Annotated in this window: 88 protein-coding genes, 1 tRNA gene and 7 pseudogenes (1 of these 96 running past the window's edge); 41 read left to right on the top strand and 55 right to left on the bottom strand. The window is 65.1% G+C overall.

What is annotated here, in order from left to right:
- The 5 genes from WS62_RS09370 to polX all read right to left on the bottom strand — a co-directional run.
- Nucleotides 1–773, bottom strand: the 5' portion of a protein-coding gene (locus WS62_RS09370) for a copper oxidase (RefSeq protein ID WP_066570494.1). The gene continues 529 nt to the left of window position 1, outside the view; only the first 773 of its 1,302 coding nucleotides appear in the window; its start codon is at nucleotides 771–773; the stop codon falls past the left edge of the window.
- Nucleotides 770–2,359, bottom strand: a complete 1,590-nt coding sequence (locus tag WS62_RS09365; protein WP_066570491.1) for a TolC family protein — start codon at nucleotides 2,357–2,359, stop codon at nucleotides 770–772. Before WS62_RS09365 ends, WS62_RS09370 begins: the two co-directional genes overlap by 4 nt.
- Complete coding sequence (locus WS62_RS09360; RefSeq protein WP_066570488.1) at nucleotides 2,356–2,652, bottom strand: hypothetical protein; 297 nt, start codon at nucleotides 2,650–2,652, stop codon at nucleotides 2,356–2,358. The genes WS62_RS09365 and WS62_RS09360 overlap by 4 nt, the downstream gene beginning before the upstream one ends.
- A gap of 93 nt (nucleotides 2,653–2,745) precedes the next feature.
- Nucleotides 2,746–3,144 (bottom strand): hypothetical protein, encoded by a 399-nt coding sequence (locus WS62_RS38780; RefSeq protein WP_066570486.1) that lies wholly within the window; start codon nucleotides 3,142–3,144, stop codon nucleotides 2,746–2,748.
- A gap of 269 nt (nucleotides 3,145–3,413) precedes the next feature.
- The gene (gene polX / locus WS62_RS09345) at nucleotides 3,414–5,264 is read right to left on the bottom strand and encodes a DNA polymerase/3'-5' exonuclease PolX (RefSeq protein ID WP_066570480.1); all 1,851 of its coding nucleotides are present in this window, start codon (nucleotides 5,262–5,264) and stop codon (nucleotides 3,414–3,416) included.
- Nucleotides 5,265–5,514: 250 nt separating this feature from the next.
- On the opposite strand from polX, the gene WS62_RS37355 reads away from it, so the two are divergent.
- Nucleotides 5,515–5,877 carry a hypothetical protein gene (locus tag WS62_RS37355; protein WP_197422804.1) on the top strand — a complete coding sequence of 121 codons (363 nt, stop codon included), beginning with the start codon at nucleotides 5,515–5,517 and terminating at the stop codon, nucleotides 5,875–5,877.
- Here the strand turns inward: WS62_RS37355 and WS62_RS09335 are convergent.
- Nucleotides 5,805–6,930 (bottom strand): annotated as a pseudogene (locus WS62_RS09335) (acyltransferase family protein). The gene WS62_RS37355 and the pseudogene WS62_RS09335 overlap by 73 nt on opposite strands.
- Nucleotides 6,931–7,287: 357 nt before the next feature.
- Between WS62_RS09335 and pbpG the strand changes: the two are divergent.
- The gene (gene pbpG / locus WS62_RS09330; RefSeq protein WP_197422802.1) at nucleotides 7,288–8,409 is read left to right on the top strand and encodes a D-alanyl-D-alanine endopeptidase; all 1,122 of its coding nucleotides are present in this window, start codon (nucleotides 7,288–7,290) and stop codon (nucleotides 8,407–8,409) included.
- A 276-nt stretch (nucleotides 8,410–8,685) separates the two neighbouring features.
- On the opposite strand, the gene WS62_RS09325 is transcribed toward pbpG, so the two are convergent.
- Entirely contained in the window at nucleotides 8,686–9,696 is a 1,011-nt protein-coding gene (locus tag WS62_RS09325; protein WP_066570472.1) for an acetyltransferase, read from the bottom strand.
- A 460-nt stretch (nucleotides 9,697–10,156) separates the two neighbouring features.
- Entirely contained in the window at nucleotides 10,157–10,774 is a 618-nt protein-coding gene (locus tag WS62_RS09315; protein WP_066570468.1) for a DJ-1/PfpI family protein, read from the bottom strand.
- Nucleotides 10,775–10,864: 90 nt separating this feature from the next.
- Here WS62_RS09315 and WS62_RS09310 point away from each other — a divergent pair, with 90 nt between their 5' ends.
- Entirely contained in the window at nucleotides 10,865–12,199 is a 1,335-nt protein-coding gene (locus tag WS62_RS09310; protein WP_066570466.1) for an aminotransferase-like domain-containing protein, read from the top strand.
- A 239-nt stretch (nucleotides 12,200–12,438) separates the two neighbouring features.
- Here the strand turns inward: WS62_RS09310 and WS62_RS09305 are convergent, their stop codons facing one another.
- The 3 genes from WS62_RS09305 to WS62_RS09295 all read right to left on the bottom strand — a co-directional run bounded on the left by WS62_RS09305 (nucleotide 12,439) and on the right by WS62_RS09295 (nucleotide 14,674).
- Nucleotides 12,439–13,068: an NAD-dependent dehydratase gene (locus tag WS62_RS09305; RefSeq protein WP_066570464.1), complete on the bottom strand. Its 630-nt coding sequence runs from the start codon at nucleotides 13,066–13,068 to the stop codon at nucleotides 12,439–12,441.
- Between the two features lie 284 nt (nucleotides 13,069–13,352).
- A complete protein-coding gene (locus WS62_RS36140) occupies nucleotides 13,353–13,655 on the bottom strand; it encodes a hypothetical protein (protein ID WP_156440920.1) in 303 nt (100 codons plus the stop codon).
- 197 nt (nucleotides 13,656–13,852) lie between these two features.
- A complete protein-coding gene (locus WS62_RS09295; protein ID WP_066570541.1) occupies nucleotides 13,853–14,674 on the bottom strand; it encodes an alpha/beta fold hydrolase in 822 nt (273 codons plus the stop codon).
- 138 nt (nucleotides 14,675–14,812) lie between these two features.
- Here WS62_RS09295 and WS62_RS36135 point away from each other — a divergent pair, with 138 nt between their 5' ends.
- Nucleotides 14,813–15,079 carry a hypothetical protein gene (locus WS62_RS36135; protein ID WP_156440919.1) on the top strand — a complete coding sequence of 89 codons (267 nt, stop codon included), beginning with the start codon at nucleotides 14,813–14,815 and terminating at the stop codon, nucleotides 15,077–15,079.
- A gap of 457 nt (nucleotides 15,080–15,536) precedes the next feature.
- Here the strand turns inward: WS62_RS36135 and WS62_RS09285 are convergent.
- Both WS62_RS09285 and WS62_RS09280 read right to left on the bottom strand, forming a co-directional pair.
- Nucleotides 15,537–16,583 (bottom strand): annotated as a pseudogene (locus tag WS62_RS09285) (alginate export family protein); the annotation flags it as partial.
- A gap of 21 nt (nucleotides 16,584–16,604) precedes the next feature.
- Nucleotides 16,605–17,246, bottom strand: coding sequence for an HD domain-containing protein (locus WS62_RS09280; protein WP_066570449.1), 642 nt, complete (start codon nucleotides 17,244–17,246; stop codon nucleotides 16,605–16,607).
- 1,073 nt (nucleotides 17,247–18,319) lie between these two features.
- Here WS62_RS09280 and WS62_RS09270 point away from each other — a divergent pair.
- From WS62_RS09270 to WS62_RS09260, 3 genes are read left to right on the top strand one after another with little or no spacing between them, the layout of a single operon-like run.
- Nucleotides 18,320–19,600, top strand: coding sequence for a c-type cytochrome (locus WS62_RS09270; RefSeq protein WP_066570444.1), 1,281 nt, complete (start codon nucleotides 18,320–18,322; stop codon nucleotides 19,598–19,600).
- Nucleotides 19,597–20,115, top strand: coding sequence for a (2Fe-2S)-binding protein (locus WS62_RS09265; RefSeq protein WP_066570441.1), 519 nt, complete (start codon nucleotides 19,597–19,599; stop codon nucleotides 20,113–20,115). Before WS62_RS09270 ends, WS62_RS09265 begins: the two co-directional genes overlap by 4 nt.
- Nucleotides 20,105–22,369, top strand: a complete 2,265-nt coding sequence (locus tag WS62_RS09260) for a xanthine dehydrogenase family protein molybdopterin-binding subunit (protein WP_066570438.1) — start codon at nucleotides 20,105–20,107, stop codon at nucleotides 22,367–22,369. Before WS62_RS09265 ends, WS62_RS09260 begins: the two co-directional genes overlap by 11 nt.
- 404 nt (nucleotides 22,370–22,773) lie before the next feature.
- Here the strand turns inward: WS62_RS09260 and WS62_RS09255 are convergent, their stop codons facing one another.
- The 3 genes from WS62_RS09255 to WS62_RS09245 all read right to left on the bottom strand — a co-directional run bounded on the left by WS62_RS09255 (nucleotide 22,774) and on the right by WS62_RS09245 (nucleotide 27,379).
- The gene (locus WS62_RS09255) at nucleotides 22,774–24,753 is read right to left on the bottom strand and encodes an ATP-binding protein (RefSeq protein WP_066570430.1); all 1,980 of its coding nucleotides are present in this window, start codon (nucleotides 24,751–24,753) and stop codon (nucleotides 22,774–22,776) included.
- A 411-nt stretch (nucleotides 24,754–25,164) separates the two neighbouring features.
- Complete coding sequence (locus WS62_RS09250) at nucleotides 25,165–27,063, bottom strand: amidohydrolase (RefSeq protein ID WP_066570417.1); 1,899 nt, start codon at nucleotides 27,061–27,063, stop codon at nucleotides 25,165–25,167.
- The gene (locus WS62_RS09245; RefSeq protein WP_066570415.1) at nucleotides 27,056–27,379 is read right to left on the bottom strand and encodes a XapX domain-containing protein; all 324 of its coding nucleotides are present in this window, start codon (nucleotides 27,377–27,379) and stop codon (nucleotides 27,056–27,058) included. The genes WS62_RS09250 and WS62_RS09245 overlap by 8 nt, the downstream gene beginning before the upstream one ends.
- 561 nt (nucleotides 27,380–27,940) lie before the next feature.
- Here WS62_RS09245 and WS62_RS09240 point away from each other — a divergent pair.
- Nucleotides 27,941–28,627 carry a hydrolase gene (locus tag WS62_RS09240; RefSeq protein ID WP_059597333.1) on the top strand — a complete coding sequence of 229 codons (687 nt, stop codon included), beginning with the start codon at nucleotides 27,941–27,943 and terminating at the stop codon, nucleotides 28,625–28,627.
- 458 nt (nucleotides 28,628–29,085) lie between these two features.
- Here the strand turns inward: WS62_RS09240 and WS62_RS09235 are convergent, their stop codons facing one another.
- The gene (locus WS62_RS09235; protein ID WP_066570413.1) at nucleotides 29,086–29,997 is read right to left on the bottom strand and encodes a LysR family transcriptional regulator; all 912 of its coding nucleotides are present in this window, start codon (nucleotides 29,995–29,997) and stop codon (nucleotides 29,086–29,088) included.
- A 106-nt stretch (nucleotides 29,998–30,103) separates the two neighbouring features.
- Here WS62_RS09235 and WS62_RS09230 point away from each other — a divergent pair, with 106 nt between their 5' ends.
- Nucleotides 30,104–30,790 (top strand): DsbA family oxidoreductase, encoded by a 687-nt coding sequence (locus tag WS62_RS09230; protein ID WP_066570410.1) that lies wholly within the window; start codon nucleotides 30,104–30,106, stop codon nucleotides 30,788–30,790.
- Nucleotides 30,787–31,944 carry an FAD binding domain-containing protein gene (locus WS62_RS09225; RefSeq protein WP_066570407.1) on the top strand — a complete coding sequence of 386 codons (1,158 nt, stop codon included), beginning with the start codon at nucleotides 30,787–30,789 and terminating at the stop codon, nucleotides 31,942–31,944. Before WS62_RS09230 ends, WS62_RS09225 begins: the two co-directional genes overlap by 4 nt.
- A 173-nt stretch (nucleotides 31,945–32,117) precedes the next feature.
- Here the strand turns inward: WS62_RS09225 and WS62_RS33080 are convergent.
- Nucleotides 32,118–32,654 (bottom strand): annotated as a pseudogene (locus tag WS62_RS33080) (oxidoreductase); the annotation flags it as partial.
- Between the two features lie 443 nt (nucleotides 32,655–33,097).
- On the opposite strand from WS62_RS33080, the gene WS62_RS09220 reads away from it, so the two are divergent.
- Together WS62_RS09220 and WS62_RS09215 are read left to right on the top strand one after the other, a co-directional pair.
- Nucleotides 33,098–34,300 carry an MFS transporter gene (locus tag WS62_RS09220; protein ID WP_066570405.1) on the top strand — a complete coding sequence of 401 codons (1,203 nt, stop codon included), beginning with the start codon at nucleotides 33,098–33,100 and terminating at the stop codon, nucleotides 34,298–34,300.
- 526 nt (nucleotides 34,301–34,826) lie between these two features.
- Complete coding sequence (locus WS62_RS09215; protein ID WP_066570403.1) at nucleotides 34,827–35,729, top strand: helix-turn-helix domain-containing protein; 903 nt, start codon at nucleotides 34,827–34,829, stop codon at nucleotides 35,727–35,729.
- 51 nt (nucleotides 35,730–35,780) lie between these two features.
- Here WS62_RS09215 and WS62_RS09210 read toward each other — a convergent pair whose 3' ends face one another.
- Nucleotides 35,781–36,686 carry a helix-turn-helix domain-containing protein gene (locus tag WS62_RS09210; protein WP_066570401.1) on the bottom strand — a complete coding sequence of 302 codons (906 nt, stop codon included), beginning with the start codon at nucleotides 36,684–36,686 and terminating at the stop codon, nucleotides 35,781–35,783.
- A 341-nt stretch (nucleotides 36,687–37,027) separates the two neighbouring features.
- Between WS62_RS09210 and WS62_RS09205 the strand changes: the two genes are divergently transcribed.
- Complete coding sequence (locus WS62_RS09205; RefSeq protein WP_066570397.1) at nucleotides 37,028–38,080, top strand: cyclic nucleotide-binding domain-containing protein; 1,053 nt, start codon at nucleotides 37,028–37,030, stop codon at nucleotides 38,078–38,080.
- A gap of 29 nt (nucleotides 38,081–38,109) precedes the next feature.
- Here the strand turns inward: WS62_RS09205 and WS62_RS09200 are convergent, their stop codons facing one another.
- On the bottom strand, nucleotides 38,110–38,790 hold the full coding sequence (locus WS62_RS09200; RefSeq protein ID WP_066570540.1) for a YoaK family protein: 681 nt from the start codon (nucleotides 38,788–38,790) through the stop codon (nucleotides 38,110–38,112).
- Between the two features lie 161 nt (nucleotides 38,791–38,951).
- Nucleotides 38,952–39,677, bottom strand: a complete 726-nt coding sequence (locus WS62_RS09195) for a pirin family protein (RefSeq protein WP_066570395.1) — start codon at nucleotides 39,675–39,677, stop codon at nucleotides 38,952–38,954.
- A 129-nt stretch (nucleotides 39,678–39,806) separates the two neighbouring features.
- On the opposite strand from WS62_RS09195, the gene WS62_RS09190 reads away from it, so the two are divergent.
- The 5 genes from WS62_RS09190 (at nucleotide 39,807) to WS62_RS09170 (ending at nucleotide 48,965) form a co-directional block, all read left to right on the top strand.
- Nucleotides 39,807–40,697, top strand: coding sequence for a LysR family transcriptional regulator (locus WS62_RS09190; protein ID WP_066570392.1), 891 nt, complete (start codon nucleotides 39,807–39,809; stop codon nucleotides 40,695–40,697).
- Between the two features lie 846 nt (nucleotides 40,698–41,543).
- Nucleotides 41,544–43,688 carry a hydantoinase/oxoprolinase family protein gene (locus tag WS62_RS09185; protein WP_066570389.1) on the top strand — a complete coding sequence of 715 codons (2,145 nt, stop codon included), beginning with the start codon at nucleotides 41,544–41,546 and terminating at the stop codon, nucleotides 43,686–43,688.
- 11 nt (nucleotides 43,689–43,699) lie between these two features.
- Nucleotides 43,700–46,024 (top strand): hydantoinase B/oxoprolinase family protein, encoded by a 2,325-nt coding sequence (locus tag WS62_RS09180; RefSeq protein WP_066570386.1) that lies wholly within the window; start codon nucleotides 43,700–43,702, stop codon nucleotides 46,022–46,024.
- Between the two features lie 40 nt (nucleotides 46,025–46,064).
- Complete coding sequence (locus tag WS62_RS09175; RefSeq protein ID WP_066570384.1) at nucleotides 46,065–46,571, top strand: acetone carboxylase subunit gamma; 507 nt, start codon at nucleotides 46,065–46,067, stop codon at nucleotides 46,569–46,571.
- Between the two features lie 360 nt (nucleotides 46,572–46,931).
- Nucleotides 46,932–48,965, top strand: coding sequence for a sigma-54-dependent Fis family transcriptional regulator (locus tag WS62_RS09170; RefSeq protein WP_231748238.1), 2,034 nt, complete (start codon nucleotides 46,932–46,934; stop codon nucleotides 48,963–48,965).
- Between the two features lie 316 nt (nucleotides 48,966–49,281).
- Here the strand turns inward: WS62_RS09170 and WS62_RS09160 are convergent, their stop codons facing one another.
- The 15 genes and pseudogenes from WS62_RS09160 to WS62_RS09090 all read right to left on the bottom strand — a co-directional run bounded on the left by WS62_RS09160 (nucleotide 49,282) and on the right by WS62_RS09090 (nucleotide 68,025).
- Nucleotides 49,282–50,658 carry a pectin acetylesterase-family hydrolase gene (locus tag WS62_RS09160; RefSeq protein WP_066570377.1) on the bottom strand — a complete coding sequence of 459 codons (1,377 nt, stop codon included), beginning with the start codon at nucleotides 50,656–50,658 and terminating at the stop codon, nucleotides 49,282–49,284.
- Nucleotides 50,659–50,725: 67 nt separating this feature from the next.
- Complete coding sequence (gene plcR, locus WS62_RS33065) at nucleotides 50,726–51,442, bottom strand: phospholipase C accessory protein PlcR (protein WP_197422801.1); 717 nt, start codon at nucleotides 51,440–51,442, stop codon at nucleotides 50,726–50,728.
- Nucleotides 51,443–51,685: 243 nt separating this feature from the next.
- On the bottom strand, nucleotides 51,686–52,735 hold the full coding sequence (locus WS62_RS09150; RefSeq protein ID WP_066570371.1) for a hypothetical protein: 1,050 nt from the start codon (nucleotides 52,733–52,735) through the stop codon (nucleotides 51,686–51,688).
- Between the two features lie 3 nt (nucleotides 52,736–52,738).
- Entirely contained in the window at nucleotides 52,739–53,785 is a 1,047-nt protein-coding gene (locus WS62_RS09145; RefSeq protein WP_066570367.1) for a glycosyltransferase family 2 protein, read from the bottom strand.
- A gap of 12 nt (nucleotides 53,786–53,797) precedes the next feature.
- Nucleotides 53,798–54,367 (bottom strand): DapH/DapD/GlmU-related protein, encoded by a 570-nt coding sequence (locus WS62_RS09140; RefSeq protein WP_066570365.1) that lies wholly within the window; start codon nucleotides 54,365–54,367, stop codon nucleotides 53,798–53,800.
- Nucleotides 54,360–55,392, bottom strand: a pseudogene (locus WS62_RS09135) (glycosyltransferase family 9 protein). Before WS62_RS09135 ends, WS62_RS09140 begins: the two are co-directional and overlap by 8 nt.
- Nucleotides 55,322–56,530 carry a glycosyltransferase family 9 protein gene (locus tag WS62_RS09130; RefSeq protein WP_066570363.1) on the bottom strand — a complete coding sequence of 403 codons (1,209 nt, stop codon included), beginning with the start codon at nucleotides 56,528–56,530 and terminating at the stop codon, nucleotides 55,322–55,324. The pseudogene WS62_RS09135 and the gene WS62_RS09130 overlap by 71 nt, the downstream one beginning before the upstream one ends.
- Nucleotides 56,531–56,780: 250 nt before the next feature.
- Nucleotides 56,781–57,809 carry a glycosyltransferase family 2 protein gene (locus WS62_RS09125; RefSeq protein ID WP_066570362.1) on the bottom strand — a complete coding sequence of 343 codons (1,029 nt, stop codon included), beginning with the start codon at nucleotides 57,807–57,809 and terminating at the stop codon, nucleotides 56,781–56,783.
- Between the two features lie 13 nt (nucleotides 57,810–57,822).
- The gene (locus WS62_RS09120) at nucleotides 57,823–59,196 is read right to left on the bottom strand and encodes a lipopolysaccharide biosynthesis protein (RefSeq protein WP_066570359.1); all 1,374 of its coding nucleotides are present in this window, start codon (nucleotides 59,194–59,196) and stop codon (nucleotides 57,823–57,825) included.
- Between the two features lie 54 nt (nucleotides 59,197–59,250).
- On the bottom strand, nucleotides 59,251–61,011 hold the full coding sequence (locus WS62_RS09115; protein ID WP_066570538.1) for a bifunctional GNAT family N-acetyltransferase/PLP-dependent aspartate aminotransferase family protein: 1,761 nt from the start codon (nucleotides 61,009–61,011) through the stop codon (nucleotides 59,251–59,253).
- A gap of 24 nt (nucleotides 61,012–61,035) precedes the next feature.
- The gene (rfbH, locus tag WS62_RS09110; protein ID WP_066570356.1) at nucleotides 61,036–62,388 is read right to left on the bottom strand and encodes a lipopolysaccharide biosynthesis protein RfbH; all 1,353 of its coding nucleotides are present in this window, start codon (nucleotides 62,386–62,388) and stop codon (nucleotides 61,036–61,038) included.
- Between the two features lie 4 nt (nucleotides 62,389–62,392).
- Entirely contained in the window at nucleotides 62,393–63,478 is a 1,086-nt protein-coding gene (gene rfbG / locus WS62_RS09105) for a CDP-glucose 4,6-dehydratase (RefSeq protein ID WP_066570349.1), read from the bottom strand.
- Nucleotides 63,469–64,245 (bottom strand): glucose-1-phosphate cytidylyltransferase, encoded by a 777-nt coding sequence (gene rfbF, locus WS62_RS09100; protein WP_066570335.1) that lies wholly within the window; start codon nucleotides 64,243–64,245, stop codon nucleotides 63,469–63,471. The genes rfbG and rfbF overlap by 10 nt, the downstream gene beginning before the upstream one ends.
- Entirely contained in the window at nucleotides 64,242–65,459 is a 1,218-nt protein-coding gene (locus WS62_RS09095) for a GNVR domain-containing protein (protein ID WP_066570333.1), read from the bottom strand. Before WS62_RS09095 ends, rfbF begins: the two co-directional genes overlap by 4 nt.
- A gap of 4 nt (nucleotides 65,460–65,463) precedes the next feature.
- Nucleotides 65,464–68,025, bottom strand: a complete 2,562-nt coding sequence (locus WS62_RS09090; protein WP_066570331.1) for an SLBB domain-containing protein — start codon at nucleotides 68,023–68,025, stop codon at nucleotides 65,464–65,466.
- Nucleotides 68,026–68,820: 795 nt separating this feature from the next.
- On the opposite strand from WS62_RS09090, the gene WS62_RS37350 reads away from it, so the two are divergent.
- From WS62_RS37350 to WS62_RS09075, 3 genes are all read left to right on the top strand, one after another.
- The gene (locus WS62_RS37350) at nucleotides 68,821–69,138 is read left to right on the top strand and encodes a hypothetical protein (protein ID WP_197422800.1); all 318 of its coding nucleotides are present in this window, start codon (nucleotides 68,821–68,823) and stop codon (nucleotides 69,136–69,138) included.
- 84 nt (nucleotides 69,139–69,222) lie between these two features.
- A complete protein-coding gene (locus WS62_RS09080) occupies nucleotides 69,223–69,867 on the top strand; it encodes a YjbF family lipoprotein (RefSeq protein WP_066570327.1) in 645 nt (214 codons plus the stop codon).
- A 1-nt stretch (nucleotide 69,868) separates the two neighbouring features.
- Complete coding sequence (locus WS62_RS09075; RefSeq protein WP_066570325.1) at nucleotides 69,869–72,850, top strand: YjbH domain-containing protein; 2,982 nt, start codon at nucleotides 69,869–69,871, stop codon at nucleotides 72,848–72,850.
- A 362-nt stretch (nucleotides 72,851–73,212) separates the two neighbouring features.
- Here the strand turns inward: WS62_RS09075 and WS62_RS09070 are convergent, their stop codons facing one another.
- Nucleotides 73,213–74,919 carry a thiamine pyrophosphate-binding protein gene (locus tag WS62_RS09070; RefSeq protein ID WP_082720820.1) on the bottom strand — a complete coding sequence of 569 codons (1,707 nt, stop codon included), beginning with the start codon at nucleotides 74,917–74,919 and terminating at the stop codon, nucleotides 73,213–73,215.
- Nucleotides 74,920–75,210: 291 nt separating this feature from the next.
- Between WS62_RS09070 and sbcD the strand changes: the two genes are divergently transcribed.
- From sbcD to WS62_RS33055, 5 genes and pseudogenes are all read left to right on the top strand, one after another.
- Nucleotides 75,211–76,452: an exonuclease subunit SbcD gene (gene sbcD / locus WS62_RS09065; protein ID WP_066570321.1), complete on the top strand. Its 1,242-nt coding sequence runs from the start codon at nucleotides 75,211–75,213 to the stop codon at nucleotides 76,450–76,452.
- Nucleotides 76,449–79,931 (top strand): exonuclease subunit SbcC, encoded by a 3,483-nt coding sequence (sbcC, locus tag WS62_RS09060; protein WP_066570319.1) that lies wholly within the window; start codon nucleotides 76,449–76,451, stop codon nucleotides 79,929–79,931. The genes sbcD and sbcC overlap by 4 nt, the downstream gene beginning before the upstream one ends.
- 363 nt (nucleotides 79,932–80,294) lie before the next feature.
- Nucleotides 80,295–81,599 (top strand): MASE1 domain-containing protein, encoded by a 1,305-nt coding sequence (locus WS62_RS09055; protein ID WP_066570317.1) that lies wholly within the window; start codon nucleotides 80,295–80,297, stop codon nucleotides 81,597–81,599.
- Between the two features lie 13 nt (nucleotides 81,600–81,612).
- Nucleotides 81,613–82,428 carry an alpha/beta hydrolase gene (locus tag WS62_RS09050; RefSeq protein ID WP_066570314.1) on the top strand — a complete coding sequence of 272 codons (816 nt, stop codon included), beginning with the start codon at nucleotides 81,613–81,615 and terminating at the stop codon, nucleotides 82,426–82,428.
- A gap of 131 nt (nucleotides 82,429–82,559) precedes the next feature.
- Nucleotides 82,560–82,734: pseudogene (locus WS62_RS33055) on the top strand (IS6 family transposase); the annotation flags it as partial.
- Between the two features lie 69 nt (nucleotides 82,735–82,803).
- Here the strand turns inward: WS62_RS33055 and WS62_RS09045 are convergent.
- Entirely contained in the window at nucleotides 82,804–84,834 is a 2,031-nt protein-coding gene (locus WS62_RS09045) for a YadA family autotransporter adhesin (protein ID WP_197422799.1), read from the bottom strand.
- Nucleotides 84,835–85,514: 680 nt separating this feature from the next.
- Here WS62_RS09045 and WS62_RS37985 point away from each other — a divergent pair.
- Nucleotides 85,515–85,793: a hypothetical protein gene (locus tag WS62_RS37985; protein WP_231748237.1), complete on the top strand. Its 279-nt coding sequence runs from the start codon at nucleotides 85,515–85,517 to the stop codon at nucleotides 85,791–85,793.
- Here WS62_RS37985 and WS62_RS33045 read toward each other — a convergent pair.
- Nucleotides 85,766–85,906: pseudogene (locus tag WS62_RS33045) on the bottom strand (IS3 family transposase); the annotation flags it as partial. The gene WS62_RS37985 and the pseudogene WS62_RS33045 sit on opposite strands and share 28 nt — an antisense overlap.
- 518 nt (nucleotides 85,907–86,424) lie before the next feature.
- On the bottom strand, nucleotides 86,425–87,081 hold the full coding sequence (locus WS62_RS09040; protein WP_156440917.1) for a hypothetical protein: 657 nt from the start codon (nucleotides 87,079–87,081) through the stop codon (nucleotides 86,425–86,427).
- 359 nt (nucleotides 87,082–87,440) lie between these two features.
- Here WS62_RS09040 and WS62_RS09035 point away from each other — a divergent pair, with 359 nt between their 5' ends.
- On the top strand, nucleotides 87,441–88,397 hold the full coding sequence (locus tag WS62_RS09035) for a hypothetical protein (protein ID WP_066570307.1): 957 nt from the start codon (nucleotides 87,441–87,443) through the stop codon (nucleotides 88,395–88,397).
- Nucleotides 88,398–88,470: 73 nt separating this feature from the next.
- On the opposite strand, the gene WS62_RS36130 is transcribed toward WS62_RS09035, so the two are convergent.
- The 7 genes from WS62_RS36130 to acs form a co-directional block, all read right to left on the bottom strand.
- Nucleotides 88,471–89,211, bottom strand: coding sequence for a hypothetical protein (locus tag WS62_RS36130; protein ID WP_197422798.1), 741 nt, complete (start codon nucleotides 89,209–89,211; stop codon nucleotides 88,471–88,473).
- Nucleotides 89,212–89,228: 17 nt separating this feature from the next.
- Complete coding sequence (locus WS62_RS09025) at nucleotides 89,229–89,987, bottom strand: HNH endonuclease (protein ID WP_066570302.1); 759 nt, start codon at nucleotides 89,985–89,987, stop codon at nucleotides 89,229–89,231.
- 42 nt (nucleotides 89,988–90,029) lie between these two features.
- Entirely contained in the window at nucleotides 90,030–91,565 is a 1,536-nt protein-coding gene (locus WS62_RS09020; RefSeq protein WP_197422797.1) for a site-specific integrase, read from the bottom strand.
- Between the two features lie 101 nt (nucleotides 91,566–91,666).
- Nucleotides 91,667–91,757, bottom strand: a tRNA-Ser gene (locus WS62_RS09015).
- A gap of 62 nt (nucleotides 91,758–91,819) precedes the next feature.
- A complete protein-coding gene (locus tag WS62_RS09010; RefSeq protein WP_066570295.1) occupies nucleotides 91,820–93,835 on the bottom strand; it encodes a VC_2705 family sodium/solute symporter in 2,016 nt (671 codons plus the stop codon).
- Complete coding sequence (locus tag WS62_RS09005) at nucleotides 93,829–94,149, bottom strand: DUF4212 domain-containing protein (RefSeq protein WP_197422803.1); 321 nt, start codon at nucleotides 94,147–94,149, stop codon at nucleotides 93,829–93,831. Before WS62_RS09005 ends, WS62_RS09010 begins: the two co-directional genes overlap by 7 nt.
- 149 nt (nucleotides 94,150–94,298) lie before the next feature.
- Nucleotides 94,299–96,281, bottom strand: a complete 1,983-nt coding sequence (acs, locus tag WS62_RS09000; protein ID WP_066570293.1) for an acetate--CoA ligase — start codon at nucleotides 96,279–96,281, stop codon at nucleotides 94,299–94,301.
- 290 nt (nucleotides 96,282–96,571) lie between these two features.
- Between acs and WS62_RS08995 the strand changes: the two genes are divergently transcribed.
- The 9 genes from WS62_RS08995 to WS62_RS08955 all read left to right on the top strand — a co-directional run bounded on the left by WS62_RS08995 (nucleotide 96,572) and on the right by WS62_RS08955 (nucleotide 103,917).
- Nucleotides 96,572–97,471: a DMT family transporter gene (locus tag WS62_RS08995; RefSeq protein WP_066570289.1), complete on the top strand. Its 900-nt coding sequence runs from the start codon at nucleotides 96,572–96,574 to the stop codon at nucleotides 97,469–97,471.
- A 168-nt stretch (nucleotides 97,472–97,639) separates the two neighbouring features.
- A complete protein-coding gene (locus WS62_RS08990) occupies nucleotides 97,640–98,248 on the top strand; it encodes a TIGR00645 family protein (protein ID WP_066570288.1) in 609 nt (202 codons plus the stop codon).
- A 39-nt stretch (nucleotides 98,249–98,287) separates the two neighbouring features.
- The gene (locus WS62_RS08985; protein WP_066570287.1) at nucleotides 98,288–99,811 is read left to right on the top strand and encodes a fumarate hydratase; all 1,524 of its coding nucleotides are present in this window, start codon (nucleotides 98,288–98,290) and stop codon (nucleotides 99,809–99,811) included.
- A 154-nt stretch (nucleotides 99,812–99,965) separates the two neighbouring features.
- Entirely contained in the window at nucleotides 99,966–100,442 is a 477-nt protein-coding gene (gene bfr, locus WS62_RS08980; RefSeq protein WP_066570285.1) for a bacterioferritin, read from the top strand.
- 55 nt (nucleotides 100,443–100,497) lie between these two features.
- The gene (gene murI / locus WS62_RS08975; protein ID WP_066570283.1) at nucleotides 100,498–101,367 is read left to right on the top strand and encodes a glutamate racemase; all 870 of its coding nucleotides are present in this window, start codon (nucleotides 100,498–100,500) and stop codon (nucleotides 101,365–101,367) included.
- 134 nt (nucleotides 101,368–101,501) lie between these two features.
- A complete protein-coding gene (locus WS62_RS08970) occupies nucleotides 101,502–101,741 on the top strand; it encodes a (2Fe-2S)-binding protein (RefSeq protein WP_066570281.1) in 240 nt (79 codons plus the stop codon).
- Nucleotides 101,742–101,965: 224 nt separating this feature from the next.
- On the top strand, nucleotides 101,966–102,706 hold the full coding sequence (locus WS62_RS08965) for an energy transducer TonB (protein WP_066570278.1): 741 nt from the start codon (nucleotides 101,966–101,968) through the stop codon (nucleotides 102,704–102,706).
- A 37-nt stretch (nucleotides 102,707–102,743) separates the two neighbouring features.
- Nucleotides 102,744–103,475, top strand: coding sequence for a MotA/TolQ/ExbB proton channel family protein (locus WS62_RS08960; protein WP_066484149.1), 732 nt, complete (start codon nucleotides 102,744–102,746; stop codon nucleotides 103,473–103,475).
- A 13-nt stretch (nucleotides 103,476–103,488) separates the two neighbouring features.
- The gene (locus WS62_RS08955) at nucleotides 103,489–103,917 is read left to right on the top strand and encodes an ExbD/TolR family protein (protein ID WP_066570275.1); all 429 of its coding nucleotides are present in this window, start codon (nucleotides 103,489–103,491) and stop codon (nucleotides 103,915–103,917) included.
- Nucleotides 103,918–104,282: 365 nt separating this feature from the next.
- Here the strand turns inward: WS62_RS08955 and WS62_RS08950 are convergent, their stop codons facing one another.
- Complete coding sequence (locus WS62_RS08950) at nucleotides 104,283–105,254, bottom strand: LysR family transcriptional regulator (RefSeq protein WP_066570272.1); 972 nt, start codon at nucleotides 105,252–105,254, stop codon at nucleotides 104,283–104,285.
- Nucleotides 105,255–105,376: 122 nt separating this feature from the next.
- On the opposite strand from WS62_RS08950, the gene WS62_RS08945 reads away from it, so the two are divergent.
- From WS62_RS08945 to hemP, 3 genes are all read left to right on the top strand, one after another.
- Nucleotides 105,377–106,249, top strand: a complete 873-nt coding sequence (locus WS62_RS08945; RefSeq protein WP_066570270.1) for a pirin family protein — start codon at nucleotides 105,377–105,379, stop codon at nucleotides 106,247–106,249.
- A 119-nt stretch (nucleotides 106,250–106,368) separates the two neighbouring features.
- Nucleotides 106,369–106,854, top strand: coding sequence for an SRPBCC family protein (locus WS62_RS08940; RefSeq protein ID WP_066570533.1), 486 nt, complete (start codon nucleotides 106,369–106,371; stop codon nucleotides 106,852–106,854).
- A gap of 227 nt (nucleotides 106,855–107,081) precedes the next feature.
- On the top strand, nucleotides 107,082–107,264 hold the full coding sequence (gene hemP / locus WS62_RS08935) for a hemin uptake protein HemP (RefSeq protein ID WP_331460069.1): 183 nt from the start codon (nucleotides 107,082–107,084) through the stop codon (nucleotides 107,262–107,264).
- A gap of 282 nt (nucleotides 107,265–107,546) precedes the next feature.
- Here the strand turns inward: hemP and WS62_RS08930 are convergent, their stop codons facing one another.
- The 6 genes from WS62_RS08930 to uvrB all read right to left on the bottom strand — a co-directional run bounded on the left by WS62_RS08930 (nucleotide 107,547) and on the right by uvrB (nucleotide 113,563).
- Nucleotides 107,547–107,957 (bottom strand): GlcG/HbpS family heme-binding protein, encoded by a 411-nt coding sequence (locus WS62_RS08930; RefSeq protein ID WP_066484144.1) that lies wholly within the window; start codon nucleotides 107,955–107,957, stop codon nucleotides 107,547–107,549.
- 59 nt (nucleotides 107,958–108,016) lie between these two features.
- A complete protein-coding gene (locus tag WS62_RS08925) occupies nucleotides 108,017–109,417 on the bottom strand; it encodes a 4Fe-4S binding protein (RefSeq protein ID WP_066570264.1) in 1,401 nt (466 codons plus the stop codon).
- On the bottom strand, nucleotides 109,414–110,256 hold the full coding sequence (locus WS62_RS08920) for an FTR1 family iron permease (RefSeq protein ID WP_066570262.1): 843 nt from the start codon (nucleotides 110,254–110,256) through the stop codon (nucleotides 109,414–109,416). The genes WS62_RS08925 and WS62_RS08920 overlap by 4 nt, the downstream gene beginning before the upstream one ends.
- A 55-nt stretch (nucleotides 110,257–110,311) precedes the next feature.
- A complete protein-coding gene (locus WS62_RS08915) occupies nucleotides 110,312–110,641 on the bottom strand; it encodes a cupredoxin domain-containing protein (protein ID WP_066484141.1) in 330 nt (109 codons plus the stop codon).
- 59 nt (nucleotides 110,642–110,700) lie between these two features.
- Complete coding sequence (locus tag WS62_RS08910) at nucleotides 110,701–111,252, bottom strand: iron transporter (protein WP_066484140.1); 552 nt, start codon at nucleotides 111,250–111,252, stop codon at nucleotides 110,701–110,703.
- Nucleotides 111,253–111,472: 220 nt separating this feature from the next.
- Nucleotides 111,473–113,563, bottom strand: a complete 2,091-nt coding sequence (gene uvrB, locus WS62_RS08905; RefSeq protein WP_066570260.1) for an excinuclease ABC subunit UvrB — start codon at nucleotides 113,561–113,563, stop codon at nucleotides 111,473–111,475.
- Nucleotides 113,564–113,844: 281 nt separating this feature from the next.
- Here uvrB and WS62_RS08900 point away from each other — a divergent pair, with 281 nt between their 5' ends.
- Entirely contained in the window at nucleotides 113,845–115,044 is a 1,200-nt protein-coding gene (locus tag WS62_RS08900; RefSeq protein ID WP_059468807.1) for an amino acid aminotransferase, read from the top strand.
- 168 nt (nucleotides 115,045–115,212) lie between these two features.
- On the opposite strand, the pseudogene WS62_RS36125 reads toward WS62_RS08900, so the two are convergent.
- Nucleotides 115,213–115,343, bottom strand: a pseudogene (locus WS62_RS36125) (3-hydroxybutyrate dehydrogenase); the annotation flags it as partial.

Here is a 115,343-nt window from a genome sequence, read left to right as displayed (position 1 = left end):
CCGAAACGAATCCGCACGCGGTCGCCGGCGCGCACCGGCAGCGGATCGATGCCGGGAAACACGCGCGCATTCCACGTCCACATGTTGAAGTCGGTCATCTCGTTGACGCGCGGCGTGAAGCTGCCGGGATCGATGTCGTATGCGGACATCAGGAACACGAAGTCGCGATCGACGGGCATCGCGCCGCGATCCTTCGGATGCACGATGAACGTGCCCATCATCCCCATCGCCATCTGCACCATCTCGTCCGCGTGCGGGTGGTACATGAACGTGCCGGGCTTCTCGAGCTGGAATTCGTAGACGAACGTCTTGCCGGGCGGAATGTGCGGCTGCGTGAGGCCGCCGACGCCGTCCATCCCGCACGGCAGCAGCATGCCGTGCCAGTGGACCGCCGTATGCTCGGGCAGCTTGTTCGTGACGAAGATGCGCACCTTGTCGCCTTCGACCGCCTCGATCGTCGGTCCCGGCGTCTGGCCGTTGTAGCCCCACAGATTCGCCTTCATTCCGGGCGCCATCTCGCGCACGACGGGCTCGGCAATCAGATGGAATTCCTTCCACCCGTTCTTCATTCGCCACGGCAGCGTCCAGCCGTTCAGCGTGACGACGGGTGTGTACGGACGGCCGTTCGGCGGTACGAGCGGCGGCTGCGTCGCGGCCTCCGCCATCGTCGGCGCCTCGGGCAGCGTGGCGGCGCCGGCCTTGCTGACGAGCGCGGCGCCGAGCAGCGCGGCCCCGGAGCCACCGAGAAATGTTCGACGTGACACCATCTTTATTTACCTTCCGGATTCGTGGATGACGCGGGCGGCGCCGCGGGCGCGGCGGCTTGCCCATGTGCGTGTGCGTGTGCGTGTGCGGGAGCCGGCGCGATGGCGGCGGACGCCGCCGATGCCGGGGATGCGATTGCCGGCGCGAACGCAGCCGATGCAGCGGACGAGGTCGACGCAGCCGAGGCGGCGGCCGGCGCGGCCGGGCGCGACTCGCCCGCCGCATCCGCTGCGCCGTGCGGCAGACGCCCGCCGACCGCCTGCTGCAGATCGGTCTCCGCGAGCCAGTAGTCTTTCAGCGCGTCGATATAGCCGTTCACGGCGCCGACCTGGTCGCGCGCGTCGGCGAGCAGCTCGAACACGCTGACGAGCATCCCGTTGTAGCGGAGCAGCATCTCGTCGGAAATCGTCTTGCGCAGCGGCACGACCTCGTCGCGATAGTGCTTCGCGACGTCGTAGCGCGTCACGTAGGCCGCGTACGATTCGCGCACTTCGGAGCGCGCATCGATCGCGGTCTGCGCGAGCCGGTTCGCGGACTGCAGATAGCTCGCCTTCGCGCGCGCGACCTTCGCGCCGCCCCAGTCGAACAGCGGAATCTCGACGCTGATCTCGTAGCCGTGCTCGTGGCCCTTGTCGGTCTCGTAGTTGTCGAGAAAGCCGACGTCGAGCGCGTTGACGAAGCGCGTCGCCTGCGTGAGGCCGAGCGACGTCGCGACACCCTGCGTCCTCAGCTTCGCCGCCTGGATGTCGAGGCGGTTCTCCATCGCGAAGCGCTCGAGGCCGTCGAGCTGCGGCCGCTCGGCGGGCAGATCGGGCAGGCGGTCGGGCAGCTCGTATTCGGCCGACGCTCCCCACAAGCCCATCATGCGCGTGAGCTTCTCGCGCGCCGCCACCGCGCGCTGCCGCGCGTTCGCGAACTGCGCGATCGCGTCCGCGGAGAACGCCTGCTCGCGCGCGTAGTCGAGCCGGCTGAAGCTGCCGGCCTGCCGCATCCGCCGCGCGAGCTCCGCGCCGGCGTCCGCCGAGTCCTTGACCTGCTCCGCATAGGTCGCCGCCTGCGCGGCCGCGACCGCTTCGACGTACGCGCGGCGCGCATCCGCCGCGACCTTCAGCATCGCGTCGGCGGTCTCGAGCTTCGTTTGCTCGAAACGCCGGCCTTCGATCTTCGTCGCGAGCGGCAGCGTCAGAATGCTCAGGACGCCCATCGAAAACGTCCGGCCGATGCTCAGATCGTTGCTCGAACGCGTGCGGCTGAACGTGAAGCCCGGATTCGGCAGCCGGCCGGCCTGCACGAGATCGGCTTCGGACAAGCCGAGCTCCGCGTAGGAAGCCTGGAGCCCGCGATTGTTCAGGAGCGCGATCTGAACCGCGCCGTCGACGCTCAGCGGCTTCGACAGCAGTTCCCGCGTGCGGTGCGCGACCGCGTCGCGATCGGCATCGGTCTTCACGAGCACCGCGTCTTTTCCGAGGCGCTCGGAAGCCGCGGTCGAGACGGCGCCGAAGCCGCCGTCCTTCGAGAACGTCGTGCAGCCCGCGGCGAATGCCAGTACGGCCGCCGCGGCGCAGATCCGGAGGGAAACGAGGCGCGGCGTCATTGGGCGGCTTCCCCGTGCATCGCGCCGTGCCCGCCGTGCGCGGCGGCCGCGCCGTTGCCCGCCTTGGCGGACGGCGCCGCCGCGTTGCGCGGCGGCTCGGCCACCGCGCGGTTCAGTTGCTGCCAGGTCGGCCCGTCGTCGTCGCGGTAGCCGCGGTAGCCGTCGAGCGCGGACGGCGCCACGATGGCGGGCACCGATGCCGCGGCGTCCGCCGGATCGGCGAACATCGTCGCGTGCACGAGCGCCGGCCATGCCGCCGACGCGCCGAGCAGCGCTGCTGAAATCTTTCGCATGAATTTTTCTCGTCATCAGCCGTCCCGGCGGCGCGCATGCGCGCCGTCAGGACGAGTTTGCGTATCGCAGCGAGCGCGCTGCGACCCGAAGGATCAGACGAGAGAGGTTCGGGGCGGCCGTTCGATGCCGTCCGTCAGGAACGACACGGCGCCGGCGTCTTGAGGAAAGGAAGGGATGATGCGCGCGGCGTCGAAGGACGCCGCCGAGACGGAGCCGGCCGGCAGGCCGGCGCCGACGCAGCACGACACGCAGGTCGCGCATGGGTGCGCATGATGTGCGTCGCCCTGGCCGGGATGCCGATGGTCGGCTGCGGCCACGGTCATATCGAGCACGCCGTGACTGCTTTCCGTTCCAGCTTGCAGCAAATGGCGGGCAGGCGCGCCGCCGGCGACGTGCGCGATCTCGCAATTCGCCGAGACGGCCGCCAGCGACTGAACCGGAAGGCTCAGTGCCAACAACACGATAACGAAGAGCTTGCGCCAATATGACATAGGGGCGGAGTCTAGCATGCAGCGACGACGACCGTAAGTGCTTTCCGCACGTCGAAAGGAGCCCGGCGGCGCGACGTCGCCGCATCGGTGCGGCGGAACGTCGAACCGGCGTGCGCCGCGTAGCGCGAATCGCTGCAGTACGCGCCGAGCGTCACCGATGCGAGCTTCTGCTGCGCGGCGATCCGGTAGACGTCGATCGACTTTGCCAACGTACACGCCGCATTGACCGATGCTGTCGAACAGCGTATCCGGCAACGACGTGCGTCCGCTCAAGCCGAAGCGTGCCCGCGCTTCTTCGTGCGACGCGCGCCGCTCGCGCCGGTGCTTCGCGCTGTCGCCCGCTTGCTCGACGGGCGTTTCGTCGAGCCGCCCGCGGCCGGCGCGGCGCTCCCGCTCATCGTCCGCGCGAGCAGCGGCCGCAGTTGCGCGAGCGTGCGCGTATTGAGCACCTGCGCCTTCGTCAGCCAGCCGCGCCGCGCCTGATCGACGCCGATCCCGAGATAGTTCAGGTCTTCGCGGCGATGCGCATCGGAGTCGATCGACACGAGCACGCCGGCCTCGGCCGCCTGCCGGCACCAGACATCGGCAAGATCCAGCCGCCGCGGTTGCGCATTCAGCTCGAGATGGCAGCCGCGCGCGCGTGCATGCTCGATCACGCGGGCAAGGTCGATGTCGTACGCGTCGCGCTCGCCGAGCAACCGCCCCGACGGATGCGCGAGGATCGTGAAAGACGGATGATCCATCGCGCGCAGCACCCGCTCGGTCTGCGCGGCGCGCGACAGATCGAAGTGACCGTGAACCGCGCCGACCACCAGATCGAGCCGCGCGAGCACGTCGTCGGGCAGATCCAGGCTGCCGTCCTCGAGGATGTCGACCTCGACGCCTTTCAGCAGCACGATGCCTTCGAGCGTCTCGTTCAGGCGATCGATCTCGTCGATTTGTCTGGCGAGGCGCTCCGCGTCGAGGCCGTGCGCGACGCCGAGCCGGCGCGAATGATCGGTGATCGCGAGATACTCGAGGCCACGCTTGCGCGCCGCGAGCGCCATGTCCCGCAGGCTGTCCTCGCCGTCGGTCGCGTTCGTGTGCGCATGCAGGTCGCCGCGCAGGTCCTTGCGTTCGACGAGGGCCGGCAGGCGGCCTTCGCGCGCGGCCTCGATCTCGCCCTGGTTCTCACGAAGCTCGGGCGGCACCCAGTCGAGGCCGATCGACGCGTAGACCGACTCCTCGGTCGCACCGGCGACGCGCCGCTCGCCATGGAACACGCCGTACTCGTTGATCTTCAGGTCGCGCGCCTGCGCGATGCGGCGCATGGCAATGTTGTGCGCCTTCGATCCCGTGAAGTAGACGAGCGCCGCGCCGAGCGACGCCGGCGTGACGACGCGCAGATCGACCTGGATTCCGCAGCGAAGCACGACGCTCGAGCGCGTGTCGCCGCTTGCGAGCACGCGCGCGACTTCGTCGTATCCGACGAAGCGCGCCGCCACGTTCGCCGGATCGCTCGCCGTCACGAGAATGTCGAGATCGCCGACGGTCTCGCGCCGGCGCCGGAAGCTGCCGGCCACGAGCGCTTCGCTCACGCCCGGCGTCTCGCGCAGATACGTGAGGAGCGGCGTCAGAGACTGCGTCGCGAACGACAGCAGGAAGCGCTGCGACTTGCGCCGCAGCCGCGCGCCGATCGCCTCCGCGATGTGCGCCTCGGTCTTCTCGCCGAAGCCCGGCAGTCCGCGGATTCTGCCGCTCTCGGCGGCTTCCTTCAGTTGCTCGAGCGTCTCGACGTGCAGCGCGTCGTGCAGCGCGCGCACGCGTTTCGCACCCAGCCCCGGTACGCCGAGCAGCTCGACGATCGCGGGCGGCAGCGCTTGGCGCAGTTGCTGCTGCAGCCCGCACGTGCCGGTCGTCGCGATTTCGCGCAGCTTGCTGGCGAGATCGGGGCCGATCGTCGGAATATCGTCGAGACGCTTCCCGTCGGCGACCATCGCCGCGATGTCGCGGCCGAGCCCGCCGACCGTGCGCGCCGCGTTGCGATACGCGCGCACGCGAAACGGATTGGCCCCCTGTATCTCGAGCAGATCGGCGATCTCGGCAAAGACCGCCGCAAAATCGGCGTTGTGGATCGGCATGTTCGACCTCGCCTTCAGATGGACGGCGGTGCGCGACATGGCGCGTCGGCGCCAGGCGGCTCGCCACGCCGTCGCGCGCATGTGTCGCGCGCTTTCATCTTAGGCCGCGACGAGCATCGGGGCCGTGCGCGAGCGCCGGCGGCGGTGCTGCCGGCGGCCGGCATCGCGATCCGTTCGCTCGACGCCCGGCACGACAGGACCAGCATAGGCGGGGCGCGGGGCACGTCGTTGCGCTGGATCAATTCGATCGATGTCGCATATTTCGAGCGCGCTCGCGCAGCCTAAGCATGCGCGCGACGCCGGGCAAAACGGTGCGGGGATGCGCACGGCGCGATCGGGATCGATTCCAGATCAGGACAACGAAGCTCGGCCGGCAATTTGTATTTTTTTCATGAAGCGGCGGCCCCAGCTGGCGCGTCGGCCTCCATTGAGCCCCGCGATTCCCGAGGCGGTATCACACCGCACCGAAGCCGCGCGTCGAGCGATCCGATCGCGGCCAATCGACGATCGCGCCCGAAAAGGCGGACGCCGCGAGGCGAATCACTTCTGCGGATATCTCGGCGAAAATCGCGCGACACCCCGTCTGAGCGCGTCGTTCAACGGCTCGGAATAGCACCTGAACACGCGCTCTGCGACGAGCGCCGACACACCCACGTAAAAGATCAGCCACTGCGGCTTTGCGTCCACGCCGATCATCTCTCGCGTGACGAACTCGCGCAGAATGCCCAGCACGACGAAATGAAACAGGTACAGCTCATAGCTCCGCTGTCCGAATCAACGGATCAAGCGGAGCGCCGCATGCGGCGCGTTTGCCTCGTCATGCGATCCATCCCTGAAGCTGCACAGCAGAGTCGCGGTGCAGAACGCGACGACCGACACGCCCCACACGACGTTTTGCATGATCGGCCCGCACGGGTAGACGACTGCGATCGCGGCGGCGGCAATCGCCCGGATCGCCGGCTCCGGCCGCGCGAGATTCGGCGCAATGGAAGCAGCGCCGCGCAGCATCCCATCGCGATCGCGTCGAAGCACGATCCGTAGCCGTACAGCGCGACGATTTCGTCGTGCGCGTGCAGGCTTCGGTAGATTGGCCCGACGACGATCGGCACGCACAGGAACAGCACGATGTAGCGACGTCGCCGCAGCAGCAGGCAGAGGATCGGGAACGCAAGATAGAACGCCTCCTCGACCGACAGCGACCACAGGATGTTCATCGCGTAATTGAAATAGCCGCCTTCGCCATCAGCACGTTGTGCCAGAAGGTCAGCACCGACAGCACCGCGACGAGCGTGCTCGCGGTGTCCGGCTTGTCGACGAACGAGCGCAGGCCGAGCGAACCGAGCGCCACGATCGCGAGCAGGACGAGCATGAGGCACGGCACGATCCGCGACGCGTGATACCCGTAGAACGTCGCCGGCTCGATCGCGCCGAGCGAGCCGAAGCGCCGGATCAGCGTCGACATGATCAGGAACCCGGACACGGCGAAGAACATCGTGACGCCGTAATTGCCGTTTCGCGCGACCGCCTTGAGCGCATCCGACAGAAACGGCGAATCGATCGGCGTGACGTTCAGCCGGTACGTCAGATGAAAATGCAGAATCAGGACGAGCAGGATGGCGATCCCGCGCAACAAGTCGACACCGTCGTTTCTTCTTTTCGATTCCATCGTTTTCGCATTTCACGCCGAAGCGATGGCCGGCTCGCCGCGTGCGCGCCGTGTTCGATACGAGCGCGGTTTTCGCCGGCCGTGCTTCAAATGACGACGAACGGGCCCGCTGTTTCCGTGCGGGCGAGCGCGTGCGCCGAGGCGCCCGCGCGACAGCGCGCATCGCCCGGATGCGATACGGCGCAATGGGTGCCGCGCGTTTGTTCGGCCGGAAAAATCCTCATTCCGTAAAAATAAAAACGATCGTTTCAAATTAAATAATTTGGATGAGGAATATTTCCTATGTCACTGTAATTGCTAACGTAATGTCCCGTTACTATAATCGATCCAAAGCTCGAATCCAATAATTGGGGCACCATGAAAGCGACACCGTTTTCCTCGTTGAAAGCGATGTGCGAAACCGTACTTCGTATCTCGAAGTGGGCGGTGTTGCCGGTTGTCCTTGCCGCCGTACTCGCCGTTGCGTCGTTCGACGCGCAGGCGAAATCCTTCGTGCCGAAGCGGCATCCCACGGCTTCCGCGTCCATCAGGAAAGCGAGTTTTCATCCGCAATCGGGCCATGCATCGCTCGTGGGGCGCGCAGTCGCCACGCGCCATCTGAAAGCCGGCCGCTACAGGCTGGCAGGCGGCGTCCACCGGGTCACGTTCTCGCCGCGCGCGCCGCTGAGCGCCCGCGCGTTCGAGCCGCACAATGCGTCACGGCCGTTCGGACTCCGTTCGAACATCGCCTACATGATCGACCAGCATACCGGCGAAACGCTGTTCGACCGAAATTCGCAATCGGTCGTGCCGATCGCGTCCGTGACGAAGCTGATGACCGCGATGGTCGTGCTCGATTCGAAGGCCCCGCTCGAAGAGCAGATCGAAGTAACCGACGACGATCGCGATCAGGACAAGTTCACCGGCTCGCGCCTCGCGATCGGCTCGACGCTGAGCCGCGACGACATGCTTCACATCGCGCTGATGGCGTCCGAGAATCGCGCGGCGGCGGCGCTGTCGCGCTACTACCCGGGCGGCCGGCAGGCGTTTGTGGATGCGATGAATCAGAAGGCGCGATCGCTCGGCATGACCGATACGCATTTCGAGAATCCGACCGGGCTATCGAAATACAATGTGTCGACCGCGCGCGATCTCGCGAAGATGGTCAAGTCGGCTTACCAATATCCGCTGATCCGGCAGTATTCGACCGACCTGAAATACGAAGTCGACACGGGCCGCCGTACGCTCTACTACCACAGCACGAACATTCTGCTGCGCAACGAAGACTGGGACATCGGCGTGCAGAAGACGGGCTATATCAGGGAGTCCGGCATTTGCCTCGTGATGCAGACGACGATCGACGGGCGCGAGGTCGTGATGGTGCTGCTGGATTCGGCCGGGCGTCACGCCGATTTCTTCGACGCGGCGCGGCTGCGCACGATGCTAACGTCGGGCGGCGCGCACGTGACGGAAGCGAATTCGGCGACGGGCGGCAACTGAGCCGAACGGGTTCGGACGGCGGCGCACGTTCGTTGTCGACGCGACACGCGCGGCGGCGACGTTCGACGAACTCGCGTCGCCACGCGCGCCACGCCGCACGGCCGCACAACGCCGTGAACGTGCCGCCGTTTGTCGCCACATGAACTGCGAGACGACGCTCGATCGTGCCGGGCAGTCGTTCGCGCAGCGCATTCTCATCGCCGCTCGGCAATCCTCATGATCGCGCCCACGTTCGGCTTCGCGCGAAGGCCATCGACCGCGCGCCGCTCGTGCGTCTCATGCGCTTGCGATGGGCTCGTCGAACGTCGTCTTGAAATGCGCGGCGAACCGGTCGAGCTGATCGGCCGGCAGATGATTGACCCCGGCCGCGCACTTGCGTCCGCCACCCGTTTCGAAGCCTCGGCAGAAATCGTCGGCGCCGAGCGTGCTGTTCACCGGGACGCGCACGCTGACGACGTAGCCGCCGTCCGTCTTCGGACTCAGGATCGCCAGCGCGCACGCCGGATGGCTTTGCACGACCTCGTTCGCAAGCACGCCGGTCACGCGGCGCGCCCAACTCTCCGGCGGCAGCACGAGCATGATCGCGTGCGGCGTCGCCACTTCCGGGCGCACCGCGCGCGCCCGGCGCAGATCGTCCCGGTATCCGTCGCTCAGCACGCGCAGCACGTCGGTACTGCCGATGAAGTCGAGCGGGTCCGCGAATGGCTGCATCGTTTCCGCCAAGGCGGCGGGATCGAAATGCAGGTCGGCGACGCGCTCGCCGTACGCGTTGTAGTTCAGGCACTGTCCGAGCTGCGCGAGCCGCTCGAGCGCCACCGGCTCGACGCGATGCGCAAGCGCGAGCGCGTGACCGAGCTGCGGCAGCGCATCGCCGAACGCCGCGACGATCGCCCAGCGCGCGTGGCGCCCTTGCAGGTATCGATCGACGATCGCGCTCGTGCAGACGTCCGCGGCGGTATCGATGTACGCATGGAAGTTCGGATGGCCGGGCAGCGCGCCCGCGAAGTGATGATCGAAGTAGCGCAGACGCGCACCCGCCGCGAGCAGTCGCTCGACGTCCGCGCGGTTCTGGTCGTGCGACACGTCGAGGACCGTGACTTCGTCGCCCGCCGCGGCCGACACGCGATCCAGCAATCGGACATCGCGCTTGACGCCCGTCACGAGCGTGCCTCCCGGTCCTTCGGCGAGACGCAGCTGCTGCAGTGCGCACAGGCCGTCGGCGTCGCCGTTGAATGCGAAGATTCTCGTCGGCGGCGTGCGCCCGGCGCCGCCGGCGTTTTCGTGCATTGCCGCTTGCGGGCCGTGATTTCCGCGACGGGCGATACCGGAATTCAAAATGTGCCTCCACAAAGCAATCGATCGGCGCTCGACGCGTTTCGCCGGAACGAAGCGCCGTGCGTGAAGAGCGAACGCCGGCTGTCGCCTCGCGCCGTGTGGCGCTGTATGGCACGTATAGCGCCGATTGCGCGCCGCGCGCCGCGTGACGAATCGCAACGCCACGATTGTATCGTTTCGCCGGCCGACGATCGCGTCGGCAATGCTTGCTCCGGCGACGCATCCGACACCTGACGAGCCACGGCCGAGGCCAAGCGTTTCACTTCGCTTCGCACGCCACGCTTGCTCCCTTGCGCCGTCACGCCCGCCGAACGTGAAGCGCCATCCCCGACCGCCGCCCGATCCCGGCCAAGCCGGCACACGAGCGCGCGCCGCGTGCCGCCGCCGGCACCCGCGCCCGGCGCCCGCTCGCTCACGCAGCCGTCGACGCTTCCGTCAGAAACGGCGCGACGTGCCCCATCGCCCGCGACACGTAATCCTCCTTCTCGCCGACCGGCGCGACGTAATGCAGCGCGCGCTCCGCGGCTTCCCGCCCTTCGAGACGCGCGATGACCCACGCGGCAAGGTAGTGCGACGCAAGACAGCCGCCCGCGGTCGCGACGTTGCCGTTCGCGAAGAACGGCCGGTTCAGCACGTCGACGCCGGCTTCCTGCACCCACGGCTTCGTCGTGAGATCGGTGCACGCCGGCACGCCGTCGAGCAGCCCCAGTTTCGCGAGCACGAGCGTGCCCGAGCATTGCGCCCCCAGCAGCTGCCGCGACGGATCGAGCCGAAGCTGCGCGATCAGCGCGGCATCGGCGACGATTTCGCGCGTCCGCATCCCGCTGCCGACGAGGACCGAATCGGCATCGCTCGCGTCGCGCAGCGACGCCTGCGCTTCGATCGCGACGCCGTTCATCGACCGGACGCGGGCGGTCGGACTCGCGATCGACACGCGCCAGCCCGGCTTCTTCACGCAGTTGAGAATGCCGAGCGCGATCAGCGAGTCGAGCTCGTTGAAGCCTTCGAAAGTCAGGATTGCGATATGCATGACATGGTCTCCGGTGAGTGTCGATTGCGACGACGCATCGTATGTCCGAAAATCAATACAATCAAATAATTGTCATGGATACATCGGCACATGGCCCACGCCCGCTACAAACACCTCGTCGACGCGCTCGCCGCCGACATTCGCTCGGGCCGCCTGCCGCCCGGCACGCGCCTGCCCACGCATCGCCGGCTCGCGGCCGACGCGGGCCTCGCGCTCGTCACCGCGACGCGCGTTTACGCGGAGCTCGAAGCGATGGGGCTCGTCAGCGGCGAAACCGGCCGCGGCACGTTCGTCCGGGAAACCGCGCTGCCGCGCGGGCTCGGCATCGATCAGCACGCGGCCGCCGCCGGCATGGTGGATCTCGGTTTCAACTATCCGTCGCTACCCGAGCAGGCCGAGTTGTTGCGAAGCGCGCTGCGGCGGCTCGCGTCGTCCGGCGACCTCGATGCGCTGCTGCGCTACCAGCCTCACGGCGGACGGTGGCACGAGCGCGCGTCGGTCGCTCGCCATCTCGCCTGCCGTGGCCTGTCGGTCGACGCGGAGCGCGTGACGATCGTAAGCGGCGCGCAGCACGGGCTCGCCGCGACGGCGATGGCGCGCTTGCGCCCCGGCGACGTCGTCGCGGCCGACGCGCTGACCTATCCGGGCTTCAAGATCGTGGCCGACGCGCAGCGTCTCGAGCTCGCGCCGATTCCGGCGGCCGGCCAGGGGCCCGATCTCGACGCGCTCGAGCGGCTCTGCCAAAGCCGCCGGGTGCGTGCGGTGTACACGATGCCGACGCTGCACAACCCGCTTGGTTGGGTGATGAGCGCGCATCGGCGGCGGCGGCTGGTCGCGATCGCGCGCCGCCACGGGCTGCTGATCATCGAGGACGCCGCGTATGCGTTCCTCGCCGACAACCCGCCCGCGCCGATCGCGGCGCTCGCGCCGGAGGCGACCGTCTACGTCTCGGGGCTGTCGAAGAGCGTCGCGACCGGGCTGCGCGTCGGTTTCGTCGCGGCGCCCGCACCGTGGGTGCCGGCGATCGAGCGCGCGATCAGGGGCACGACGTGGAACACGCCCGGCGTGATGACGGCGATCGCCTGCGGCTGGCTCGACGACGGAACCGTCGCGCGCCTCGAGGCGGAGAAGCGCCGCGATGCGGCCGCCCGGCAATCGATCGCGAGCGACGCGCTCGCCGGATTGCGGTGCGTCCGTCATCCGGCGTCGTATTTCCTGTGGCTGCCGCTCGCCGAAGAAACGCGTGCCGACCAGGTGGCGATGGCGTTGATGCGCGAGCAGGTCTCGGTGTCGACTGCCGAGCCGTTCGCGACGTCCGCGCACGTGCCGCATGCGATTCGCGTCGCGCTCGGGTCCGTGGATACGGAAACGCTGCGCGACGCGTTGGGCAAGGTCAGGCGGGTGATCGACGCGTATTCGCATTGAGACGGTCGCTGGATCGATTTACGCCTTTTCCGACGGGGGTCGGAGCCGAGATCGCGTACTCAGCGTTGAATACAACCGGCATGACCGATTACGGCGGTTTCGAATCAACCAGACTTGCGCGCGCAACTGACCGATCCGCGCCGACCATCTCCACGCGCAGCGCGGCTGTCCCGACCGAGAATCCGACTGACGTGCCACATGGCTTCGCCGACGGCACCCGCAGCGGGCGGGCGCAGCCGTCAGGTCAGATGATCGGACGCAACGACATGCATGCCCGGCTCCGGATTCAGCGCCGCCTCGATCAGCGCGCGCGCAATCCGGGGCGCCGGGTTGAGCCGCCAGCCGCGCGGCAGCAGCGGTCCGAACAGCGTCAGCGCGCACACCGCGGCGCGTTCGCCGAGGCGAAACTCGTCACGGTGCCCGCCGATCAGGCCCGGCCGCACCGCCGTCAGCGAAGCGAACCCGAGACCGGCCAGATCCCGCTCCAGTTCGCCCTTCACGCGGCTGTAGAAGAAGCGCGACGATGCGTCCGCGCCGACGGCCGAATTGAGCACGTAGGCCGGCGTGCCGTGCTGCCGCGCGATGCGCGCGACGGCAAGCGGATAGTCGTGGTCGACCCGCCGGAACGCCGATTGGGAGCCGGCCGCCCGCATCGTCGTGCCGAGCGTGCAGATCACCGCGTCCGCGCGCCACCACGGCGCGTCCTCGGGCAGGTGATCGAAGTCGACGCGTGGAGCCTGTAGCTTCGGATGCGCAGGCAACGCGCGGCGAGCGAGCGCGACCACACTGTCGACGCGTGGCTCGGCAAGCGCCAGGTCGAGCACGTGGCGGCCGACGAGTCCGGTCGATCCGACGAGAAGCAGCTTCATCCTGATTTCCTCAGAGTGGGTGATGCTCCAGATACTCGAACGGCGCTATCGGAATGCGCTTTTCCGAGTCGCACTCGATTCTCGCGCCGCAGTGGAGCGATGCGCGACATGACGGGCTGAGGCGAGCCGGCCGACTCGCCGTCGGCTTGGTATGGCGATTCGAATTCTACAGCGTTGCCGGGATGCGCCCGCGAATCTGCGGCAAAGCGGCTCGCCGCGTCGCCGACGAGCCCGAACGGGCGTCGAAGGACGATTCGGCGAATGATCGATCGTCACGCTCGATGTCACGTGCGAAGCGCAGCAATGAAAATCCAGATCCGCTCGCCGTAGCTCGCGGAGGCCGGATCGCGCCACGAGACCTCGATCGAGCTTTCCGTCCGTCGCCCCCAATGGCGGACCGCCGGCACGCACGACGACGGCGGCGCGGCGCTCGTCTTCGGCGCGATCGGATCGAGCGGCTCCGCATCGCATCGGTTCGCATGCGCGAACGAATATGCCGCGCGCGCGGCGGATTCGCGATACCGGCAAGCGGCCAGCAACGTGGTCAGGACGCGTTGCCGCCGATCGGCGTCAGTGGAATCCACCATCAAGACCTCCTTCAAAGCCGGCGCATGTGCAACGCCCACGCCGGCCGGACTCGCCGGCCCGCTCGCCGACTGCCTGCCCGCCCGGCGCGGGCGCGCGACCGCGCGGCGTCGCGCGCCGCCCGCGTCGCGTGACCTCGCGCCCAGCTTCGCGACGACGCATGTGCGGCGTCGAACCGCTGCGAATGCCGATATCACCGCTACGACTCGAGAAACGCGAGCAGATCCGCGTTGACCTGATCCGCGTGCGTGACGCAGATGCCATGCGAGCCGCCGGGGTACACCTTCAGCGTCGCGTGCTCGACGATCTTCGCGGACAGGCGCGCGGACGCGTCGATCGGCACCATCTGGTCGTCGTCGCCGTGCAGGATCAGCGTCGGCACGTCGATCTTCTTCAGGTCTTCCGTGTAATCCACTTCTGAGAACTCGCGGATGCACGCGTACTGGCCGAGAATCCCGCCCGCCACCCCTTGCGCCCAGAACGCGTCGATCGTGCCTTGCGACACCTTCGCGTCCGGCCGGTTGAAGCCGAAGAACGGCAGCGCGACGTCGCGATAGAACTGTGAGCGGTTGTCGACGACGCCCTTGCGGATGCCGTCGAATACCTCCATCGGCAGGCCGCCCGGATTCGTAGCCGTCTTCAGCATGATCGGCGGCACAGCGCCGATCAGCACGGCCTTCGCGACGCGCTGCGTGCCGTGGCGGCCGATGTAGCGCGCGACTTCGCCGCCGCCCGTCGAATGCCCGACGAGCGTCGCCTCGCGCAGGTCGAGCGCGTCGAGCAGCGCGGCGAGGTCGTCCGCGTAGGTATCCATGTCGTTGCCCGTCGCCGGCTGGCCGGAACGGCCGTGGCCGCGGCGATCGTGCGCGATCACGCGAAAGCCGTGCCGCGCGAGGAACAGCATCTGCGCATCCCACGCATCCGCATTCAGCGGCCAGCCGTGCGAGAACACGACCGGACGCCCCGTGCCCCAATCCTTGTAGAAGATTCGCGTGCCGTCTTTCGTCGTGATCGTGTCCATCTGCGTGCGCTCCTGGTGAGTAGTGAGGTGACGGGCGCACGATGCGATGCGCTCCGATCGAACAACAGGCCATTCAACGCGGCGACATGCGCCGCGGCAACTCCGCTCGATGCCGTGCGGCAGCGCCGAGCGCAATTCGTGCTGCAATTCGCCATGAACCGAAACCGCCGTCGCCGCGCGTTCGTACGCCGCAAGCAGCGTGCCTTGTGCGATGACGAGACGCATCGAGTGTCCGACGCGCCCCGACCGATGCTCGCTTCGCTTCGAGGACACTCGCTCGAAGCGACACGCGGCATGGCGCGCGGCGCGGCCCGCCGCGCCCGGCGACTTCGCCTCGATCGCTTTTATGCGGACGTCGCAACGTTCAACGCGCAGATTAATGCGCGACACGCGCGCCGTACTTAAGCAAACCTGAATTTTCATGATTCAGCGATCGGGCGAGTACCGCATACGTGAACGCCGATGCTCAGCATCGCATCGCCGACGCCGAACGACGCGATCACGTCGCCCGGAGTGAAGCATAGTTCGGCATGTCGAAATCTCAACGACCTCGTGTTCGCCCCGCATGATCGAGTGGGCTGATTTTCGTCGCACCGGCCCGGCATGCAGTCAAGACAACGCGATGACTTTCGCACCCCGCGCGACGCGCGATCGTTCGCGAAGCGGCAATACGATTCACCGGATCGACGTCGCCGTTCTCGCTTCGCCGAACGTTTCGCATTCGATCGCACATTCGGCCGAGGGATGCGGCGGCGGCCGAGACGCGTCCCTATTTGCGGCTTACGAGCGGCGCGGCGCGGCCGCGCCGCGGCGAACGCGACACGCCCGCGCGCCGCCGACGCCGACGCCGACGCCGACGTAGCTACCAGCCGAATTTCAACTCCGCGCCGACATAATCCGCATTGCGCCCGCCCGCCGCGCGAATCGCGTCGCCCACCTGGAAGTGCGCCATCTCGAGTGCCGCCGCCAGATTCACCGTCACCGCCCAATCGGCGCGCAGCTGCGTGTAGAAGCCGGTCCACTTGCCGCCCCGGCCCGCCGTGCCGGGCACGGGCGACGCGCCTTGCGCGTAGACCGCGTCCGCCGTCGTCGCGCGCCACTGCAACCCGACGGCCGCGAGCAGCGTGAGCGTGCTGCTCGGCTTCAACGTAAGCGACGGCTTCACGTGAATCAGGTTCGTGTAGCCGGTATAGCCGGCGAGCGCGAAGTAGTAGCCGTTCGGAAACAGCGGATTGAACGTCTCGATCCGGCCGTCGTGCGGATGCCGGTCGCCCGACGCCGCGTCGACCTGCAAGCCGACTCGCGGCGTCCAGCGCACGTCCGCGAACGTATAGCCGGCGAGCGAGCCAATCGCCCACGCCGCGATGCGCTGCGAACCGACGTGCCCCGACTGGATCATGCCTTCGACATCCCAGTCGACGTTCTGCTTCTTGCCTGCGTACCGGAGATCGAACACGTCCCGGTGCTCGGCGCCCGCGCCGTCGAGAAACTGCGCCTGCGCCCGGTTGTACCGCGAGTAATACGCGGACAGGTCGCCCGGCCCCACGCCCTGACGCTCGACGCGCACGCCGCTGAACGTGAGGTTGCGGTTCGACACGTCGTCGAACGCTTTGTCGTCGCGGTACTGAACGGGCTGCGTCGCATAGCCGATGAAGCGCCACGGCCCCGCTTCCCAGTCGGCCCAGATGCCGTCGAACGCCTGGCGCACGTTCGGGCCGTCGCGCACCGACACGAAGCGCCGCAAATCGAACGCCATCTCCTGACGGCCGATCCGCGCCTTGAACACTCCGGGCCCGATCGCGTCGGAGTAGGTCACGAACGCCTGACGCAGATCCAGGCGATTGCGATCGACGAGGCCGACGTTGTCCTTGTCGAACGTGCGCGCGTCCTCGATCTGCACGAACACGCGCGCTGCGCGTCCGCGCGGCGTTCAGTCCGGCCAGTCGGAGCCGAGGACGAGTCCGCAGAAGTTCAGCCGGCGATAGTTCGGGTCCCAGCGATCGCGCATGTCCGCGTTGACCGTGCCGAATGTCGTGTGCGGCCGGTGCGCCATCCCGCGCGCATACGCTCCGAGGATGCTTTCCTTGAAACCCGGATCGCGCGGGTACGCGCGAACGATCGCATCGCGCGCGCCCGGGTCGAAGGTCGCGTAGCCGAGGCCGCGCGCGTCCATCTGCACGCCGGCGTGCATCAGCGCGACGAGCGGCGACTTGTGCTCCGCGATGCCCGGCGTCGTATGCAATGCGATCGCGTCCCACACGTCGGCGGCGTCGGCTTCGTTCGCGCCGCGCCGACGCAGGAAATCGCGCGCGGCGTCGGCGCCATCGATCTCGAACCGGCGCGCCGAATGCCGATGCTCGACGTGCAATCCGGCGTTATGGAACAGCGCGGCGACATAGAGCAGCTCCGCGTTGCACGCGATCCGGTCGCGCCGCCCGGCGAGCATCCCGAACAGAAAGCGCCGGACCGCGTGGTTGAACATCCATTCCGCCTCCGCGCAACGCGTCCGCGCGGTCGCCGCACATGCGATCCCACTGTCGGGAATCTCGATCCCCGCCACGCGCCGGGTCATGTCATCTCCTCTACGTCGATGCTCGTCGCACCGCCGACGCGCGACGGCCGAGTGATCTCGCCGAGACGGCGTCATGGGGGGACAGCGGCGTGTCGACCGATCGCGACGGCGGCGGTCGTGCGGTCGTGCGGTCGTGCGGTCGTGCGGTCGTGCGGTCGTGCGGTCGTGCGGTCGTGCGGTCGTGCGGTCGTGCGGTCGTGCGGTCGTGCGGTCGTGTCGCGGCGACGTCCGTCCGGTTTCGCCGATCCGCACGCCGCCCGACACTCGACACTCAACGCACGCCGCCACGCTTGCCATCGTTTTCGACGGTGCCCGCGACGGCTACCGAATGACTTCGCGCCAACGAAGCCGGCAATCCGGCTGACCGACGACATGGTCAAAGCGTAACGACGCGGCCGTTAAAAGGTTCATCGAGGAATTCCGGCGAGCGCGGTGCGAAATGCCGATGGCGACGGTGGCGGCGATCTTGCGGCATCAATTGCCCGCGCGGGCCGATCAGCCCCATTTTTCGTGCCTTTGCCTTTGCCTTTGCCTTTGCCTCCGACTCCGACTCCGACTCCGACTCCGGCTTCGCGGACGCGACGCGGCGCCGCCCGCGCATCACCGCCGAGGACCACGGCCAAGCACCTCGCCGAAATTAGCAACGATTCAGCACCGCTTCAGGACGCACGCGGTTTGCTTCACTAACCTGTACGGCAATACCGGCAATACCCATCGCTCGATCGGCGCGGGCGGCGCACGCGCGCCATGCACGGTCCGCGCAAACGGCGCATGCTGAAACCCGCTTTGCGAAGAACCCGCTCGCGTCACCGTTGCCGCGATGCGGCGGCGACGCTCGCCAGGAGATAGACCTTGCTTCCACCTTCCACTCGCGACATGGCCCCTGCCGCCGTCCGGACGGGCGCTCCGCCGACGGCCTCGCCGCACGCCGAGCGTCTTCGCGCGCCGACGCCGCAACACGTCGGCCATGCGAGCGGGCGCGGGCGCGCGCTCGCGACGCGCCGCGGCGGCCGCCCCGATGCGACTGGCCGGCACGCGCGCGGCCGCCTCGCACAACGCCGGCGGAATCGACGATGCGCCGGCCCCTGATCCTTGTTTGCGCGGGCATCGCGGTCGTCGGCGCGCTGGCGGCCGGCTACCGGATGTGGAAACCCGCGATCGCACCAGTCGAGCGCCCCGCCGCATCGGCATTCGACCCTGCGCTCCGGCAGGAAGGCGCGCGCGTCGTCGCGCTCGGCGATTGCGTCGTCTGTCACACCGCGAACGACGGCCGGCCGTTCGCGGGCGGCCGCGCGCTCGCGACGCCGTTCGGCACGATCTTCGCGACCAACATCACCCCCGACCCCGAAACCGGCATCGGCGCGTGGTCGATCGATGCATTCGCGCGCGCAATGCGCCGCGGCGTTTCGCGCGACGGACATCTGCTCTATCCGGCGTTTCCTTACGTCCATTTCACGCGGATGACGGACCGCGAGATCCTCGCCGCCTATGCGTACCTGATGAACCGCGAGCCGGTGAAGGCAACCGCGCCGGCGAACCGGCTGATGTTCCCGCTGAATTTCCGTCCGCTCGTCGCGTTCTGGAACGTGCTCTTTCTGCGTCCCGGCACGCTCGCGGCGGACGCGTCGAAGACCGTCGAATGGAATCGCGGCCGTCATCTCGTCGAAGGCCTCGGGCACTGCGCCGCGTGCCATTCGCCGCTCGATGCGATCGGCGGCGAACAGTCCGGCCGCGCATTCGACGGCGGTCTCGTCGACGGCTGGGACGCGCCCGCGCTCAACCGGCTGACGGGCGCGGCGCGCCCGTGGACGCGGGACGCGCTCGTGACCTATCTCGGTACCGGGCGTTCGAGCGAGCACGGCGCCGCGGCGGGTCCGATGCTGCCCGTCACGCGCGAGCTGGCGACGTTGCCGCGCGAGGACGTCGACGCGATCGCGACCTACCTGCTGTCGCTGCAAAAACCGCAGACCGGCGACGCGCCGCACGCGATTCCGGCCGAGGCCCGGTCGATGACGGAGCCGGCGCGGCGCGGCGCGACGATCTTCGCCGCGTCGTGCGCGCAGTGTCACGGCCCGAACGCGCCGATGCAATCGATCGGCGAACGCCCGAGCCTCGCGCTCAGCACCGCGGTCAACGCGGACACGCCCCGCAACCTCGCGCAGATGATCATCGGCGGCATCACGTGGGAAGGCGAACGGGCCGTCAACTACATGCCGCCGTTCGGCGACGTCTACAGCGACGAGCAGATCGCCGATCTCGCGCAGTACGTGCGCGCCGCCTATTCGAGCCGCGGGCCGTGGACGGGCGTCGACGCGACGGTCTCGACGCTCAGGAAGGAGAACGCATCCCGATGATTCAATTAACCGTGAACGGCGTCACGCACGCGCTCGACACCGATCCGTCGACGCCGCTGCTCTACGCGCTGCGCGACGACCTGAACCTGCACGGCGCGAAGTTCGGCTGCGGCCTCGGACAATGCGGCGCGTGCACGGTCATCGTCGGCGACCAGCCCGTCTTCTCGTGCCTGCTGCCCGTCGCGTCGATCGGCGCGCGGCCGGTCAGAACGATCGAAAGTCTCGGCAGCGCCGAGCGGCCCGGACCTTTGCAGAAGGCCTTCATCGACCATCAGGCCGCGCAGTGCGGCTACTGCATCGCAGGCATGATCATGCGCGCGCAGGCGCTGCTCGAACGCCATCCGAAGCCGACCGAGCACGAGTTGCGCGCGCACATGGAGCCGAACCTCTGCCGCTGCGGCACGCACACGCGGATCCTCGCGGCGATCCGCCAGGCGGCCGGCATCGCGCCGCCCTCCGGCACCGCCGCCGCGAACGCGGCCACGAACGGCAAAGGAGCCGCGCATGAAGCATGACGACGCCGATTTCGATCCGCGCCGCCGCCGGTTCCTGCTGTCCGGCTCGCTGTTCGTCACGTTCAGCCTCACGCCCGCCGCGCCCGCGCTCGCGCAGATGGTGATCGCGGACGAAGGCGCGGCGGTCCGCATCTCGAAGGCGACGCAGGCGCTCGCCGGCAGCCTGAAGTCGAACCCGTTCCTCGACGCGTGGATCAAGATCGATCCGAGCGGCAAGGTGACCGTCTTCACCGGCAAGGTCGAGCTCGGCACCGGGGTGCGCACCGCGCTGCTGCAGGTCGCCGCCGAGGAGCTGAACATGGCGCCCGCGCTGATCACGTTCCTGACCGCCGACACCGGCGCGTCGCCGGACGAAGGGCTCACGGCGGGCAGCCACACGATGGCGGACAGCGGCGGCGCACTGCTGAACGCGGCCGCGCAGGTGCGCGGCCTGCTCGTCGATGCGGTGGCGCGCCGCCTCGGCGTCGCGAGCGACACGCTCACGACGCGCGACGGCGTCATCGCCGCCCGCGACGGCCGTCGGATGACCTTCGGCGAGGCGGTCGGATTCGTCGACCTGCATCGCACCGCATCGGCCGCGTCGCCGCTGAAGGACCCCGGCACGTTCCGCGTGATCGGCACGTCGCTGCCGCGTGTCGACATTCCGGCGAAGGTGTCGGGCGGCGCGAGCTACGTGCAGGACATGCGCCTGCCCGGCATGCTGCATGCGCGCGTCGTGCTGCCGCCTGTCTACGGCGCGCAGTTGGAGGGTTTCGACGAAGCGAACATGTCGCGGCTGCCGGGCGTCGTCAGGATCGTGCGCGACGGCAGCCTGCTCGCCGTCGTCGCACGCGGCGAGTGGCAGGCGGTCAGCGCGCAGCGCGCGCTCGCCGCGACGTGCCGCTGGAGCGCCGGCCGCGCGCTGCCCGATCGCGCGACCGTGCATCGGGATCTCGAGCGGATCGCGACGCGGCGGATCGACATCGCGACCGTGCGCGCGCCGGCCGGCGCGACCGTGAAGACGCTGAACGCACGCTATACGAAGCCGTATCTGATGCACGGCTCGATCGGTCCGTCATGCGCGATCGCGCAATTCGACGCGGGCAGGATGACGGTCTGGACGCATTCGCAGGGCGTCTATCCGCTGCGCGATGCGCTCGCGGAACTGCTGTCGCTGCCGAAGCGGCAGATTCGCTGCATCCATGCGGAAGGCTCCGGCTGCTATGGCCACAATGGCGCCGACGACGTGGCCGCGCACGCGGCGCTGATCGCCCGCGCGATGCCCGGCCATCCGATCCGCGTGCAATGGATGCGCGAGCAGGAACACACGTGGGATCACTTCACGCCGGCGATGGTCACTGAAGTCAGCGCGTCGCTCGACGCGAGCGGCAAGATCGTCGACTGGCGCTATGCGCTGTGGAGCAGCTCGCACAACGAACGGATCGTCAATGCGGGCCGGCTCGTGCCGGCGACGATGCTCGAGCATCCGTTCACGCCCGCGCCGTCGGTGCCGATGGTGCAGCCGGAAGGCGGCGGCGACCGCAACGCGATTCCGCTCTACACGTTCCCGAATCTGCGCGTGACGAACCACTTCTCGCCGACGATGCCGCTCAACACGTCGGCGATGCGCTCGCTCGGCGCGCACATGAACGTCTTCTCGATCGAGAGCTTCATCGACGAGCTCGCACAGGCGGCGCAAGAAGATCCCGTCGCGTTCCGCCTGAAGCACATGCAGGATCCGCGCGCGCGCGACGTCATCGCACTCGCCGCGCAGCGCTTCGGCTGGCCGCGCCCGCCGCGGCAACCGGTGCGCGGCGTGGGCTTCGCGTTCGGCAAGTACAAGAATCTGATGGCTTACGTCGCGATGGCCGTCGAGATCTCGGTCGTGCGCGAGACGGGACAGGTCGTGCTCGAACATGCGGAAGTCGCCGTCGATGCCGGCCAGATCGTCAATCCCGACGGCGTGCGCAATCAGATCGAAGGCGGAATCATTCAATCCGCGAGCTGGACGCTGTACGAATCGCTGCAATACGACACCGCGCGCATCCGCAGCTTCGACTGGAGCAGCTATCCGATCCTGCGGTTCTCGGCCGCGCCGAGCCGGTTGAACGTGCACCTGATCGATCGTCCGGGCATGCCGTTTCTCGGCGTCGCCGAAGCGGCGATGGGGCCGACCGCGGGCGCGATCGCGAATGCGCTGTTCGATGCGACAGGCAAACGTCTGCGCGACATGCCGCTCGGCGGCGACACGCTTCGCAAGCTGATCGAAGCATGACGCCGCGCGGATGCGATTCGCGCGGATGCTTGCGGGCTGGCTCGGTTTGCGCGGTTCGTACGGTTGACTCGGCTGGCCCAATCGGCTCAGTTGACTCAGTTGGCTCAGTTGGCTCAGTTGACTCAGTTGGCTCAGTTGGCTCAGTTGGCTCAGTTGGCTCAGTTGACTCAGTTGGCTCAGTTGGCTCAGTTGACTCAGTTGGCTCAGTTGGCTCAGTTGGCTCAGTTGGTTCAGTTGGTTCGGCTGGCGCCGCGCGTCCGGTCCGCGCGATTGGCCCGGCAGGCGGCATTGCGTCGATCGGCGCAACGCGCTCATCGTGCGGCGACGCGCGGTGTGCGCGTCGCGGCGTCGAAGCGGCGCCGCATATCCGATGTCGCGGCGCGCATATCCGCACGCCACGGCGATCACGAATCGGCCGGCAGCGTCGCGACGAGTTCGAACGGCTGGCGGGCATCCCGCGCGCGCGAAGCCGGATCGAAGTGCGCGGCCAACGCGTGAAGCGTGTCGGCGGCTTCATGCGCACGTCCGTCGGCCAGCAGCAGCCGCGCCTGCGCGATCGTCGCGCGCAGCGTCCGCGTCGCCGCGCCCTGCGCGCGCGCCAGATCGATCGCCTCCCGAAAACATGCATGCGCCGCATCGAAGCGGCCCGCATCGACGCCGTCCGGCCCGTCTCGCGCCTGTGCCTGCGCATACGCAGCCACGCCGAGCGCACGCCACATTTCCGGCAGAAACAGCGCCTCGCCGCTGCCGCTGCAATGCGCGAGCGCGTCGCGCTTGCCGCACTCATCGATCATCCCGCCGTCGAGCAGCGCGCCGACGAGGCTCGTCGCAAGCTCGATGCCGAGTCCCGGATTGCCGCCCGGCGAGAACGCCCAGTCGAATGCGCCGCACGCGTCGTCGAGCGTCTGGCGCAGCGCCGACGCGTCTTCGATGCGCGCACGGCCGGCCGCGCCCGCGTCAAAACAGGCGGTCAGATAGCGCGCATGGCGCGCGGCGACCTGATGCCGCTCGCCTTCGGCCATCAGCTTTTCGAGTGCGTACGCGCGCGTCGACTCGGACAGCCGGTACTTGGCGACCGGCCCGTCGAATTCCACGGCGACGAGCGATTTGGCGACGAGCTCGTCGATCGCGGCAATCACGCCGCCGATCGTCAGCTCGGCATCGCACACGACCGCGCACATCGCATCGAACGTGAACAGCCCGCCGAACATCGCGAGCCGCCGGAACACGGCGCGCGCGGGCCGGTCGAGGAGCGCGAAGCTCCAGTCGAACGTCGCACGCAGCGTCTGGTGGCGCGGCAGCGCGGTTCGATGGCCGCCGCCGAGCAACGCGAGGCGATCGTCGAGGCGGCGGTACACGCCTTCGAGCCCGAGCGTCGCCGCGCGCGCGGCCGCGAGTTCGATCGCGAGCGGAATGCCGTCGAGCCGGCGGCATATTTCGCCGGCGATGCGAATTTCGGCGGACTGCATGCCGGGCGTGCGCTGCAGCGCGTTCGCGCGCGAGAAGAACAGCCGGACGGCCGAGCGCGCGAGGATGCCGGCGTCGTCCGCATTCGCGGCGGGCACGTCGAGCGGATCGACCCGAAACACCGCCTCGGGCACGATCCGCAGCGGCTCGCGGCTCGTCACGAGCACGCGCAGCGCATCGTTCGTCGCGATCAGCGTCTCGACGATCGCGGCCACGTCGGCGATCACCTGCTCGGCGTTGTCCAGCACGAGCAACCGGCGCGGCCCCGCGAGCGCGCTCGCGATTCCCGCCGCGTCGACCCCGGAGCCGGCCGACGACACGCCACAGGCCTCGGCGAGCGCCGCGAGCACCGTTGCCTCGTCGGCCGACGCGGCGAGCTCGACGAAGCACACGTCCGCCGCGCCGCTCGCCGCATAGCCGCGCGCGACCTCGATGCCGAGGCTCGTCTTGCCGATGCCGCCCGCGCCCGTCAGCGTCAACACGCGAGTGCGATCGAGCATCTCGCGCGCCTGCTTCACGTCGTCGTCGCGGCCGATCAGACGGATCTTCTGCGTCGGCAGCCCGCGCGTCGCCAATGCCGGCGTACGCGGCACGGCGGCGACGGCCGCTTCCCGGCGCCGCTGCACCAGTTGATAGCCGCGGCCGGGAATGGTGATGATGAGATCGCGATCCCGTCCGAGCGCCTTGCGCACCGCGGACAGATGCACCTGGATGTTGTTTTCCTCGACGACGGTATCCGGCCAGACGGCCTGCATCAGCTCGTCCTTCGTCACGAGCCGCCCGTCGGCCGACGCGAGCGCCGCGAGGATGTCGAACGCGCGCGAGCCGATGTGGACGATGTCACCGTCGTCCGTGAGGACCCGCCTGTCCATATCGAGTTCGAAGCGACCGAGCGCGATCGTGGCTTCTGCAGACATGTCTATCAGCGCGAGTAGTGAATGAATCGATACGAAACGAGCGCTTCCGGACCGAGCGCGAACGCATGCGAGGCGCCCGCTCGAATCGGTTGAGCGGCGCGCCGCCCGCCCTCCGGGTCGACGCTTGGCCGCACGCGACGCATGCAGGATCGGGCAAGCCGGCGCGCGCGATCCCCTATGGCGGCGCACGAACGGGCGACCCGCGCGTTCCCGTTCGTCATCGGGCGCGATGTCCGCGCCCTCGGCATCGCGCTGTCATCCGTTCGAACCCGCTCGCGCTCGCGCTCGGCATGCGCATCGTCGAATCGATCGGGCCGATGCTCCGCCGCGGGCGACGCAACCAGGCGCGTCGATCGGGCGCTGCGAAGCGGCGACGCGCGACGCGACCGTCACGTCACGCGCCGCACGCGGTCATACCGCCCAGCACGAGCAGCCGAGCGCGCCCCAGAAGCTCTTCAGATCGGCGACCGGCAGCTTGCTGCTCCACGCGGTCGCATGCCGATGCGCGTGAATGCCGCAATTGTTCGCGCATGCGCATGCCTGCGCCGCATGCCGGACGACCTGCTGCAGCGACGCGCCGCCGGCTTTGTCCGCCCATCCCGCATAGCCGCCGAACATGCGCGCGGGCGACCAGTCCGGCATCGCGGGCGGCGGCGCGCCTTCGTCGACATCGGCGAACGGCCCCGCGCCGTACACGACCTTGCCGCCAACGACGGTCAGCAGCGAGGTCGTATCCGCGATATCGGATTCCGCGCACGCGAAGAAGTCGCGATCGGGCACGATCAGATCGGCGAGCTGCCCGACCTGAATCCGGCCTTTCTTGCCGACCTCGTTCGAGAACCACGTGACGTTCTCGGTCCACATCCGCAGCGCGGTCTCGCGATCGAGACAATTCGCACGCGGGTAGAGCGACATGCCGCCGACCGTCTTGCCGGTGATCAGCCATGCCAACGAAACCCACGGGTTGTACGACGCGACGCGCGTCGCGTCGGTGCCGGCCGACACCTTGACGCCCTTGTCGAGCATCCGCCTGACGGGCGGCGTCGCTTGCGCGGCGCCCGGGCCGTAGCGCTCGACGAAGTACTCGCCCTGATACGCCATCCGGTGCTGCACCGCGATCCCGCCGCCCAGCGCCGCGATCCGGTCGATCGATTCCTCGGAAATCGTCTCCGCGTGATCGAAGAACCAGTTGAGGCCTTCGAGCGGAATGTCCCGATTCACGCGCTCGAACACGTCGAGCGCGCGGCTGATCGTCTCGTCATAGGTCGCATGCAGACGCCACGGCCAGCCATTCTGCGCGAGCACGCGCACGACCGCTTCGAGCTCGCCTTCCATTTCGGCCGGCAGATCGGGACGCGGCTCGCGGAAGTCCTCGAAATCGGCCGCCGAGAACACCAGCATCTCGCCCGCGCCGTTGTGGCGGAAATAGTCGGTGCCGTCGTGGTACTTCGACGTCTCTGTCCAGTTCAGGAAGTCCTGCTTCTCGTCCTTCGGTTTCTGCGTGAACAGGTTGTATGCGAGGCGGATCGTCAGTTGTCCGTCCTTCGCGAGCTGCTGGATGACCGCGTAGTCGTCCGGATAGTTCTGGAAGCCGCCGCCCGCATCGATCGCGCCCGTCACGCCGAGCCGGTTCAGCTCGCGCATGAAGTGCCGCGTCGAGTTCAACTGGTATTCGAACGGCAGCTTCGGCCCCTTCGCGAGCGTCGCGTACAGGATCGCGGCATTCGGCTTGGCGAGCAGCAGCCCGGTCGGATTGCCGGCCGCATCGCGCATGATCTGGCCGCCCGGCGGCTCCGGCGTGCCCTTCGCATACCCCACCGCGCGCAGCGCAGCGCCGTTCAGCAGCGCGCGATCGTACAGATGCAGGATGAAGACCGGCGTGTCGGGCGCGACCGCATTCAGTTCGTCGATCGTCGGCAGACGCTTCTCGGCGAACTGATGCTCGGTGAAGCCGCCGACCACGCGCACCCATTGCGGCGCGGGCGTAACGGCCACCTGGCGGCGCAGCATGGCCAGCGCGTCGGCCAAGCTGCGCACGCCGTCCCAGCGCAGCTCCATGTTGAAGTTCAGGCCGCCGCGGATGATGTGCAGATGGTTGTCGATCAGGCCCGGCAGCACGCCCTTGCCTTGCAGATCGACGATCCGGGTGTTCGGTCCCGCTGACGCGAGCACTTCGTCGCCGCCGACGGCAACGAATCGGCCGTCCTTGATCGCGACCGCGCTCGCGGCCGGATTCGCGCGGTCGAGTGTCGTGAAGCGCCCGCGATGCAGGATCAGGTCGGGGGTCGGTTGTGCGGCAATGTCAGCCATGGCGCTGCTCTCCGGGTTGCGAATCGGGTTGACGGGCGGCCGCGACCTGCGCGGGTGCGCTCGGCTCGTTCGGCGCCTTCGGGCAGGTCGGCAGTTGCCCGAACATGTGCGGTTTGACCTGGTGCTGATACCACGAGGTCGACGTCTCGGCGTTGCCCACCAGCCGCTTGACGAGCGGCGGCACCTGCTCGCCGGCGAGAATGCCGAGCAGGCCGACGAGTGCGATCACGGGAGGCGCCGGCGAGCGCACGTTGAATACGCCGTAGATGATGCCGACGAGCAATCCCATGGCGAGCGACAAAACATAGACTTTCATGATGGGGAATCCGAATGAAGTGGCCGTCTGCGTCGTCGAGATGCGAAGCAGGCGCGCGAGCGACGGACATGCGCTCGGCTAACACGTGTCTCGATCCGTCGCGACGGACTATCGCATTTGCAAACGTTCTCGTATTGAACGTTAGTCGCGAGATTTGAACGATAGCGATGCGGCGCGCCGCTTCCGGACCCGCACGCGGCATCGGCGGAAACGATGCGGCGACGCAGCAGCATCGGCTTCGGCCGCGTTCGCGCCGCATGTACGCGAACGCGCGACGTTCATCGGACTCCTCGCCAAGTTTGCGCACTATTCTTCAAGACGGCCGGACATTCACCGTCTAGCATCCATCCCGCAGCGAATCGTTGGCTCTCGACATGACCGCTCTTCGACGCGGACCGTCGGAGCACGCACCGTCTGCTCAGCCTCGACGCATCGCGCGATTTCGCCGGCGCGCGACGCGTTCGCACTCGATCCCGAAACGATGCGCGCGATGCGCGCAATCGCAGCGCATCAAACGTCTTTCTTCAATCCCGCCTTGAACGGCGTCACCCGGAGACTGTCATGTCCGATCCGAAGCTCGAAGTCCTCACTCCGCACAACAGCCAGATGATCTTCATCGATCAGCAGCCGCAAATGGCGTTCGGCGTTCAGTCGATCGATCGCCAGACGCTGAAGAACAACGTCGTTGGGCTTGCGAAGGCCGCGAAGCTCTTCAACATCCCGACCACGATCACGACCGTCGAATCGGAATCGTTCTCCGGCTTCACGTATCCGGAGCTGCTCGACGTGTTCCCCGACCACACGTTGCTCGAACGCTCGTCGATGAATTCGTGGGACGACCAGAAAGTGCGCGACGCGCTGAAGGCCAACGGACGCAAGAAGATCGTCGTGTCCGGCCTCTGGACGGAAGTCTGCAACACGACGTTCGCGCTGTGCGCGATGGCGGAAGGCGGCTACGAGATCTACATGGTCGCCGACGCATCGGGCGGCACCAGCAAGGACGCGCACGACTTCGCGATGCAGCGGATGATCCAGGCGGGCGTCGTGCCGGTCACGTGGCAGCAGGTGCTGCTCGAATGGCAGCGCGACTGGGCGCACCGCGACACGTACGACGCCGTGATGAAGCTCGTGAAGGAGCACTCGGGCGCGTACGGCATGGGCGTCGACTATGCGTACACGATGGTTCACAAGGCGCAGCAGCGCACCGCGAACGCGCACGACGTGCTGGCGCCGGTTCCGGCGCGCTGATCCGGGCGGGCGGTCGAGCGCGATGCGTCCGTCGTGCAGGCTGACGCGCCGGCGGTTTCGGCCGTCGTTCTCGTCTCCGTTTTGGTTTCCGATTAGGTTCTCGGCCGCCGATTCAATCGAGTTCGTCGCCATCTGGCCGCGTACGCAAGCGCGCGGCCATCTCGCGCGTGCAAGCGCGAGTTCATCCCGCGTGCACGAGCACGCGATCGCTTCCCCGCCCTATCCGTCCGGATATAAAAAACGCGCGCACAAGCAGCAGCGCAACCGCACGCCGACAATCCGTCGCGTCACGAATTGCTCGTCGTGAGCGCGACCTCGGCCGTCGCCGCCGACACGCCCCCCGCCCGGCGTAGCGCGTCATCCCACGCCGGACGTGTTCGCGCGGTGGCGCGCAACCGCGCGCCATCGCATCGACGGCGCGCCCGCCTCGGCGTCGATGCGCACGCCCGCGCATTCCTTCAGCCGTCGAGCGCATCGGGCATGCGCTCAGCGAGAAACGCGATGAACGTCCGCACCTTCCGCGAATGCCGCCGGTTCGGCAGATACGCCGCATAGACCTGCGCGCCGCCGCCCGGCGGCGTCACGCACCACGATTCGAACAACGGCAGCATGCGGCCCGCGACGATGTCGTCATGCACGAGCCACGTCGGCACGAGCGCGATGCCCTGCCCGCTCAGCACGCTTTCGCGCAGGACGTCGAGGCTGTTCGCCGTCAGCCTGCCGTTGATTTCGACCTTGTCCGATTGACCGTCCCGGCTGAACGTCCAGCTTTGCCGCCCCTGCCGATACGGGAAGCGCAGGCACCGATGCGACGCGAGATCGCCAGGCGCGACGGGCGTGCCCATCGTGTCGAGATAGTCGTGGCTCGCGACGACGATGCGCCGATTCTCCATCAGCTTGCGCACGACGAGGCCTGGATCTTGCGCCGGCGCGCCGATCCGCACGGCGACGTCGATGCGGTCGGTCGCGAGATCGAGATAGGCGTCCGACACGACGAGATCGAGCGACACGCGCGGATATTCATCGAGAAACGCCGACAGATGCGGGCCGAGGACGATGCGCGCATACGTGACGGGCACCGATACGCGCAGCGTGCCGACGGGCTCGCCGCCGGCGTCGGCCACGCTCTCGTCGGCCTCGACGAGTTGCGACAGCAGGCCGCCGACCTGGTCGAGATAGGTCGCGCCGGCGTCGGTGAGCGTCACGTGGCGCGTCGTGCGCGTGAGCAGCGTCACGCCGAGCGACGCCTCCAGCGCATCCATCAGCCGCGTCACCGACGACGTCGCGGTGCCGAGCTGCCTTGCGGCTTTCGAGAAGCCGCCCGTGTCGGCGACGACGGTAAAAGTCTGCAACGCAAGTAGCTTGTCCATATCGTTCCTATTGCGAATCGCGCAACGCCGGTTTGCTTTTTGCCGGCATTCTGCATCTTATCCGCGCCGTCTACGCTGTGCACATGCCAATCGCAAGGAGCGGACGATGTCTTCGATCGCCATTCAGGTCACGCACGACTTCACGTGCCCGTGGTGCGCGGTCGGCGAGTCCAATCTGCGGCGCGGCATCGCGGAAAGCGGCGTGCGCGAGCCCGTGATCGTCACGTATCGCGCATTCGAAGTCGATCCGTCACTGCCGAACGAAGGCACCGATCGCGCCGCGTACCGCGTGCGCCGGCTCGGCAGCCCGACGCGCGCGCGACAGGCCGATGCCGACGCCGCGCTGGCCGGCAGGCGCGCGGGCGTCGCGTTCGATTTCGACCGCATCTCGATCATGCCGAACACACTGCTCGCGCACCGCCTGCTGAACTTCGCCGCGACGGCCGGCGACGACGATCGCGCAGGCGCGCTGTCGTCGGCGATCTTCGACGCGTACTTCGCGCGCGGGCTCGACATCGGCGATCGCGACGTGCTGCTGCGGCTCGCCTCGCAAACCGGCCTCGATCCGCATGCGGTCGACGCGTATCTCGCGTCGGACGCCGGCGTCGCGGCGGTCAGGCAGTCGCGCGTCCGCGCGCTGCATGACGGCATCCGGCTGCTGCCCGCGTTCGCGATCGGCGACGAGCGCATCAGCGGCGCGCAACCGGCGAACGTCTTCGCGCGCGCGTTGCGCGCCGCGACGCCGCACGCAACGCCGCCAGATGCGATTCAACTCACGGAGGCACACTCATGAATACCCGACAACAACATCGTGCGGTGATCGTCGGCGGGTCGCTCGGCGGCCTGTTCGCCGCGACGTCGCTCCGCTCGATCGGCTGGGACGTCGACGTCTTCGAACGCTCGCCGCACGACCTCGACAGCCGGGGCGGCGGGCTCGTCCTGCAGCCGGACGTGCTCGACGCGTTCCGGTTCGGCGGCATCGACTACACCGGACCGCTCGGCGTACGAAGCGAATATCGTCAATTTGTCGACGCCCGCGGCGACATCGCACAGCGCCAGCGAATGCCGCAGACGCAGACCGCGTGGAGCATGCTCTACGGCACGCTCAAGGCGAGCCTGCCCGCCGGGATGATCCGCTCGGGCGTCGCGTTGGCCGACATCGTCCGGGAAGACGCCGAAGTCCGTGCGCGCTTCTCGGACGGCGCGCACGTGCGGGCCGATCTGCTGATCGGCGCGGACGGCCCCGATTCGACGATGCGCCGTCTGCTGCTGCCGGGAAGCCTTCCCGCCTATGCCGGCTACCTCGCATGGCGCGGCCTCGTGCCCGAGCCGCGCCTCGACTCGGCAGCGGCCGCGCAACTGACGAACGCGTTCACGTTCCAGCAGGAAGCGGGGCATCAACTGCTCGCGTATCTGATTCCCGGCGAAGACGGCTCGACCGTGCCGGGCGAACGGCGCTGGAACTGGGTGTGGTATCGCCGGCTGCCCGCGGGCGACGCGCTGCGCGCCGCCCTCACCGATCGGCACGGCATCGTCCGCACGCACTCGATCCCGCCCGGCGCGATGAGCGACGCGCAGCGCCGCGGCCTGCTCGACGAAGCCGGCATGCAGCTCGCGCCCGCACTGGCCGCGTTGGTCGCGGCCACCGACGCGCCGTTCATGCAGATCATCCAGGACTACCGGGCGCCGCGCATGGTGTTCGGCCGCGCGGTGCTGCTCGGCGACGCGGCGTTCGTCGCGCGGCCGCACACGGGCGCAGGCACGGCGAAAGCGGCGACGAACGCGGTATCGCTCGCACGCGCGATCGATGCGTCCGGCGGCGACGTCGAACGCGCGCTCGCCGCCTGGCAATCGGCGCAATGGCAATACGGCGTGCAGTTGACCGACTGGGGCATCGCGCTCGGCAAGCGGATCATGGGCGTCGGCGACGCCGCGCACGCGGCGTAACGCGAGCCGCGCGGCGTCGAAGACCGCGATCGCGAACCCCGCGTACCGGGCATCGCCCGCGCGGAGTCGGCGTCCGTCACGATGGCGACACGCATCGACGGACACGCCGCCGCCGCCGCGACGATCTCCAGCAGGAAGCGCGCGCGACGCTCGGCGCTGCCGCCGTACGCATCGGCTCTGCGGTTGCTGTTCGAATTGATGAACTGGTCGATCAGATAGCCATTGCCCGCATGAATCTCGACGCCGTCCATGCCCGCGGCGATCGCGTTGCGCGCCGCCCGCCGGAAATCGTCGATGATCGCCTCGATCTCCGCGACCGTCAGCTCGCGCGGCACGGGCACGTCGGCCCATGCGCCCGCGCCGTCCGCATCGACGATGAATGTCTTTCCGGGCGCCGCGATCGCGCTCGGCGCGACGGGCGGCACGCCGTCAGGCTGGAACACGGGATGCGACACGCGCCCGACATGCCACAACTGCAGGAAGATCGTGCCGCCGCTCGCATGAACCGCGCGGCTCACCGCGCACCAGCCGTCGATCTGCGCGTCGGTGTGGATGCCGGGCGTCCATGCGTACCCTTGCCCCTGCTGGGAAATCTGCGTCGCCTCCGTGATGATCAGCGCGGCGCTCGCGCGCTGGCGGTAATACTCGGCGTTCATCGGCGTCGGCACGTTGCCCGGCTGCCCGGCCCGCGAGCGGGTGAGCGGCGCCATTGCGATGCGGCAGCACGCGGGTGCCGACCTTGATCGGCTCGAAAAGATGGTCGTGCATGACTCTTCTCCGGTGTGTTTTCACGTTGAACACGTCGCCCGAATGGCGCGTGGCGTGATCGAAGCATAGGGGCCGCGATATGCCGCGGGAATGCTGCGCCGCTGCAATCCGGCGTTGCATCTGCGGCAAAGACCGCATGCACCGGATATGCATGGCGGCGCCAGTGCGCGCGTTGCGCGCGGCGCAACGCCGGATTGCCGCCGCGCGCGATTCTCGATCCCGGTCACGCCGAATAAGCTCAGTCCCACTCGACCACGCATCGACAAATGCAGGCAAGCACGCTCCGCCTTCGCCGATGCCAAGTCGCCCGGCGCCGCCTGCCGCCCGATTCGTCGTCCGGCACGGCGGTTGCGCCCAACCCGTTTCATTCACCAGCGAGCACACCATGAACACCAACCTTGCCTCTCCGGCCACCGCCGGAGCCATGCCGCAGATGGCGCGCAGCCTGATCCTGCTGTTCGCCTTCAGTTGCGGCGCGATCGTCGCCAATCTCTATTACGCGCAACCGATCATCGCGCTGATCGCGCCGGATCTTCACATGTCCACCGGCATGGCGAGCCTCATCGTGTCGCTCACGCAGATCGGCTATGCGGCCGGCCTGTTCTTTCTGGTGCCGCTCGGCGATCTGGTCGAGAACAAGAAGCTGATGATCGTCACCGCGCTGATGTCGATCGCGAGCCTCGCGCTCGCCGCCAGCGTCCGCGAGCCGGGCGTGTTCCTCGCCGTATCGCTGATCGTCGGCTTCAGCTCGGTCGCGGTTCAGCTGCTGATCCCGCTCGCCGCGCATCTCGCGCCGAGCGAATCGCGCGGACGCGTCGTCGGCACGATCATGAGCGGGCTCTTGCTCGGCATCCTGCTGTCGCGTCCCGTCGCGAGCTTCGTCGCCGATCATTTCGGCTGGCGTGCCGTGTTCGCGTTCGGCGCGATCACGATGGCGATCGTGACCGCGCTGCTGATGCTGACGATCCCGAGCCGCCGGCCCAAGCACGAGGCAACGTACGCGCAACTGATCCGCTCGCTCGAAAGGCTCGTCGCGACGCAGCCCGTGCTGCGCGAGCGGTCGCTCTACCAGGGCTTGATGTTCGGCTCGTTCAGCCTGTTCTGGACGGCCGTGCCGGTCGAGCTGATGAACCACTACCATCTGTCGCAATCGGCGATTGCGCTGTTCTCGCTCGTCGGCGCGATGGGCGCGACGTCCGCTCCGATCGCCGGCCGCCTCGCGGACGCCGGCCACGCCGAGCGCGCGACCGTCGTCGCGCTCGTGCTCGCGGCGGCGAGCTTCGTGCCGGTCCTGCTCGTTCCCGGCGTCGGCGTGGCGGGGCTCGTCGCGACCGGAATTCTGCTCGACTTCGCGGTGCAGATGAACATGGTGCTCGGCCAGCGGGAGATCTACGCGCTCGACGCGCACAGCCGCAATCGCCTGAACTCGATCTACATGACGAGCATCTTCGTCGGCGGCGCGATCGGCTCGGCGCTCGCGAGCGTTCTTTACGAGCACGGCGGCTGGACCTGGATCGCGATCGCCGGCGCGCTCTTTCCGCTCGCGGCGCTCGCACGTTTCATCGCGAAGTCGCGCTCGGGACAATGAAGCGATTCGCGCACATACGTCGCCGGCCCCGATCGCACGGCCACATGCAAATGGAACGGATCGGACAGGCGCGCGTTCTGCGATGGCCCGGCCGCTCGGCGGCGGCGCGCGCAGCGGGCTGGCCGCATCGACATCCGGGCGGGCGGCGAACACGCGCGGCGCGTCATATCCGACACAGCGCATCGCCCCCCCTCGCCCGCCTGGCAGACTGGAACCGTTGCACGTACAATCCGCCCGTAACAACCGGTAAGATTCCGCGACGCGGCGCTGCCCCGCCCGCCGGATCGCAGCCGGCATCGGCGATCGGCCGCAACGCGCGTTCGACCGCCGCCGCCGATCGCCTGTCGTGCCGATACGCCGCGCAGCCCGCGCGTTCGCACGACGCTTGCGCACCGCAAACGGGCACGGTGCGGAATTCGCAATACGCCCCCCGCCGACCGGCCGGCACCGATGCAACACGCCATTGCACACCGGATGCGAACAGCCGCTCGCGACATGCACCGCTCACTGCTGTGGAAATCGCTCCATGAGTTCGCTTGCACGCCATTCGCCGCCGCAAACGACCGCGAAAGACTCGCTGGGCTGCACGTCGAGCGGCTTTCTGACGAACATCGAGCGTCAGACGGCGCTGTTCGGTTTCTACCGCAAGCACACGACCGGCTTGCGCCTCGAGCAGGTCTCGACGCCGGCCTCCGGACGCGGCATCCTGATCGGCATTTCGTTGTCCGACGGACATCGCCGAAGGATCATCCGCGGCAGCCGTTCGGCAACGCACGATTTCCGGGTCGATTCGATCTACGCGCGCGACTTCTCCGAAGACTATCGCGCGGACATGGTGTCGAATTTCAACTTCATGCTGATCGAGCTGTCGCCGACGTTCCTCGACGGCCTCGCCGACGGCAGCCGCCGCGCGGGGCTCGACGGCATCGCGCCGACGGTCGCGCACGACGACCACCTGCTCGGCCAGCTCGGACGCGCACTGGCGCTGGCGCTGCAATCGGGCGACGCGGCCGATGCGATGCTCCTCGACCAATTGGGCATGGCGATCGGCACGCACGCGATGCACGCCTACGGCGGCGTGCCGTGCGACGAGCCGAAGCAGCGGCAGCGCCTGTCCGCGCAGCTCGAGATGCGTGCGAAGGAGATGCTGAAGACGGGCGCGATGTCGATCGACGAAATCGCGCATGCATGCCGCGTGTCGCGCAGCTACTTCATCAAGGCGTTCAGCGCGATGACAGGCAAGACGCCGCATCAGTGGCTCATCGAGCAGCGCATCGATATTGCGAAGCAACTGCTCGCGCATGGCGACTGGACGCTCGCGCGCATCGCCGAGCATTGCGGGTTCTCGAGCCAGAGCCATTTCACGCAGACGTTCACGAAGGTCGTCGGCTTGCCGCCCGGCGGATGGCGACGGCGCGCACGCGCCTGATCCGGCGCGCGCGACGCGCGCTTTCGGCCCGGCCGCGACGAAAGGCTTCGTCTATTTCCGGTTCATGCGCCGCCACGCGGCGGGCGGCGTGCCGATCATGCTGGTGAAGACGCGCGTCAGATGCGCCTGATCCGAGAAACCGCACTGATGCGCAATGTCGGCGATCGGCTCGGACTTCGACAGCAGGCTGCGCTTGACGCGTTCGATCTTGTGCTCGAGCAGCCATCGATGCGGCGTCGTGCCGACCGTCTGCCGGAACGCCTTGATGAAGTAGCTGCGCGACAGGCCGCATGCGGACGCGACCTGCGAGATCGGCACTTCGCCGGCGACGTTCTCGGTGAGGATCGCCTTCGCCCGCTCCAGTTGCCAGCCGGCCAACCCGCCCTTCGCGGACACGTTCGGCACGACCACGCCGTATTTCTGGACGAGGTGGATCTGCATCGCGCGCGCGACATGGCCAGCGAGCAGCGGGCTGGGTGGCGAATTCGCCGCCGACGCGCTCAGCAGCACGCCGACGAGGCACTGCAGCACCGCATCTTGGCTGTCGTCCGGACAAGCCAGCTCGCGAACGCCGCCCATCCGCATTTCGGCGGCCAGCTCGGCCAGCGTTCGGTGCGGCAACGCATGGAAGAGCATGTCGAACGGCTGATGCAGGTCGGCTCGAAACGGTTCGTCATCCTGCCGGATTCGCAAGGCGATGCGCATATCGCGACACGGCGCGTCGTCGAGGCCCGATGACGCGCGTTGCGGGCGCGTCGACGGCGACATCAGCGACATGCCGATCAGGCAGCTATCGACGGGCGGCATGAACTCGACGACGCCGAAGCCGGGCTCCGGATGGCGCACGCGCGTCAGCGCGACGGGCGCATGGCCGTCGACGCGCACGTCGATCGTCTGCATCGTCGCGCCGCGAAACGCGTCGTGCAGGCCAATGGGGGCAAGATCGATGCAGTTCATCTCAGGCTCGGCAGGTGTGCTTGCTTCGGTGTCGGCAGATCGCCCCATGGCTATTCCTTCAGTCGGGTCAAGGATAGTGGCCGATTGCATCCGTCGATAGAACAAAGGTGTCTTTTTTACAAAAACGTCGACGACGTTCAACTTTCGCCAGTTGTCATTCGCACGTCAAACGCGCATCATCTTCGCACTTCGCATCGCCGCCTCGCGCCGGCAACCGCCAGAGGACACGCTCCGCAACTTACACTCGAAAATCCGTCGGACACGCAGACGCCAGATTGGCGCGACGCTCACGCGAGCGCCCCCGATGCATCATGCATGCTCCTGGCAACGCGCACTCATTGATGAATCACCTCCGAAATCTACTGGGGCATCTGAAGCATACCGATGACTTCGCCGCGTACAGGCTGTCGCAAGACCTGGTCGAACGCGCGTCCCGGTATGGTTCGGTCGTCGACGTCGACGGCGGCGCGGCGCTGTGCATCAGCGGAACGCGCAGCGATTACCTGTACATCGTGCTCGAAGGCGCGACCCGATGCGCGCCGCGCGCGCACCTGCCGATTCCGTCCGGCGTCGATCACGGGCCCGGCACCTTCACCGGCGAGCTCGATCTGCTGAACGACGTCGCATGCGAGGTCACGGTGATCGCATCGTCCGCATGCCGGCTCGTGCGGGTCCATCGCGCGACGCTCAAGCATCTGCTGCAGCGGGAGCCGGATCTTCGCGACATCCTCGTCCGCCTCTTCCTGCTTCGCCGCATCTGCCTGCTCGCCGTCGATCTTCCGCTTCCTTCGCCCGCGCGACGCACGTCGTCCGCCCGCCATCGCGACGACGAGCATGAATTCGACGTGGCGATCGTCGGCGGCGGCCCGGCCGGCATGATCGCCGCCGCGCACGCCGCATCGCTGCGCCTGAACACCGTCGTCGTCGAGGGCCGGCTGCCGTTCGGGATCGACGACGAATTCGCGGCGCCCGACGCGGCGGCGCGCCGGCAATTCGGTCCTCATCTGACGATCCGCAACCACACCGTTCGCCTCGACTGCAATGCCTACCCGTTCGGCCTCGTCGCCCGAGACGGCGAACGCATTCATGCACACGCCGTCGTGATCGCGTCGTCGCTGCGCCCGGAGTACAGCCCGCGGCTCGCGCGCGTCGTGCTTCGCGCGAACACCGAATGGCTCGGCGGCGCAGTCGACGTCGACGACAGCGGATTCGTCCGCACCGGACGCGCGGCGTCCGGCATGACCCTCGCCGCCGCGTTCGAAAGCTCGCAGCCCGGCGTGTTCGCGATCGGCGAAGTGCGCGCGGGACCGCGGCGCTCGGCCGTCGAGAACATGTCGGACGGCGCGGTCGTCGTCGATGCGATTCGCCGCTTCATCCGCGCGTATTGCGCTTGATCCGTGCGGCGCGGCATGCGCGCCGCCGCTCACAACGCCTTCTCCATCGCCTTTTCTTCGCCGACGAGCAGCGCGGCCGCGATCAGCACCGGCGGCAACGCGAACGCCCACGCGCCGCCGATCAGATAAAGGCCCGCCGCCACGCCGCATCCGAGCGCGAACGTCACGACGGTCCACGCCATGTTCGCGAGCCGCGACGGTCCGCCCGTGCGCTGTGCATCGTCGTCGGCGAGCCGGTTCGACAGATGCAGCATCAGTTGCGTGACGGTGCCCGTCATCAGCGTCGTGGGCAGCGCGTCCGGCAAATGCAGCCGATGGACCGCGTTCTGGATCGCCATCGCCATCACGAGGATCATCCCGGTCACGATAGCCGGCCACGCATCGCCGTCCGTGAACGGGCCCATGCGGATCGCGAGCGCCGCGCCGACGGCGAGCAGCAGCCACTGCATACCCAGCAGGATCTTCAGCGCCGGCGCGCGCGCGCGAAGCATCAAGCGGCGCGCCGCGCCCGCGGCGAGCACGACGACACAGAAAACCGGCAGCGCCAGAAGCTTCGCGATGGCGCCCGTGCTTCCGGAGACGAGCGTCGCGCCGAGCGTGACGAAGTTGCCCGTCACGTGCGCGGTGAACAGGCCTTGCAGCGCGAGAAAGCCCGCGGTATCGACATAACCGCCGTTGAACGTGAGCAGCGAAGGGAGGTTCGGTTTCATTGCATCGGGTTCCTGAAGAAAAGGACGAGCGCGAATGCGCATGCGATCCGCGCGACGTCTGCGCGCGCGGCTCGACGCGCGCAGTGGGCGGCCGAACGGCGCGAGCACGGCGTGCCCCGTGCCGCCGCCGTCCGCGCACGGCCGCCCGAAGCTCGACGATGTCACGCCCATTCGGCGGTGACTTCGATCGGCCGCAGATCGAACAACAGGACCTGCGCCTGCTTGCCGTTCGCGATCTGCAGCGCCTGCTCGTCGCGAATCCGCGCGCCGTCGCCCTCTTGCAGCGCGACGCCGTTGACCGTCACCGATCCGCGCGCAACGTGAACGTACGCGAAGCGTTCCGCCGGCAGCACGAACTGCTCGCTCGCATCGCCGTCGAACAGGCCCGCGTAAATCCGCGTGTCCTGGCGAATCTTCAACGAGCCGTCCTGACCTTCGGGCGACACGAGGAGACGCAGCTTCCCGCGCTTTTCGTCGTCGCTCACGCTGGCCTGCTGATAGCGCGGCTCGACGCCCCGCACCGACGGCCCGATCCAGATCTGCAGGAAATGCACGGGCTCCGCCGCCGAGTGGTTGAATTCGCTGTGCGCGATGCCCTTGCCCGCGCTCATCAGTTGCACGTCGCCCGGCACGATCACCGAGCCCGTGCCCATCGTGTCGCGGTGCTCGAGCGCGCCTTCGAGCACGTACGACAGGATCTCCATGTCGCGATGGGGATGCATGCCGAAGCCGCGGCCGGGCGCGACGCGATCGTCGTTGATCACCAGCAGGTCCGAAAACCCGACCTGCGCCGGATCGTAGTATTCGGCGAACGAGAACGTGTGACGCGAGCTGAGCCAGCCGTGTTCGGCGCGGCCGCGTTGATTGGCTGCTCTGACTTCAATCATGATGACCTCCGTTGCATCGCGGGCGCTGCGGGTTGCGCGCCTCGTCGATCGATGCTTGCAGCTTACGTCAACTATTTTGATATTTGTACAAACAGGAAGATAATTACTGTCTCCGTTTAGTGGACAATCATGCAATTCGATGACCTTCGGATATTCGTCGCGACGGTGGAGGCGGGAAGCTTCACGGGCGCGGCAGACAAGCTCCTGCTGTCGAAGCAGTTCGTCAGCCGGCGGGTAATGGCGCTCGAGGCGTCGCTCGGCGTCCGGCTGCTCGTGCGCAACACGCGCAAGCTCGCGGTGACGGAACTCGGCCAGGAGTTCCACTCGCGCGCGACGCGCATCCTCGCCGAGATCGCGGACACCGAGGAGGCAATGTCCGCGCGCCGCCGCGACCTGCGCGGGACGCTCAAGCTCAGCGCGCCGATGTCGTTCGGCATCACGCACCTGTCGCCGCTGATCGCCGAGTTCCTCGTCCAGCACCCGGCCGTCCGGCTGCATCTCGAGCTCAGCGACCGCCACGTCGATCTGATCGGCGAAGGATTCGACCTCGCGCTGCGCATCGGCGCGCTGCCCGATTCGACGCTGATCGCGCGCCGCCTCGGCGAATTGCGGATGGTCGCGTGCTGCAGCCCTGCTTACCGGCGCAGCCGGGGCGCGCCGGCGACGCCCGCCGATCTGCATCGGCACACGTGCCTGCTGTACGGCCAGGAGGGGCGCACCGGCTGGGAGTTCGTGATCGACGGCGCGCGCCGCACGTTCGAAGTGCAAGGCGCGCTGCTCGCGAACAACGGCGACGTGATCCGCGACGCGGCCGTCGCGGGGCTCGGCATCGCGCTGCTGCCGCACTTCATCGTCTCGGACGCGCTGGATGCGGGTCAGCTCGTGACCGTGCTCGAAGCGTTCGCGCAACCTCCGTTGCCGGTGAACGCCGTTTATCCGCAGCATCGGCAGGACATGGCGGCCTGCCGGGTGTTTCTCGGGTTCATCGAAGAGCGGCTGCGCAAGCGCTTTTCCGAGTGAGCGGCAGCGGTTCGTTGTCGTCTGTCGTCTGTCGTCTGTCGTCTGTCGTCTGTCGTCTGTCGTCTGTCCTTTGCCCGTTTGCCCGTTTGCCCTTGGCGCAGCGTGGCGGCACCGCGCCGGAAATCGCGGGACCTGCGTCGACATCGCGCCGCGCAGCGAGACGGCCGTTCGCCGAGGCCGCCGGGTTCGGCCGGGACGGAAAATCGACGTGAGGCGGTCGCCTTGTCGCCTTGTCGCCTTGTCGCGCAAGATGCGATGAACGTGACGGACGTACCGGATGTGACAGCTCCGACGCAATCGTGCTCGATCGTCGTCATGAATCCGTCAGCCGCCATGTTGCCGGACATCGAAAAAGCCGCGCGACGCTCGGGCGCGACGAGCCGACGCTCGGAGACGACTGACTAGCGCCTGTTCACACGAACAACGGGCTTGATCTCGTCACGCGGTTGCCGAACGCTGCGCCCATACAGCAGAAGCACACGCGGCGAGATCGTTCAACGGCGCTTCAAGACACATTTCGGCGCAGGCCGTCTCGGCAGCGAACGATGCGCGGCCGGCGGTCGTGCGCATCGCCGCAGTCGACGCTGACGCCCTCTCCCCGACCGGCATTCGAACGCGCCGCCAGTTCGAAATCCGGTCGTTTTACCGGCCTCGCGCGCGCGACGAGCCCTTCCCCAACCGGCACCAACGTCCGTCGCGCCTTGTTGCGCCGCGCACGCTCGCGCGCCGCCCGCCAATGGCACGGCTATTGCAATGTCGTCTCCGAGCCTTCGCTTCCGATGCATCGAACGCGTTCAATCGATCGCATCGCGGCTCGCGACTATATCAATCACTGGAGACGAAAACATGGAAGGGCTTTCGCAAGTCCAGGTGCTGGGCATCGACGCAGGCGGCACGATGACCGACACCTTCTTCGTGCGTGCGGACGGGCGGTTCGTCGTCGGCAAGGCACAAAGCAATCCCGAGGACGAATCGCTCGCGATCCTCGATTCGTCGCAGGACGCGCTCGCCCACTGGCAGCGCGACGTCGACGACGTGTATCCGGAACTGCTCACGTGCGTGTACTCCGGCACGGCGATGCTGAACCGCGTCGTGCAGCGCAAGGGCCTCGACGTCGGCCTGATCGTGAACAAGGGCTTCGAGCATATTCACTCGATGGGCCGCGCGATCCAGAGCTACCTCGGCTACGCGCTCGAAGAGCGGATCCACCTGAACACGCACCGCTACGACGAACCGCTCGTGCCGCTGTCGCGCACGCGCGGCGTCACCGAACGCACCGACGTGCAGGGCGGCGTCGTCATCCCGCTGCGGGAGGAGGAAGTTCGGCAGGCGACGCGCGAGCTCGTCGCCGCGGGCGCGAAAGCCATCGTCATCTGCCTGCTGCAGTCGCACAAGAACGCGACGAGCGAGCGGCGCGCGCGCGACGTCGCGCGTGACGAACTGACGGCGATCCGCGCGGATATCCCCGTGTTCGCGTCGGTCGACTACTATCCGCAGCGCAAGGAAAGCCACCGGATGAACACGACCGTGCTCGAAGCGTACGCGGCCGAACCGTCCCGGCAAACGTTGAAGAAGGTCAGCGACCGCTTCCGCGAGCACGGCGCGAAGTTCGACCTGCGCGTGATGGCGACGCACGGCGGCACGATCAGCTGGAAAGCGAAGGAGCTCGCGCGCACCATCGTATCGGGGCCGATCGGCGGCGTGATCGGTTCGAAGCTCCTTGGCGAGGCGCTCGGCTACGACAACATCGCGTGCTCGGACATCGGCGGCACGTCGTTCGACATGGCGCTCATCACGAAGGGCAACTTCGCGATCGCTTCGGATCCCGACATGGCGCGCCTCGTGCTGTCGCTGCCGCTCGTCACGATGGATTCGGTCGGCGCGGGCGCCGGCAGCTTCGTGCGGCTCGATCCGTACAGCGGCGCGATCAAGCTCGGCCCGGACAGCGCCGGCTATCGCGTCGGCACGTGCTGGCCCGACAGCGGCCTCGCGACGGTGTCCGTGTCCGACTGCCACGTGGTGCTCGGCTATCTGAATCCCGACAACTTCCTCGGCGGACAGATCAAGCTCGACGTGAACCGCGCGCGCGAGCACATCAAGGCGCAGGTCGCCGATCCGCTCGGCCTCTCGGTCGAGGATGCGGCGGCTGGCGTGATCGAGCTGCTCGATCTGCAATTGCGCGAGTACCTGCGTTCGAACGTCAGCGCGAAGGGCTACAACCCGACCGAGTTCGTCTGCTTTTCGTACGGCGGCGCCGGCCCCGTCCATACGTACGGGTACACCGAAGGGCTCGGCTTCAAGGACGTCATCGTGCCCGCATGGGCCGCGGGCTTCTCCGCATTCGGCTGCGCGTGCGCGGACTTCGAATACCGCTACGACAAGAGCGTCGACCTCGCGCTGCCGCAGTTCGCACCGGACGCCGACAAGACGCAGGCCGCGCAGACGATCCAGAAGGCATGGGCCGAGCTGGCCGCGAAGGTCGTCGAGGAATTCAGGATCAACGGCTTCGACGAGCGCGACGTGATCCTGCGCCCCGGCTTCCGGATGCAGTACATGGGACAACTGAACGATCTCGAGATCGAGTCGCCGATCGCGAGCGCGGCGAGCGCCGACGACTGGAACCGGATCGTCGCCGCGTTCGAGGACACCTACGGCCGCGTCTACGCGAGCTCGGCGCGCTCGCCCGAGCTGGGCTTCTCGGTCACGGGCGCGATCATGCGCGGCATGGTCGTCACGCAGAAGCCGGTTCTGCCGGAAGACCCGGAAGGCGGCGCGAAGCCGCCCGCGGACGCACGCATCGGCACGCGGCGGCTCTATCGCCACAAGCAATGGCACGAGGCCGTGCTCTGGCGGATGGAAGCGCTCAAGCCGGGCAACGTGATCACCGGGCCTGCGATCGTCGAATCCGACGCCACGACGTTCGTCGTGCCCGACGGATTCGAGACGACGCTCGACAAGCACCGGCTCTTCCATCTCAAGGAAATCAAGTAAGGAGACACCCGATGAACATGATATCCAGCCAGGAAGTCGGCTTCGCCGATCTGCTCAAGAACGGCCAGACGCTGAAGCAGTTTCGCGACGGCATCCTCGGGCGCACCGCGCAGACCGGCCATTACAACGGTCTCCAGCGCCTCGAGTTGCGCGAGAGCGACCCGATCCGCTACGAGAAGATGTTCTCGAAGCTGCGCGGCGGGCTCGTGCATGCGCGCGAAACCGCGAAGAAAATCGCCGCGAGCCCGATCGTCGAACAGGAAGGCGAACTGTGCTTCACGCTCTACAACGCCGCGGGCGACTGCGTGCTGACGTCGACGGGGATCATCATCCACGTCGGCACGATGGGCGCGGCGATCAAGTACATGATCGAAAACAACTGGGAGGCGAATCCCGGCATTCATCCGGGTGACATGTTCACCAACAACGACTGTTCGATCGGCAACGTCCATCCGTGCGATATCGCGACGATCGTGCCGATCTTCGCGCACGGCAAGCTCGTCGGCTGGGTCGGCGGCGTGACGCACGTGATCGATACGGGCGCGGTGACGCCGGGCTCGATGTCGACGGGACAGGTGCAGCGTTTCGGCGACGGCTACATGATCACGTGCAGAAAGACCGGCGTGAACGACACGCCGCTGCGCGACTGGCTGCACGAAAGCCAGCGCTCGGTTCGCACGCCGAAGTACTGGATTCTCGACGAGCGCACGCGCATCGCGGGCTGCCATATGATCCGCGGCCTGATCGAGGAAGTCATCGAGGAAGAAGGCCTCGACGCGTACGAGAAGTTCGCCTACGAAGTGATCGAGGAAGGCCGGCGCGGCCTGCAGACCCGCATCAAGGCGATGACGCTGCCCGGCAAGTACCGGAAGGTCGCCTTCGTCGACGTGCCGTACAACCATCCGGACGTGCAGACGTCGTCTGCGTTCGCGAAGCTCGACTCGATCATGCACGCTCCCGTCGAGATGGAAATCCGCAAGGACGGCACCTGGCGTCTCGATTTCGAAGGCGCGAGCCGCTGGGGCTGGCACTCGTACAACGCGCATCAGGTCGCGTTCACGAGCGGCATCTGGGTGATGATGACGCAAACGCTCGTCCCCACGCAGCGCATCAACGACGGCGCGTATTTCGGCACCGAATTCCATCTGCCGAAGGGTGCGTGGATGAATCCGGACGATCGCCGCACGGGCCACGCGTATGCGTGGCATTTTCTGGTGTCGGGCTGGAGCGCGTTGTGGCGCGGCCTGTCGCAAGCCTACTTCAGCCGCGGCTATCTCGAGGAAGTCAACGCAGGCAACGCGAACACGTCGAACTGGCTGCAAGGCGGCGGGATCAACCAGGATGGCGACATCCACGCGGTCAACAGCTTCGAGGCGTCGTCGTGCGGCACCGGCGCGTGCGCGATCAAGGACGGCCTCAATCACGCCGCCGCGATCTGGAATCCCGAAGGCGACATGGGCGACATCGAGATCTGGGAGATGGCGGAACCGCTGCTCTATCTCGGCCGCAACGTGAAATCGAACTCCGGCGGCTACGGCAAGTACCGGGGCGGCTGCGGCTTCGAGACGCTGCGCATGGTCTGGAAGGCGCAGGACTGGACGATGTTCTTCATGGGCAACGGCTACATGAACAGCGACTGGGGCCTGATGGGCGGCTATCCGGCGGCGACCGGCTATCGCTTCGAAGCGCACCGCACCGGCCTGAAGGAGCGCATCGAACTCGGCGAGAGTCTGCCCCTCGGCGGCGACGCGAATCCGAATCATCCCGACTACGAGAATCACCTGAACGCGGGCGCGGTCGTCAAGCGCGACCAGCAATGCATGACGACGGAGGACTGCTACGGCAACCACGATCTCTATCTGAACTATCTGCGCGGCGGCCCCGGCTTCGGCGATCCGCTCGACCGCGAAATCGACGCGATCGAGCACGACCTGAACAATGCGCTGCTGTTGCCCGAGTATGCGCAGAAGGTCTATGGCGCGGTCGCGACCCGCGATTCGAACGGCGTCTGGACCGTCGACGCAAAGGCGACCGCATTGCAGCGCGTCGAGATCCGCAACGCGCGGCTTGCCCGTTCGCAGCCGACCCGCGAATGGATGAAAGGCGAACGCGAGCGGATCCTGGTGAAGCATGCGTCGACGCAAGTGCAGCACATGTTCGCAACGAGCTTCGGCCTGTCGAAGAAGTTCGAGCAGCGGTTCCGCACGTTCTGGGACCTGCCGGACAGCTGGACGCTGACCGAAGACGAGCTCGACGTGCCAACCTACGGCTCGAAGTTCCGCATGGATCTGTCGAAGATGCCCGACGTCAACACCATCGTGCTCGTCGAAGAGTGAGCCCGGCCACCCAACGCGCAACCATCGAAGAGGACTGGAGATGTCTACTTACACGAAGGAACAGATCGGGAACATGGTCGACGGCAAGCTCGACTGGGACACCACGCTGCGCATGCTGTCGATGCCGAAGGACGGCGAGCGGTTCAGCATGTATGTCGACGCCTTGCAGCACAAGCTCGGCTGGAAGGATCGCATCGTGCTGCCGCTCGGACCGCACCTGTACATCGTGCAGCAGCGGGCGACGAAGCAATGGGTCACGCAGTGCGACTGCGGCCACGTGTTCTGCGATTACCGGGAGAACTGGAAGCTGCACGCGAACATCTTCGTGCGCGACTCCGACGAAGCGATGGACGAAGTCTATCCAAGGCTGATGGCACCCGACACGCAATGGCAGGTGTATCGCGAGTACTACTGCCCGACGTGCGGCGCGATGCACGACGTCGAAGCGCCGACGCCGTGGTATCCCGTCGTCCACGACTTCGAGCCCGACATCGATGCGTTCTATTCGGAATGGGTCGGCCTGCCGGTTCCGGCGCGCGTCGATTGATCTGACGATTGACTCGACTCGCGGCATCGGGCCGCGAGTCCGCTTCGTTTCCCCTCACGCACCCAACGTTCGATTTCCGGCCGTTCGATTTTCGGACGGCCGATCTGTTTTCGAGCGACCGCGAACGCCGCCTGTCGTGCATACGCGGACGTTCCGGTTCAGTCATCAGTTGGCGCGGGCATTGCTTGTCCTGCATCATCCGAACCCGACGGCAAAGACGGTTCGGAGTACGATATCCGGCACGAACGCGCGGCGACCGCAAGCGCCGCGGCGTCGAACGTCGAACGTCGAACGTCGAGACAAAAGGCCGGACGGACGGCCATGCGGTTCGCCCCGCTTGCGAATCGTCAGGAGACAAGCATGCAGCAGACAGGCACGCCCATGGACTGGTTTCCCAGTCCCCAACATGACGCGCGCATCATGGCCGCGTGGGAACACCTGGTGACGGGCGGAGAATGGCGCTCGACCAACGTGCGCGGCGTCGTCGACGATTCGTGGCAACGCTGCCTCGTCGGCCACGTCGATCCCGGCGTCGACCGGGCGCCGCCACCGCTCGACAGCGATCGCCTCGATCAATGGCGCACGGGCCAAAGGCGCCTCATCGACGTCAGCCTGCCGCTGATGCAGCAGACTCGCGAGTTTCTGTCGCAGACGGGCACCGTGATGCTGCTCGCCGATCCGAGCGGCATGATCCTGCAGCAGGAAGGCGACATGCGGATACTCGAGCCCGCGAGCGAAGTCGGACTCGTTCCCGGCTGCGACTGGACCGAGCTCAACTGCGGCACCAATGCGATCGGCACCGCGCTCGCGCTGAAACAGCCCGTGCAGATCCATGGCGCCGAGCACTTTTGCGCCGGCATCAAGCGCTGGACCTGTTCGGCGACGGTGATTCAGGACCCCGTCGACGGTCACGTGCTCGGCGTCATCGACGTGTCGGGTCTCGCGGATACCTACAGCCGCTACAGCCTCGCACTCGCCGTATCGCTCGCCGGACGCATCGAAGGCCGCCTCGCGAAAGACGCGATGGAGCGCCGGCTGCGCCTGCTCGATCGCTGCGCCCCTCGCCTCGGCGCGGCGAGTACCGAGGCGACGCTCGTCGTCGACGATCGCGGACGCCTCGTCAAGGCGAATCCGCAGGTCGTGCCGACGCTGCGCAGACGGGGATTCGACGTGCAGCTCGACGCGGAGTTCTCGCTACCGGGACTGGACGCATGCAAGCGCGGCGGCGCGATTTCGAACGCGCCCGCGTGGCTGCGCGACAGCCACGTCGAAACGTTGAGCGAAGGCGCGGACGTGCTCGGCTACATGGTCGTGATACCGGGAGGCGGAACGCCCCGCCGCACCGGCCCGATCGTCCGCGATCCGGATCGGCATCGTTCGGCATCCAGAGCGTTCGAGCGCATCGTCGGAGACAGCGCCGCACTCCGTGCGGCCGTCGGCAAGACGCGTCAGCTCGCGCCGTCGAAAGTGCCGGTGTTGCTGCTGGGCGAAACAGGCGTCGGCAAGGAGCTGTTCGCGCAAGGCATTCATCAGGCGAGTGAACGAGCCGACGGCCCGTTCGTCGCGCTCAACTGCGGCGGACTATCGAGAGACCTGCTCGCGAGCGAGCTGTTCGGATACGCGGAAGGCGCGTTCACCGGCGCGCGTAAATCGGGCGCGGCGGGCAAGATCGAGGCGGCCGACGGCGGCACGCTGTTTCTCGACGAGATCGGCGAAATGCCGCTCGACATCCAGCCTCATCTGCTGCGCGTCCTCGAGGAGAACGAAATCTACCGGCTCGGCGAGAACGCGCCGCGCAAGGTGAATTTCCGGCTCGTCGCCGCGACGCACCGCGACCTGAAAGACGCGATCGCGAAGGGGATGTTCCGGATGGACCTCTTCTACCGGATCGCCGTCACGACCGTGTCGATACCGAATCTGCGCGAACGCGCCGAGGATTTGCCGTCGCTCATCGCACATTGGCTCGCGCATTTGTGCGAATGCTACGGCTTGCCGCCGCGAACGTTCGACGACGATGCGTATGCGCGACTGATGGAATACCCGTGGCCGGGCAACGTGCGCGAGCTGCGCAATGCGATCGAGGGCTCGCTGCTGCTGTCCGACGGACCTGTCATCACGGCGGACAAGCTGCCGGTGGAAATCGGCGCGTCCGCCGACGCGGCGGCGCACATGGCGCCGCCGATGAAGGACGCCCCCGAATCGGAGTCTGGTGGTAGCGCATCGCTGAAGTGCGCCGAAGCCGAATACATTCGCCGCGCACTCGATCGTCACGGCGGCAACCTGACGAAGACGGCCAACCAGCTCGGCATCGCGAAAAGCACGCTGTACGAAAAGATCCGCAAGTACGACCTGCTCAAGGCGGTCAGCGATACGCGGCGGCGGCGGGCGCATTGACGCATGCGGTGCGCCGGAAAGACAAAAGCAGCGCCTCGAATCCGCGACCTTGCGGCGCTTGCCTTGGGCCCCTTGCGGAATCGCAAGCATGCGCCGATCGATACACGGCCGCGACGAACACGTCGCGGCCGTTGAAGGCAAAGGCGTTCCGCACGCCCGCAGCCGATCCCATTGCGATACGCCGAAGAATCGGCGGCACCGCTCAGGATAAAAGAGAACTCACTTGCCGAATGGCCACGCCATTCCACCGCCGGTCGCCTCGTCGAGGTACCCGGTGTTGCGTCGAGTGAAAAAGACGTGGCCCCGGCTTGCGCCGTCAGGCCCGGTGCCCCGAAATCGGCCCGGCCTCCCCCGTGAAGTTGAAGATGCTGTCGATCCAGGCAAGGAAGGTCGAGAACGTGAAATCCGACCATTGCTCCGTTCGGTACGCTTTCATGACAGGCGCATCCGCCGGGTCCTTCTGGTTGAGCAGATCGCCGACGAACGTTCCGACATCCGCATCGATGCCGTTCTCATGGATGCCGGATCCGGTAAAGCTGACCGCGGTTACCTGGTGGTTGCCGATGAAATCGTCGCGCGCCCAAGGCATGAAGTAACCGAAGTTCGGCAACGGATTCAGCACCCGTTTCAGGTTATCCAGTTCCTCGTCGAACATCGCGAGCGATAGTTTGTCCTTGGTCGCGTCGTCGAGCGCCGCGATCACCGCGGGCACGAAAGCGCGGTAGTGGTAGGCAGCGATGACCTTGTCGCGTCGGTACGTCGAAAAGCCGAAGCGGTCGTGTGGATAGGTCGCCGATAGCGCTGCGTAGGCACTGCCCATGTTGTCGGGATCGAAGTTTCGGGTCAGCCGGCTGTTTATCGTAATCATGCCGTCGGGCCCGGACATGCCCCATTCGGTGCGCACTCTGGCGTACAACCCGACGGACGGATGCGTCGCCGGATCGGCATCGAAGCGCGTATTGAAGACCGTGCCGGCATCGTCGAGCAGCGAGCTGTGCATTTGCGGCTGCAGCGTGTTGCGCAGCGTCGCATAGCTGCCGAGCGTTCCATAGCCGCCCGCGCTCATCCCGTACACCAGCAACCGGTTCGGCTTGCCGAATCCGTGAGCGACGAGCCACTGCGCGACCGTTCGGACGTTCTTCAGTCCGTTGTAGTGCTGGATCCGCCAATCGCCCGAGGGCGAGGTGTAGTTGCGCACCGCGCTGCCCATGTGGATGTCGCCGGTGCAGTATGGAACGAACACCTGTGTCCATTCCTGTGTCTCCACCTTCGGCTCGCCGACGAGGATATGCGCGAGATCCATCCGCGTCATCAGCGGCGACAGGAACGACGATTTCAGGCTCTGCTGCGTGGTGCCGTTCACGTAGTTGTGCGCAATGCCATCGGGATTGAACGCGCCGAGTCCCGCCTCCGCACCGGTCGCGGTTTCAGTGCAGGTACCGTGATCCCAACATGCGCCGCCAGGTTCCATCATATAGAGCAGATCGTTCGATTGCGCGCGATTGATATAGAAGCGCATCGGTGTACCGTTGCCGCACGATGCGCCGCTGCTTTCCGGCAGCGTGATTTCGTACCACGAATAATAGGGAATCGACGGATCAGGCATCGCCGCATCCGCGGCATGTCCATTGACGGTGACGCCGGTTAGCAGACCGGCGACGCAGAAGCACCTGAGCAATTTGGAAGCTGACATCTCTGCTCCATTTCAGTTGACCTGGTTCTCCGCCGTGCTCACGCGCGACGACGCGCACGCGGCGCGTTCAATGGGTTTCGGTCGGAGCCGCTCGATCGAATAGTTGCACGCGCAGTGCTTGCAGGCGCTGGGCGATGACGACCTGCTGCTGTTCGGGATCGGATACGCTCGCTTGAACCTGCTGGACGATGTCTCGGCTCTGCCGGGCGTAGCTCAGATAGCGTGGGTCTTGTGCCGGCGACACCCCCACGGTCTGCCGGGCATATCCGTCCCACTGTTGTCTCATTGCCTGGATGGCCGCGCTTCGCGTCGCGGGATTCACCGCTGCATCGGAAATCAGCGCCGCGCTGAGGGCCTCGGCCTGCACCGGGACAATTTCGTTGCGCGCGACGTGCTCGGGCAGTTCTGCCAGAATCTGACTGGCCAATATGGCCCTTTCCGTCTCGGGCATGCTGTTTCTACCGCTGCCGTATGCAGCGACCCGATCGCGGAAACGCGCGAACGCGACGACGCGCTGTACTTCCTGTTCCGCATCCTCGCGACCTGCGAGACTCTTTCGCAGTGCGACGAGATCCAGACGACGCTCGGCGGGACCAGCGTTGGCAAGTGCATCCTCGGTTGACGCGCCGATTGGCGGCTCGCCCCGTCCGCTTGCCATCGCGTCGGATCGCATGGGCCGAGTGGAGACCGGCTGCGGCAGCGTCATGCTTCGCCATGATGCAACAGTGACGCCGAGCATGACCAACAGCAGCACTGCCAGCCAACGCGCTTTCGGTTTTTTCACGCCGTCTCCTTATCGAGCCGTCGCGGCTTCGCATTGCTTGTTTTCGAGTACGTTCTATGTCGAAATGCACGCGTGGTCAAAGTCGGCACTAGAAGCCATCCACGATTCGTCTAGAGGATTAGTGCACATTTATGTGGATAAACGCGCCGAATCAATCGGAAGGACGTTCACAAGCAAGCGCCCATCCCCTCCAGGCCTTTTCGCTACGACCGCTTATCGCTACCCATTGCGTGCGGCGACGCTTCATCCCGCAATCGACACGGCGCGCCTGCGTCGATCGTCGTGCGAATCTTCGCTGGCAGCCAGCAGTGCGATCAGCGGGAAACTGGGAAAGGAGAAGAAGAATGGCGTCACCGCCGATTGCAACAGTCCCAGCAGCATGAAGATGTTTCGCGGAAGCGTAAACAGGATGCCGATGAAGAGGAATAGTCCCACCACACCGAATTGCCCCAGCACGGACAGGAAATCGCTCTCCGAATGCAGGCCGCTTCCCATCATCAAATTGACGAAATTTTCGCCTGCAAAGCGCGCGATGGTCGCGATGTTATCGACGCGATCCGAAAACGACCCGGTCGTCTCTCCCTGCCCGTTCAGGGCCGCCAGGAGATACGTCAGCTTGAGCACGAAGAAGTCGTTGATCAGGAACGTGGGCACGACGACGAGCACCGCCAAGACGATCAAATACCAGCTCAACAGTAATGCGCAAGCGCCCAACGCGACCGCGGCGCTCAGCGAGCCTGTCAGTACCACGAAGCACAGGCAGAGCACCGCATTGCCCAGATCCCATAGCCGATTCGCCTTGCGAAATTCGAGAATGAAATACAGCGCCCAGGACGAGAAAATGATGCCGGCGTTGTTGGGGCCGCCAAACGTCGAGACCACGCGCAGCTCGCTCCCATAGGTATGTGCCGACACGAATACACCGAACACTTCGAGAAGTCCCATGCCATAAACGAACGGCAGCGAGGCCGCAATGCTCTTGCGGAGATCCGACGCATCGATCCGCCTCCCTTGCATGACGACGAGGGTCGCGCAGAATACCAGCACGTTGACGATGGTCGAAAGATCGCCCGACGCGAGGATGCACCACGCTCCGAATACGAAATACAGCAGATGCGCGGGCGTGTAGTACTGCTGCCTTGCAAGGACGACGAATCCGTAGACGGGCACGATCAAGCGCAACGTCTTGTACCAAAGCGGCACCGCATCGTCGAATATTCCGTATGTCCCCCATTGAAAAACGATTGCCGGCGACCAATAGAAAATCAGGAACAGGAAATAGAAAAAGAACATGATTCAGCACTTGATCCGAAGGCTTCGCTCGACCCTGAACTGCAGATATCTGAGCGCCCTGAAGCCCAGTGCCGCGGCGGATCCGAACGTCAGGACGAACGATGCAAGCAGCCAGGGCAGCGGACTGCGCACCAGGCCGAGCTTCTTCAATTCGACGAAGAGTTCGAGCGTCGCCCGCCTGCCCTGCGCCGGCATCATTTCAAAAATATGAAACGACTGGCGTCCGGCCATTTCCCGCGTGACGGCCTCGACCAGCGACACGCCCAGCGCTCTTTCGATGTCGGCGGACATGTCGAGGACGCCTCGCCACATCCGCGCACGGGCCGTCGGCCGGTATGCGCCCGGCACGTGAACCGCTGCCTCCGCGGCCGCATGACCGAAAAGCGGCGGGTTCTCCGCCCGTCCGGCGACGATCGCCTTGCCGATGTATCCGATCCCCGCCCCGAAATAGGCGTGGCACGCAAGGTAATACTGATAATAGAGCGAGCCGTCGTATCGGCTCGTTGCTAGGCTTCGCGCCCATCGGGTCTTGACGATCAGTCCGCCGACGAATCCGCACAACCGAAAAATCAGGCGCGGCGACGCGTTATCGCGATGAAACACGGCATCCGCTTTCGCGAGCCACGTCTCGTTCAGCACGCCGCGATCGCGACTGCCGCTGAACCGGCGATACGTTCGCGAAATGAAGCAGATGTCGGGATGGGCCTCGACATACCGCCTCGTTTCGGCAATCGCACCCGGATAGAGCTGATCGTCGTTGCCGAGCAGCAGCAGATAGTCGCTCGACGCCAGCGCGATTAACATCCGAAGGTTGCCGTCGTATCCGAGATTGCGTTCGTTTTCGACATACCGCAATCGACATCCCCTTTCCTCCAGCGCGCGCTGATACGCGCAGGCGATCCGCCGAAGCGCGTCCCGTTCGGGCGACGCGTCCTCGCAAATCAGCAACTCGTCCGGCGCAAGCTCGCACGCGAGCACGGACTCGATCAGTTCGCGCAACTCGTCGGGCCTGGAATAGGCCGGGACGCCGACGGTGATGGAAATCGGCAAGATCCTCGCTCCCTATAGTCGTTTGACGATCGTTGCCGGATTGCCGGCTATCAGGCACGCCGCATCGGCCGTCAGCCTGACCACGGCATTCGCGGCGACGATGCACCCGGGAGCGAGACGCGTGCCGGCCAGAATGATCGCACCGTCGCAAATCCAGCAATTGTCCCCAATCCGGATCTCCTTGATGCGCGCAAGCGGGCGCCTTGCCGGCGGCACGGGCCGATGATCGGCGTCCGCCGAATCGCCGTGCGCATGATCTCCGATGTAGATCCGGCTGCCCAGCAGGCAGCCATGTCCGATTTCGATCGAAGAGACCGCGCTGATGTGCACCGCATCCGACAGATGCGCGCCGTCGCCGATCGAGATGCTCGGTCGAAACGTCTGCATTCCGTAACGTTCGACAGCCTGGATCCAGCATGCGTCGCCGATGGTCACACCCTTGCCCACTCGGATCGAGCGCCATCCGAAGATCTTGTTCGCCCGTCCCCTGCGTGCAAACGCGGGCTGCCCGGCAATGCGCCATGCCCAGGCGCGTCCCGCCCGCCCGAGACGGTAAAAAAAGAAAAGCAGGCGCTCAAGCATGAACGGACGGTACGACGTGGATCTGATGAACGATCCGATGCATTGCCTGCGCAACGTCTTCGGTCGAGATGGCGGTCAGACATGCGGTCGTGCCCAGGCAGCACGTCGACGGCACGGTCCCGAGGTAGTTCTTCAGGCACGGACGGCATGGCAGATCCTTTTCGACGCCGATCGAACGGACTTGCAAGGAGCCCCATTTCCTGTATAGCGCGGGCCCGAAAATTCCCACGGTCGCAACCGCCTGGCTTTCGGCGACGTGAAGCAGCCCCCCCGTCGTTGCCGACGACCAGATCGATCGAATATTTCATGAGCCAGGCCACCTCCTTGAGCGACATCGTGTCGATCAGGTTGCACACTCCTTCGATATCCTTCAGATCGGCCTGCAAGTCATGCTCGTCCGGGCCGCCCAAAATCACGAAGACGAAGCGATCCTTGTAGTGCTCGATCAGCGACACGTAGTTGCCGATATCCCAGCGTCTGAACGCCGCATTCGCTCCCGATCCGGGATAGATGCCGATGACTGGCTTGCCATGTTCCTTCAACTGCTTGCGCAGCAACCGTAATTTCTCGCCCGGCTCGAACCGCTCGATCAGCTCGGGCAACTCGGCCCGGTATTCCGGACTCGACGCGCCATAAACCGCGATAACTCGCTCGGTCAGCTTGCGGAACATCATCTTCTCGTTGAGCAGCGGCTCGTATTCGATGCTCAGCGAAAACGTCGTGCCCTTAAGCGATGTCTTGAAGCCCGCGCTGTACGCGGACCGCCCCGCGACGAGCTCCGATATGCAGTAATACTGGTCGTAATCGATCGCGAGATCGTAGCGGCGCGCCTTGATCAGCCAGCCCGCCAGATACGCCAGCACGCGCGCAAACGACGGCGGCGTGACGAAGATCGTGCGGATGAACGGCAGCTCGTCGAACAACGCGGGATTGGACCGGTTGGATGTCAGCCAGTCAATCTTCGCTGCCGGAAACGCCGCCGCCAGTTGGCGGACGGCCGGAAACAGACACAACGCATCCCCCATTGCCGACAGTTTGATGATGAGTACGCGCGCGGGCCCGCGCTCGATCGCCCGTTTCGGATGCGGCACGATCCTGACCAGTTCCGACAACATCCGGTCCAGCCACTTGTAGATTCTGATTTTGATGGAGGGCTGCATGGATTCTCTCGCTGACGGATTCGACCGTAACTGTCTTCATGCATACGTTGTCCGTGCATGTGTACATGCGGCCGCCGAGCCCATCCAGCGACGAATAGCACGGAGCACAAGACGCCTTGCCGCTCAAACACAGATTGTTCGCGCCCAGCGGACTGAACGCAGCGGGATCGGTTGGCCCGTAGATCCCGACCGTCGTCACGCCAAGGGATGCCGCAAGATACAAAAGCGCGCTGTCGTTTCCCACGTACAAGCGCGATCGCTTGAGAATGACTGCCGTTTCGTCGAGATTCGTCATCCCGATCATGTCGACGAACCTCGCCCCCGTCGCCGCCACTCGGTCCCTGACACGCTCGTCGGCCGCGCCGTGCCCGAGCATCACGACCGGCAACCGCAATCGCTTGATCAATGCGCCGTAGTGCTCGGCGGGCCACATCTTGTTGGCTGCGTATGCGTCCGCATTGCCTCCACCCGGATTGACGGCGACGAACGCGTCCGGCAACGCTTGCAGCCGCTCCCAATCCACATTGTCGAAATCAATGTCGAACTCCAGCGCTTTCTTTTCGTCATGGATGATTCCGGCTGATTTCAACAAGCGCAATTCGAGCTCGCTTCGATTTCCCTGCATCGAAAAAGGAATGGCGTGATTCAGGACGAATCGAAATTTTCCTTCGTATCCGACGATTCTCTTTACCAACGCGAGGCGACATATGAGTTGTAGTACAAAACTCCGATGCAGCACAACTGCAATGTCGTATCGCCCACGCAGCACGTACCGCCATATTTCCGCAATGACCCGGACCTTCCCGACGAGATTCAGCGAGAGCGGAGAATCGACGACGAATTGATCGTCCAGGTGCGCGTTATTCCTCGTCGCCGCCGCGTAGGCTCGGGCAACCACGTGGCCCACGAACCAGTCCGGATGTTCCGCCTTCGTCGACGCGAACAACGGCGTGCTGGCCAGCACGTCTCCCAAAGCGGAAAGCTTGATGAACAGTATTTTCATGTCGACGCCGCACGCGGAAAATGGCCGGTCCGCTCAGGATTGCCAGTGATTGATCAACGGATCATCTTTTATAAATAGAAAGCAGGCTTTTTTCATTTTTGTTTTCGACAATCCGCATGCCAATAATTTATTGCATCGGATCGCTCTAAAATTCAGCCAATCTGAACAGCGAATAGCCATCTGCATTCCTAAAATACTCGCGCCACCTCGATCCAGGAAACTTGCGGGCGTTCGATTCGAGGCCGCCTGGCTAAGCTTCGGCGTAGCGGCGCATCGAAAAACGAACGGCGATCCAGCAGATTCGTAATCGCCGCATGATGCGCGCGAGCACCCAATACCATTTCGCCACGCTTGTGCGGCGCCGGATCATCGGCAGGACGATCAGCGCGAAGAACAAGCTTCCACCGTAGGCGGACGACAGGACTTTCTCCACTGCGGCGGCGTCGAACGGTTCGAATCGCCCCGCCATGTCCGCCCGCACCGACCAGACGAGACCGGGCATAAAGTTCCACAGGATGTTCCGTCGATGAAAGTCCCGCAGCCAGCCGGCATCCGTAAAGCTCTGATCGACGATCCTGTTGTATTGATGGCTGAAGGCCTCGAATACCGCATAGTTGCCGCTGTTTCCCGCGGTCGCCAGCAACCAGGGGCTGTCCGCGGACAGGAATCTCGCCCCCGAGCGCATCAGACCGAACACCCATGCAAGTTGAGGAAATAACGTATCGCCATAGCGATCGATACCTGCCTCGCCATAGTGGTCCAAGTACGCCTCTCTGTTGACGACCCAGGAGGAGATGAATGTCGTCAAGACCGACGCCTTCAGCGAAAGCCCTATCCGGTCGACGGACGTCGCGTCGTCGGGCTTTCCGTACGTGCGTGCGACATCCTCGAGATCGCCCGCGATCCACTTGGCGGACAGAAGAAAAAGATCCGGCCGGGTGGACGCCAGATGACTCAGCACGGCATCGATGCTTCCCGGCAGAGGCAGGTCATCGTCACCGATGATCCAGACATATCGGCTGAGCGCGCAGCGAAAGCAATGAACGACGTTGGCCGCGGCCCCCTGATTCTTCGCATGCCGATGGATCGTCACGAAGCTCAGCGTCGCGAGTGTCTGCAGATATTCACCAGTGCCGTCCGTTGACGCGTTGTCCGAAACCAGTATCGCCACGCACCTGTCCCTCGGGTCCATCGCCTTGATCTGGGCGACCAGCGAATCGATCAGCACGCGCAAGTGCGGCGCCCGGTTATAGGTGGGTATCGCGATGGTCAGCAGCATGGCGCGCCTGTCGTCAGAAATTCGAAAAATCAGCTTTCTTGCGCACGTAGACGACCGTCCCGCCGATCAGGCCGATGCCCACCGAGCCGACCGCATACGCGAACACGGCGCCTTCCAGGCCGAACGCCGGAATCAGCAGCAACGCGGCGAGCGCTGTCGTCAGGCCGTTCGCCACGGAAACGGGCATGAACGGCTCCTGCTTGTGGGCACGGAGATAAGCCGCCTCCGCGAAGACGACATGATTGGCCAGGCAAACGACGCACAGCACGCCGAACGACGTCGCGGGAACGAGCCGGTTCCCCAGCCACGGCACGTGACTCTGTGCGAGCGTCACGATCACGATGGCGAGCGCGCTGCCGGTCGCCAGAAAGACCAGCGACTGCCGAAGCGTCCGCTGAAAGAGATCGTCCAATCGAGCCCGCTCTCGCCGTGCGACGAGCCGGCAGAACTGCGGCACCTTGGTGGTGATCCAGGCCATGCCGGTACTGTTCATCGCCGTCAGGATCTGCAGGCTCATCCCGAAACGCCCCGCGGCCACCGCGCCTTGCGTCGCAAACAGAAGCGGATTGAAGAGATTGAAGATCAGATATCCGCTCGCCCAACTCACTGCAATCCGCCATTGCAGCGGCCATATCTCGGAGCGCCAGTGCACCGCGCAGGCCGTGCCGTCCGGACGGAGCAGATCGACGATCAAACGCCGATATCCAACACACAAACACACGGCGATGATCAGGCACCCGGCCGCAAGGCCGCCCGCGAACGACAGCAATTGCAAGCGTGCACCAAGCATCGCCCAGACACCGATCGACGCACCGACTGCCTGCATCAGCCGCATCGAGGCGACCTGTCCTATCTGGCCGCATCCCTCGAGAAATGCGAGCAGCCCGTTGAGCAAGAGCGCCACGCCCGTCAGCGTCACGAGCAGCGTCCAGGGAAGTGCGATGTCCGGCGAGTGCGGTGCCGATACCTTGAAGAAAGACCAGCCGGCGGGCAGCAGAATCACGATGAACACGAGCGCCGCTCCGCCGGACCAGGCCAGTCCGAATTTCAGCAGCGATCTCAATCGTGACTTCATGCGACGCTCGCCGGCGATGCGCCCGTCGACGATCCGCATGTCCGCCATCTCGTGGCCGACACACTGGACCAGCACTGTATTGAGCCCCAGCTCGGCGAAAATCTGCATGGCGACGAGACTGTTGAACGTGTAGTAGTAGCCTTGCAGTTCGGGCGACAGGCAACGTGCAATCAGCAGCACGGTGACGAGCCCGCCTGCGACCGTCCACGTTCGCGCAAGCAATGTGACGGCGACCGGCAGATCGATGCCGCCCAGATGCCACAAGCGGCCGAGCGCGCCGGCGATATGCGACGCCCGCGCGCGATAAACCATGCGCAGCGCGCCGGCGCGGACATGACGGGCAAGCGTTCGGCTGCCGGGCATCGATCAGGCCTCTAGGAGATTCCGGATCTGCCGGCAGACATAGACGACTTCGTCTTTCGACAAACGGACTCCGCTCGGCAGGTTCATCGCCTGCTGCCCGACTCGGCTCGCCGTCGGTTGGGGAGGCTGCCGGCGCGACCAGATCGGATAGCGGCTAATGGCCGGAAACACGGGCCGGGTATCGACGTTGCGCCCCTTCAGCGCCTTCATCAGATCGTCGCGACCGAGCGGCGCCGATTCGTCGAGCCGCAGACTCGTCATCCAGTAGATGCTTCTCGCGCCGGCGACTTCGCGGTTCAGCGTGACGTGGCGCATGTCGGCGAGCCCTTCGTCATACCAGTCGAAAATCCTTCGCTTCAGTTCGATCAATTCGTCGACGCGCTCGAGCTGGCCGAGACCGACCGCGGCCTGCACGTTGGACATCTTGAATTTCACGCCGTCGCCGTCGATCCAGAATGCCCTCGACGGATTGCGTCCCTGGTCCCAGATCTTCAGGGCTTTTTCGTAAAGAGCGTCGTCGTCCGTGACCAGCATGCCGCCTTCGCCCGTGACGAGCAGCTTCGCGCCCTGAAAGCTGAACGCCGCGAAATCGCCGAATGCGCCGCAGCGACGGTCGCGCCATTCCGCACCGATGGCGGGCGCCGCATCCTCGATCACCTTCAGGCCGTGCTGACCGGCGACCTCGAGAATCGCGCTCATCCGCGCCGGGTGTCCATACGTGTGAACCGCGATGACCGCTTTCGTCCTCGGCGTGATCAGTGCTTCGAACGAACGAGCATCGAGATTCCAGCTATCGAGTTCGATATCCGCGAAAACGGGCGTCGCGCCGACGTAGCGCACGGCATTCGCGGTGGCGACCCAGGTCAGATCCGGCACGATCACCTCGTCGCCCTCTCCTATGCCCAGCGCCATCAGCGAGATCTGCAACGCGCCGGTGCAACTGGATGTCGCGATCGCGTGCCTGACGCCCACATAATCGGCGAACGCCGTTTCGAACGACGTCAGATATTTCGACCCGTTTCCGTTCCAGCCGTTTGCCGCCGCGTCGTAAGCATAGACCGCTTCGCGAGCCGAGATCGACGGCCCCGCGGTCAGGATCAGCGAACCGCCGGCTTCGCGATGGCTTCGATAAGCCATGCGAACGAAATGCTTGTGGACCGTCTCGCCTTCTCGCGCCTCCCGGTAAGACAGCCTCTCGCCCTGTTGCTCCCGGGCGAGGGGAATGCGCCGCTCCTCGACGAAACCGTTGCGCGCGTAGAACGCGATCGCCCGAGGATTGTCGTCCATCACGCGCAGGAAGAAGCCGCCGACGTTCAACGTGGTGCGAGCCCATTCGACAAGCGCCTGCAACGCCAGCGAGAACAACCCCTTTGCGCTCGCGGTGTCGCCGCGAACGACGTTGTCCACCTCGAACAGGCATGCGTCGTTCAGGCAGCCGTTGAAGCCGATGTGCCCGACCGCCCGGCCGTGCCTGTCCTCGACGAGGAAGAGCATGCGGTCGTCCACCGCCAGAAGCAGCTCTTTCAGCCAGGCGCGGGTGCTTTCGACCGTCGCCTCGAACTGGGTGGGAAAGACATGCGCGTGCTCGTTGCGCCAACGAGTCAACTTGCCCAGGAGGTCGAAGTCGTCCTGCCTGAATTCGCCGACCGGCACGAGGAAGCCCGCATCGCCAACCGGAATCGCACGCAGATAGGCTTCGCGGATGTCGCGTGCGGATTTGAGAAAGCGGAAATTGGCAACCAGCGCCTTTTTGTATGCATTCACTGCGGAAGTATTCATCGCGCCCTCTCAAAAGCCGATGCCCAGGAACGTCTCGATCTTCGTGCACACGTAATCGAGCATGTCCTCGTTCAATCCCGGAAAGACGCCGATCCAGAACGTCCGCTCCATGACTGCATCCGTGACCGTCAGATCCCCGCTCACCCGGTATTGCCGATCCCTCATGTACGGCTGGCGCGTCACGTTGCCCGCAAAGAGCAGTCGCGTGCCGATTCCGTTCTGGTTCAGGTAGTCGATCAGATCCGCTCTCCGGACGCCCGCGTCTTCCTTCAGCGTCAGCGGAAAGCCGAACCACGACGGATTCGAGCGAGGGGTGGCTCGCGGCAGATGCATGAACGCGTCGCAACGCGATAGCCGCTCTGTCAGATAGGCGAAATTGCTGCGGCGCCGAGCGACGAATCCGTCGAGACGATCCATCTGCGCCAGCGCGCAGGCGGCCTGCAAGTCGGTAATCTTGAGGTTGTAGCCGCAGTGACTGTACGTGTACTTGTGGTCGTAGCCATGCGGCAGCCCGCCGAGCTGCCGACAGAATCGTTTGCCGCAGGTATTGTCCGCGCCGGGCGCGCAATAGCAATCCCGGCCCCAGTCGCGAAACGATTCGGCGATGCGCTTCAGTTCGTCGTCGTTGGTGAACACCGCGCCGCCCTCGCCCATCGTGATGTGATGTGCGGGGTAGAAGCTCAGCGTGGCAATATCGCCGAACGTCCCGACGAGCCGCCCGTCGTACTGCGCCCCCAATGCGTCACAACAATCCTCGATCAGCCAGAGCCCATGTTTGCGGCACAGCGACGTGACGACCTCGACGTCGAACGGATTCCCCAGGCAATGCGCGAGCATCACTGCCTTGGTCCTGGGCGATATCGCCGCTTCGATCTTCGTCGCATCGATGTTGTACGTGCCGAGCGCGATGTCGACGAACACGGGCACCGCGCCGAACTGCAGAATCGGGTTGACCGTCGTCGGAAACCCCGCGGCCACGCCGATCACCTCGTCGCCAGGGCGGATCGCGCGCTCGCCGAGGCGGTCGGAAGTCAGGGTCGAAAACGCGACGAGATTCGCCGATGAGCCGGAATTCACCGTGATGAGATGCTCGACGCCCAGATAGCGTGCCAGCCTGCTTTCGAAGGCCGTGTTGAAACGCCCGGTGGTCAGCCAGCCGTCCAGACTCGCGTCTACCATGTGCTGCAATTCCGACGCGCCGATCACCTTGCCGGATACCGGCACCGGCGTCCGGCCGGGGACGAACGGGCCGCGCGCCTGCGTTGCGTTCGCATACTCCTGGACCAGCGCGGCGATTTCTGCACGGATGACGTCCGCGCTTCTCGCGGCGTCCGGCACGGAAGGAGTGCTGATGGTATCCATGTGTCTAGTTCGTCTCGGCTGAAGTATCGAATTCGGCGATCTGTTCGAGACACACGGCTCTCATGTCCTCGCGCGCCAGCCACGCGCGATGCCATGCGATCGTGCATTCGAGCGCGCGCATCAGGCGCCACCGCGCTCGCCAGTCCAGTTCCGCCCGCGCTTTCGACACGTCGAGCTTCAATTGCGCGGCTTCGTGAGGATGGCTTCCTTCATCGCGCCGCCATCGCGCATCTTCGCCCCACATGCGGGCCATCCGCGAAACAACCCACTCGACCGTGCGCGTCTCCGCCTCGTCCGGACCGAAGTTCCATGCGTCCGCCCACTGGTTTCCATCGACGTATAGACGCTCGGCGAGCCGCAGATAACCCGACAAAGGCTCCAGGACGTGCTGCCACGGCCGAACCGCGTGCGGATGGCGGATGACCGCCGGCCGGCCGTCGGCGAAAGCGCCGAGCACATCGGGCACGAGACGGTCCGCGGCCCAGTCTCCACCGCCGATGACGTTGCCGGCTCTCGCGGTCGCGAGCGCAACCGAGTCCTGTCCGAGAAACGAGCGACGGTAAGCGCTGCTGACGATCTCGGAGCACGCCTTGCTGCTGCTGTACGGATCGTGGCCGCCGAGCGCGTCGCTTTCGCGATAGCCCCAAGGCCAGTCCCTGTTCTCGTAGCACTTGTCCGTGGTGACGTTGACGACCGCTCGCGCGCAGCCGGTCCGTCGCAGCGCCTCCAGCAGGTTGACCGTGCCCATGACGTTGGTTCCGTACGTCAGCAACGGGTCCGCATAGGCGGTGCGCACGAGGGGCTGCGCAGCGAGATGAATCACGATCTCCGGCATGCAGTCGGCGATCGCCCGGTGGACGACGCCGTAATCGCGTATGTCGCCGATCGCGCCGGACATGCGCTGCCCGACGCGCGCCTCGTCGAACAGCGACGGACGGGACGACGGCTCCAGCGCGAGGCCGTGGACGCGCGCGCCGAGCGATTGCAGCCACAGGCAAAGCCAGCTTCCCTTGAAGCCCGTATGCCCGGTGACGAGCACGCGCTTCGCCCGCCAGAAATGAGGATCGGTGGCGGCCATCGTCAATTCCATTTTTTCCAAGGCGCGCTGCCCGCCGCCCACATGCTGTCGAGCAGCAGCTTGTCGCGCAATGTGTCCATGCACTGCCAGAATCCGTCGTGCGGATAAGCCCTGAGCTCGTTGGATCTCGCGAGCCGCTCGAGCGGCTCTCGCTCCCAGACGGTCGAATCGCCGTCGATGAGATCGATGACCGACGGAGACAACACGAAGAACCCGCCGTTGATCATGCCGCCGTCGAGGCGCGGCTTCTCGGTGAAATCGACGACCTGCCGATCAGCGCGAATGTCGAGCACGCCGAACCTCGCCGGCGGATGAACCGCGGTCAGCGTCGCCTTGCCGCCGTGCTCGCGGTGAAACGCGATCAACCGGCCGAGATCCACGTCGCACAGTCCGTCGCCATACGTGAGGCAGAACATGTCTTCGCCCTCGACGTACTGCCGCACGCGCCTGATCCGTCCGCCCGTCATGGTCGCCTCGCCGGTGTCGACGAGCGTGACGCGCCACGGCTCCGAGTAGCGGTAATGAACTTCCATGCTGTTCTTCTGCACATCGAACGTCACGTCCGACATGTGCAGGAAGTAATTCGCGAAATACTCCTTGATGACGTATCCCCGATAGCCGCAGCAGATGATGAATTCATCGATGCCGTAGTGGGAGTACATCTTGAGGATGTGCCAGAGAATCGGCTTGCCGCCGATCTCGATCATCGGCTTCGGCCGGGAAATCGTCTCCTCGGCGAATCGCGTGCCGAGCCCGCCGGCGAGAATGACAGCCTTCACGATCGCGTTCTCCTGAAAGTAATCGTCCAGGCATGCTTGAGGCGCGCGAGATCACCGCTTTTCTCGGCGCTGTCGATCATCTGCCGGCCGAACGCCCTGCCGATGACCACCGTCACCGCCAATACGACACCCGCGGCCAGGCATCCCAGCAGGATGAGCAGCCGCGACGGCTTGACCTTTCTCTCCGGCGGCGCGGCGACGTCGACCTGCTGCACGAGCGGACCGCTCTTCGCCTCATCGACGCGCGCCAGTTCGTATTGCCGGGACAGGACGTCCACGACGCTCTCCTGGTACTTCATTTCCCGGTAGCTGCGCAGCGTCGCCATGCCCGCATCCGTTCCCCTGAAGGACGCCGCATCGCCGTTCTCGATTTTCTCGAGTTGCGCCTTGAGCGTCGCCACTTCCGCCTCGATTCGCTTGACCTGCGGATTCTCGGCGGTCGCATAGGTGCCAAGCGAGCTCCGCTCGATCTGCTTGGCGGCCAGCAGCGAGCGGATCTCGGCGCTGTGCCGGATCGCGAGCTGCGTGTCCGCATCCACGCTGACGACGCCCGATTTCGCCTGCAACCGAACATACGCATCCTGTGCCTTGGCGAGCGCGCTCCGCGATTTGGCAACCTCCTTCTCGAGGAACGCGCGCCGCTGCTGCGCCTCCGTGACAGCAATGCGGTCGAGCAGCTTGGCGAGCGCTGCTACGTGCGCGTTGGCCAGATCCGCCGCCACGGCGGGATTCGTGTCGTCCACCGCAATGCTCAGGAGCCCGGACTTCTTGTCCACGGTGATGTTGACGCGCGACTGCAGCGCCTTGCGAGCGGCGTGCATCGTGTCGACTCGATATCGGCTGCGCAGGTCGAACTGCCGGATCAGGCCGTCTTCGATCGACGTGCTCTTCAACAAGGCGACATACAGCTCGTCCGGCGTCTTGAGCTCAAGCCCCATCGCGACGCCCGCCACGGCGTCGAGACCGCCCAGCGAACGGCCGAACAGCCCGTGCGACTCTTCGGGCGGCAGCAACACCGTTCTCGCCTGGTAGACGGGCGGCAGCACCAGCGCCAACACGACGCCCAGCGCGCCCAGCGCCGCCACGATGCGCGCGATCAGCCCCTTGCCGTGTCCGAGCGCGATCAGCACGTCGGCACGACTGAGGGCGGGGCCCCTGGGCGCATGCGTTCCGGCGTCGGCGGGCCCGGTGCGGGCGGCGTTCCGTTCAGCCATCGGTTTACCTGAGCACCTTGATTGCAGCCGCGCCCAGGCCGAAGTTGGCCAGCACCTGCGACCAATCCTTGAGACCGGCAAGGAACTTCGTCATGCCGGAGCGCCGATCGAGCTTCTCGGGAACGACGAGCGTGTCGCCCGGCATCAGCTCGAGCGCGTTAAAGCTGCCGAACAAGCCGTAATTGCTCGCCGATGCGACGCTGCCGTCGGCGCGCAGCACGAATGCCGAATCGAGGTCCGCCGTGTCCTGCTGAACTCCGGCGACTTTCAACGTATCGACGACCGTCCGATGAAGCTTCCAGATCACCGCATTCTGATTGTCCACGGCGCCGTAGACGGTCACGAACGCCGGCACCGGCGGCACGTAGATCGCGTCGCCGTCGTGCAGCGGCAGGTCCGGCAGATCGCTGACGCGGCTTGCGCTGGTGTTCAATTCCAGGGAAACGCGTCCGGTAGGCTTGAGCTCCCGGAGTCGCACGAGCTGCGCTTGCTGAGCCGCCGCCATCTGGGCCTGCAGGTACTGCGTATCCCCGGTCGGTAGATTCGCCACCGCGGCGGCGAGTTTGCTGTTCGCCTGCAGCGTCGCGCGCTCGAGCGCCGCATTCAGATTTTGCTGCTGCTGGTTGCGCGTCGACTCGCGCGTGAACTCGACACCGAACACATAGGCATTGCTCGTGAGGCCGCCGGCCCGCTGCAGCAGCTCGCGCAGGGATTCGCCCGCATTCAGCTGGTAGACGCCGGGCGCGCGCACTTCGCCGTCCACGCGCACGAGACTCTTGTTGTCGTCGACGGGATTGCGCAAATCCCTTTTGCCGAAGATCGTCACGACATCTCCGGATTGCAGCGCGATGCCGGCTTCCGGGCTGCCTTTCGTCATCACCGCCCGCAGATTGAACGGAATCAGGTTTTCGGTCAGCGTGACCGGATCGAGACGCTGAATGATCGCGTAACGCCAGTTGGGCTCGTCGACCAGATTCCGTACGCCGTCGAACGGCCGCCTGCCCTCGGCGGCCGTGCCGCTCTTCGAATACTCGACCAGGATGTTCTTGCGCGTGAAGTAGTCCGGCGTCAGCACGGCCTCCGGCGACGGCAGCAAGTCCGCAAGCGTCATCCCCTGTTTGTACGGATACCTGAGCGGCGCCGCGACGTTGCCGCGCAACGTCACCGCATTCGAGAATTTCTGCGACACCATGGACAGCGTCACGATGTCGCCGTCCTTCATGACCGTCGAGAGCCCGCCGTCGTCGAGCCGCGCGTCTTGCACGGAGCGCGGCGCGGCGCCGTCGGCCGCATTCACCCGCTCGATCATCACCCGGTCGAGACTCGTCAGCGCCGTGATGCCGCCTGCGTCGTCCAGCAGTTCACGCAGCGTCTCGTCCGATTTGCGCAGTTCGTAGATACCGGGGGCGTCGAGCGCGCCCGTCAATGCAACGCGCGGCCCTGCGGGCGGAATGACGATGACATCGCCCGGCAGCAAATGAGCGTCGTCCTTCACCGTGCCGTGGGTCAGGAAGCCGTAGACGTCGAGCGTCGCGATCTGACGGCCGTTCCGATACAGCGCCACCGCACGCATCGACCCGTTGAGCGCCGGGCCTCCGCTCGCAAACAGCGCATTGATGATCGTCGACGTACCGGGCACCGTGTAGCTGCCCGGCGCCATCGCCTTGCCCACGACATAAACCTGGATCGATCGCAGACGACCGAGCGTCGCATTCACGTTGAAATCCGTGAAATACCGGCCGAGCCCTCCACGCAGCAGCGTATCGAGCTCGGAAGCGCGCGCGCCCGCCACCGTCACCACGCCAACGCCCGGAATGCTCACCTGACCGTTGCGATCCACAACCAGCCGCTGATCGCCCGCGACGCCGCCCCACGCATGCAGCAGCACTTCGTCCCCGGGACCGATGACGTAGTCGTCCGGAACCGGAACGTTATCCAGCGAGCGAAAGGTCGTGGTCGACGAAAAAAAGTTGTAGCCGAACAGCGGCAGCGCCCTGCCGATATTCTGCTGTACGAAGATCTGAAAATCGGTCAGCGGCGCGGCGGACGCGACGCGCGCGCGTCCGCAGAGATCCGGCAGCTCGGGCGTGCCGTCCGCCCTGCGCGTGATGGATGTCGGGCCGCCCCCTGCCGACGGCGGGCAATCGATCGGATCGCCGCGACATCCGAGCGGGCCGCATGCGCGCGACGGCTCGTTCACCGGGCCCGTGTTCTTCAGGGTGGCATCCTTGATCAGTTTCGCCCCCGGCAGCGGCGGCGGTGGCGGCGATGGCGACTGAAGCGCGTCTCCCGGCTGCGTAGAGGCACTGTCGATCGACAGCATATTGTCGATCGGTGGGAGCGGGACGGCCGAGCGCAAATCCGAACTGACGGATGCGGACGGAACCAGCGAAACGACTTGCGCGTGCGCCGGCCAAATGAACGCGCACAGTGAAAAGCACAGGAGACCGTGACGCAAAAACGCGACCGAACGCAGCAACGCATCACGAATGAACGGACGGCCATTGCGGAAAGGAAATCCGGTCAATGAAAGCTCACGCCGCAGGATAGGTCTTTTGACGTTCATTCGGCTTTTTATCTTTTCGGTCAATTGAACATCTCGCTTTCTGCAACACAGCGTCGCCGCATCAAAGCCTGACTACCGGCTCTGTACTGCTCGAGGACGCTCTCGACGAGTGCCTCGTTGTCGCCATATACGTCACAACAGCGTGATGGAACGGGCTCGCGGCCATTGCCGGCCAATCCGGCTTACGTCCCTTCCGGCGCGCATGATTCGCGGCATGCGTCCGCCATTCTCCTAACCTTGCATTCCTGCCTGCGTCACGGATTCTACACAACGCTTTCGCCCGTGGGTACGACGCAGATCGGTATCGAACCCGCGCTTCACGCGTCGAGAAGATCTGCGATGGATATTTCGACGCGCACCATAAATTATTTCGTTCAGCGTTTCATCGTTTCGCGCGTTTTCCCTTGCGCATGCAGCGACCGCTCGATCCAATCGCCCGATATTTCAATTACTCGAACAATTACCCGAATATTTAGAATGAATAGACCAAGCCTGATAAATCGACCTCGCAAGGCATGGCTTGCGGCGTGACTCAATGCAACTTCTCCCAACATGGACTAGTCTTTTCTACCGCAACCGTCCTTATCCGGAATCATGCCGTTTTCTTCCGGAATTTTAATCGCGACCGGCAATTATCTCGACATTAATTCATTCGATATGAAATTTCAGACCGCATCGTTATTCACACTAGAGCGAGACAGATAGCCTATACTCATCAGGAGTTCGATTGCCAGTATGAGGCCGACTGCAATTCATGCGAGCGCGGCCGCCCAAAGAACACAGGAGTTGAAAACCATGAAAGCCCTGAATGCGTCTTTGATCGCAACGGTCCTGGCGATACCGTCCTTCGTTCATGCTCAAGATGCGCCGGCAACTGCGGCGCCCGCCATCGATCTGCAAGCCCAGGAACGGGCTCCGGGAGTACTCCTGAACGGCGGCGGCACAAGCGCAGCCGGCACGGCCGGCACAGCCGGAGCGGGAGGCGCGGCGACGTTTGGCGGCGTGAGCGTCGGCACGATTGCCGCGGTCGGCGCGGGCGTCGCGGCCGCTGTCGCGATCGGCGTCGCGGCGAGCTCGGGAGGCGGCAGCAACGGCACGACGGGCACCCACTGACCAACCAGCGAATCTCGAACGAAGGGCCCCATTGGGGCCCTTCGCTTATGCAGAAGCGAAAAGACCCGCCCTCCCCTCTCCGATATGTCCGTGCGCCTACTGCTACCGCTTTGGATCGTTCTGCTTTGCGGCTGCTCGACGTCGATGCAAGGCCTTGCCGATGTCGCCCATGTGTATTGGGGCGTCGGTCATCGCCAGACTGAAGGCACGCGAATCGATTCGCGCTATCGCTATCTGCGCATTTCGGTTCGCGGCCGCGCGACATTGATGATTCTCGGCTACGTCGATCGCGATCCGCTCGGGCCGATCGAGACCTGGTATAGCGGAGGCGGCAAGGAGACGTTGCGACTGCAGAACGGACGCGTGGTCGGCGGCACGGGGTTGCCCGTCGAATGGACGAGTGTCCGGCTGTCAGCGCAGCCGCCGTGGGACAGCGTCTCAGGCACCGCGACCATCGAACGGCGGCGCGACGTCATGCCCGGCTACGCATATGGGCTGACCGATACGCTCACCGTCGCGTCGATCTCCATGCCAGGCGGCACGGCCTACTACGGGAAACCCGATCCCGATTTGCGCTGGTTCGTCGAGTCGTCGACAGGTCCGGCCGCATTGCCGCCCGCCCGATATGCCATCAAGACCGTCGGCCGCGCGGCGACGGTCGTCTACGGCGAGCAGTGCCTGGACAAGACCTTTTGCATCAGTTGGCAACGCTGGCCGGTGAACCTTTAGCATGCCGACGCATAAGACTGCGGGCCGCGATCGGCGCGGCTACGCATGGCTGGCCGTTGCGCTTGCATGCACTATTCCCTTCAGCGTTCAAGCCGGCGCGAACGAGACCATCGCCGCCCCCATGTCTCTCGGCGATTGGCTGGCTTCCCGTCAGCCAATCCCGCCCGTCGGCGCGTCGCCCGCCGCCGCCCCGCTGTACCTGAGCGGCCTGAGCTGGCGTTCGACCCGGGAAATCGCCGCACAGCAAGCGAAGAAGCGCCGCCTGATCGCCGATATCGACGCACTGCCCGCGCTCACGCCGGCCGCGCGGGCCGCCCGTGCGCGCATTGCGGCGATGGTTTCCGCGCGCCCCGCAACCGGCCGCGTGGTCGTAGCGCGAATCGATGGACGGTGGCTTCAGGCCAATCCCGCCAGCAACCCCTATCTCGAAGCCGGCGACATCGTGACGATTCCCGATCGCCCGTCGACCGTCACCGTCGTGCGCAAAGACGGCACACTCTGTACGGTGGCCCATGCGCAGGACGTCGAAGCCTTGCCGTACGTGCTTGCGTGCGACCCCGGAGCCGCTCCGGACGTCGCATGGATTGCTCAGCCGGACGGCACGGTCGGCGAAAGCAAGGTGGCCGCCTGGAACCGGGAAACGCAAGATACGCCCGCGCCGGGCAGTTGGATCTGGGCGCCGGATCGCGGCAGTCGCTGGACGCCGGTTCTGTCGCGCGCGCTGATCGAATTTCTCGCGACACAGGGCGTGTCGGGACTCGACGACGGCACGCCGTTGCCCGCCCCTCGCCTCGCGCCCGCTCATCAGACCGAGTTCCTGACCGGTGCGCCGACGCGGTCCGCCGAATTTCCCGTGACGGGAGGCGACTGGGGCACGGCCGGCATCTTGCAGACGCCCACGGCCCGGATGAACGACGCGGGTGAAGCATCGATCAGCGTGAGCCACGTCAGTCCGTACACGCGGCTCAATTTCACGTTGCAGCCGCTCCACTGGCTGGAGATCGGATTCCGGTACACGGATGTCAGCAATCAACCCTATGGGCCCGTCTCACTCAGCGGAACCCAGACTTACAAGGACAAGAGCATCGACGCAAAAATCCGGCTATGGCGCGAATCGGCGTATCTGCCTGAAGTGGCCTTCGGCTTTCGCGACATCGCGGGATCTGGACTCTTCCCCGGCGAGTACGTGGTGGCAAGCAAGCGAACGGGCCCGTTCGACTGGAGCGCCGGCCTGGGCTGGGGCTATGTCGGCGCACGCGGCAATTTGCCGAATCCGCTCGCCGCTTTCGGACGCCGCTTCGACAACCGCGTCGGAAGCTCGACGCCGAACGGCGGCGAGCTCGGCTACAGTTCGTGGTTTCGCGGGCGGGTGTCGCCATTTGGCGGCGTGCAATACCAAACGCCCTACGAACGCCTCATCCTGAAGGCCGAATACGACGGAAACGACTATCGGCACGAACCGTTCGGGGAGGTATTGAAGGACAGAACGCCGTTCAACTTCGGCGCAGTGTACCGCGCCACCCGCAACGTCGACTTGAGTCTCGGTTTCGAGCGCGGCACGCGCGTGATGTTCGGCGTCTCGCTGCACGGCAATCTCGGGAATGCATCGATGCCCAAACTGGGCAATCCGCCGCCGCCGCCGGCGACGCAGCCCGCCGTGAACGCCGCGCCACGCGAGCGTCAAAACGACAGGCCGACGGGCGACGCTCGGTCCATCGTCGCCTCGACACCGCGCATCGACCACGCGTCGCCCTCTGCCTTCGAGCGAGACTGGTCCGATACCGCGCAACAACTGCAAGCGCAAACGAAATGGCACGTACGCAGCATCCATGCCCTCGGAACGGAGCTCGTCGTCGCGTTCGATTACGTCAACGCCTTTTACTTGCACGACCACATCGATCGCATCGCGGCCATCTTGAATCGCGATGCGCCGCTCAACATCCGCACCTTTCACGTCGTCGCGCTCGAACACGGCGCGCCCGTCGCCGACTACCAGGTGCAGCGCGCGCAGTGGCTCGCGAACCGCACCCGCGCCCTTCCGCCGAGCGAACAGGCATCCGCCGTGACGCTCGGCAGACCGCTCGCGAATCAGTCGATCGACATGCTGCCGACCCTGTTCGCGCAGCCGCCCAAGGCCTTCGTCCTGTCGATCGGACCGGGTTATCAGCAGACCCTCGGCGGTCCGAACGGATTCCTGCTCTATCAGGTCTCGGCCAATGCATATGGCGAGCTGAGAGTGCCGGGCGGCGCATGGCTCGGCGCAGCGCTGAACGTCGGGCTCGTCGACAACTACAGCAAGTTCACCTACACGGCGAGCAGCAACCTGCCGCGCGTGCGCACCTATTTGCGCGAATACCTGACGACTTCGCGCGTCACGCTGCCGCTGCTCCAGCTGACGAAGATGGGACGCCTCGGCAACGATCAGTTCTACAGCGTGTACGGAGGGCTGCTCGAAAGCATGTTCGCGGGCGTCGGCGCGGAGTGGCTGTATCGGCCCCAGGGCAGCCGTCTCGCGATCGGCATCGACGCAAACGCGGTGCGGCAGCGCGGCTTCCGCCAGGACTTCTCGATGCGCGGCTACAGGACGCTCACCGGACACGTGACGGCCTATTGGGATACCGGCTGGCAAGGTGTTCAGGTCAACCTGAGCGTCGGCCGGTATCTGGCGAAGGACAAGGGGGCGACCCTCGACATCTCCCGGCGCTTCCGCAACGGCGTCGTGATCGGCGCCTATGCGACGAAGACCGACGTATCGTCCACCCAGTTCGGGGAGGGCAGCTTCGACAAGGGCATCTACTTGACGATCCCGTTCGACGCGATGATGACGCGCTCGAGCAGCAGCGTCGCGAACCTGCGCTGGACGCCCGTGACCCGCGACGGCGGTGCGAAGCTGGATCGCAAATATCCGTTGTACGAGGTCACTGACATGAGCGACCCGCGCAGTCTATGGTATGGCCCGCCGGCCGGCGCAGTATCGCCGTGAATTCTCGGCCATCGGCATGGAGCGGAACCTCGGGGCGGCGCGCGTTCGGCGTCGCTGCGCCGCGCCCTTCAGTGGAGCGCGCGATCAATCGACGACGCCTGCTGAAATCCCGCGATCCAAGCGGGTCAGTAGCGCCAGCCCGGCGTACAGGCCTCGGCACGACAGCACGCGGCAGGTGCCGTCGACGGTTCCATGCCCCGCAGCAAGGCGAATAAGCCGCGCGACGCAGCCCGCATGCCGACGCCATTGGCCTTGCACGCCCGACGAACGAGTCCAGATACGCTCGCATGCGCCGCGCCGGCGACGACGGCGACGGCGACGTTGGCGTCGGCGACGTCGGCGAACAGTCATCGAAACAGCGCCTAGCCGATTTCCGGATGCTGGTTGTCGAGCTTGTTGCCGAACGCCAACCGAGGCCGGCATTCCGTCGCGTACGGCATTACAATTTCCACCAGCACCGGCCGGGTCGAGGCCGTCACCCTATCGATCGCCTTTTCCAGCTCGGCCGGCGTGCTGACCGTCGTGCCGGCGATACCGTATGCCCGAGCGAGATCGACAAAGGACGGGCAGCTATATCCCTGCTTCGTCGACGTGTTCCTGCCGTCGAAATACATGTCCTGGAAATTCTTGACCATTCCCAGCGAATAGTTGTTCATCACGATGACGGCCACGTCGAGCTGGAGCCGGTTCAGCGTATCGAGCTCCTGAATGTTGATCTGCAGACTGCCGTCGCCCGTGATCACGACGGTTTTGCCGATTGCGCTACACGCGATACCGAGCGCCGCCGGCAGCGCGAAACCCATCGCGCCCATGCCGCCGCTGTAGTGGGCGGCTTGCATGTTGCCGAGGCGAAGGCCCTGGGCGGCCCACATCTGATGATTGCCGACGTCGCACACATAGTGAACGGCTTTGCCGGCCATCGCCTTGTTCAGCAGCGCGAATACGGCGCCGGGGCTGATGTCCCAGTCCGGATATTCGTTGCGGGCGTACCTCGTTCTCAGGGCCATGAGTCTTTCGACCCAATCCGGCCGGGCGGCAGCGAATGTATCGAGGCCGACAGGGAAGGATCGAAAGAAAGATTCCGCGTCACAGCACAAGGTCTGCGCGGTCTTGATCCGATTGTTCAACTGCGCAGCGTCGATGTCGATCTGAACGACACGTGCATTGCGCGCGAAATCGTCGGTGTCCGCGCCAGTCTGGCGCACGTCGAGGCGCGCCCCGATCGCGATCAGCAGGTCGCAGTTTTGCACGGCCCAGTTCGCTTCCCGATTGCCGTACGCGCCAATCATATTGAAGTAGTGCGCGTCGACGACCACACGCTCGTGTCCCATCAAAGTGCTGACGTAGGGTATCCTCGCGCGCTCCAATGCCGCGATCCATGCGGGCATCGACGGCGCCCAGCGCGCGCCGCCCCCGAAGCAGACGAGCGGCCGCTCGGCTGTCCGGCACAGGTCGCGCATGGCGTCGATGTCGCGCATGCAGGGCGCATGCCGGTCGAGCACGGCCAATGGCTTGTCCAGCCATTGACCGACGACCGCATCCGGAATCTCCTTGCGCTGCACGTCATTCGGAATGTCGATCAGTACCGGGCCCTGCCGGCCGGACAGCGCGATCGACAATGCGCCGTGCAGTTGCGGCAGCAGTTCGCTCGCATCCCTCACCTGGACCGCATGCTTGGTAATCGAACTGACCATCGGCACGATGTCGAGCTCCTGGAAGCCCTGCTGCCGTATCGCCCGATCGCCCTTCAGTTCATGAGTATTGACCTGCCCGGTGATGAACATGCAAGGCACGGAATCCAGCCAGCAACTGCCGATGCCCGTGATCAGGTTAGTCGTCCCGGGACCGCTGGTGCCCAATGCAACGGCGACTTTCCTGCCCATGTGGCAGCGCGCGACGCCTTCCGCCGCAAAGGCCGCGGCTTGCTCATGATGCATCGATACGATGTTGAAGCGCCCGTTTTGCGAGAAACTGTCCAGCAGATGCGTGATCATTCCGCCAACCAGCTCGAAGCAATGTTGGACGTCGTGCGCGGCGAGGAACCTGGCAATGGCGTCTGATGCTTTCATCGTGGATCGCTTTTTTCGATCTGCAGGAGAACGACGGATAAAGTTGCGCGCACTCGTCAGAAGTGCGGAGCAGCAATTCAGATGCCTTCTCCGGCGACATCGTAATAGCGATTGCTGGCAGAATCCAGGGGATATTGACGGGCTTTTCCGGAAGCCCGTTGGCCCTATCGAAGAAGGCGGGTCGCCGGCAAACCAGCGCGTTGATCGTTCAGCAATCGTCAACGGCCATGGGTATCGACACCGCCCCCGAACCTTCGCTCACCATATAAGTTGCAATCTTCTTGCCTCACTATGCGCGTTCTTCACACGTCCGATTGGCATCTGGGCCAGAGTTTCATGGGAAAAAGCCGTCAAGCGGAGCATCAAGCGCTCATTGACTGGCTCATGGTTCAGGTCGAGGACCACGCCGTCGATGCGGTCGTCATCGCCGGCGATATCTTCGATACGGGCACACCGCCCAGCTATGCGCGCGAACTCTACAGCCAGCTCGTCGTGCGCCTGCATGAAGCCGGCGTCGCGCTGCTGCTGCTCGGCGGCAACCACGACTCCGTCGCCACGTTGCGGGAAAGCAGCGCCTTGCTTGAACGCCTCTCGGCGAGCGTCGTCCCGTCCGCCGACGCCCCACAAGACCAGATCCGCATCCTCCCGAAGCGCGGCGCCGATGCCGGCCGCATGCCCGGATGCGTCGTCTGCGCGATTCCGTTCATCCGCGCACGCGACGTGATGCGCAGCGAATCCGGACAAAGCGCCGAGGACAAGCAGCAACTGTTGTTGCGTTCGATCCAGTCCTACTACCGAGCCACGTTCGAAGCCGCGAGCGCGCTCCGCGACAAGCTCTCGCAGGAAACCGGGCGACGCTTGCCGTTGATCGCGACGGGCCATCTCACGACGGTCGGCGCAAGCGCGACCGAATCGGTTCGCGAGATCTACGTCGGCACGCTCGATGCGTTTCCGACCACGGCATTTCCTCCGGTCGACTATCTGGCGCTCGGGCATATCCATCGGCCGCAGAAAGTGGGCGGGCTCGAACACATCCGCTACAGCGGCTCGCCCATCGCGCTCAGCTTCGACGAAGCCTCGCAGCAAAAGGAAGTGTTGCTCGTGGACCTTGACGAGTCGGGCCTCCGGGCCGTCACGCCGTTGCCCGTGCCCGCATTCCAGCGTCTCGTTTCGTTGCTCGGTAATCTGAAGTCGCTCGCCGATGCGTTCCCGCGCATCGCGCAGAACGCGACACCCGAGCACCCGGCGTGGCTGGAGGTGACGGTCGCCGAAGACGACTACCTGTCCGACCTTCCGGCAAGAATTCAAGCGCTCGCCGAGAACCTGCCGCTGGAGGTGCTGCGCATCCGCCGCGATCGCGGCAATGCGGCGGCGCAATTGACGGCGGATGCCGGGGTCACGCTCGACGAACTCGATCCGCACGACGTGTTCGCCCGACGGCTGGAACAGGAGGATCTCCCCGAGAATTTGCGCCAGTCGCTCACCGAGCGCTACCGGACGATCGTCGCGGCCACCACGGAGGACGCCGCATGAAGATCCGCAGTCTGCGTCTCAAAAACCTCAATTCGCTGAAGGGCGAGTGGCGCATCGATTTCACGAAACCCCCGTTCTCCGACAACGGGCTGTTCGCGATCGTCGGCCCGACCGGCGCCGGCAAATCGACGCTGCTCGATGCGATCTGCCTCGCGCTCTATCACGAGACGCCGCGGATCAAGACAGTGTCCGCGTCGGTCAACGACATCATGACGCGCCACACCGCCGATTGCCTCGCGGAAGTGGAATTCGAGGTGAAGGGCGAGGTCTACCGCGCGTTCTGGAGCCAGCGCCGCGCACGCGACAAAGTCGACGGCGCACTCCAGCAGCCCAAAGTCGAACTGGCGAAAGGCGACGGCACGATCCTGGCGAATCAGATCAGCGAGAAGCTCAAGCGCGTGACCGAGATCACCCGTCTCGACTTTCCGCGCTTCACACGCTCGATGCTGCTCGCGCAAGGCGGCTTCGCCGCATTCCTGAACGCGAACGCCAACGATCGCGCGGAGCTTCTGGAAGAACTGACGGGCACCGAAATTTACAGCGAGATTTCGCGTCGCGTCTACGAACGGGCCGGCGCGGCCAGCGAACTGCTGAAGAACCTGCGCGTGCAGGCGAACGGCATGGACCTGCTGACAACCGAGCAACGCGAAACGATGCAGCAGGAGATCGCATCCCTCGCGGCGCAGCTCGGCACGCTGGCCGGCCAGTTGAAGACACTCCGCGCCCATCGGCAATGGCGCGTGGACATGGCCCAGGCGGAAGGAGCCATTCAGGCCGCACAGGCAGGGCTCGCGAAGGCCCGCGCCGCATTCGACGCGGCAGCCGGCGATCTGGCGCGACTCGCCGCGAGCGAGCCCGCCGAAACACTGCGCCCGCTCTACGACGCACTGCAGAGCGCGGAAGCCGCTTGCAAAAAGACCGAGACGGAACTGGCGGAGCGCCGTTGCGACCGGGTCGCCCAAGCGGCAACGCAGTACCGCGAGCACGGGATTGCCGTGCAGCTGGCCGAGCGCACCAGCGCGGATGCGCAACGGCAACTGGAAACGCTCGATTCCGAAAAGCGTCAGCTCGACGAGCGATGCGCGTCGAATCGGCACCATGCGACGCTTGGGGAGCGAATCGGCGTCTGGCGTCAGCAGTTCGACCATCGCCAGCAAACCGCCGACGCGATTCAGGGCCGCGAGAAGGCCGGCAGCGAACTGGACGGCAAACTCGCGGACGAGCGCGGAAAAAGCGCGACGCAAGTCGCGGCGGTGGAACGGGCCGAGCAAGCGAAGTCGGAGGCGAACACACGGCTCCGGGCACTGCATGCCGCACAAGAACAGCGTCTGGCCGGCAGCACGCTGGTCGATGGGCGCCAGCGCTGGCAAGCGGCTCAGCGCAATCTCGTCGCGTGGCAAAAGCTGGAAGAGCTGGCGAATCGACAGCGCGCGTATGCGAGCGAACAGAATTCGTTGGTCGAAAGCCTGAAGCGGATCGAAGCGGAGATGGCCGAGCACGAACCCCGGCTGAACGCTCTGCAAGCCGAAAACGGCAAGCTGAACGAGCAGGCAGCGGACAAACAGAAGCTGCTTGAACAGGAACAGATCATCCGCAGCCTCGCGGAACACCGCGAACGGCTGCAACCCGGCGAAGCGTGTCCGCTTTGCGGTTCGCTCGAACACCCGGCGATCGAGGCTTATGGCGCCATTGACGTTTCGGCGACCGCCAACGCGTTGCGCGCGCTGAAGGCGGCAATACAGGCGTCCGACCAGCAAATGCGCAGCGCTTCGGAAAGCTTGGCGGCTCGTCGCGCGACATACCAGCAGCAACAGGCACGGAACGAGCGTCTGCTGACGGAGATCGAACAGGGCCAGCGCAACTGGGACGAACTGGCCGCATCGATGGAGTCGGACCAGCCGCTCGATCGCACCGACTGGTCGCTTCCCGAACGGCTCGCGGAACGCAGGGAATTGGCCGAAGGTGCCGCAGCGGCGCTGAAGCAAACGCTGGATGCCGCCGAGCAAGCCGAAGACGAACTGAATGGCGCGCGCAAGGTCGATGCCGAGCGTGCGGAGGCGCTGCAAACGGCCCGCGCCGCGCATGCGTTGCTGGAGCAGGCCATTCAGGGGATGAACGAACGCCAGGCTGAAATCCGACGGGAGCTTGCCGACTTGCGGGCCGCGCTGACGCGTGACGAAGGCGCACTTCTGGCATCGATTCGCGAAGCGGAATTCGAGCAAGCCGAACTGCCCGCAAACGCCGATACATGGTTGCGCTCGCGCGAAGACGAGTGGCGGGAATGGCAACGCATGCAACAGCGGCTGCAAACGCTGTCGGAGGCGCGTGTCCGGCAGCAGGCGCAGTGCGATGCGGCTCTCGCCCGATTGGAGACGTGGCGGGAGCGGCATCGCAAGCTCGAACAAAAACGAACGGATGCAACGGACGCGACAGACGCCACGGACGCCGATGCGATCGTCGACTTCTCCGCGATCGATGATCCGGCACACGCGTTGTCGGCATGCGTGGACAGAATCGAATCGTTCACGCATGCGCTGGCATCGCTCGACGGCCGCATCACGCAGCTCGATGGCCTTCAGACACAGCAACGCGCGACCCTGGCCGAGGCTGCCGCAACATGGCAAACGGCGCTTGCGACGAGTCCGCTTCCCGACCTGCCGGCATTTCTTGCCGCGTTGCTGCCGGCCGACGAGCGCAAGCGTCTGCAGACCCTGAAGCAGCAATGCGAACAGGGCAAACAGACGGCAAGCGCACTGCTGCAATCCGCGCATGAAAAGCTCGCGAGCGTGCAGTCTCAGCCGACACGATCCGAGGCGACGCTCGACGAGCTAACGACGCAAATCGAGTCGCTGGACGCGCAAACCGCGTCGATCAACGGGCAACTCGGCGGCAAGCGCGGACTGCTGACGCGCGATGACGAATTGCGCCGCAGCCAGCAGGCGCTTTTCGCGCAAATCGAAGCGCAAGCGAAGGAGACCGACGTCTGGCAGCGTCTCGATTCGCTGATCGGCTCCGCCAAGGGCGACAAATTCAGGAAATTTGCCCAGGGATTGACGCTCGACCACCTTCTGACGCTTGCGAACCGGCATCTCGACCGCCTGCATGCGCGCTATCTGCTGAGGCGCAAATCGACGGGCGAACTCGAGCTGGAGATCGTCGACCGATGGCAGGCCGATGCGACGCGCGACACGCGCACCCTGTCGGGCGGCGAGAGCTTCCTTGTCAGTCTTGCGCTCGCGCTGGCGCTATCCGATCTCGTGAGTCACAAGACATCGATCGACTCGCTGTTCCTGGATGAAGGATTCGGCACGCTCGATGGCGACACGCTGGAGATTGCCCTCAATGCACTCGACGCACTCAACGCGAGTGGCAAGATGATTGGCGTCATCAGTCACGTCGATGGACTCAAGGATCGCATTGCCACTCAAATCAGGGTCGAGAAAGGTGGAGGCATTGGGCATTCGCGCCTTGTCATTTAAGCGACAGTCTGATCGATACGGCTGAACTTAACGGCATCGATTGCGAAGCCTGCCCGTTACCGTAAGTGGGTGACTGTGCCCGGCGCTTCAGGGGGCTGCTCCAAGCGTCGATTGGATCGACAGCTATTACAATAGACAGCACATGCACACTTCGATCCACTACCTCACCCTCGCCGAATACGAAACCTTACGTATCGCTGCGCGAGACGCCGCACGTGAAAACGAGGCCGGGTCACGTCGCCCCGGTATTCACCTCCGCGTGCTGAACGCATATCATGCTCGCATCTGCAGACACCGGCACGTCGCCTCTAACGGACTGGGCGGCACGCTCGCCCTGCGCGCCGCAGCACACAGGAATCCTCGATGCATACCAAGCGTTCCCGGACAGGACTCGTCGCCGCACTGCTCTGGGCGATGCTGTATCTCGCGACCGGCTATATCTCGCATACGTTCAACGGTCCCGTCCGGCTGACGGGCTACATCTGGTTGCCGGCCGGTGTCACGATCGGCGCGTTCATGCTGCGCCCCGTGCGCGAATGGCCGAAGCTGGCCGCCGCGTTCCTGGCCGCGCAGCTCGCGCTGACGGGTATCGAGCACGGCAACCTGTTCAACGCGGCGCTGTTCACGATCGACGAGGTCGGCGCGGCCGCGCTCGCGGTAGGGTTCGTGCGGCGCATCCGTTTCTCGCTCGAAGGCCTGTATTTCCTGCGCTCGGTGATCCTGGCCGGCGTGATCGCGGGCGTGCTCGGCGCGATCGGCGGAGCGGCCTGGTACGCGGTCGTCAAGGGCGCGTCGTTCATCGACGTCGGCCTCGTGTGGGCCGCGTCCGATTTCGTCGGCGTGCTGCTGGTCACGCCGGTGCTCGCGTCATGGTCGCGCTTCCGCGCGCACCGCTCGGGCGATCACGAGCGCTTCGACCTGATTCTCGGCATCGGCGCGTTCGTGCTGGTCGTGATCGGCGCCTTCGCGATCTTCGATGGCGACAGCGCGTCGAAATTCGGCATCGGCGCCGGCTTCGCGATGACCTACATCCCGCTGTTCCTGACCGTCGCGGCGACGCTGTTGCTGGGCGGCCGCGCAGGCTCATCGTCGGTGCTCGCGCTCGCGCTGATCGTGATCATGCAGACCGCGCAGGGCGACGGCCCGTTCGCATCGCTCGACGCGCATCACGGCCGCTCGCTGCTCGAGGCCCAGCTCTATCTCGCGGTTGCGTCGCTGCTGGTGCTGACGGTGAGTACGCTGAAAACGACCAGAGAACGCGTGCACGAACACGCGGCGGTGCTGCAGAACAACATGGAACTCGCGCTCGCGAGCGCCGGCCAGATCGCGTACGTGCTCGATCCGCAATCCGGGCGAATCGACTGGAGCGGGGACGTCGAGCGCGTATTCGGCGTCGGCGTCGGCGTCGGCGTCGGCGCCGCGCAGATCGCGAGCGTGTCGCTCGTGCTCGAACGCGTGCACCCCGGCGACCGCGACGCGCTGCGCGACTACTGGCGCGCCGAGATCGCGGGCGAGGAGCGCGCGTCGCTATCGCTGCGCGTCGTGCAGCGCGACGGCGGGACGCAGACGATCACCGACCACGGCGCGCCGCTGCTCGACTCGAACGTCGACGTGACGGTCGTCGCGGGCGTCTGGCAGATCGAGCGCGTGTGGCAGGCGGACGAATGAGCGAGCGGGCGCCATGACCGGCCAAACAGGCATTCTGCTGATCCACGGGCTCGGCGGGACGCAGTACGATCTCGGCTCGCTGCACAAGGCGATGCGCCGAGCGGGCGGCAATACGCACATGATCACGCTGCCGGGGCACGGCACGCGCCCCGAGGATCTCGTCGGCGTGCGCGCGGAAGCGTGGCTCGACGCGGTCGCCGAGCAGTATCGCGCGCTCGAGGGCGAGTACGAGACCCTGCATGTCGCGGGCATGTGCATGGGCGCACTCGTCGCGCTGCTGCTGTGTCAGCGCGTGCGGCATGCGCGCGGACGGCTCGCGTTGCTGGCTACGCCGATGTTCATCGACGGCTGGTCGACCCCCTGGTACCGATCGCTCAGACATCTGCTGTATCGCGTGCCGGGCGTGTCGGAGCGGCTGCGCGTCGACGAGGGCGAGCCGTTCGGCATCAAGAATCCGACGATTCGTGCGATCGTGAAGAAGAAGTTCGAGCGTCAGGACAATTTCCACTACCCATGGGTGCCGCTTGCGTGCATTCGCCAGGTCGACCGGATGCGAGACTGGGCGCACGCAGCCGCAGCCGACACGCAATGCCCGACGCTCGTGCTGCATGCGCGCGAGGACGAGCTGACGAGCCTGCGCTCGGCCGACTTCCTGCTGAAGCACTTGCCCGACGCGCGCGGGATCGTGCTGGAGAACAGCTACCACATGATCTGCGCGGACAACGATCGCGACGAAGTCGCCCGGCAGGTTCTGACGTTTTTCGGCTTCGATCCGTCGCATGCGGTGAGTCCGGCGATGGCGCGCAGGATGGGGCGGGTCGATCCGTGAACGCGAATGGGCCCCGTTACTATCTTCCCGCCGGGATAATCGGGGCTTGGCCAGCCAGGCCCGGTATGATTCCAGCCCCCAGTCGCCCATGGCATTGTCACGTTGACGAGGGTGCCGGCTAAGATGGCATGATGAAAAAGTCGAAATCGCTTTACCACGGCCACCGGTTTCCGGCGTCGATCATCAGCCACGCGGTGCGTTGGTATTCTCAGCTTCCAGCTGAGCCTTCGCGACATCGAGAAGCTGCTGTTCGAGCGTGGCGTGACTGTCAGCCATGAAACGATTCGCCGCTGGTGCAACAAGTTCGGCGCTGGCAGCCTCAAAGTTCGCTCCCCCGCTTTCTCGGCGCACCCCGCGCGACGCGGCGCCGTTCTGTCAGAACTCATAGCCGACCTGGGCGCGGACCCCTGCGTCGCCCATCGACGTGGCGGAGACTGCGCCATTCACCAGCCACTTGCCGTCGCGCGAACGGTAGGTCGCACCGGCAGCCATCGCGCCGCCCCCCTTGTAGGTGGCGCCGCCTGCCGCAACGATCGTCTTGCCCGGGCCGGACGGCATCATGTTAGGCATCGCCATCGCGGCTGCGATCCCCGCGTACGCGCTCATCGCGACTTGGTTGATCGCGCGGTTCGTGTCGTCAAAACGCTGGTTCATCGTATTGCTCAGCGACTGAACCGAACTGTCGGTGTACCGGTTCGCCGACGCGAGTGCATGGTTCACCTGCCGCAGGTTCGCCGCATCGGTGGGCGCCATGCCGGCGGCGACGTTGGTGATCTGCCGCTCGCCGCCCGCCGCGCCAACCGACACGCTGTTCGCGCGGTCCGCGACCGAATCCGCGCCGAGCGCCACGCTGTTATCGGCCGAAGCGACCGCATTGGCACCGCTTGCCGTCGAATTGCTGCCGCTGGCGACGATGTGGGCCCCCGACGCCGTGGGAAACGTGCCGCTGGCCTGTGCGGTTTCCTGGCTCTCGCGATTGGCGCCCTGGCCATCGAACATGCCATTGTTGGCCGGATTGCCGTTATCGGGGCTGCCACCGCTTTCCAGCGTGCTCACACGCTGATCCAGATTGCCCAACGCATCTCCCACGTTGTTGAAGCTTGTGCCGCTCGCGAAGGTGTATGAGGGGCCATTCCACACGCCGTTCGCGCTGATGGTCGCACCACCTCCCAACGCCTCGGCCGACGATTGATAGGCGCCATACAGCTGGCCGCCGTTGACGGCGTCCGTGCTGGCGGCCGTTACGCTCCCGGCTTTCACGTTGGTCAGCGTGGTACCGTCCGAACCGGCGAGTTCGACAGTGCTCTTGTCGGTGTCGCCGTAAGTGACCGCGTTGCTGGAACCGTCCTCCTTCATCATGCCCGCATTCTTCAGTTGCCCGAGGTTGACTGCATCCGAATTTTCCGTGCCGTCAGCGACGTTCTTCAGTTGCACGGCGCTGCCGCCGCTGTTGAACGTTATGCTGCTCTTGCCGGCATTGTCGTACCGAACGGCGCTGGCCTGCAGCGCACCCAAGGCGGTATTGGTCGCATTCAATTGCTTGCCGGTTACCGCCTCGGTGCTCGTATCGGACAGCGTGGCCTCTTTCACGCCGGAAAGCGCGCGCACGCCATCCGTGCCCGACACGTCGATGGACGCGCCGCCCGTTGCAGCCGCCACGGTGATGACCTTGGTATCAGCATCCTGCTGCGCCGGGCCTACCTCGCCGTTGCTGATGTTGCTGATCTGGTCGGTGATGCTGGTGATCGCGTCCGTGTTCGACGTCGTTCGGCCGTCGAGATTAGCCAGCGCATCGCCCACGTTGTTCATCTCCGTACCGCCCACCGTGTACGAGGGGGCCGTGATCTTATCGTTCACATCCACTATGGCCCCACCGCCCAACGCTTTGGCCATCGCCAGTGCGTTCGCGGACGCCAGCGTGCTGGCCGCTGCGATATCCGTCGTGTTCTGGTCCGTCATGCTCTTCACCGCCCGCAACTGGCCGAAGGTGGCTGCATCATCGTCGCTCGTGCCTTCAGCAATACCAGTCAGCCGGCGAGTACGCATTTCACCTTCAGTATTCTGACTGGCAAAGTCGACCTCAGCGCCGCCTGTTTCCTTCGCCACCCTGATGACGCCCGTCTCGGCGTCCTCTTGCACGAGACCCGCCTCACCGTTGCTGATGTTGGCAATCTCGTGGATGATATCCGTGGCCGTATCATGCAGCCAATTGTCCCATTCGCTGCCCATCTTGTCGTCTGATTGCCCGATTGCCACCGGCGGAGGATCGCGCGGATCGCCGTCAACGCCGCGCAAATACTCATCGCGTGCATTCATATATTTATCAACGATTTTTCGGCGCTCGTCTTCGAGAATATAATCTGGAAAGTTAAGAATTCGATATAACTCCTTTGTTGGTTTTTTCATCTCATCAGAATCGCCGTCGCTCCGCCCAATTCCATAAATAGGCGATGCATATGCGATACTTAAAAAAGAGCTCATCGCAATACATGTGACTACCGATATAATTCGACATGAAACGCCTCGCACGGCTCCCAAATAAGCCCTCCTTTCCAGAGAAGATATATCGTCAAAATAATTCATCACACGGCGCGCAGCAAGCCGCTCCATATACCTCCAAGTCCATTCCAAAATTCTCATTCAAATCACCTTGCGAAAATTATCCTCCGTACGACATATGTTCTTTTATTTCCTGTAATCTCGGAAACGATTGGCAATATTGATCTGCAAAACTTCAAGATGCCGACGGTCCAGCCCTCAAACCGTGAAATGCACGAGGCCCACGATTGCTATGCCTATTATTTCGCACGACATGCGCAGCCGAATCGGGCAAACACCTGATTTAATGGGAAAGCGATCCTATGCCACACTGAATCGCCACCGGTTTTGGTGGGAGCTCCAACTCCTGAGTAAATGAAGTCACGAGCAAGAAGCAAAGCAAGTTTTCCCGGAAGTCCGAGAGCGTGCAGTGCGCCTGATCCGGAAGCAGCGCAGTGAGTTGTACCGCCCCAGTGAAAACCTGCTCACGTCATAACTGGACAAAACGACGATGAGCACAAGGATGGACGGCGAAAGGCAAGAGCGCGTTGGTGCCGGACATCATCCAAGGCAAGACGACGGTGGCAGTAGCCAGCCGAACGTACGACTTGTCACCTTCCGAGGTTGAGAACTGGGTCGAAGACGGCAAGCGCGGCATGGAGAACGCGTTGCGGGCGAATCCATTCATCGATCGAAACAGTTCATTCTTACCTGCTCGCCACCGTCAGGTCTACATGCATTGCGTGTTATCGGCCACGACGGAGGTTCCCTCGGTTTTTCGCCTTCCAACGGTCCCGAGTTATGCAGCGGCGTCCTTGGTCTGCTGAGCTTTGATCCAGTCTCGAAGGAACCGCCCTGGAGAAACAGAGCCGAGCGACGAATGACGACGACTGCGGTTGTAAAACACTTCGATGTATTCGAACAGGTCGGCCTTCGCGTCCTGATGCGTCCGGTAGCGCGTGGCGTGAATCCATGTTTCGAGTTGACCGTGTACTCAACCTCAGCAAGCTGGAGGTGGCGTTTTGAAGCCTGGCTAGCGCTGCCCAGGTAGACGCCTGGCCCGAACCCTCCACCGACAAATGTGTCCTCCGCATCAATGGCGGACGACTCAATCAGCTCCTTCAGCAACATGAGTTCGATAAACTTGGCAGGGCTGGCAACAACTGCGTCCAGCATGCTCTGAGCGTCCAGCTTCGGACGAAGACCAACCGCGTGGTGAACCCGAGGATGTTCTGCCGCAAATGTGAGAGCGATCAACACGGAATGCCGATGAACCCCGGCGACGATACTACGGTTCAATGCTTGCACTGCATGCTGGAGACCCCGATATCTGGCTGGATGAAATTGACTGATCGGGTGAGGACGGAAGCCGAGCGGCGCATCAGGAGCGACGAGTGGAAGGGTGCCGAGAAGCGTATGCGCAAGGGCCGACGTTAGGGTGCCAATTCGGCCCGAGGGCTATGATCGCGGCTCTACGACGCAGCCAACACCTGTTGTTTGGTCGGATGGCATTGACACGCATTGAAACGCGCCGCCGTGGTTGAACGAGGAAACCGGCTGTCCGACGGACGGGTCATCATCGCCCCTCATGAGGCCGAGGGTCGCAAGGAAGTCCGTGTTGGCTTTCTCGTCTAGGCCAGGGTTCAGCATAGTATTGACTACGCCCACCGCGCCGATAAAGCGCATGAGGTTGATGGGATCGGATCGGTCGCCGACCACTGTTATTTTCGTCACGCCGCCCTTGCTGTCGATGGACAGGCGGATGCCCAGCTTGCTTTTGAATCGCCCATTCGCCAAATCCAGCTTCTTCATTTCGGCTACCCCGCGCTGAAACTGGGTGTCGCTGAGTACCACCGCAACTCCGTCTTTCGTCTTGCTCATCCGCTTAATGGTGTCGTCGCCGTTAGCCTGCGCGAGTTCGTCATACAGCTTTCGAAACGTCTCCGGGCTAAGGGTCGCCCACACATCAACTGATGCGGCTTGGGCACTGACGGGCGCATTTGCCAAGGGGCTAGGATCGGATACCGGCGAGGCCGATTGCGCGCTCGGCGGCGCAGCGGTCGTCCCCTCAGATTGGCCGCACGCATTCAGCGCGGCGATTGCCGCTAAGGTCAATATAAGCGTCCTCATGATTCCCCGTAAATTGGTTGCGCAGCCACATACCTTACAATTTGCACACATTATACGATTCATGGAATATCTGTGAAGTCACTTCTGTTGCCGCTCGCCGCAGTTACCGTGTGCGCGGTTGTCTTGTTGTACGCATTCTTCGACCGGTCGCATGCTGGACAGGTCGCGCAACGAGCGTACGAGAACTGCCTACGCCTTGGCGGCACCGAATCTGTATGCCGGCAAATCGGTCAATACGAGCACGACCACTACCGTCGCTAGTGGCGATGTAGAAGTCCCGCTGTAAATTTCGGAGCATTTGCAGTCTTCGAGCGCGCAAGACCACAACATCACGGGCAGATACTATGAGTACCACAAACGACAGTGAAGGGGCGGCTGTGCCCGCCGAAGGCAATTGCACGTTGCCAACCGTTCCACTCATCGAGAATGTCCGCAAAACGGTGCTAGGTCGCTCGGAGCGCGACGAGCAGGAAATCATCGAATACTACGAATGGCAGTCGAACAAGACCGACGATCATGAGCCTATTCGAGTCCGCCATCTTGAGAGGATCAAGACGGAGGTCGTCTTTGGACGAAAGCACGTCGTGTGGGATGTCCATGCTACGGACGGGCGTTGGTGGGTGATTACGAACCCCACGAATCTCTACTCGCAGACTGAGTTTCCGAGCCTCGACTATTTGATCTCGTTTCATGTCGGGCTAATGGCTCGAATCGCTGCGCGTGACCAACGCAAGGCCGGGTCTTCGAACCAAAGCCGGTTCGCCGCGGCCTGGCGGCGGTGGGAGCAGGCAGCAGCTACTATGGACCACGCGGCAGAGGCGGAAGACTTCCAAGCCATCGGAATGAAGTGCAGGGAGTGCCTGCTTGCGTTCGTCCGGACAGCGCCCGAGTACGTTGAGATACCGGAGGGCGCGGCGATTCCAAAGCGGGGAAACTTCATGGAATGGGCCGAGATGATTGCTGACTGGGCCGCACCCGGTGCCCATTCGAAAGATATACGCTCGTACCTAAAGCAAGTGTCTGCCTCTGCATGGCAGATGGCGAATTGGCTTACTCACACTTCCAATGCACTCGCCATTGACGCGCAGTTGACCTTGGACGCCACGCACCACGTCCTTGAAGTCTTTTCTTCCGCAGTGATTCGAAAAGAATCCGAGCGGCCCGACCGGTGCCCACAATGTGGCTCGTACCAACTGAGGAGCTTCTACACCCCGGAGCTGGAGGTAGACCCGCCGTACGTGACGGTATGTCAAGCCTGCGAATGGGAGTCTGTACCGACGCCCGACGATGAGACCGAATAGCGAGCCACAATTGAAACGACCACGTTGTAGGCGGCGACAGCATAGCTATGGGGCCTTGCAGGCGACAGGCGAATCAGGCCGTCGTGTCCTCTTTGACGTCGCCGTCTACAATTTTCGTTAGCACGCTGATGACCTTGCCGTGCTCCAAGAATTCGAGAGTGCCAGCGGTGGCAGTTCCCCGAAGTACCATTCCGGCAAACGCTTCGCTGCTATACCTGCCGTCAATATGATTGATCTGGAAGACCGGCGAACCACTGAGTCCATCGAAATCACCGATCTCGGCTACCCGATTTACGCGAATTACGTGCATCTGGTTTCGGGAAGAGCGTCTCTCATATTTCGCGTCCCCCAACATCGACTGCATTTTTATCCGCCTCAGTTCGTATTCCGTTTCGCGCAAATGCGTGGGAAAACCTCGAAATGCGTAATTCGCTGTTGAGTTGTAGATTGTCAAGGCATCTACCGGCTGCAAATCATACGGAAAATAGCCTTGGAACCGAACGGGATCAAGGGTTTGTTCATTTACCAAAAATACGACAATGTCGTATTGGTCACTATCGTCGGCGTCATCGCCATGTATTCGGTACAGCCGTTTCAATGGGATAAAATCTGGACTGTTCGGGTGGTATTGAAATCGAACTTGCGATGCCTCGAAGTCGCGTATGACGTGGGCGGCAGTAAGAACAAAGTGCAGGCCGAGAAAACGAACGATGAACGCCGTACCGCGCAGGGAGTAAGGATAGTCCGGAAAGCCAGTCTCGAATACAACTGGTCGAGTGCATTTGAAGATCGTCATCAACGGCGTTTCGCTCACGGCCTTTGCCCCCTATGCTAAGGCGCGAGGCCAGTCTTAAGGTAATGAACTGACAACGCCTCCCCGCTTGGGCGGTCTTTAGTCGATGCCGGAAGCCACAAGCTCTGCCCGTGGAGCGAGCCGTAGTGCGTCATGCGCAACGAGGGGGCGATGACAACCGTGCTTGAAGAGGGGGCGATTGCGAGCAAGCCGAGATCAAACAAGGTGTGCAAATCGGCACGCAGAAGAAGCCCGTTGCTCATATGGTTGGTCTGCGTGCCCTGATACGGAATAATGTGCGCGGCTTCCAGCACTTCTGTGACGTCGCATGCGGTGATCGCACACCGGCCTTGGTAAGCTCGAAGGAGTTCACGACGAAAGAGAGACTGCCCTTGGCGCATGACGATGGCAGCGAACGTTCGTTTGCGTGCGTCTTCAATGTCATGTGGGTCGAATCCGCCCGACCTCTCCACCTCTTCTCGCGCAATGGTCAAATCTTCGTCTAGCGCCCGGCGGGGCCCAACGACCACAAAGCCCATTCGTTCGAGGAGCCGCTCGACCGTCAATGCGCCGCCGCTGAACTGTTTCCAGTGGAGCGGCCCCAGGTCGGGGAACTGATAACCATGCGCTGCGCCGAAGATCGCTTTCGAATCATAGCGTTTGCCTTCTACCAACAGGAAATAGTCCCGCGCTCTACCAAAGCCGTATTTCTGAAGGAATGCGTCTCGTACAAGTTCGTCAAATTCTTGCACTGCGCGGCGAACCGCATCAGGATCATTTACGTTAGCGAAGGTCATAAGTTCCCCGGTGACACAAAGTTCTACCCGATTTGATACGCGTTACTGGAAATACACGCCCGAGACTCGGTATCGTGACATCGCTTCGACCAGCGGGGCGAGCGGATACGAAAGACCTCCGTAGTTGTCTGCCACGTCACCGGTTACATGACCGGTCAAAGCGTTATGGACCTCAGTGGAGACGCCTGCAAGTCGCGCAAGGTGCTTGAACGTGTGACGGAAAGAGTGGAACACCATTCGCTCATCCGTCACCTTGCAATCTGCCCGAAGGTAACGGCTGAACCACTTCGAAAAATTTCCGCTCTCTTTGCCGTCCACGTCAGGGCGCAGCTTGTGAAAGATTCGCGAGCGCCCCTTGGCCTCTTGGGCGAATTGAACGAATCCCAGACGGATGAGTTCAGTATGTAACGGGACGCGCCGTTCGCTGCTCTCCGTCTTGATCTCCTGTCCCTCGGCTAGATTCCCGGTGATTCGTAATACCCAAGCCTTCTGCTCGGCTCCGTGTCTGTCTGTGTAGTTTTCTTCGTACACGTCCTCGGGGCGCAACTGCGCCAATTCCTCGATGCGTGCGCCGGTGAACAGGGCAAGCAGAGGGAGCCAGTATGCAGCCTCGCCGCCGCCCGCAAGCGGACGATAGCCCTCGGTATAGACGCGGCTACCGAAAATGGCGTTGAGCGCCGCTGTGTTGAACTCGCGCCGTTTGTCCTTGGCTCGCCGCTTGTCAGCTACGCGAATCTTTGCGGCAGGGTTCGAGGACATCCCGAGATCGTTGCCGCAGGCATAGTTGAATATCACGCCGAGCATGGGCAACTTGACGTTGATGTTCGCCGCGCTCTGGCCGTCCGCCAGCAAAGCGTCCTTGAACTGTAAGATGTGCTGCCGGGTGATCTGATGGGTACGCGAGACGCCGACGCGCTTCGCGAAATCTAGCGCGATGCTGCGCGTCCGACTGACCGTCTTCGGCTTCGGTTGCTTTTCCGCCGCCCATTTGTCGATGAGGTCCGATAGCTCGGTTCCTGAACTTACTGAGTGGCGGGCGGTGGCCGGTGCAGGACGCGGTCCTGCCGCATGGCTGTTGAACTCGATAACGCTGCCGTCACCGAACAGGAACGCCCGAAGGGCATTGCGCTGCGCCTCATGTCGCCCAATCGGCTGATACGGCTCCGCCTTGCCCTGCAATATGTCCTCGTGCTCCGCAAGCTGAAGGCGCTGCCGGTCCATGAACACTTCGAGTGCGACTTCGCCCTGCGCCACCGCGTCGTCCCGGGCCTTGCGTAGATACGCCAAGTGCTTACCCGCCGCGTAGTCAACATCGATAGGTTGGGTGCGGCGGGAGGGCGGCTGCGGACCGTTTCCACCGCCTGACCGATCCGCTTCGGAGGGCGATTCGCGCAGTTGTGCGAATTCGCGGTCGAGTCGTACACCTTCCTCGCGTGCCAGTTTCTCGGCTTCGCGTTTATCGGACGTGCGTAGGGAGCGCATGACCTCATTCTTGCCGTCGTAATGGGCAATCAGGTCAAGCGGGATTTTGCGGCGGAAGTAGTAGACGGAACCGCGCTTGGCAAGATGGGTACACATTGGCTCGCTCATGGTCCAAGTGTAACACCCACCTGTGGCAGACCGGCCCGGAGGGCCTTATCTGGCGGGGATTCCAAGCCTGACAAGGCTAAGAGGTCCGCTGGCGGAGAGAGGGGGATTCGAACCCCCGATAGGTTATTAACCTATACACGCTTTCCAGGCGTGCGACTTAAACCACTCATCCATCTCTCCGGGAAGACGGCAAGTATAGCAAACTCCGGGGACAGGCCGCCACCCCCGGGAGAAACCCGACATCAAGGATGCCGGATATAGTCGACGAGCGCGTTCGTATACGCATCCGGCCGCCGATCCAGCAGGCTCGCGACGATCGCCATCGCGAACCCCGCCGGCACGCCGAACACACCGGAGCTGATCGGCTCGATGCCGAACCAGCTCGGCCCCGCGAAGCCCGTGATCTGCGTGAAGAACGGGTATGTCGACACGATGTAGTAGATGCACACGCCGAGCCCCGTCACCATCCCCGCGACCGCGCCGCGCGTCGTCGTGCGCTTCCAGAACACGCCAAGCACGAGCACCGGGAAGAAGCTCGAAGCCGCGAGCGAGAATGCCGCCCCGACGAGAAACAGGATCTTCCCGGTATTCAGCGACGCGACGTACGACGCGAACAGCGCGACGCCGAGCAGCAGCACCTTCGAGATCGTCACGCGCCGCTGGCTCGACGCGTCAGGCGCAACCATGTGGTAGTAGACGTCGTGCGACAGCGCGTTCGCGATCGTCAGCAGCAAGCCGTCCGCCGTCGACAGCGCCGCGGCGAGCGCGCCCGCCGCGACCAGCCCCGACACGACGTACGGCAGCCCCGCGATCTCCGGCGCCGCGAGCACGACGATGTCGGGCTGCATCTGGATCTCGGACCAATGAACAATGCCGTCGCGGAGCTGGTCGACGACGCTGATGAGCCCCGGCTCGAATCTGTGCCATTGCGTGATCCACGCGGGCAGATCGGCAAACGGCCGCCCCACCAGGTTCGTCAGGATCTCGTACTTGATGAGCACCGCGAGCACCGGCACCGTCAAGTAGAACAGCGCGATGAAAAACAGCGTCCAGCCGACCGAGCGGCGTGCGGACGCGACCGACGTCGTCGTGTTGTAGCGCGTCAGGATGTGCGGCAAGCTCGCCGTGCCGAGCGACAGGCACAGCAGCAGCGCGAGGAAGTTCCGTTCGCGCGGTCGGCGGTCGTCATCGCTCGCGGCCGGAAACGGCTCATGCATCGGCACCGGATCAGCCGCGCGCGCGAGCAGATCGTCGCGCATCTGCTCCCACACGACCCGCGCCGCCGCGGGATCGCGCGGAAACTCGGCGAGCTCCCGCTCGCGCTGGTTGATCTCCCGCAGCGGCCCGTTGTGCCGGCGCAGCGCGGCGACTTCGTTCGCGAGCCTCGCATGCGCGTCTTCATACGAGGCCGGCAGCCGATCGAGCCGCGACTGGATCTCGGCCGCCTGTCGGCGATACGCGTCGCGCACCTGCCGTTCCTGCGGCGCGTCGCGCACCTGCGCCTCGAGCGTTTCGACGCGCGACATCAGGTGGCCGTAGTTGAACTGCGGCACGGGCCCGAGGCCGTTCTTCATCGCGATCAGCGAAACCGGCAGCAGGATCGCGATGATCAGAATGATGTACTGCGCGACCTGGGTCCACGTGACCGCGCGCATCCCGCCAAGAAACGAGCAGACGAGGATCCCCGCAAGTCCGCAGAAGATGCCGATCGAGAAGTCGACACCGATGAAGCGCGTCGCGATGAGGCCGATGCCCTGTATCTGCGCGACGAGATAGACGAACGAGCACAGGATCGCGGCGACCGCCGCGAGCGCCCTGACGAGCGTGCTCGAGAAGCGCGTGCCGAGAAAGTCGGGAATCGTATAGCGCGCGAGCTTGCGTACGTACGGCGCGAGCAGGAACGCGACGAGGCAGAAGCCGCCTGTCCAGCCCATCAGGTACGCGAGCGCGTCGTAGCCGGTCGAGTAGAGCGACCCTGCGAGGCCGATGAACGATGCGGCCGAGAGCCAGTCGGCGGCGGTCGCCATCCCGTTGAACGCGGACGGCACGCGCCGCCCGGCAACGTAGTATTCGACGAGATCCGACGTACGCGACAGCAATCCGATCACCGCATAGACCGCGATCGGCACGAACAGGAACACGTAGCCGATCCACACGCCCGGCCCGGTCGCGCGCTCGATCCGCCAGAGCAGCAGCACGAATGCGGCGAAGCCGATCGTATACAGCGCGTACGCCCGAACCAGTCGATTCGTCAGCATCCGTCGGCATCCGTCGGAACGGCGTCGTTATGTTGCGCTTCGTCCGCGTAAGCTTCGTAGTCGCGCCGCAGGGTCCGGTCCGCGCGCTGCATCAGCACGATGTAGACGGCGATCAGCGCGAGGTAGACGAGGATCGCGCCTTGCGCGCCGACGTAGAACGGCAGGCTGAAGCCGGCGAAGCGCAGAGACGCGAGCGCCGGGGCGAAGAGCGGCACGACGAACGATACGGCGAAGCCGATCGTCATCAGCATCGCGATCAGCGCGACGTTGAAACGCCAGTAGCGCGCATGTGCGCGCGCAAGCGTCGCCGGCACGGGCGGCGGTTCGGCGGCATGCGTCGACGTCGAGGAAGAAGGAGCGGCCATGCGCTTGTGTAGCAAAAAGCCCCTGCGCAGGCAATCGGGATTGCCGCGCAGGGGCTCGAACGACGCGTATTCGATCACGCGCCGCGCGTCTGACGCGCTCAGCGCACTTCGGCGAGCTGCTCTAGGATCGCGGGGTTTTCGAGCGTCGACGTATCCTGCGTGATCGCCTCGCCCTTCGCGAGCGAGCGCAGCAGGCGCCGCATGATCTTGCCCGATCGCGTCTTCGGCAGGTTGTCGCCGAAGCGGATGTCCTTCGGCTTCGCGATCGGCCCGATTTCCTTGCCGACCCAGTCGCGCAGCACCTTCGCGAGCGCCGCCGCCTCTTCGCCTTCCGGACGCGAGCGCTTCAGCACGACGAAGGCGACAACGGCTTCGCCCGTCGTGTCGTCCGGCCGGCCGACGACCGCCGCTTCGGCGACGAGCTCGTGCGACACGAGCGCCGACTCGATCTCCATCGTGCCGAGCCGGTGTCCGGACACGTTCAGCACGTCGTCGATGCGGCCCATGATCGTGAAGTAGCCGGTTTCCTTGTCGCGCACGGTGCCGTCGCCCGCGAGATAGAGGCTGCCGCCGAGCTCTTCGGGGTAATAGCTCTTCTTGAAGCGTTCCGGGTCGCCCCAGATCGTGCGCGCCATCGCCGGCCACGGACGCTTGACGACGAGAATGCCGCCCTGCCCGTTCGGCACGTCCTGGCCGGTCTCGTCGACGACCGCGGCCATGATGCCCGGCAGCGGCAGCGTGCACGAGCCCGGCACGGTCGGCGTCGCGCCCGGCAGCGGCGTGATCATGTGGCCGCCCGTCTCGGTCTGCCACCAGGTATCGACGATCGGGCAGCGCTCGCCGCCGACATTCTTGTGATACCAGATCCACGCTTCCGGATTGATCGGCTCGCCGACCGTGCCGATGATGCGCAGGCTCGACAGGTCGTAGCTCTTCGGATGCACGTGCTCGTCGGCTTCGGCCGCCTTGATCAGCGAACGGATCGCGGTCGGCGCGGTGTAGAACACGGAGACCCGGTGGTCGCCGATCATCTTCCAGAAGCGGCCCGCGTCCGGATAGGTCGGCACGCCTTCGAACACGAGCTGCGTCGCGCCGACGGCGAGCGGCCCGTACGTGATGTACGAGTGGCCCGTGACCCAGCCGATGTCGGCCGTGCACCAGAACACGTCGGCCGGCTTCCAGTCGAACGTCCACTTCATCGTCTGCGCGGCCCACAGTAGATAGCCGCCCGTGCCGTGCTGGACGCCCTTCGGCTTGCCCGTCGAGCCGGACGTGTAGAGGATGAAGAGCGGATGCTCGGCGCTCACCCACTCGGGCTCGCACGTGTCGGATTCGTTTGCGACGGCCTCGTGCATCCAGACGTCGCGGCCTTCGTGCCAGTCGACCTTGCCGCCCGTGCGGCGATAGACGAACACGCTCTTCACCGCGTCGCAGCCGCCCATCGCGAGCGCCTCGTCGGCGATGTTCTTGAGCGGCAACGTCTTGCCGCCGCGCATCTGCTCGTCGGCAGTGACGAGCGCGGTCGCGCCGACGTCGACGATGCGCTCGTGCAGCGACTTCGACGAGAAGCCGCCGAACACGACCGAGTGCGTCGCGCCGATCCGCGCGCACGCCTGCATCGCGACGATCCCTTCGACCGACATCGGGATGTAGATGACGACGCGGTCGCCCCGGCCGATGCCGCGCTTCTTCAGCGCGTTCGCGAAGCGGGCGACGCGCGCGAGCAGATCGGCGTACGTGACGCGCGTGACAGTGCCGTCGTCGGCCTCGAAGATCACCGCGACGCGCTCGCCGACGCCCGCGGCGACGTGCCGGTCGAGGCAGTTGTACGACGCGTTCAGCTCGCCGTCCTCGAACCACTTGTAGAACGGCGCATTCGACTCGTCGAGCACCTTGCCGAACGGCTTGCGCCATTCGAGCGTCTCGCGCGCGAGCCGCGCCCAGAATCCTTCGTAATCGCGCTCGGCCTCTTCGACGAGCGTCCGATAAGCCGCCATGCCGGAAATCGCGGCCGCCTTTTCCACGGCGGCGGGCGGCGCAAACTGGCGGCGTTCGTGCAGAACCGATTCAATCGCAGACATCGACTACCCCTTGGTGAACTTGGAACCCACTACATGTCGGCGCGATCCGGCGCGCCGTGTCTAATTGGCGCGCGACGCGCCTGTCTCCCACCCTGCGCGCCGCATGCGGCTCATGCGACGCGCGATGCTGCATCGCACCACGCGAAACGGCCGCGGCAAAGCGATGCAGGTCTTTTCACGATAAGCGCCGGAACTTACCCGCCACTTACGCGACGGGCGTCTCGGCGCTGCTTTACGCTAGCTTTCACGCGACCCTACAATGCTAACTAACTCGTCGCCCGGATTCCAGCTTGAATCGCTACGCTCTCTTTCTCATCGTGTCGATGCTGCTCGTCGGCAGCAACGTCGGCATCGGCAAATCGATCGTCGTCTTCGTTCCTGTCGCCATTCTCGCCACGCTGCGCTTCGTCATCGCGAACGCGGTGCTCTGGCCGCTCTTCAGCCCGGTCAAGATGCGCACCGTCAAGCGCGGCGAATGGCTGAACCTGTTCCTGCAGGCGTTCTTCGGCACGTTCATGTTCACGCTGCTGATGCTGAACGGCGTGCAGCGCACGAGCGCCGTCGCGGCGGGCGTCATCACGAGCACGATCCCGGCCGTCGTCGCGCTGTTCGCGTGGATCTTCCTGCGCGAGAAACCGAACGGGCGTGCGCTCGTGTCGATTGCGCTCGCGATCGTCGGCGTCGTGACGATCAATCTCGCGAACGGCACGGCGAGCGAAGGCGGTGGGCACGCGAGCTCGCTCGCCGGCAACCTGCTGATGCTCGGCGCGGTCTGCTGCGAGTCGATCTACGTGATCCTGTCGCGGCGCCTCACGCAAACGCTCGCACCGATCGACATCTGCGCATACACCCATCTGTTCGGCCTGCTGCTGATGCTGCCGCTCGGCGCGGGCGCGCTCTGGCATTTCGATTACACGAGCGTGCCGGCGGGCATCTGGGCGCTCGTCGTCTGGTACGGCCTGTCCGCGAGCATCTTCTCGTTCTGGCTGTGGATGAAGGGCATCCGCCACGTGCCGGGCAGCCTCGCGGGCGTGTTCAGCGCGGTGCTGCCGATCTCGGCCGCGCTCTACGGGATCCTGTTCCTCGGCGAGCGGCCGACGCTCGCGCACGGCTTCGCGCTCGCGTGCGTCGTGACGGGGATCGTGCTCGCGAGCCTGCGCGTGCGGCGCGCGCCGCCCGTCTCGCCCTAAGCAATCGCCGCGCCGGCGACGAGCCGGCGCGTCCCCCCGCCCCTTTGCGACACGCGCGCCGCCGCGCCGCGATGCTGCGCCGCTGCAAGCGGCCCCGCCGACGCGTTACAATGACGCGCTTTTTTTCAAAAACCGCTCCATATCCCCGCGTCCCCGCTTCGCCCGACTATGTCCGCCGCCCCGACCGATCCGCGCGCCGCCCGCCCGGCCCGCCGCAAGATGCGCCCGCTGCCCGCCGTCATCTTCATGAGCCGCTGGCTGCAAGTCCCCCTTTATCTGGGTCTGATCGTCGCTCAGGCGATCTATGTGTTCCTGTTCCTCAAGGAAGTCTGGCACCTGCTGTCGCACGCGACCGGCCTCGACGAGACGAACATCATGCTCGCCGTGCTCGGCCTGATCGACGTGGTGATGATCTCGAACCTGCTCATCATGGTGATCGTCGGCGGATATGAAACCTTCGTGTCGCGCCTGGGCGTCGAAGGCCACCCCGACGAACCGGAATGGCTCGACCACGTGAACGCGGGCGTGCTGAAGGTGAAGCTGTCGATGGCGCTCATCAGCATCTCGTCGATCCATCTGCTGAAGACCTTCATCAATCCGGACCAGCACACGGAGCACGCGATCATGTGGCAGGTGCTGATCCACGTCGCGTTCCTCGTGTCGGCGCTCGTGATGGCGTGGGTCGACCGCCTGACGACGCACACGCACCCCGAGCATTATCACGAAGCGCCGACGCCTCCGTCGGCGCCGCGCGAGCCGGCGCAACAGTCGGCCTGAGTCGATTCCCATACCCACAGTCCTCACAGAGTCTCAGCCATGACCGTCATCAAACAGGAAGACCTGATCCAGAGCATCGCGGATTCGCTGCAGTACATCAGCTACTACCACCCGCTCGACTACATCCAGGCGCTCGGTCGTGCATACGCGCTCGAAGAGAGCCCGGCCGCGAAGGACGCGATCGCGCAGATCCTGACGAACAGCCGCATGTGCGCGGAAGGCCGCCGCCCGATCTGTCAGGACACGGGGATCGTCACGATCTTCGTGAAGGTCGGCATGGACGTGCGCTGGGACGGCGCGACGATGGGCGTCACCGACATGATCAACGAAGGCGTGCGCCGCGGCTACACGCATCCGGACAACGTGCTGCGCGCGTCGATCGTCAATCCGCCCGATGGCGCGCGCAAGAACACGAAGGACAACACGCCGGCCGTGATCCATTACGAGATCGTGCCGGGCGACAAGGTCGACGTGCAGGTCGCGGCGAAGGGCGGCGGCTCGGAGAACAAGTCGAAGTTCGTGATGCTGAATCCGTCGGACTCGATCGTCGACTGGGTGCTGAAGACGGTCCCGACGATGGGCGCGGGCTGGTGCCCGCCGGGGATGCTCGGCATCGGCATCGGCGGCACCGCCGAGAAGGCGATGCTGATGGCGAAGGAATCGCTGATGGAGTCGATCGACATCCAGGAGATCATCGCGCGCGGCCCGAAAGACTGGGTCGAGGAGTTGCGCGTCGAGTTGCACGAGAAGGTCAACGCGCTCGGCATCGGCGCGCAGGGCCTGGGCGGCCTCGCCACCGTGCTCGACGTGAAGATCATGGCCGCGCCGACGCACGCGGCGAGCAAGCCTGTCGCGATGATCCCGAACTGCGCGGCGACGCGCCACGCGCACTTCGTGCTCGACGGCTCGGGCCCGGCCAAGCTTGAAGCGCCGTCGCTCGACGCCTGGCCGAAGGTCCACTGGGAACCGAACACCGAAGCCAGCAAGCGCGTCGACCTGAATACGCTGACGCCTGAAGAAGTCGCGAGCTGGAAGCCGGGCCAGACGCTGCTGCTGTCGGGCAAGATGCTGACGGGCCGCGACGCCGCGCACAAGCGCATCGCCGACATGCTGGCGAAGGGCGAGAAGCTGCCCGTCGACTTCACGAACCGCGTGATCTACTACGTCGGCCCGGTCGATCCGGTGCGCGACGAAGTGGTTGGCCCGGCAGGCCCGACGACGGCGACGCGGATGGACAAGTTCACCGAAATGATGCTCGCGCAGACGGGCCTCATCTCGATGGTCGGCAAGGCGGAACGCGGCCCGGTCGCGATCGACGCGATCAAGAAGCACAACGCCGCGTACCTGATGGCCGTCGGCGGCGCCGCGTACCTCGTGTCGAAGGCGATCCGCCACGCGCAGGTGCTCGCGTTCGAGGATCTCGGCATGGAAGCGATCTACGAGTTCGACGTAGAGGACATGCCGGTGACCGTCGCGGTCGATTCGCAAGGCACATCGGTCCATCAGACGGGGCCGAAGGAATGGCAGGCGAAGATCGGCAAGATTGCCGTCGCGAGCGTGTAAATACGAATGATTTTCGGGCCGGATTTCAATCCGGCCTTTTTGATGCGGCGGATTCGTTCCACCTTTCGGAGATCGAACGAATTGGCCCTTGGCTTTTCAGGAACGAGCGTTTATCGTTCAGAAATTCAAGCCCCACACGTCACAAGGAACAAACATGCAAGGCGATAAGAAAGTCATCGAATATCTGAACGCCCAGTTGAAGAACGAACTGACTGCGATCAATCAGTATTTCCTGCATGCGCGGATGTACAAGCACTGGGGCCTCGAGAAACTCGGCAAGCACGAATACGACGAGTCGATCGGCGAAATGAAGCACGCAGACTGGCTGATCGAACGCGTCTTCATGCTCGACGGCCTGCCGAACCTGCAGGATCTGCACAAGCTGCTCATCGGCGAGGAAACCGAAGAAATCCTGAAGTGCGACCTGAAGCTCGAACAGTTGTCGCAGGCGACGTGCAAGGAAGCGATCGCGTATTGCGAATCGGTGCGTGATTACGTGTCGCGCGAAATCTTCGAGAAGATTCTCGACGATACGGAAGAGCATATCGACTGGCTCGAAACGCAAATCGACCTGATCGGCAAGGTCGGCATCCAGAACTATCAGCAGTCGATGATGGGCTCATCGGAGTAATTCCAGTCACTCCGCTCTCGCTCGATCTTCATTCGATTCACGTTCGATCGCCCGCATGACGACGCCGCGCGCTTCCGATTCCCGCGTATTGCCCGCCCGTGCGCCGATCGGCATCTTCGACTCGGGGCTCGGCGGTCTGTCGGTGCTGCGCGCGGTGCGCGAACGGCTGCCCGACGAGGCGCTCGTCTATGTCGCCGACTCCCGCCATGCACCGTACGGCTCGCGCGACGATGCGTTCATCGTCACGCGCACGCTCGCGATAGGCGAATGGCTGGCCGCGCAGGGTGCGAAGGCGCTAGTCGTTGCGTGCAACACCGCCACCGCGCAATCGATCGCGGTCGTGCGCGAGCGTCTGTCGATTCCGCTCGTCGGTGTCGAGCCCGGCATCAAGCCGGCGGCGCTGCATTCGAAGACGCGCGTCGCGGGCGTGCTCGCGACGCAGGCGACGCTGCGCAGCGCGCGCTTCGAAGCGCTGATCGCACGCTACGCGGACGACTGCCGCTTCATCTGCCAGGCGGGGCACGGCCTTGTCGAGGCGGTCGAGCGCGGCGACACCGGCTCGCCCGAACTGCGCGCGCTGCTCGCGGGCTACCTGGAACCGATGATCGCGGCCGGCGCCGACACGCTCGTGCTCGGCTGCACGCACTACCCGTTCCTCGACGCCGCGATCCGCGACGTGACGTCGAACCGCCTGCATCTGATCGACACGGGCGATGCGATCGCCCGCCAGCTTTCGCGGATCCTGGACGAGCGCGGACTGCGCGCGCCCGCCGCCGCGCAGCCGGCGCCGCCGCGCCTGTGCTCGACGAGCGACGGCCAGCACCTGCACATGCTCGCGGCGACGCTGCTCGGGCTCGACATCCCGGTCGAATCCGTTACCATTTCTTCGCCCCGCACGGCCGCCTGCCCCGCCCATCCGGCGTAGCCGCGCACCCGCGCCGCCGCCCGGAAACCCTTCCAAGCACCTGGTTTTGTTACAAAAAACCCGGGGCCGCGCTTGCCAAGCCCAAAAAATATAATGATAATAATTCGCATTAACGTTAGCTATCGCGCTCCATCATGATCGTCTGCGTGTGCAAGTCCGTTTCCGATCGGAAGATTCGCGCGTCCCTTGCGGAAGGCGTGGACACTTTCGACGAACTCCAGTTCGAACTCGGGGTCGCCACCTGCTGCGGCAAGTGCGAGGAAACCGTGCGCGGCCTCATGGCGGAACAGGGCGTTTGTGCGAGTCGCTGCGGTGTCGAGCGCCCCGCGGCCGTGCCGGTCCCCATCACGTTCTACGACCGCAAGGCGGCCTGATCGGCGTGCTAGGATCGCACGCGCGTCGCCGAGCGCCGCGCTCTCGTTTTACCAGCCCGTCAGCAAGCCTGCCTGCGCGAGCCAACGGCCTACCTGTAAAGGAGCCCGTAATGGAATTGCTGATCGGATTCGTGACTACCGTGTGCATCTCCTTGCTGATTTTCCGCAAGTGATGCGACACTTCGCGGCGAACGACACACGCGCCGCCGCGCTACGAAGCTAACATGCAGTTTTCGAATTCCTTGCCGGCCGCCTCTGTGCCGGCCCTCTCCCGTATGAATCCCCGCGTCGTCACCGCCGCCGTGACGGTTCTTGCCGGACACGCGATCCTGCTGACCGGCGCGCTACTGATGCGCAACGATGTGCCGCCTCGCCCGCTCGAATCGAAGACGATCACCGCGCAGCTATTGAGCGCGCCCGTCGCCCAGCCGGTCGGCATCCAATCGGCGCCGACGCCCGAGCCGCCGAAGCCTGTCCCGAAGGTCAAGCCGAAGCCGGCACCCGCGCCCCGGCCGGTCGCGAAGCCGACCCCGACGCCGCTGCCCGTATCGCACGAGCCTTCGCCGAACGCGATCACCGCGCCGGAACCCGCACCGCCCGCCCCCGCGGCGCCCGCCGAGACTAGCGCGAAGGCTGCGGCGCCCGCGGGCGCGCCGACGAGCCGCCCGACGATGGAAATCGTCGCACCGAAGGAAGGCGCGCACCTGACCTGCCAGATCGCGAAGGCCGCCTACCCGGCACTGTCGAAGCGCCGCGGCGAGACGGGCGTCGTGAAGGTCCGCTTCGTCGTCGGCCTGACGGGCAGGATCGAGAGCGCGCAAGTTGTCCAGAGCAGCGGCTTCGCGCGCCTCGACGACGCGGCGCTCGACGCGATCCGCTCGTCGCCGTGCCAGCCGTATCTGCAGAACGGACAGCCGATGCGCGCCGCCTATACGCAGCCCTACGACTTCACTCTGACCGACTAATTTCAGCAACACCCGAAAGAAACAATAAGGAAAGGAAATGCAAAGCTACGGAATCGCGCACGTGTGGGCGCAAGGTGACTTCGTTACGCGCGCCATCGCGATCGCGCTCCTCGTGATGTCGATCCTGTCGTGGATGGTGATCGTCATCAAGGGCTGGAACGTGATTCGCCTGAAACGTCTGTCGAAAGACGCCGAGCAATCGTTTTGGCATTCGGACGATTTCGAAGAAGGCGTGAAGAAGCTCGGCCACGCATCGTCTTCGACACAGGACAACCCGTTCCTCGCGCTCGCGCTGTCCGGCCAGGAAGCCGCCGACCATCATCATCAGACGCAGCCGCACCTGCACGACCGGATGGACGCGTCCGACTGGGTCACGCGCTGCCTGAAGGACACGATGGACGAAGGCATCGCGCGGATGCAGGGCGGCCTCGCGATCCTCGCGTCGATCGGCAGCACCGCGCCGTTCGTCGGCCTGTTCGGCACCGTATGGGGCATCTATCACGCGCTGCTCGTAATCGGCGCGACGGGCCAGACGTCGATCGACCAGGTCGCGGGCCCCGTCGGCGAATCGCTGATCATGACCGCGTTCGGCCTGTTCGTCGCGATTCCCGCCGTACTCGGCTACAACGCGCTCACGCGCGCGAACAAGAGCATCGTGAGCCGCCTGCGCCGCTTCGCGCATGGCCTGCATGCCTACTTCGTGACGGGCGCGCGCCTCGCGTCGTCGTCTCAGCGCGACGGGCTGCGCCTCGCCGCGCGCGCGAACTGAGCGGAGGCTCGCGATGTCCATGAACACCAGCTTCGGCGACGATGACGATGACGGCCTGATGAACGAGATCAACATGACGCCGCTCGTCGACGTCATGCTTGTACTCCTGATCATTTTTCTCGTCACGATTCCTGCGATGCACCATGCGGTGAAGATCGATCTGCCGCGCGCGAGCAGCCAGCCGGTCGAAGTGAAGCCGCAGACGGTCGACGTCGCGATCGAAGGCGACGGCACGGTCCTGTGGAACGATCATCCGGTCAACGCGACCGATCTGCAGACGCGCATCGCGCAAGCCGCGCAGACGACGCCGCAACCGGAGCTGCATCTGCGCGCGGATCGCAAGGTCGCATACGAGCGCGTTGCGGAAGTGATGTCGGCCGCGCAAGCAGGCGGCCTCACGAAGCTCGGCTTCGTCACCGAGCCGAAATCGAACGCGAAGTAAATGCGCAGCGCGCCGCATGCGACAGGCGCGCGCGGCGCTACAAAGTAAAAGGCCTTCATCGCCAGATGAAGGCCTTTTTTCATGCGCACACGGGCGCCTTCGGGCGGCGGGCACGACGGCCGAACTGCTGCACGTCGAGCAACGCAATGCGTCATGCCGTGGTCTGCACGGACTTGCGCGATCTGCCCTATTTGGCTCGCAACATATGCGGCCACCTTATTCCGCTTGGCACCTTCCCTCACGAAATTGGGATTCCAATATAGGCCGAGCCGCGCATGCATTCAAGCGACCGGCGATTGAAACTACCGATTGCGTGACGCGCGTCAAATGACAAAATCGATGCGCATGCAATCGTCCCGATTTCGTCAGATGGAAATCTTCGTCTCCGCGCCCTTCGCGCTGCGCTCCGGACAGCTCTGCTCCTTGTAGTTTTCGTTGTCGAGCTTCTCGACGAGGTAGTCGACAAACGCGCGCACCGCGGGCGGCATGCCCTGCCGCGACACGAACACCGCGTAGAGCTGCGGCACGGGCAGCGTCCAACCCGGCATCACGGGCGACAGCTGCCCTGCGCGCAAGGCGTTGCCGTACATCGATTCGGGCAGTGCGGCGATTCCGACCCCGTCGAGCACCGCTTCGCGAATCGTCATCAGGTCGGCCGTCACGAGGCGCGGCTCGTGCTCGTGCGCGTGGCGCGTGCCGTCCGGCGCAATCAGATTGAATACGTGGCGGCCGTCGCCCGACGGCGTATCGAGCGTGTCGAATCTCGACAGATCGGCGGGCACGAGGGGCGGCGCGTTCTGCTGCAGCAGGCCCGGCGCGCCGACGAGCATCTGCTCGGTGCGCCAGAGCGGCCGCACGACGATGTTCGCGTTCTGCGGTGGCTCGGACCGCACGCGCAGCGCGACGTCGATCGAGTCTTCGAAGAGATCGATCACACGATTCGTCACGCGAATCTGTACGCGCACTTCCGGATAGCGATGCAGGAATTCCGGCAACAGGCGCGACAGCATCGTTTGCGACAGCGTGACGGGCACGCTCACACGCACCGTGCCGCGCGGCGCCGAACGCAGTTGCTGTACCGCATTCATCGCAGCCTGCGCTTCGGACAACATCGCCTGGCAATGCTGATAGAAAAGCTGCCCGGCCTCGGTCAGCGCGAGCTTGCGGGTCGAGCGCTGCAACAGGCGCACGCCGAGCGCCGCCTCGAGCTCGGTCAGCCGCCGCGACAGGCGCGACTTCGAGATCCCGAGCACACGTTCCGCGGCCGAGAAGCCGCCGTGCTCGACCACCTGAGAGAAGTACATCAAGTCGTTCAGGTTATGTGCATCGATAGTCATTTCATCGTTCCAATTCCACAACGATCCATTGCGAATCGAGCGGATTTAACCGGCAATTCGCTCAATATAATAGCCTTACGTTGCAAAAATAACGTCACATCAGCCATTCCTAGAGCCCTCCCATGCCTATCGCCCGCTCGATCCAGCGTACCTATCCATCGCTTCGCACCACGGAAGGCGGCGGTTTCGTGGTCCACCGCCCGTTCCCGACCCGCCTGCTGACGGACTTCGATCCGTTTCTGCTGCTCGACGAGATGGGTCCCGTCGAGTACGCGCCGGGCGATGCGAAAGGTGCGCCCGATCATCCGCATCGCGGCTTCGAAACGGTCACGTACGTGCTCGACGGCTGGTTCCGCCATCGCGATTCGGCGGGCCATGCGGGCGCGCTCGGTCCGGGCGACGTCCAGTGGATGACGGCAGGTTCGGGCGTCGTCCACAGCGAGATGCCCGACCCCGAATTCTCGCGCCGGGGCGGCCGCGCGCATGCGTTCCAGCTTTGGGTGAACTTGCCGCGCCGCGACAAGATGATCGCGCCCCGCTACCAGGATATCCCGGCCGCACGCATTCCGACCGCGACGTCGGCCAACGGCCGCGCCAAGGTCCGCGTGATCGCCGGCGAGGCGTTCGGCGCGTGCGCAACGATCGAGACGCGCACCCCGATGCTCTATCATCACTTCACGCTCGCGCCGGGCGCGAGCGTCGAGCAGCCGGTGCCGGCCGGATTTCGCGTGTTCGCCTATTCGATCGAAGGCAGCGGATTCTACGGCGCGGACAAGACGGCGGTCGACGCGCGTCATATGGTCGTGTACGCGGAAGACGGCGACTCCGTCGGGTTCGCCGCGGGCGATACGCCGCTCGACCTGCTGCTGATCGGTGGCGCGCCGCTCAACGAGCCGATCGTGCGCTACGGTCCGTTCGTGATGAACACCGAAGACGAGATCCGCGAAGCAGTCGCCGATTATCAGACAGGCCGCATGGGCCGCATTCCCGCGTAAGCGTGAGCGGCGCGCATCGGCGCAACGGCGGTGGACGCAAGCTCGGCGCCGCGGCGGATTTGCGTCACAATATCTTCTCGCGCCCGGCGAGGGCCGCAATACAGAAGGAATCCGCCGCCTTGAACTTCGAACATCTGATCCAGATTAACGCCGCCGACAATCCGACCCTGCCGGTACTGACTCGTGCGCAACTGTGGGAAGGCCTCGTGCTGCGCGCCGAGCAGCCGCAGCTTTTCGTGATCGGCCTCGACCGCTGCATCGTGCACGAACGCACGGAGACGACGCTCGAGCGCGAGCTGCACTACGGCAACGCGACCGTCCGCGATCGCGTGACGTACACGCCGAACGAGCAGGTCCGCTACGACATCCATGCGGCCGACGGCGAGATCGGCGGTTCACTGACGATGACGATCGAAGAGCGCGACGATCGGCAACTGTTCCTGCGCTTCGAGTATCGGACAACGCTGCCCGTCGGCAACGACAGCGAAGACGCGCGCCAGACGCACGAGATCGTGAAGGAAGCCTACCGCGCATCCGACATCGATACCGTTCGTTTGATCCGCGAATACGCGCAGGGCCGCAAGGACCCGAATCCGCTGCACTGACCGCACCTGGCGGCGGTGCATCCGCCGCCCTCTTTGCTCCTGCCTATCGACATTCAGCTTTCGATCGATAAAGTTACATTGTAAATGGGAATAGTTATCATTTAGAATTCATTCCATCGAATCGCAACTCACCGATCGCCTGAATGACCGACTCTATGCGCTCTACTACGCTCACGTTGCGCCGCACGGGCGGCGCTGCATCCAGCAGCCGCCCCAAAACGGCAGCAGTGACGACGCCGGCGGAATCGGTGAAGTCCAAGGCAAAGCCCGCAGCAACCGCAAACACCGGGCAGCGCGTGGTGAGCAGCGATGCGCTGTTGCAGGGCCAAAGCCACGTGAGCATCGCGCACAACGGCGAAACCTATCAGTTGCGGGCCACTCGCCTGGGCAAGCTGATCTTGACGAAGTAACGAACCGAGTATTGTGGGGACCACCTCTACGAGAGGTGTTGGGCATTAGCCAGCGATAACGGCTTGCACGCGAGTCTAGACCCCTTCGTGCAAACATATTCAAGCAGCCGTTGTAGCAAGCCAAGCCGCTTTTTTTGGTTCTCACTGCGTGAAAAAGAAAGCGACGCGTCCGATGACGCGTCGCTTTTTGTTTGCGCGGCGCGTGAAGCGTGAAACGCAACAGCGATCTCGACTCGCTCGAGCCGACGATGGAACGGATGTCGGCGAAATGCCGCTTTCGAATCAGCCGGCTTCGGTCAATGCGGCGATGCCCGCGCGGGCGACGGCCGCATCCTGCTCGGACTTCACGCCCGACACGCCGATCGCGCCGACCGTCTCGCCTTCAACCATGATCGGCACGCCGCCCTCGACGAGGCCGACGAGCGGCGCGCTCAGGAACGACACGCGCCCTTGCAGCACCATTTCCTCGTAGACCTTGCTCTCGCGGCGACCGAGCGCCGCCGTGCGGCCCTTGCCGATCGCCATCTCGACGGTGCTCGGCGCGGCGCCGTCCATCCGGTGCAGATACAGCAGGTGTGCGCCGTCGTCGAAGATCGCGACCGTCACGGGCCAGTGACTGGCGGCCGCAAACGACTCGGCGGCGGCCGCCATCTTCTTCACGTCCTCGCTCGTCAAAACGGGTTTGGTTTTCATCTCGGCACTCCTTCGTGATGAGAGCCCATCGACGGCTGCATCATACCGCTCGAAGCGCGTCAGAATCCCCAGAACATCAGCCACCACGCACTGTCGATCACCGCGAGCGCGGCGCCAAACCAGAGCATCGCGAACAGCCGGCGTGCCCAGCCGGCATAGCGGCCGGTGACTTGCCACGCGAGCCATACGCTCCACAGATTCGAACCGACGAGAATCGCGATCCGCAAGTCCGACGCCCAGCCGAGCGGCACGTGCTCAGCGCGCAGCAGCGACAGCGTCGTCGCCGACAAGCCGAGGAACACGCCCGCGCCCGCGAGCGGGATCAGCGCCTGCGCGAGATGATGCAGCCGTACGCGCTCGAAGCGGCCGAGCATCGCGACAGCGCCGCCGAGCAGCACGGCAAGCGCCGTGCCATACACGAGCCCCGTGCCCATGATGTACGCGATGACGAGCGAACCGTCGAGCCACGAAAATACGTCGTTGTGCTCGGGATAGTGCGTGAAGATGAACCACGGCGCGTTCGTGTCGAGCGGCCACATGATGTCGTGATCGATCAGCCAGCCCGCAAGCGATTGCTTGATCTGCACGAACCACGGACTCACCGTCCAATGGAATGCGCCGATCGCGATGCCGAGCAGGCCGTAGAGGATGAGCGCCGTGTCCCAGCCGCTCGCCTGCTTGTCGCCAAGCACGACCACCTCTTCGGACGGCGAGCGCATCGTCAGCTCGATCGCGCCGCGGTGGCCGCTGCAGCGGCCGCACATGTGGCACGCCGCCGCGCCCTTCATGTTGCGAAGCGGCACAAGCGGCGCGCAGTTGATCGGAATCACGCGATGGCCGTCTTCGCCCTTCTTGTACGAACGGCGCCACGCGTCCTCGTCGACCTTGTAGCGCAGCGGCGCGAGACGCGCGAGCAGCGAGAAAACACCGTTCACGGGGCACAGATAGCGGCACCATACGCGCTTCTCGCGCCCATACAGGAAACCGATCACGATCGCGGCGAGCGTCGACCCGCCGAGCACGAGCAGCACCGCGCGCGGATACTGATAGACACTGACCATCTGGCCGTAGATCGTCGTGAGACCGAACGCGACGAACGGCCAGCCGCCCCAGCGCATCCAGCGCGGAATCGCGCGGCCGCGGCCGAACTTGCTCGCGAACTCGCTCAACGCGCCCTCGGGACACAGCACGCCGCACCAGACTCGGCCGAGCATCACCATCGACAGCAGCACGAACGGCCACCAGATGCCCCAGAACACGAACTGCGCGGCGAGCGTCAGGTTGCTCCACAGATGCGCGGTATCGTCGGGCAGCGGCGTGAACGCCGGCACGAGGATCAGGAACGCGTAGACGAGGACCACGATCCACTGGATGCCGCGGATCAGCGCGCCGCGGCGCTGCATCCATTGCCCGGCTTCCGCGACCAGGTTCGTGCGGCGGCGGCCGACGACGGCACTCATGCCGGCCGCCCCGCAGTCGCCGCCGGGTGTCTGGAGGCACGCTTGAGAAGCAGATAGACGACCGCCCAGTAGACCGCGTACGCGACGAGATTCGTGAGCGACGGATGCGCGCGGTAGCCGGTCAGCGTCGCGACGAGCGAGCCGAGCGTGCCCGAATCGTCGAGGATCGCCGACGTATCCCACAGTTGCGCGATGCCGAGCGGCAGGATTTCCTTGTCGATCAGCTTGTCGATGCCCGCCTGGAACAGGCCCGCGCCGAGGAACAGCAGCATGATCTCGGTGACGCGGAAGAAGTGCCGCCACGAGAAGTACTTGCCGCCCAGTTGCAGCACGTAGAACGTCAGGAACGCGAGACCGAGGCCGATCAGCACGGCGAGCATCTGGCCGCCGTCGACGTGCCCCGACTGACCGAAGCCGAGCCCGTACAGGAAGATCACCGTCTCGCTGCCTTCGCGCGCGATCGCGAGCGCGACGAGCACCGCGACGCCCCACCAGTTCGCGTCCTGCGTGCTCTTCTGCAGCGAGCGCTCCATGTCGCGCTTCAGCGTGCGCCCGTGCTGCTTCATCCACAGCACCATCTGCACGATCAGCACGCATGCGATCAGCACCATTGCGGCCTGAAAGTAGTCCTGCGCGTCGCCCGACAGTACCTCGGTGAAGCCGATGAGCGCGGCGCCGAGCCCGACCGCCATCAGCAAGCCTGCGCCCACGCCCGCCCACAGGTATGGCAAGCCGCGGCGCGCATCGTCGTCGCCGTTCTTCAGCCATGCATAGAGGATACCGACGACGAGCAGCGCCTCGACGCTCTCCCGCCAGACGATGAACAAGATCTGACCCATTGTTACCTCCCAGCGTCCGCCGCGCGGCTCGTCCGCGCGTCAAACGCGAAAACCGTTACTTCGCGACGATGACGCCCTGCGCCTGCTGGTGGAAATCGTCGAAAAACTTGTATTCGCCCGGCGACAGCGGTGCGATCACGACGAACGATTCGCCGCCCGGCGCGAGCACCTTCTCCTTGCGAAGCTGCACGCTCTCGAACTCGACGGCGCCCTTGCCCGTATTGCGAATCTCGATCTTGATGCGCTGGCCGGCCGGCACTTCGATGCGCGCCGGATTGAGCTTGCCGTCCGCCATCTCGAGCTTGAAGGTCGGCAGATCGGCCGCGTGCGCGGCGCCTGCGATGACGATCGCGGCGGCGAATGCGAATACTCTGGGGAATTTCATCGTATTTCTCTAAAGAGACAGCGCGCTCGTCGCGCGCCGTCCGTTTGCTGCCGTGACGATCAATACCCGCCCTTCTTGCCGATGCCGGCGAACGGGAAATCGTATTCGAGCGTGATCGGCTTGAACCACTGACCGACGCCGGTTTCCTTGTCGACGTGGCGGCCGAACGCCATGTGGCCCGTCTGCATCGGCGGCTTCACGACGAGCGTCAGGTGATACTTGCCCGGGCCGTTCAGCTTCACGTTGTCGCCGTAGTGCGGACCGTCGCTCGCGACCATGCCCATCAGATCGCCTTCGGCCTTCCACTTCGCGTCGCCCTGCTTCGTCAGCTTGTACGCGACTTGCAGATATGGCATCCAGTCGCCTTCGGCGAAACCGGTCGGATTGTTCTTGACCGCGTGGATGTCGGCCTCGAGATGGACGTCCGAATCCGACGCCTTGCGCATCATGCCTTCCGGGTCCATCGTGATCGGCTGCAAGTACACCGCGCCGATTTCCATCCCGCCTTGAATCTGGTGCTTGCCGATCGGGTATTCGGCCGCCGTCGCCGACAGCGCAGCGCACGCGGCCGCCAATGCGACGCCGCTGCGAACAAAGGAAGAACGCAACATTGACACTCCTGTTTTTATCTCGTGACACATGTCTCGCCCGCGCGGACCCGGAACCCGGGGGGAGACAAAAAAGCGATGAAGAACGCTAATGCGAACTATTCTCAATACAGGCGCAAGTGTAGCACCGAACCGCTTCCGAAACAAATGGAGATGCCGCTAAATCCCTGATCCGACAAGGCTTACAGCGAGATTAACGGATGCGGCGGCGCGCCGCGGAACGTCACTCGACCCCGCTCACGTGATCGCCGACATTCGCGCCGAACACCCGCTCGCGCAGCAGCGCGAGTTGGTCGCGCGTCTGCGCGGCTTTTTCGAACTCGAGATTCTTCGCGTAATCGGCCATCTGCTTCTCGAGCCGCTTGATTTCCTTCGCGATCTGCTTCTCGGACATGTCCTCGAACTTCGCGCGCTGCTGCGCCTCCTTCAGCTCGGCGCGCGCTTCGTCGGCGTTGTAGACGCCATCGATGATGTCCTTGATCCGCTTCACGACGCCGCGCGGCGTGATGCCCATCTGCTCGTTGAACGCGATCTGCTTCGCGCGGCGGCGCTCGGTCTCGTCGATCGCGCGGCGCATCGAATCGGTGATCCGGTCCGCGTACAGGATCGCCTTGCCGTTCACGTTGCGCGCCGCGCGCCCGATCGTCTGGATCAGCGAGCGCTCGGCGCGCAGGAAGCCTTCCTTGTCCGCATCGAGGATCGCGACGAGCGACACTTCCGGAATGTCGAGGCCCTCGCGCAGCAGGTTGATCCCGACCAGCACGTCGAACGTGCCGAGCCGCAGGTCGCGGATGATCTCGACCCGCTCCACCGTGTCGATGTCGCTGTGCAGATAGCGGACCTTGACCCCGTGGTCGGCGAGGAATTCGGTCAACTGCTCGGCCATCCGCTTCGTCAGCACGGTGATCAGCACGCGCTCGCCCGCCTTCACGCGCTCGGTGATCTCGGACAGCACGTCGTCGACCTGCGTGCTCGCCGGCCGCACCTCGATCGCCGGATCGACGAGTCCCGTCGGCCGCACGACCTGCTCGGCGGTCTGGCCGGACACGCGCTGCTCGTAATCGGCGGGCGTCGCCGACACGAACACCACCTGGCGCATCTTGCGCTCGAACTCGGGGAACTTGAGCGGGCGGTTGTCGAGCGCCGACGGCAGCCGGAAACCGTAATCGACGAGATTCTCCTTGCGCGCGCGGTCGCCGTTGTACATCCCGTTCAACTGGCCGATCAGCACGTGCGATTCGTCGAGCAGCATCAGCGCGTCGGACGGCAGGTAGTCGACGAGCGTCGGCGGCGGTTCGCCCGGCGCCGCCCCGGAGAAGTGCCGCGAGTAGTTCTCGATGCCCTTGCAGAAGCCGAGCTCCTGCAGCATCTCGAGGTCGAAGCGCGTGCGCTGCTCGAGCCGCTGCGCCTCGACGAGCTTGCCATCGCGATGAAAGAACTCGAGACGCTCGCGCAGTTCCTCCTTGATCGTCTCGACGGCTCGCATCACGGTCTCGCGCGGCGTCACGTAGTGCGACGACGGATAGACGGTGAAACGCGGGATCTTCTGCCGCACGCGGCCCGTCAGCGGATCGAACAGTTGCAGAGAATCGACTTCGTCGTCGAACAGCTCGACGCGCACCGCCATCTCCGCGTGTTCGGCCGGGAAGATGTCGATCGTGTCGCCTCGCACGCGGAACGTCCCGCGCTGGAAGTCCTGCTCGTTGCGCGTGTACTGCATCGCGATCAGCCGCGCGATTACTTCGCGCTGGCCGATCTTGTCGCCCATGCGCAGCGTCAGGATCATCTGGTGATACTCGGACGGATTGCCGATACCGTAGATCGCCGACACCGTCGCGACGATCACGACGTCGCGGCGCTCCATCAGGCTCTTCGTCGCCGACAGCCGCATCTGCTCGATGTGCTCGTTGATCGACGAATCCTTTTCGATGAAGAGATCGCGCTGCGGCACGTACGCTTCCGGCTGGTAGTAGTCGTAGTACGACACGAAATACTCGACCGCGTTGCGCGGGAAGAATTCGCGAAATTCCGAGTAGAGCTGCGCGGCGAGCGTCTTGTTCGGCGCGAACACGATCGCCGGGCGGCCAAGCTGCGCAATCGCGTTCGCCATCGTGAAGGTCTTGCCCGAGCCCGTCACGCCGAGCAGCGTCTGGAACGAAAGTCCGTCCTCGACGCCTTCGACCAGCGTCGTGATCGCGGTCGGCTGGTCGCCCGCAGGCGGATACGGCTGATACAGCTGGAACGGCGATCCGTCGAACGTCACGAATTTCGATTCGTCGAGATCGTCGCGGGTGTCGGGGTGATGTTCGGACATGTGGATGCGAGGCGGCGAGCCGAAGCGGAGCAAAGGAGCATTCTAGCGCTTCGACGCTCGGCCGGCTCCGCTCGCGATTCTCCGGCCGAGTGCGCAAAAAAACCGCAGCCGGGGCCGAGACATTGGCCGAACGGAGACGGCGAATTCGCTACAATGACGAGTTGCTGCGCTTCGCTTTCCGCGCCGAGCCGCCGCCCTTTGCCGCGCTTCGCCTCACGGCCCGCCGGCCCGCATCGGCACTCCGAAGCTGACCCTCTTTTCACAACTGCTGCGAATCAATCATGTCGCTCTTCTCCGCTGTCGAACTTGCCCCCCGCGACCCGATCCTGGGTCTGAACGAAGCCTTCAACGCCGATGCGCGCCCGACCAAGGTGAATCTCGGCGTCGGCGTCTACACCAACGAGGACGGCAAGATTCCGCTGCTGCGCGCGGTGCGCGACGCGGAAAAGGCGCGGGTCGAAGCCGGCCTGCCGCGCGGCTACCTGCCGATCGACGGCATCGCCGCCTATGACGCCGCCGTGCAGAAGCTGCTGCTCGGCGACGATTCGCCGCTGATCGCGGCCGGCCGCGTCGTGACGGCGCAAGCGCTCGGCGGCACGGGCGCGCTGAAGATCGGCGCGGACTTCCTGCGCACGCTGAACCCGAAGGCAAAGGTCGCAATCAGCGATCCGAGCTGGGAAAACCACCGCGCGCTGTTCGAAACGGCCGGCTTCGAGGTCGTCGCGTACCCGTACTACGACGCGAAGACGAACGGCGTCAACTTCGACGGCATGCTGGCCGCGCTCGACAGCTACGAGCCGGGCACGATCGTCGTGCTGCACGCGTGCTGCCACAACCCGACGGGCGTCGACCTGAACGAAGCGCAGTGGGCGCAGGTCGTCGAAGTCGTGAAGGCGCGCAAGCTCGTGCCGTTCCTCGACATCGCTTATCAAGGCTTCGGCGAGAGCATCGAGGCCGACGCGGCCGCGGTGCGCCTCTTCGCCGCGGCGGATCTGAACGTGTTCGTGTCGTCGTCGTTCTCGAAGTCGTTCTCGCTGTACGGCGAGCGAGTCGGCGCGCTGTCGATCATCACCGACAGCAAGGACGAAGCCGCACGCGTGCTGTCGCAATTGAAGCGCGTGATCCGCACGAACTACTCGAACCCGCCGACGCATGGCGGCGCGATCGTCGCGGCGGTGCTCGCCTCGCCCGAACTGCGCGCCTCGTGGGTGCAGGAGCTCGGCGAAATGCGCGATCGCATCCGCGCGATGCGCAATGGCCTCGTCGAGCGCCTGACGGCCGCCGGCATCGAGCGCGACTTCAGCTTCATCAACGCGCAACGCGGCATGTTCTCGTACTCGGGCCTGACGTCGGCGCAAGTCGACCGTCTGCGCGAAGAGTTCGGCATCTATGCGGTGAGCACCGGCCGGATCTGCGTCGCGGCGCTCAACACGCGCAATATCGACGTCGTGGCAAACGCGATCGCCGTCGTGCTGAAGTAAGCGGACGTCGGCGCTGCGGCCTTTGAGCTGCCGCAGCGCTACGCTGCTGGAACAAGGACGCGCTCCGGATGGGGCGCGTTTTTTTATGTTCGCGCACGGTACGGGCCTCACCGACTTCGGGCGGCCGGACGGCCAAGACGAGGCGAGACGGCACTCGCCTGGTCCCCCTTACTGCATGAACCAGCCGTGGCTGACGATGAACGACTGGCCGGTGAGCGCCGCACTCGGGAACGCCGACAGGAACAGCACCGTCTTCGCGACGTCCTCGACGGTCGTGAACACGCCGTCGACCGTCTGGC

The sequence above is a fragment of the Burkholderia sp. ABCPW 14 genome (assembly GCF_001523835.1).
Taxonomy (GTDB): Bacteria; Pseudomonadota; Gammaproteobacteria; order Burkholderiales; family Burkholderiaceae; genus Burkholderia; species Burkholderia mayonis.
Note: the sequence above shows the minus strand (reverse complement) of the source record. Positions and strands in the feature narration are given on the sequence as shown.

Bases quoted from the DNA above. Each gene is read 5' to 3' on its own strand.
- rfbG (WP_066570349.1), bottom strand. From the start codon at position 63,478: ATGGAATTGACGATGGCCGCCACCGATCCTCATTTCTGGCGGGCGAAG.
- WS62_RS09200 (WP_066570540.1), bottom strand. From the start codon at position 38,790: ATGAAACCGAACCTCCCTTCGCTGCTCACGTTCAACGGCGGTTATGTC.
- WS62_RS09305 (WP_066570464.1), bottom strand. From the start codon at position 13,068: ATGAAGCTGCTTCTCGTCGGATCGACCGGACTCGTCGGCCGCCACGTG.
- WS62_RS09235 (WP_066570413.1), bottom strand. From the start codon at position 29,997: ATGGACAAGCTACTTGCGTTGCAGACTTTTACCGTCGTCGCCGACACG.
- WS62_RS09265 (WP_066570441.1), top strand. From the start codon at position 19,597: ATGATTCAATTAACCGTGAACGGCGTCACGCACGCGCTCGACACCGAT.
- WS62_RS08970 (WP_066570281.1), top strand. From the start codon at position 101,502: ATGATCGTCTGCGTGTGCAAGTCCGTTTCCGATCGGAAGATTCGCGCG.
- WS62_RS08960 (WP_066484149.1), top strand. From the start codon at position 102,744: ATGCAAAGCTACGGAATCGCGCACGTGTGGGCGCAAGGTGACTTCGTT.
- bfr (WP_066570285.1), top strand. From the start codon at position 99,966: ATGCAAGGCGATAAGAAAGTCATCGAATATCTGAACGCCCAGTTGAAG.
- WS62_RS09225 (WP_066570407.1), top strand. From the start codon at position 30,787: ATGAATACCCGACAACAACATCGTGCGGTGATCGTCGGCGGGTCGCTC.
- WS62_RS09295 (WP_066570541.1), bottom strand. From the start codon at position 14,674: ATGGACACGATCACGACGAAAGACGGCACGCGAATCTTCTACAAGGAT.
- WS62_RS37350 (WP_197422800.1), top strand. From the start codon at position 68,821: ATGAAAGCCCTGAATGCGTCTTTGATCGCAACGGTCCTGGCGATACCG.
- WS62_RS09240 (WP_059597333.1), top strand. From the start codon at position 27,941: ATGTCCGATCCGAAGCTCGAAGTCCTCACTCCGCACAACAGCCAGATG.
- WS62_RS09365 (WP_066570491.1), bottom strand. From the start codon at position 2,359: ATGACGCCGCGCCTCGTTTCCCTCCGGATCTGCGCCGCGGCGGCCGTA.
- WS62_RS09075 (WP_066570325.1), top strand. From the start codon at position 69,869: ATGCCGACGCATAAGACTGCGGGCCGCGATCGGCGCGGCTACGCATGG.
- WS62_RS09325 (WP_066570472.1), bottom strand. From the start codon at position 9,696: ATGCACGAAAACGCCGGCGGCGCCGGGCGCACGCCGCCGACGAGAATC.
- WS62_RS08955 (WP_066570275.1), top strand. From the start codon at position 103,489: ATGTCCATGAACACCAGCTTCGGCGACGATGACGATGACGGCCTGATG.
- WS62_RS09090 (WP_066570331.1), bottom strand. From the start codon at position 68,025: ATGAACGTCAAAAGACCTATCCTGCGGCGTGAGCTTTCATTGACCGGA.
- WS62_RS08930 (WP_066484144.1), bottom strand. From the start codon at position 107,957: ATGAAAACCAAACCCGTTTTGACGAGCGAGGACGTGAAGAAGATGGCG.
- WS62_RS08990 (WP_066570288.1), top strand. From the start codon at position 97,640: ATGTCCGCCGCCCCGACCGATCCGCGCGCCGCCCGCCCGGCCCGCCGC.
- WS62_RS09360 (WP_066570488.1), bottom strand. From the start codon at position 2,652: ATGCGAAAGATTTCAGCAGCGCTGCTCGGCGCGTCGGCGGCATGGCCG.
- WS62_RS09055 (WP_066570317.1), top strand. From the start codon at position 80,295: ATGCATACCAAGCGTTCCCGGACAGGACTCGTCGCCGCACTGCTCTGG.
- WS62_RS09035 (WP_066570307.1), top strand. From the start codon at position 87,441: ATGAGTACCACAAACGACAGTGAAGGGGCGGCTGTGCCCGCCGAAGGC.
- WS62_RS09315 (WP_066570468.1), bottom strand. From the start codon at position 10,774: ATGCATATCGCAATCCTGACTTTCGAAGGCTTCAACGAGCTCGACTCG.
- WS62_RS09095 (WP_066570333.1), bottom strand. From the start codon at position 65,459: ATGGCTGAACGGAACGCCGCCCGCACCGGGCCCGCCGACGCCGGAACG.
- WS62_RS09125 (WP_066570362.1), bottom strand. From the start codon at position 57,809: ATGCTGCTGACCATCGCGATACCCACCTATAACCGGGCGCCGCACTTG.
- WS62_RS08950 (WP_066570272.1), bottom strand. From the start codon at position 105,254: ATGACTATCGATGCACATAACCTGAACGACTTGATGTACTTCTCTCAG.
- WS62_RS09170 (WP_231748238.1), top strand. From the start codon at position 46,932: ATGCAGCAGACAGGCACGCCCATGGACTGGTTTCCCAGTCCCCAACAT.
- WS62_RS09050 (WP_066570314.1), top strand. From the start codon at position 81,613: ATGACCGGCCAAACAGGCATTCTGCTGATCCACGGGCTCGGCGGGACG.
- WS62_RS09210 (WP_066570401.1), bottom strand. From the start codon at position 36,686: ATGAACTGCATCGATCTTGCCCCCATTGGCCTGCACGACGCGTTTCGC.
- WS62_RS08920 (WP_066570262.1), bottom strand. From the start codon at position 110,256: ATGGGTCAGATCTTGTTCATCGTCTGGCGGGAGAGCGTCGAGGCGCTG.
- uvrB (WP_066570260.1), bottom strand. From the start codon at position 113,563: ATGTCCGAACATCACCCCGACACCCGCGACGATCTCGACGAATCGAAA.
- WS62_RS09250 (WP_066570417.1), bottom strand. From the start codon at position 27,063: ATGGCTGACATTGCCGCACAACCGACCCCCGACCTGATCCTGCATCGC.
- WS62_RS09190 (WP_066570392.1), top strand. From the start codon at position 39,807: ATGCAATTCGATGACCTTCGGATATTCGTCGCGACGGTGGAGGCGGGA.
- rfbH (WP_066570356.1), bottom strand. From the start codon at position 62,388: ATGGATACCATCAGCACTCCTTCCGTGCCGGACGCCGCGAGAAGCGCG.
- WS62_RS09310 (WP_066570466.1), top strand. From the start codon at position 10,865: ATGGCCCACGCCCGCTACAAACACCTCGTCGACGCGCTCGCCGCCGAC.
- WS62_RS09160 (WP_066570377.1), bottom strand. From the start codon at position 50,658: ATGTCAGCTTCCAAATTGCTCAGGTGCTTCTGCGTCGCCGGTCTGCTA.
- WS62_RS09130 (WP_066570363.1), bottom strand. From the start codon at position 56,530: ATGAAAATACTGTTCATCAAGCTTTCCGCTTTGGGAGACGTGCTGGCC.
- WS62_RS09080 (WP_066570327.1), top strand. From the start codon at position 69,223: ATGTCCGTGCGCCTACTGCTACCGCTTTGGATCGTTCTGCTTTGCGGC.
- WS62_RS09150 (WP_066570371.1), bottom strand. From the start codon at position 52,735: ATGTTCTTTTTCTATTTCCTGTTCCTGATTTTCTATTGGTCGCCGGCA.
- WS62_RS09140 (WP_066570365.1), bottom strand. From the start codon at position 54,367: ATGCTTGAGCGCCTGCTTTTCTTTTTTTACCGTCTCGGGCGGGCGGGA.
- WS62_RS09245 (WP_066570415.1), bottom strand. From the start codon at position 27,379: ATGAAAGTCTATGTTTTGTCGCTCGCCATGGGATTGCTCGTCGGCATC.
- WS62_RS09025 (WP_066570302.1), bottom strand. From the start codon at position 89,987: ATGACCTTCGCTAACGTAAATGATCCTGATGCGGTTCGCCGCGCAGTG.
- WS62_RS36140 (WP_156440920.1), bottom strand. From the start codon at position 13,655: ATGGTGGATTCCACTGACGCCGATCGGCGGCAACGCGTCCTGACCACG.
- WS62_RS09120 (WP_066570359.1), bottom strand. From the start codon at position 59,196: ATGGTTTATCGCGCGCGGGCGTCGCATATCGCCGGCGCGCTCGGCCGC.
- pbpG (WP_197422802.1), top strand. From the start codon at position 7,288: ATGAAAGCGACACCGTTTTCCTCGTTGAAAGCGATGTGCGAAACCGTA.
- WS62_RS09180 (WP_066570386.1), top strand. From the start codon at position 43,700: ATGAACATGATATCCAGCCAGGAAGTCGGCTTCGCCGATCTGCTCAAG.
- sbcD (WP_066570321.1), top strand. From the start codon at position 75,211: ATGCGCGTTCTTCACACGTCCGATTGGCATCTGGGCCAGAGTTTCATG.
- WS62_RS37355 (WP_197422804.1), top strand. From the start codon at position 5,515: ATGTCGCATATTTCGAGCGCGCTCGCGCAGCCTAAGCATGCGCGCGAC.
- WS62_RS08925 (WP_066570264.1), bottom strand. From the start codon at position 109,417: ATGAGTGCCGTCGTCGGCCGCCGCCGCACGAACCTGGTCGCGGAAGCC.
- WS62_RS09195 (WP_066570395.1), bottom strand. From the start codon at position 39,677: ATGATTGAAGTCAGAGCAGCCAATCAACGCGGCCGCGCCGAACACGGC.
- WS62_RS08900 (WP_059468807.1), top strand. From the start codon at position 113,845: ATGTCGCTCTTCTCCGCTGTCGAACTTGCCCCCCGCGACCCGATCCTG.
- WS62_RS08985 (WP_066570287.1), top strand. From the start codon at position 98,288: ATGACCGTCATCAAACAGGAAGACCTGATCCAGAGCATCGCGGATTCG.
- WS62_RS09070 (WP_082720820.1), bottom strand. From the start codon at position 74,919: ATGAAAGCATCAGACGCCATTGCCAGGTTCCTCGCCGCGCACGACGTC.
- WS62_RS09045 (WP_197422799.1), bottom strand. From the start codon at position 84,834: ATGAAAAAACCAACAAAGGAGTTATATCGAATTCTTAACTTTCCAGAT.
- WS62_RS09270 (WP_066570444.1), top strand. From the start codon at position 18,320: ATGCGCCGGCCCCTGATCCTTGTTTGCGCGGGCATCGCGGTCGTCGGC.
- acs (WP_066570293.1), bottom strand. From the start codon at position 96,281: ATGTCTGCGATTGAATCGGTTCTGCACGAACGCCGCCAGTTTGCGCCG.
- WS62_RS09280 (WP_066570449.1), bottom strand. From the start codon at position 17,246: ATGACCCGGCGCGTGGCGGGGATCGAGATTCCCGACAGTGGGATCGCA.
- WS62_RS09255 (WP_066570430.1), bottom strand. From the start codon at position 24,753: ATGTCTGCAGAAGCCACGATCGCGCTCGGTCGCTTCGAACTCGATATG.
- WS62_RS38780 (WP_066570486.1), bottom strand. From the start codon at position 3,144: ATGTCATATTGGCGCAAGCTCTTCGTTATCGTGTTGTTGGCACTGAGC.
- WS62_RS09205 (WP_066570397.1), top strand. From the start codon at position 37,028: ATGAATCACCTCCGAAATCTACTGGGGCATCTGAAGCATACCGATGAC.
- sbcC (WP_066570319.1), top strand. From the start codon at position 76,449: ATGAAGATCCGCAGTCTGCGTCTCAAAAACCTCAATTCGCTGAAGGGC.
- WS62_RS08910 (WP_066484140.1), bottom strand. From the start codon at position 111,252: ATGTTGCGTTCTTCCTTTGTTCGCAGCGGCGTCGCATTGGCGGCCGCG.
- WS62_RS09175 (WP_066570384.1), top strand. From the start codon at position 46,065: ATGTCTACTTACACGAAGGAACAGATCGGGAACATGGTCGACGGCAAG.
- WS62_RS09215 (WP_066570403.1), top strand. From the start codon at position 34,827: ATGAGTTCGCTTGCACGCCATTCGCCGCCGCAAACGACCGCGAAAGAC.
- WS62_RS09260 (WP_066570438.1), top strand. From the start codon at position 20,105: ATGAAGCATGACGACGCCGATTTCGATCCGCGCCGCCGCCGGTTCCTG.
- WS62_RS08945 (WP_066570270.1), top strand. From the start codon at position 105,377: ATGCCTATCGCCCGCTCGATCCAGCGTACCTATCCATCGCTTCGCACC.
- murI (WP_066570283.1), top strand. From the start codon at position 100,498: ATGACGACGCCGCGCGCTTCCGATTCCCGCGTATTGCCCGCCCGTGCG.
- polX (WP_066570480.1), bottom strand. From the start codon at position 5,264: ATGCCGATCCACAACGCCGATTTTGCGGCGGTCTTTGCCGAGATCGCC.
- WS62_RS08915 (WP_066484141.1), bottom strand. From the start codon at position 110,641: ATGAAATTCCCCAGAGTATTCGCATTCGCCGCCGCGATCGTCATCGCA.
- WS62_RS09185 (WP_066570389.1), top strand. From the start codon at position 41,544: ATGGAAGGGCTTTCGCAAGTCCAGGTGCTGGGCATCGACGCAGGCGGC.
- WS62_RS09020 (WP_197422797.1), bottom strand. From the start codon at position 91,565: ATGTGTACCCATCTTGCCAAGCGCGGTTCCGTCTACTACTTCCGCCGC.
- WS62_RS09010 (WP_066570295.1), bottom strand. From the start codon at position 93,835: ATGCTGACGAATCGACTGGTTCGGGCGTACGCGCTGTATACGATCGGC.
- WS62_RS08965 (WP_066570278.1), top strand. From the start codon at position 101,966: ATGCAGTTTTCGAATTCCTTGCCGGCCGCCTCTGTGCCGGCCCTCTCC.
- WS62_RS09230 (WP_066570410.1), top strand. From the start codon at position 30,104: ATGTCTTCGATCGCCATTCAGGTCACGCACGACTTCACGTGCCCGTGG.
- WS62_RS09220 (WP_066570405.1), top strand. From the start codon at position 33,098: ATGAACACCAACCTTGCCTCTCCGGCCACCGCCGGAGCCATGCCGCAG.